This window comes from Candidatus Nomurabacteria bacterium (assembly GCA_023898525.1).
GTDB lineage: Bacteria > Patescibacteriota > Minisyncoccia > Phycocordibacterales > UBA918 > OLB19.
Window position 1 is genome coordinate 519,045 of the sequence record CP060227.1, and the last position, 113,000, is coordinate 632,044.

The following is a 113,000-nucleotide window of genomic DNA, read 5'->3' on the forward strand; positions in this document are numbered from 1 at the left end:
CCAAGTTCTTTACACGTTTCACTTATGACTTTCTCTAACTTAGTTTCGTTTATTTTCAAGTTCTTAAGCTCTGTTGCGACGGCATCCACATTAATTGAAACCTCCTCTTCGAATGTGTCTACATAGCGAGGAATGTTTAAGTTGAAGTCATTTTCTCTAATTTCTTCTAATGAGGCATTGTGTGAGTATTTATCAATCTCCTTTCGGTGACGGTAGGTATCAAAAATTTTTTCAATATGTTCATCATCCAAGAAGTTTTGATTTTTACCCTTACGAGAATCTCTTGAAGCTTCAATAAAGAGAATCGTATCGTCTTCTTTTCTACACTTCTTAAATATGAGAATCGTTGCTGGAATGCCAGTACCATAGAAAAGATTTGCTGGTAGTCCGATAACAGCATCGAGATAATTGAGTTTTTCAATAATGTACTTACGAATATGACCTTCGGCTCCCGAGCGAAATAGTGCACCGTGTGGCAAAACAACAGTCATCGTACCGTTATCAGATAGATGATGGAGCATGTGAGTAACAAACGCGTAGTCCGCAGCTCCTTTTGGGGCAAGTCTTCCGTATTGAGAAAATCGATCGTCTGCAGCAAGGGTCGGGTCAGTATCACCCTTCCACTTTGCCCCAAAAGGAGGATTGGCCACTACTGCTTCGGCCCTAAGATCTGGAAGTTTATCGTCCGTGAGAGTATTGCCGTTCTCAATATCAAATTTTGAATAGTGTACTCCATGCAAGATCATGTTCATGCGAGCAAGGTTATACGTAGTTGTGTTGTACTCCTGTCCATAGTAATGAGCAATTTCAGCATATTCTCCAAGGCGCAGAAGAAGTGAGCCAGAACCACACGTAGGGTCATAAACTGAGCGAAGTTTTTTCTTACCATCAGTCACAATCATTGCCATGAGTCGTGAAACTTGAGCAGGAGTATAGAACTCACCCGCTTTCTTCCCAGCCCCCGCCGCAAACTGAGAAATGAGATACTCATACGCATCACCCAGCACGTCGCTCTTTGCGTCTTCCAATCTAAAATCAATCTTTGAGAGATGTGAGAGAATCGCAACTACTCTCTCGTTTTTGATCTTTTCTGATGACCCGAGTCTTACTGAGGCAAGGTCTACATCTGCAAACAGACCTTTGAAGTCATCTTCGCTATCAGTACCAGAAGAAGTCTGCTCAATTGAGTTAAGTACTCCCTTAAGGTCTTCGAGTATGAACTTGTCGTCACCTCGTTCACCGTTGCCTTTCTTAACAACTTCCGCAAAAAGTTGATTTGGCAACAGGAAGAACCCAAGTTTTTCGAGTGAGTGTGTTTTGACCGCTTCAATGTACTCTTTATCTTTCTTTATATCTAAACCAGCAAAAGTGCGCTTGTCAGCTTTCAAAAGTTCCTCGTTAGCATATTTCTCAAGCTTTTCAGAAAGATATTTATAGAAAATGAAGCCAAGAATGTAATTCCTGTACTCATCAGCATTCATGCTACTTCTTAGCGTATCTGCCACCGCCCACAGTTGTTTCTCTAGAAGTCTTTTTTGTTCGTCTGACATAAGCGGTTTATTTTAAAAGCTGATTAATACTTACTCCTAAAGCGTTGGCAATTTTTTCTACTGTATGAACCCTAGGGTCCGGTGTTATACCACGTTCGATCTTCGAAATCGTGTGGTAATCAAGACCAGTATCTCTCACTAAATCGCTCTTTGAGCGACCTGATTTTTTCAATAACTCTTTAATATTTGCTCCAATTTTTGAATCAAGCTTCTCGTTCATGTAAAAGTTTTGCTTAGCATAATTATACCAATAGTGAGAGTAGTAAATTCGCATTGATGTGAACAAGAAAGTCATATTATTTGCCTAAACTTATAGTTTTGTTTGCCAGCAGAAGTCTGGTTTTCAGACAGGATAATAGCTCTCGTTTTTCATGAGCTTGCCCTTCCCTCAGAATGTACTTAGCGTAGTTTCGTACCTCAATATCTTTCACTTTCACCTTCGTCTCTTTCTCACCAAGTAATCCAGCTTGAAACTTTTTATGTCGTTCAATCTCATCTTTAATTTTTTTGCGCATTCCGATTTCATCAAACGCTATCTTGTCCATCAGTCCAGCTAGTTGCTCGATCAAATCTTCTTCGTTTATGTACCCACATGTACAGTTTTTATCGTTATGCTTCGTGCACCCGTAATACACGTACCGGTGTACGTTTCCGTTCTTTTGAGTTTTGTATTTCTCATCAGCAGTGATACCTGAGCCACATAGACCGCAACTCAGTAACTTGGTGAAGGCAAACTCTTTTGTCTGCCATCCGTCTGACCTGCTGTTTTGTACTTTGATCTTTTCCTGCACCTGATCGAAGAGCGCTTTGCTAATGATTGGTTCATGTATGCCCTTATACCACTCACCACTGCCTTTCGGATATTCGAACGTTCCATAGTAGAAATGGTTTCGGAGAATCATATATAGATTGCCGAGGTATATCGGTTTGCCTGTTCTTGTCGTGAACTTCACTTCGTCACGAAGCCAGAAGTAAAGTTGTCTACCTGTTAGGTTCTCGTACGCGATCTTCTCAAACATCTTCTTTACAATCGGTGCTCTCTTGGGGTCTATGTCCTTGTGACACTTTTTGTCAGTGCGATTACTATTCAAATATCCCGTCGGTGCAATACATGGATAAAGACCCATCTCACACCGTGCTCGCATACCTCGCTTTACGTTCTGAACTTTGTTGTCATTTTCTAGTTTGGCTTGTGATCCAAGAATCATCAGTAGAAACTTTTCATTTGGGTTGTTGGTGAACTTCTGGCCGTACGTTCGTATCTCGTGCAGTGTTCCCGAGTCCATGAGATCCACTATTCGTCCGAGATCTCCTGCATTCCTTGAAATTCGATCAGGTGCCCATGTCAGTATGGCGTTGAACTTACCGCTATGGATATCTGCTACAAGCTCGTTGAACACTGGTCTCGTGCCAGCTTCTTTAGCGGAATGTGACTCCTTCCTGATTTCAGCCACCTCCAGATTATCTCGCTCCGCCATCTGCAGCATTTCTTTGATCTGAGAGTCGATAGAAAGCACTTGCATCTCCTCAGACTCCGTCGACTTACGTGCGTACAAGCAGTATTTTAGTGTTACTGGCGCTACTATTTTGCTCGACACGAACCCCTCTGGTGCTTCTGTTCTGCTCATTACCAACACTAATGACGCAACCCCTCTAGGAAGTCTAGAGGGGTTGGTAGTTGGTAAGTTGATCACTGAAAATCCTTCGCGACACCAGTCACATTCATACGGTAGTTCAACATTTCCTTGCTAATACCGTATTTTCTAGTCGCCTGAACATCCGTGAGTTTTTGTTTCTTTATATAAATACAAGCTTCTCGTGGAAGAAGTAGACAACCAGACAACCACCCCGCTTCATCTTCTTCATCCTGATTGTACGAAGCATACAGCAACCCATCGATAACATAATTCTTTCCGCCCTCATGCCCCAAAATCAAATGAGACAGTTCATGAGCCAAGTTACTAGCCTGTCTTGCTTTCGAATGTGTCGGATTTAAAACGATCACCGCAAGATCATTCGACCTTATCGTCATAGCAGACCAGCTGTCGGGATCATCTTCTGTCAAAGTCTTGCAACATTCTTTACTCACACCATTAATGTCTTCTGGCAACCAAATCCTAATGCCATGCAGCTCTGCCAGTACCCACATGTCTAGCGGGGAATAGGCCTGATGTCCTTGTCTCTTCCTTATGTTAAGCGCGGTTTTCTCCGCCCATGCTTTGAAACCACGTTTATACATACCGGGACCTTATTCACTCCCAATAGGCTGGAGTTTCGCCATCTCTTTTTGGGCAGCAATAATTACTTCTGCTAGAGCTTTAGCAGTAGTAGGTTTAACTTCTTTGTTTTTTCTAAAGTGGATTGCTGCCATTGGCGCTTCGTGCTTGGTCGCCTCACGAGTTTCGCCCTGCAGAAAAGCTCCTGCGTCAATCTCAAGCCACGCACAGACTTTTTGGAAAGTATCTATGTCGGCCATATATCCTCGTTCGATACGTGACAAGGTCGCCGGACTAATCCCAATGTCCTTGGCCACAACACGAACACCCCGCCCGGCTCTCTTGGCGAAAACTTTTTCGCCAAGTTTTTCAAACCTGCGGGAGGTGTCTTTATTTGATTGTTTCATACATAATACAAAAATGTTTGACAGATAAGACGCTCATGCCTTATACTGTGTCTTACATGTGAAACAGTACCGCGATTCCCTCTTGGGGTCAAGCGCACTGGCCACATGATTTAACCAATAAGCTTCTATTTATTATATGGAAACTTCAACAAAAGAGCACGCACAGCGTGGTCATAAAACAAAGCTCGTAACCGTCACCGTGGATGGTGTAGAGCACAAAATTAAACGAGGAAAGTACACGGGTAAGGAGCTCAAGCAAGCATTTGGTATCGAGCCGAACCGTGAGCTGCTTGAAATCAAAGGTAAGAAGTTGGTACCGATTGGTGATTGCGACGAGACCAATGTCTCAGGACATGAGGTGTTCGTGACACACGTATGTACCGGAACATCATCGTAAGCCGTATGGAGTTTGATCAAGAACAACTAAACGAGTTGGGTCACCAGTGTGAGCGAGTCGAAGTACTCGCTGACGGTCCTCATCATTTTATACTGCTCACCAATTTGGAATTGATTTCCGATGGGAAGGTAGTGGTGATGGATGCGTTACTGTGCCCATTCGCTCACACTGGTTATGCAACTCGTCTGTTCTTGGCAGAACCTTTGAGTCACAAACAGAAGAACTGGACAATCCATCAGCTTCTAGGGAGAAATTGGCATACATGGTCATGGAAAGGTGTCGAGGCCAACCAACGTTTGTCACAGATATTAGCGAGCCATTTAACCGCTCTCATATGAAGGTCGTCTACAAAATAAATGCTGATCTAATAGCAACAATTAAGGAAGACCTATCGCGGTTTCACCCGTATGCGTTTGAGCGTATAGGGTTCATCTCTAATTCTTGTGCGTACACGAGTGATGACACGCTCACCATTTATGCGCTAGGTTATACGCCGATACCCGATGATTGCTACATCCCTGACTACACGGTAGGAGTGAGGTTCGGTAAAGATGCAATTCAAAAGGCACTTGAACTCGCCTTCAATGAAGGAGGTCAGAACGTATCAGTCTTTCATGTCCACGAACACATGGGGTCAAATGTGCCTTGGTTCAGCCAGACTGATCTATTGAGTGCTGACGAATTTGTCCCAGACATATTCAACACCGCACCCGCAATGCCTCATGGCATTCTGGTACTCAACGAACGACATGCTTCAGGAAAAGTTTGGACTACCAAAGCAGAATCGCAGCCAATAGAAACCGTTATTAGTGTTGGTTCGCCAACAAAATACTCTAATTACCATGAACGAACGTTATTCTAGACAAAGCTTCTTAGGTGAGGACAGCGACTCACTTTTCGCCCGCTTGAACGTCGCTATTGTTGGTCTTGGCGGCGGCGGTTCACATGTGGCACAACAACTAGTTCATTTGGGTGTGAAAAATTTCATCCTAGTTGATCACGATTCGATTGAGGAAAGCAATCTGAATCGGTTAGTTGGCGGTACAGCGGAAGATGTACGAGCAGAGAGAAATAAGGTGGATATTCTTGCTCGAGTGATACGTAGCGTCAATGAAGATGCCGATGTCTCAGTTCAATCGCAAAAATGGCAAAACGCTGCTAACCTATTGCGCGAGTGTGACTGCATATTCGGTTGCGTTGATTCGCTAGACGAGAGGCGACAGCTCGAAAATTTTGCTCGTCGCTTTATGATCCCTTACATTGACATCGGTATTGATGTAAGTAATACAGATGGACGTACTTACATAACTGGTCAGGTTGCAAAATCGATCCCATCGAAACCTTGTCTTTGGTGCCTCAACATATTGAACGAACAAAATGTAAACAAAGAAGTGCAAGAGTACGGTGCTGCTGGGGGACAACCTCAAGTGGTGTGGGCGAACGGTATTGTTGCGTCGGCTGCAGTGGGAATGTTTGTCGAACTGTTTACACCTTGGAACCCTGATCAAAACCAAGTGCTTTGCCTAGACTACGATGGTAATAAACACACATTGGAAGTGAGTAACCGCATGCTCTTTCCAAGTGTGCAAGAGGGTATTTGCGAGCACTACCCAAAGGAATTAGTGGGTGACCCTTTCTTTAAAATTAATAAGATTGTGAACCATGGATGATTTAGCATTTAAGTACCCGAGAAGAATTCTGCAAGCACTACTGGTTGGTGCGATGGTGATTGCTATTGGCTGGGGTGTTATTACTTGGAACTCGCAAAATGCGATCAATCTCTGGACTAAGGAAGTAACGTTTATTACTCAACCGATCTTTAACTACTTCACAAACAAGATGGAACGTAGGGTGGAACGAGCTATGGAGCCGGTGACGGAGCAGCTCGAAGCGTCTGGTAACTCCGCTTCGCAAGACCAGTAAACTAAGCTAAAGTGCTGACTAATAGCCCTATTTGAGCTATTATGTCCGTTACAACCAAATACGGTAGACCTAACCCATTGGCAACCCCAATGGTATGGTCGAAAATCCCAAAGCACATAAAGAACCCGTCATCAGGGCTCGTGCTTTGGGTTATAGGGGGAAACTCCTATAGGAGCTTCGGCTCTCCTGGTGGCGGGCTTTTTGTACCTCACCAATTTATAAACCCAAAGCACAATTTATATGGAATCATTTAAACTATCGTCTTCAGAAAACGAAGACAAGAACGAGGAAGGAAGTTCATCTGTAGCGAAGGTACTTCTCAGCCTCATTATTATGGGAGCAGGAGGTTGGTTCTTCTTCGGCGGAGGACTCGAACAACAAGCAGCTAATGACCTCGACAAAATCGAAGACCAGGTCGCTGCTGATTCAGTCCGACAATACAACCTCGCTAAGCAAGGTGGTGACGCAATTGAAATCTGCGTACAAGCAGGAATGGTCACAGCTGCGTATCTCCAAGCCGAAGACCAACCAAACTACCTAAAGTGGAAAGACATCGAGAAAGCAGACTGTGCTAGAGCAGGGATGTAAAAAATAAACCACTGACGGGCAGTGGTTTATTTTTATCTTTCCCAATCATCAGGATGACCCCCATTTTCAATGAACTCTCGATATCGTTCAAGACGAGCAATAGTTGGAATGGAAGCAATAGTGATTGGTGGTGTCATCTCTTCCAAGCGGTACGGCGAAGTAGTCTTCTTCGGATGATAGTCATCGTGACAGTTACTCAACTGAAACTTAATCGCTGGAAAGTAGCCTTCACTGATACTACGCATAAGCTGGTTGTGCGCCAAGTCATTTACATAACTCTTGCCGTCACTGATTGCCTTATCCGCCTGTACCGCAAAATCTTCATCCTCCTTCACCCAGCGATAGTACGTCTCACGGCTCAAGCCAGCCTTCTTGCAAGCAAAGCTCACGTTACCCGATTCACACAGAGACTGGAGTACTTTCTCTTGCTGTTTCAGAATCCGCTCCTGTATCCGCTTCTCGCGCTTGTCCATTACCAGTAAGTTTTAGCCAGCGAACAACGATAGTCTCGCAGTATTCTGGGTCCATCTCGACCGTAATACACTTACGCTTCGTATGCTCGCAGGCAATCAAGGTTGAGCCACTGCCACCAAACGGGTCATAGACGGTGTCACCAACCTTCGTGCTGTTAAGAATCAGTCTGCGGAGTAATCCGACTGGTTTCATCGTCGGGTGGAGCTTGCTTTGCGACGGTTTCGGGTAGAACGCAACTGACTTGTCTTTGCCACGCTTGAAGTCGTGCGTACCTTTCCAACCGTAGAGAATGAGTTCGTGTTGCGGTAGGTAGTCGAGTCGTCCCACGATTGCTCGATCCTTCACCCAGACGATAAGTTGGGCAATTTTCATGCCTGCCTCAAGACAGGCCTGACGGAGAGCGAAGATCATCTTGTCGGAGTTGAAGATGTAGATGCTGTTTTTCTTGGACAGCTTTGAGAGTGCTGGAGAAAGCCAGCTCTTAGTGAATTCAACGTACTGTTGGTCGGACATAAATCCGTCATTGGAGATGTCTTTATCCTTGGCAATCTTGCCAATGCCACGCTTGCTTTCAGCGTAATCGACACCGTACGGCGGGTCAGTTAGAAGGAGGTCGATGTTCCCGTAGACAGAGAGGTCTACCTTGGAGGAATCACCGCAGATGAGAACGTGCTCACCAAGACAGATGATGTCCCCTGTCTTAATTGATCTTGGTAGCTTTGGTACCGGTGAATTTTTCATAGCGGTTGATGATTACCTGAACAAAGACGGGGTTGAGCTCGACCAGAAACGCATTGCGCTTCATTTGCTCACACGCAAGGAGGGTTGAACCTGAGCCACCACAGAGATCGAGCACGTTATCGCCGATCTTGGTGCAACGGTTGAGTGGTCGCTCATGCAAAGACAGAGGTTTCTGCGTTGGGTGATCGTAGGATTGTCCTGCGTCACGCTTAGCGAGCCAGATATCAATCATGTCAGTGACATCATCGATGGTAGCGTTACCGATGCCGATATCTTTATTCAGAATCTCGGCGAGTTTGGTGTGCTTTTTAGAGAGGTATGGCTTACCAACCGTGCCGTAAAGGGCTGGTTCGTAGATTTTCGAGAACGCTACTTGTGGCGTTGGGTTGATACCGTTCTTGATCCAGAGGGCGGTGCGTTTGTATGCGATACCTACCTCAACGAAGAGGTTTTGAAGCATGCCGACATACGCTGAATCGCAGTACCAGATGTGGTGCGAGTCCTTAGCTGAAACGTCCACCGCATTTTGCATCAGTGTGCGTACGAAGGTGCGGTACTCAGCGTCTGTCTTCTTATCATCAACGACACCACCGTAGCTTTTCTTGCCCCCGATGCCTTTGTCGTACGAGAGTCCGATGTTGTATGGAATATCTACATACGACATGTCGATTGTGGTCTCACCAACAAGCTTCTTCACTGTCTCGGGGTTCGTGCTGTCACCACAGATAAGATAGTGGGTACCGAGCTTGAAGAAGTCACCAGACTTAATGTCAGTCGTCTCGGCTTTCTTGAGCTCTTTCTCAGGATTAAACTCATCGTCATCAATCTCCAGCACATCGTCCCAGATGTCAGAGAGGTCTCCGTCATCGAAGCCGATGTCCAAGAGGAACTCAGTGTCAAAATCCTTCAACAGTTCGTAGTCCCACGAGCCTGTGTTCTTATTGGAGCGTAGGAGATACTCTTCAAATTCCTTCTTGGTAAGGGTGCGGTTTGGTACTCGCACGTCAATTTCTTCTTGCCCGCGACCGAGTAGTTGCATCACCTTCAATCTGGCGTGTCCTGCCACGATAGTGTTATCAGTGTTGATCGCAGGAATCTCCGCTAGAGAGAACTTGGTAATGCTCGCTTCAAGGTCTTTACGCTGTTTGTCCGACAAGGTGCGAGGGTTCTTGTCGTACGGCACGAGATCATCGACTTTGCGTGTCTCTGTGTGCCAAGTAATTTTATTACTCATAGTAGATTGCGAGGGTGTTTTATATTAATGGTCCCTCTACCATCTACTGCTGAGATTTCAGCGACTAGTTAGTCATTGCGATATATTTCGTCTTCAAAGTCCATTGCACCAGAATGTCGCAGTTCACCACTGCCTCGTAACTCCTTTTCAGGAAGAAGCGTGAACTTGGGCTGGTAGCCAGTCTCGTTGGTATATCGTTCAAATGGTTCTTCGTTGATACCAAACGCCTGACGTAGACCCATTGATAAGTCACTCTTTCGTTTTTCTACTGCGTTTGGTGAAGTAACACCGCAAACATTCATCAAATGCTGTTTCGTGGCAGGTATGTTTGGCTCACGTCCAAGCAAGGCAGACATCATCCGAAGCAAAGCCCAACGGCGATCTGGTTTTTTCCATTCAGTGTTAGCCTGAGCGAAGCCGAGATCCTCATGTGAATATTTTCCGATGATTGTGTCTCCGTATTTCACCTCTACATCTTCGTTGTTTTTGAAGCTGATACTGAGTTCCTGCCACTTAGCGTTTTCTGGTAATTTAACCTTCGCCTCAGTGAACAAGACCTCTTTCTTGGTTTTAGCCTTCATTGAACTTGCTGACACGGGAGCTGATTCCGTTGATATCTCAGTCTCTGTCTCAGCGCCGTATACTTCCTGATAAATAACTTGAAGCTCAGCAATGAAGCGGAGTGTTGGTTTTATTGGTTCTATTGCTTGTCGCACCTGATCCTCAAGAGCCTTGCGTTGCAGGAGAGCCTGACGGAGCGAAGTAAGTGTGTTTTTTGTGTACATATACTCTAATTATACAACCGACTTTTACAGCGATAATATCCTTGTTTTAAGCCATATCCGTATTTTCAAACCGTTCTGAAAATGCTCTTAAAATAGCTGTTTGGGTGTCAGATTTGTAACATGTGGCTTTACTGAGCCATCGGCATATAATCACTTTATGAATTATCAAATCGCCGCTCCGTCTGAGAAGCCCATCGTGCTCAAATACTGTATCTACGCTCGCAAATCCATGGAGCAAGAGGAACGCCAAGCGTTGTCTATCGACTCTCAGCTCAAGGAGATGAAGGAAATCGTTGACCGAGAGAAGCTCGATGTCGTAGCAATAAAAACCGAGTCGCACTCAGCCAAGCACTCAGGACAACGTGAGGTCTTCATGGAAATGGTCACAGAACTCAAAGCTGGCAAGTACAACGCCATCCTTACCTGGAACCCAGACCGCCTCAGTCGTAATGCTGGTGACCTCGGCTTGCTGGTAGACATGATGGACAATGGCAAGTTGTTGGAGATTCGTACCTTCAATCAAGTCTTCTCCAACTCACCAAACGAAAAGTTCCTCCTCATGATTCTCTGCTCACAAGCCAAGCTGGAGAACGATCAGAAAGGTATCAACGTGAAGAGGGGTCTGCGAGCTGCAGCTGCTAAAGGTCTCTGGCCCTGTGCCTATCCGCCACTCGGATACAGCAAGTCACGCATGAAGGGTGAAGAAGGAGTTGTGCATTTAAATAAGAAAGACGCTCCATTCATCAAGGAAGCGTTTCGGAAAGTAGCGTACGAGGGCTATTCAACCTACGCCATTGAACGCTGGCTCAAGGAAACTGGCATGACCACTTCCTCTGGCAAACCCCTGAATTACAGCCTCGTTCAAGCCATGCTCCACAACTCTTTCTACTACGGCTATTTTGAATTTCCGAAGAAGAGTGGACAGATATACAAAGGTGCACATAAGCCCGCCATTACCAAGAAGCTTTTCAATGATGCACAGGAAGCAATTGCTCAGAAGGAGCGGAAGAAACGCTACCGTAAATCTAAGACTGCGCCGTTTGGTTTTCTTCACTTGATACGCTGTGGTACTTGTAGCTCGGGTATCACTGCCGAAGAGAAGTACAAAACTCTTAAAAGCACTGGTGAAGAAGCTGTCTACCGTTACTACGTCTGTTGCCGAAATCGTAACCGTGACTGTCGTGAGAAATATATTAGCGAGACTCAATTACTGGAAGAACTGTATAAAATTCTTGATGTCGTCGAGCTTGATGAAATTGGTATGCGAGAAATGCTCGAGTCTGAGATTGAGAAGTGGTACAAGGTGCGGGCATTTGTTCAAGGCAAACCCGTTGAAGAACGCACTGATGAGCAGAAGGAATACGACCTCCGTAAATACGCCAAGATTATCTTTGAAGAGGGTCGTAACGATGAACAGCGTGAGATCTTGAAGTATGTAAAAGGCAGGCTGATTTTGAGGAACAAGCGAATATATCTCGATACCGTTCCAGAAGAGGCAAAATCCTAATAAATAAGTCCCTACTGATAGGGGTCAGAAAATAGCGACATCAGTCGCTCGGAAACCCTTGTGGGGCTTGCTGGGTGAAAATCCGCAACGCCAAGGGGGCACACAGGCAAAACAAACAAACGACTCTTTTAAAAGAGTCGTTTGTTTGTTTTAGAAACTGAACTGCTTCAGTTTCGTGCCTGTGTGCCGGGCGGAGACATGTTTTCTTCTCCTTCCCAGAGAAGAAAACAGTCGAGCCGGGGTCGAGAGTACTTAGCAAAATAAGAGCGTCAGCGAATTATTATGCTTAGTAACTCGTGACCACAGAAAAAATAACAATGGGTGCACAGAATCTGTAAGATTCGCGAACACTTAGCAAAATCTGCACGGAGTGCAAGATTATACTTAGTGATTCGTGTCCCCCAGAGAAAGCAAACGGTTTTGCCTTCGTCATGAATCGAAGGGATATTGGATGTGTGACAACACGACAATATCCCAGGCTCGAAGAGGATTCCTGCTGGGGACACCGAAAGAATCAGGAATCCCATTCACCCCCAACTACGAACCAGTATCTTCAACTACATCTGCCCTAGTCCCTTGATTACTTGGTGTCTCTTGGGTTTGAATATCCGAGTCTGAGACCGACGTGTCGTTAGTTACTTCACCAGTAGCTTCACCCTCTTTATCAAACAATGGCAGTTCATTATGACCATACTTATTAATCATATCTAAGCGTACCGTGTCGTATATCTCTTGCCGTTGGTTAAAGTTATTTATTGCCGCTTCGACAAATTCACTTTTATAATTAATCGGCGCACCGCCAGAACCATCAGTATCTTCTACAGACACATTACTGTACTGCATATAGGTGCTAACACTCCACCAGACCCCAGAAATCACGACTAATGTAGAAATCACAAGTCCAATCAACCACTCTCTTTCCGGGTGCATGATTTGATTGTCGGAGAATTCTTTTTTATGTGGATGGATGACATGGTCTACCATCTTTAATATCTCTTTTTTCTCGATCATGGTGTCTGCATTGTTATTAATATAGTCGCCTCACCTTCCCAAGTATCTCCAGCTATTGATTTTAATGACAAAGATTCGAGATACGAATGGTAATGTATATTTTCCAGTATTCTTACAAAGTCTTTCACCGCATCTTTTTCACCCACGTAAACAAAAACAACCTTGAAAAACTTCAAACCTTTTTCCTTATCAGCAATAGTATCATCAATGGATTCTGTCCTTAAGGTTAGACCTAGCGTCGGAGCCAGTGCTTCCATTTCATCTAGAAAGGTAATTGAATCATTGGCATCTCGGAGAAACTTTGTTGACAACTCAGTCCGCTGTGCTTCTGTCTCCTGCATTGTTCGTGTAATATTTAAATGAGTATAGTCTTTCTTATTATTACTTTTTAAAAGAGCCACGTTATTATCTAAACGAACTCCTTGAGCATTAATCTCAAAAAACAAAAAGCCACAAATAGCTGACGTTAGAACAAACGATATCAATGAAATAATAAATGTGCTTTTGGTGTTATTACTCATAGGCTATTTATTATCAGTATTAAGATTAACTGATAAGGTAAAACCAATATCCTTATCTTTCGCTAAATCAGAAATCGGTAACTTTACATCCTTCACTTCAGGCAGAGCTGAAAGGTTGTCACGAAACTCGACCAAAGCTTCTCTGGTATCAGCTATCCCTTTTACCTCTACAGACTCTACAGCCATGCCCGCACGAAGAAACTCATAATCGTTGATAATAATCATTGAGCCTTGTAGGTCATCAATGGCTGCCATCAAAGAAGAAAATTGTTCTAACTGCTGTAGCTCGACCAACAAGGCCGATTGTCTCTTGGCCATTGTTAAAGCCGAAGCCGAAAGATCATAATCAGCCACCTTGGCGGCCACCTCCTTAGCGGATGAGGCATAAGTACCAACCTGAGAAGTAACCAAAACATAGACCGGTAGTAGTGAAATCGCTACCAAAAGACCCGCCACACTCACCGCAAATAACCAAACCGAAATAACCCTAACCCAGTATTCCTTGGTTATTTGTTTTTTAGCGGTTGGTGGTATTAGATTAATCATAAATACTAAACAGAGCTCTTTATAGCCAAACCAATAGCAGTGGCATAACCATATGAATAACGTTTTTCAATTGGCGGTATCATCACTGAAGTATCAAAAGCATTTTGCCAAACATTACCTCGCACACACTTAGCCCCCAACATCTCAGTTAGGTACTCCGGTAGCCCACGCAAATTACCACTCCCTCCACAAATAATTACCTTTTTAATTCGTCGCTCATCTCTATTACTACCACGCTGGTGCCAATACTGCATACGAAGCGCTATCTCGTCTTTTATGACAGAAATGGTAGAAATTAATGCATCATAGACTTTTGTATCGTCGGTTTCAGTAATCAAGCCAATGGTATTTTTAATTTTCGTCAATTCATCCTCCGGTACGTCTCCCAGGGTTTTCCTAAGCATTTGTGACAATTGCTTGCCACCCAAATCAATCGTGGATGTATACAGTAGAGACTGCCCACCCACAATTCCGACTCCGGTTCTGGTCTTACCAAAGTCCAAAAGCATAACAACATCATCGTTATCATTAGAAACCACCGCCCGCGCCATAGCTTGCGCCTCAACCTCAAAAGAAAGCGGGGTTAGCCCTGCCTCCCTACAAACATCATAATATTTTAAAATAGTCTCACGTTGATAGGCGGCCACTACAACCTTGACCATGTTTTGATTGGTGTACGATGGGATTATTTCATAATCAAAAATAGCGTCTCTAGCAGGTATCGGTACATTCTCTTCCAATCTAAACTCTAAAACATTACGAATTTCTTTCGGTGGAACATTACGCTTGATCTCTGTTTCAAAAATATACGCTCTTTCCTCTGGTAGTGATACCCTAATGTAGTCAGCCTTAGTGGTAGCTTTGAATTCTTTCAGCGCATTAACCATACCTTTTGGATCTAGGATCTCGCCTCTTTCCAAAACATCTTTCGGGATTTTAATGTCACCCCACTCCTTTAGGACCCGCAACCGGTCGGACCGCAGTGACGGATGAAAAGACACATACTTCATAGAAGTGTCGGAAATATCTACCCCAACACTAGGCATCACCATGAAGCTCGGCGGTGGGACTATTTTCGTCAGTGAACTCAAGACATTCATATTATCTATTATACGCTGTCTCTACCACCAAAAACGTCACCTTCTTCACATAGTGAGTAAAAAATAAATAATGATGGAAACAAAAGTGATAATGGTAATTGGTTTGATATTTTTGCGAGCCATCCGAACCGCATCTTCACCGTAATGATATGTCAAATAACCTGCAATACTGTAGCGAACAGAACGTCCCACAAACACTCCTGATAAAAATAAGAGTAGGTTACCTTTAATAGCTCCAGCCGCCAAAGCAGTCAAAGTAAAAGGAACAGGCGTAATAGCTCCCACCAACCCAAGAATAAAGGTACTGTTCTTAAATTCCTCACTTATTACATAAAATTCAGCTACTGATTTGTCGGACAAAAAGCCAAGTATGATATCAATAAAGAAATTGGCTGTTATGTAGGCGACTAGGCCACCGATAATAGAGGCGGCTAGAGTTACTACAACAGCTGTCACCACCTTAGAGCGATGGAGTAATATATATGCGATCAGAAAAGGATCGGTTATTAAGGGAATCAAAAGCATTGACTCCACAAAAGATATGATAGCCAAAACCCACAGACCATAGCGTGAACTAAGTAGTCCTTTTGATTTTTGTGTCACCTCTCTTAGGTCCTTATCTTTAGTAGTTTTAATTTCTACGTTCTCTGGCATGAAAGTTATCTTACTTCAGCACCCGCCTCAACCGGCGCCTGCGGTACCAATAAAGTAAATGTTTCTGCAGTACCGGTAGCCAAAATCATACCATGACTCATCAGGCCTTTTATTTCGCGCGGTTTAAGGTTGGTAACAAAAGGACACTGCACACCAACCAATTGCTCAGGTTCTTCGAAATAACTCCTTATACCAGATATAATTTGCCTAGGCTCCGTTTCACCAAAATCTACCATTAGTTTGAGTAGTCGATCAGCTTCCGGAACAATCTCTACCGACTTAATAGTGCCAATCTTTATCTCCAGCTTGGCAAAATCTTCAAATTCAATTTGCTCCATAATCAATTATCGGTGACTTAAATAATTATCTAATATCAAGGTGGCGGCGGCTGCATCAGTCATATCATTGCGCCCTTGAATCCTTAGCGCCGCCTGTGTGGTGTACTGCTCAGGTTCAAGGTGGATTGGTAACCCAGTTTCAAGAGTAAGGCTGGTGATAAATTCCTCAACTGCTTCGTGTACAGCATTAGGTTTTCCTTCTTTATCCAACGAATAGCCAATCACAATCTCTGCTACCTGTTTCTCTTCAATAAGAGCCACTACTTTTGTTAGTAATTCTTGATCATTCCCATAAACCGCATGCGGGAATGCCATCTTGCCTGATTCGTCGGTAATTGATACTCCGACTCGCTTTTGACCAAAATCTATACCTAAAAGTCTCATGTTTTTTAGCATAACACAAATTTTAAAAAGTTAGAAAAGTCCCGCGCGAGCTTCGCTCGCGCGGGACTTTTCAACTAGCCAACTGACACTCTAGGAATCCTCCAATATCCTCTTAGTCTCAACCTTATACGACTCAACATTAGGCTGATCAAAGGCATTAACATTGAACAATTGACCTAGGTACATCACTTCCAGCATCTTAAACTGCATAAAAGCACCGATCTCATACTCGTTTATCCCTTCTAGTTTTATTTCCATAAACGGTAGATCATTTTGGGTGTAAGCAATTTTTACCCCCTCTAGAATTGCTTCCACGATTTCATCAGTAGTCTTACCGTTTATCATGGTAGCAATTTCACCAAACATACGATCGGCTGGTACAGATAATTGTTTGTCGGTATTTTGATTGTAGACAAACGTAGTTACCTTGTCTTTGGGACCACCTAGATACAACTGTCCAACTGAATGCAGATCAGTCGAACCGATTGAGACCGTAGGAGTCAATCCAGTATTTACCTTTTCTCCGGCCAAGTTAAATTCTTTACCGATACTTTCTCCCAAGAGCTGGCGATACCATTTACCCAACGACTCAAGCTCACTGTTGAAGAGAAAAGTATCATGAATAGACTTACCGTCATCGTGCGCCAAAGATAAGAAAGCAGCACTTAAAAGAGCTGGGTTTTCAACCATTTCTGAACTAATACATTTAGCTCGCATGTCAGCCGCCCCCCGCCTTAAGGCTCTTATGTCTAAACCAGCTGCCAAAAGCGGAAAAAGCCCAACCGCTGATAGAACAGAGTACCGCCCACCAACCATCTTAGGTATCGCCAGTTTGGCAAGACCAGCTTTTCCCGCCCCTTGCCACAACAAAGAACCCTCGTCGGTAATTACTACCGTTCGCTCCTCAGCATCAGTGAATTTTTTATTTAGAGCGCTTAGGATTATTTCTGTATTGGCCATTGTCTCAGTAGTACCGCCAGACTTACTAATACTAACAACCAAAAATTCTTCCACTTCTTTAATAGTCGGAATTAATTCCTCAACGTAAAAACGAAGCATAGTGGAATTATTGGTATCAACAAAAATCATCTTGGGATGATTTGCTGACAACACATCACCATAACCGACTAAAGCATCGTAAACAGCCTTAGTACCCAAGTTAGATCCGCCAATCCCAGTCACAAAAATATATCGAAGTTTAGGCGAAACTTTTTGTGCCACCAACTCTTCTACCACAGACAGTAGCTCATCATCAACCGGTAGGTTGATTGAAGCCTCAGCTGCTTCGTAGTTATTATCAGCTGCCACTTGCCCCAACCCCTGAACGTAGTTTGTTAATTGTCTGGCCCGGTCTTCTACTACCGAAGATGAGTACGTGGTTGAATTCTTTAACTCGAGTTTCATAGCTGCTTATATTTTATAAAATTTCAAAATTAATAATCTATTCTCAGTATTATAGCCTATAAACGACCCCTAGCTTTTTCAGCTTCAATAATCCGATTGATCGCCAACTTATAACTATGCGTACGAAGAGAATAAAGATCGTCCTCACTAGCCCGCAAAACACAAGCAAAAGCCTCAACAATTCTCGACTCCAACTCTGAGTGTACACGTTCAATCAACCAATAATCGTTACTGCTGTTTTGAGCCCATTCAAAATAACTCACCATCACCCCGCCGGCGTTAGCTATAATATCGGGAATTACAACTATACGCTTTTGCTCCTGCAAGATTTTATCGGCTTCCGTTGTAATCGGATCATTGGCCATTTCCAAAATGGTTTTGGCCTTGATTTTTTCTACGTTATCTTTAGTAATCTGATGTGAAATTGCCGCCGGTACTAAAACATCAACATCAAGCTCCAAAAGCTCAGCATTGGTTATTTCCTTGGCAGATATATCTGTCGGTAATTTTCTGTGCTGACTGTCACCTAATATTGCCTTGATATCCAAACCAGCTGGATCATATATAGCCCGCCTGGTATCGCTGACCGCCACTACTTTGGCTCCCCAACCATGCAGTATTTCTGCTAAATATGAACCGACATTACCAAAGCCCTGAATCGCGACTGTCGTTCCTTGAATCTTTTGGCCAATATGCTCCAGATAAGTACGGAGCACAAAGGCTCCACCAAGCGAAGTGGCTTCAGTGCGGCCTTTTGAACCACCGAGTGACAAGGGCTTACCGGTAATAATTCCCGGCACAAATCGACCGCTAATCTTTGCGTACTCATCCACCATATAACCCATTATTTCAGCATTGGTATTCACGTCCGGCGCGGGCACATCCACTCGATCACCAATGAAGGGGTGGATTTCACGAATAAAAGAACGTGACAATCTCTCAAGCTCACCCTTTGACAACACCTTCGGATCAACCTCAACTCCACCCTTAGCTCCGCCAAACGGAATATTAACGAGTGCACATTTAAGCGCCATTAAAAACGCTAGATTTTTTACTTCCTCAAGTTCGACTTCCGGATGAAAACGAAGACCTCCCTTACCTGGTCCACGCGCATCGCTGTACAAGACCCGATAAGCATTGAAGGTTTTAGTTTCACCGGAATCCATCTTGACCGGCACCGTGAAGGTTACAATCCGCTTGGGTCGATCAAGTAAACAAATCTCTGACTCAGAGTATTCATCTTCAGACAAGATGCTCACGAGCCTGTGCCGACAATCTATACAAATATTCTTGTCTTCCCCTATTTGATTAACCATATTATTAGTGTAATTAAAAATTTTAAATATATACCACACTCAACAAACACTTCTTCTAATCCACCAAATTTAGCCTATGTTTAAATATTTTAGTATATACGCAAATATTGTATCAATCATACATAATAATTTCAAATTCCCCTATCCACTTTCTTTTTTAAATTCCAATTATCAGCCACTTAACAGCAACAGCCGAAACGTATTCACGTTTCGGCTGACCGATTTGTGGACTTATTTTTAAGAAGCGTAGCGACTATGAAAATAGAAATGCCCTTGTGGTGCTCCCGCCAGGAATCGAACATTACATGTTCAGTACCCGTTGTGGATATTTTAGTCGCTTCTCTCCTAAAATATCTCACAACAGCTTCGATTCGTGCTACGGCTTTTTATTCCGCTATCGCTTCATAAAAACCCTGCACCTGGCGGGAGCACAAGAAAAACCGGCTAAACGCCGGCCTTTCTTACTGTGCTCCCGCCAGGAATCGAACCTGGAGCACTGGTACCGCAAACCAATATTTTATCCATTAAACTACGGGAGCTTCATTTTGAAGAATGTTTTTATTGACAAGCAACAAAACTGTTTTACTTCTTCAACACGAAGAGTATACCCTAAAATCCAAATCTTTCCAGTATTTTTACAAATAAAGGCTCCTCAAGTAATTCTTCCTTTAGTCGACCTCTTAAAATAGATTCAATGTCATCAATATATTCTTCAGGGATTGGTATAACTAGAAGTGGCATAAAATGATGGTCTGTTAAAACCAGTAGTTGCGGACCGTTAGGGTCTTCTTCATCAATATGAAAAGATTTGAGTGAAGAATAAGGATAGAGCTCATCATTTACCCTAATTCCTCGCACTGTTACCGCGAAAGGAATGATCGATGGCTTGCGCGCTGCCAACACCAAAAGCGCCACACCAGACACAGCCATCAGCAAAGCAAATAGGGTATTACTAAAAACCAAAGCAGAAATAACAACCGCCACAATTACAATAATCAGTGAAAAATACCAATCACTCCCCTTTTCTACATGATGGTGTTCTGGGGCTTCCCAAGTGATAGCGCGAGCTGATGGTTCCATTGCAAAAATTATAGCACAAGGCAGTGTACATTTTGCAGGTTATTTGGTAGTATCTGTTGCTAACGGGCGTAAATAACCCCGTAGGAAGTAACTACAATCGAATATAAATGGAGGGATGGCTATTAAATCTAAACTGCTTTAGATTTAATCCGATCGTTCGCTAGAACGAATTACCGATGCTTTAGCGAGGTGATAGGGAGTGGTCAATGAATAACAAATTGTAGAGGTAAAATTTAATACGGAGAGATGGCTGAGTGGTTGAAGGCAGCGGTCTTGAAAACCGCCATACGTTTACGCGTATCGAGGGTTCGAATCCCTCTCTCTCCGCCGTTTAGAGCTAGCACGAGACACCTTATTTTAAGCCGTATTTCCGACTTTAAATTTGACAGTGTTTGAGGTGTTCAAAACTGTCTGTATTTCAGACATTCATAATTTTGAAAATAGCAACTCGTGTGTTTTTTGTTATAATTACTATTATTATGAATACAAAACATGTCAGTATTGTAGTTTTAGTAGTGATTGCGTTAGGTTTATTTTATTATTTCTCACAAACCAACAACTCATCAAATTCTGAAACAACAACATCTGTAGAAAAACGAGACCAAGAAGACCTAATTAAAGGCATAACAAACATAGAAGATGTGTTGGGTGAGAATGCTCGAGTAGGCTTGTCGGTCGTAAATAGTGATGCGGATATAATTTTGCAGCATCGAGGTGATGAAAGGTTCCCTATGACGAGCACCTTTAAAACACTTGCGTGTGGTGTCGTGCTACAGAAGGTAGATGCTGGCGAAGAGTCACTCGATAGAGAGATGTTAATAGGTGAAGAAGATATGGTTCCGTATGCCCCTGTCACGGAAAATCATGTTGGTGGTTTATTGACGCTGGGTGAGCTTTGTGAAGCAGCAATTACAACAAGTGACAATGTGGCGGGTAACAAAATTTTGGAAACATTGGGTGGTCCTGAAGGATTTACGGCACTTTTGCGTAGTGTTGGAGATATTCAGACCCGTTTGGATCGTTGGGAAGTTGAGCTTAATGAGGCGGCTCCCGATGACCCTAGAGATACAACTACTCCAAACCAGATGAGTGAAACTCTACATACGTTTCTAACAGGAAACACACTGTCTGATGAGTCGAAAAAACAATTGTCTGACTGGCTCTATGCACAGGCGGTAGCAGATTCATTGTTTCGTTCACGACTACCCTCAGGATGGCAGATCGCAGATAAGTCCGGTGGCGGTGGATTTGGATCACGATCAATTGCTGCTATGCTCAAATTACCAGAAGGAGAAGCTTTCTTTGTTTCACTGTACATAACTAACACCGAGAAAGAAATGGCTGATCTTAATGTGGTGGTGGCTGATATTGGTGAAATGTTATTTGAATTCTTTTCAGGTAGTGAAGACTTAACTGAGGCAGATGCGAAATAATCTGTCCAAAAGGTATACAGCTCGTGTAACGAGAGAAATTCCCTTACTCTCCGCCAGACTCGGCTAGCACGACTCGCTTTAATTTTAAGCGTCTCGTGCTAGCCGTTTTTCGTTATATGGTTTATGTATATGACAAACATAAATCATGGGTCAATGGAAGTGGCGACCTTAGATAAACAACTTCCGCAAATTAAATATTGTCTTTATGCTCGAAAGTCTATGGAAGACGAAGATAGACAGGCACTGTCTATAGACTCTCAGTTAAAAGAAATGAGAAAGATTGCTGAGCGTGAAAATCTATTCATTTCAGCCGTTCGTACAGAAGCTCATTCAGCAAAGCTGTCAGGTCAAAGACCAGTCTTCAACAAAATCATTGAGGAAATAAGAAACGAGAGATTTAATGCAATCCTAACGTGGAATGCGGACAGGTTAAGCAGGAATGCTGGCGACTTGGGAGTTCTAGTTGATTTAATGGACCAAAATCAACTAACTGAGATACGGACATATAATCAAACATTTAGTAACTCACCAAATGAGAAGTTTCTTCTTATGATTTTGTGTTCACAAGCCAAACTTGAGAATGACAACAAAAGTATAAATGTAAAACGAGGACTACGAATGAAGGTAGAAATGGGGTTATGGCCATGTATCGCACCCACAGGGTACTTAAATGATATGGTCCGTGGGCACGAAGGAAGAGTTATCGTTGATCCAGCACGGGCACACATCATTAGAAAAATGTTTGAACTAGTAGCTGAAGGCTGGACACAAAGACAGTTACGGTTTTGGTTAAAAGATGAACTAGATTTCACCACCAGAACTGGCAAACATCTAAGTATGGGTAGTATTCAAAAGATTTTGAGTACGCCTTTTTATTATGGCGAGTTTGAATACCCTAAAGGTAGCGGTAAGTGGTACAAAGGTATTCACAAACCAATTATCACAAAAGAGTTATTCGATATAGTTAAAGCTCAAAATCAAGCCCGCAGAAAACAGAATTACATTTTCAGGAAAAATATTGCTTTCACCAAACTGATGAAGTGTGGTTTATGCGGTGGCAACGTAACTGCTGAGGAGAAATTCAAAGCACTTAAAGACGGAACTATCGCAAGATACGTTTATTATGGCTGCACTCGATCGAAAGATGTGAACTGCAAAATTAAATACATCCGAGAAGAAAAGTTAATCGAAAAATTACGTGAGCTAATCGACAAAATATCTTTGGATGATTTAGGTCTTAGGGGTCAGTTTGAACAAGAGGTTGAGCGCATACATAAATTCAACTGTGATGTTATGGGAAAACCACCAGTTTACTCTGATGAGGAGCAGAGAGAAGTAGACATTAAGAAATACGTGAAGTATTTGCTCGCCTACGGAGATATAGATGAAAAAAGACATATTTTAATTAGTCTTAAAAACAAACTGATCTTGAAAGATGGCGAGGTGTATTTAGAAACTATTGATGATACTGAGGAAATTTAATCGCCAACATTGAAGGCGACTTCAAGTACGATAGTGACCAATCGCTCCATACGCTCAGTATAGAAGTTGAAAATTGGTTCGGTGATAAAAGTTATTGCCCAAGTCCAAAAATTCAAAAAATTATCAAAATTCCATGTCACCAGACCATAGAGTATAGAAACACTAAAAAAGCCAATCACAAGCCATTTTAGGACTTTCTGGGGCCACCTGAATGATAAATCGTCCATTTAGGCATTTTATGCTTCTGGGTACGATTAGCAACTGTTAGAGAATATGCACTCCGAAAGCTTCGAGTTTATCTTTCTTTTTCTCCCACTTGGGATATTTCTCGTCTAAAAATGCGAAGAACTTCTTATCGTGATTTTTGTATCGCATATGACAAAGTTCATGAACAATAACGTAGTCAATACAGTCTTTTGATACGTGTATTAGTTTGGGATTAAGAATGATTTTGTCTTTGTTCACAAAACTACCCCAACGACGCTTCATGTCCCGAGTAGTCAAGGCTGGAGTATGTTTGTAATCAAAACGCTCAAGCATCTCGTTAAATCTTTCTTCGAAAACACTTTGTCGTTTTTGATCAAACCAAAGCTTAACAAGTTTTTGAGTATGGACACCGTCACTTAATGCCTTAGTGGTGGAAACCATTAGTACTCCTCGCAGAAGAGAAACAGAATCTATCTCTCCCTTTCGAACAATTAACTTATGCTGTCTGCCAAGGTAGTGGAAACTTTCGCCAGAAACATACTCTTTGGTATACGTTTTACGTTGGTACTTACCAAAGAAGTTCAGTTGTTTCTGTAGCCAAAACCATTTCTTTTTCAAGAATTGCTCAATTCTTTCATCATCAGCTTCATGTGGACACTTAACACAAATCCGCATATCCGGAGTAACGGTTAGGCTGAGGGTTTTTCTATCTTGTTTAATGAGGTCGTAGCAGTAGACGAATGAGCCAAAAATAAATTCTTTTTGCTGTTTAGGAGAAGATTTCATGGTTATTCTCAGCAAGCATAAGTGTATTGTTTATGATGGTTCGAATATCATCATTGGTAAGATCAATCTGCTTTTCAGTCTTTACTGTGTCGTAGAGGTAATCATCAACCTTATTCATGATTTTTCTTTTCACATCTAAGTTTTTGTACCAATCAACAATAGCTTCTGCTTTAACGATATTGAAAATATCGAGGACTATTGTAACGAATTCTTCTTCTGAAAGTTTAAAGTTGCCAAATGATTCTCTTAAGTTTCGATAAAACACATCTGAACCACTAACAGACTCAATCGCGGTTGGTAGACTGTCATCCTTTTTATTAACAACATCATCGCTAATTAGCTTCAATTGCTTAAGAGCAGCGATGTCAGCCATTTTGCCCTCATGCATTTTCTTTAAGATGTCTGATATTTTCTTTGAGAATCGCTCGTAGAATTCAGGATCAGAATCCATCTTTTCAGTAATGTTCTTTTGAGTCTGTGCCGCAATCGCTTCTGCCTTAGATTTATCTGATCCTAGTGTTTCGATTGCTTCCTCAAACTTTTCGCGATCAGTAATATTGATTTGTTTAGTTAAAAGCTCGACACTTTGGGCATCTACGTACTTATCAAGAATCCCAACCAGTGATTGTTTGTATTCCGCCAAATCAACTCGGTCTGCATACTTCAAACTAGCAGTCTTTCGAAGCTCCATAAACTTCTTAAGTTCACGAGTGTACATATCGAGATTATCAAACTCATGAACAAAGTCTTGAAGCACAAAACACTCATTTAGATTTTTGATGAAAGCATTGAGAGTTTTGTAGAAAGTCTCTCGGGTCGGGGCATCATCCAGTAACTGTAAAAACTCTTCATCGTCAGATGAGCCTTTAATAGTTTTAAAGATGTCTTGAAGAAGACTGTAACTTTCTTCCAACTCCTCAACCTTCTTACTCACATCAACCATGGTGCCTTTCACGTCTTCTTCATCGTAGTTACCAAACAGCTTCATCGCTGTATCAATGTTCTTGGCATTTTCAGAGTAGTCGATGATATACCCTGCTGTCTTAGGCAACTTCTTATTTTCATGCAATCGGTTTACACGAGCAATTGCTTGTAAAAGGTTATGGTCACGCAAGTCTTTTGCTAAGTAGAGCACTGTATTTCGAGGGGCATCAAAGCCGGTCAAAAGCTTATCTACAACGATGATGATTTCGATTCCATCATCATTGTATTTAAAGCTATCAATCACATCTTTTTCATACTTCGCTACACTACTGTGATTCTTTCGTACACTATCAAGGTACTTTACCACCTCAGCCTTATGGGTGTTTGCTTCGTCACCATCATCATGCTCGTCTGAAATAACTACTGCAGTACGAATTTTCGCCCTGTCTTGGAAGAACTTCTGAAACAAAACAGCCGAATACTTTGAAGGAGCAACCAACTGTGCTTTAAGACCAGTATCTTGGAAATGTTCCGTGAAGTGCTTTTCAATGTCATACCCAATTTCAACAATACGCTGAGGATTGTCTTTAATAACTTTAGTACTTATGTATTTCTGAATCTCTCTTTTTTGCTTTTCGTTTAAGTCTTCAGTAATTCGATCTACCTGTCTATCAATTTGCTCAGCATTCTGTTCCATTGGCACATAACGCCCCTCATAGATAAGCGGAAGAATGATGTTATCAGCCAGAGCATCATCAATCGTGTATTTGTCGATATATCCACCAAACTTTTTCCAACTAGCCTTCTCTGACTTCATGAGTGGGGTACCAGTAAAGCCGATGTAACACGCATTTGGAATAATGCGATTCATCTCAAGATTGGCGATACCGCTTTGACTACGGTGTGCTTCGTCAATCAAGACGAAAATATTTTGATCGTCATCAATAAAGCCAGCCTTTTTCTTAGCTGCTGAATCAAACTTATCGATCACCGTTGTAATTACACCGAGGTTTTTATCCTTGATGAGATCAAGCAGGTTTTGTCCGCTGGTAGCCTGAATAACCTCTTTCTTGAGATTACAGTTTTTAAAGGTATCTCGAATTTGTTTATCCAAGTCTTTTCGGTCAGTCACAATTAGAACCCGAGGGTTGCTAATCTCAGGATTTTCAATCAGCGCCTTCACGAACATGACCATTGTCAGTGACTTTCCTGACCCTTGTGTATGCCACACCAAACCACCTTTTCGACGAGTAATACCTGTATCAGTAGTCTCAGTTTCTTTAATGTGGTTCAACATTTTGCTGATAGCAAAATACTGCTGGTAGCGAGAAAGTTTTTTAACACCTGCATCAAAAAGAATGTAGTTCTTTGTGAGATCAAGTAAACGCGCAGGTTCAAAAAGCGACAAAATACCTCGATCTTGCTCAGTCGGTAACCGATTCAGTTTTTGCTTATGGCCAGTAGTGTATCCATTCAAATCAGTCAGTACTTGTTTGTATATTTCTGCATCTACTGGTGTTGCAATCAGCTTTTTAATCTTTGCGTCTAGTTCTTTTGGTGTTGTACCTTTTTCTTTCCAGACAGCATAAAACTTATTTGGTGTACCAGTCGTACCGTATTGCAATTCTTTGCCATTTGTCCCTACAAGCAACTGGGTAAAGGTATACAGTTTTGGGCAAAACTCAGGTCCCTGATTACGATTCATCTGATTAATCGCTTCAACTACGGGAACACTAGACTTTTTATTCTCAATAACTGCAAATGGGATACCATTTACGAAACAAACGATATCAGGGCGAATGTTTTGCTTACCACTGGCCACATATTCAGCTGTGATATGGAAGGAGTTGTTTTCAGGATGTTCAAAATCAATAAAACGAAAGTTCTTTGAGACCGTCTTACCACCCGCACTCACCTTAATAGTCTTACCGCCCGAAGTTGGCATGATGATGTTGTAGATTTTTTGTGAAGTATCAATCAGGCCCTCGTACTGGATATGTTCAAGCTCTTCAATCGTGTCTCGAACGTCTTTCTCACTAAACTTGTATGATTTACCATCAACCTCATATCCGTTGATATCCATCAATTTACGTTCAGCAATATCTGCCAGTATGAAATTGCTGGTGTCGCCACCACGTTCCTTGAGCACATCCTCAGCAGAAATGTATTGGTAGCCCATAGCAATCAGTAACTCAAGGGTGGTGAGTTGAGACTGTCGGGCTTCGTCAAAGTGTACTTTTTCTAACATAGTAATTTATTTAGTGGCTGATAATGATTTAACTGTTCTAATATTCCCGTGAACCAGGTTTTCTAGTAAGTATTTTCTCTGTTCTCTTACAAGTTTTAATTTGTCTTTTAAGTTCTCTAGTTCAAGTTCGCAAGTTTCAAATATCTCAGCAATTTTGATTTGATCGTCAGTATTCTCTGGAAGACTTACCTTTGTCTGCAAGAATTGGTTTTTTGACAAATTATATCTACTGACTCCCTGAGCTATTCTAAACATATGTTTCCTAAATGACTTACCCCTAAACAAAAAACGAGCAAAACGTGGCTCTAAAATATTTTGTTTTGGTCTAAACCCAAAACAAAAGCTGTTTAGCAAGACTTTATTTTTACTTTCATCTAAGAAAACTGAGGACATACCTACATCCTGTGGTGTTTCTGATGATGTGGTGAATATCAAATCACCATACTCTAAGTAATTCTGCTTCTCTCCTTTTTGGATAGAAACTAAACCATATTGATCAGGATGAATCTTTGAGTTTGAAAAAACATTCATGTATGTGACATATGGTGTGCCAAAACCGAAGTCGTCTTTTGATTTTCCTGTAAGTCCAGTAAAGGTTACTCCTAATTGGGAGATGGTATAAGTTTTCCATTCGCTTTTTGAACCTGGTACTTTAATTCGTTCATTCAATACTTCTTCTAGTAGACCTTTCTTTGTTTGTTCCTTTTTACGAATAGTTCTTTGTAGTTCATTAATATAGCAATCCCATGTAGTAAGGATTGAAACAATTTTCTCTTGTTCTGCAGTTGGAGGGAAATCAAAAGGTATTTTTTCAATAGTCGTTTTAGATAAACTTGGTACGCCAGAAGCTTCGTTGTATTTAAGCCAATTAATTTTCTGAAAAACGTAGTTGATGTATTTAGCAGTAGTGTCCTTGAAGTTGTAGGTATAGAAAAGCGTATCTACTGTCCAAAATTTTCCATTGTAGTAAAACGGTTTGTTAATAGTTCCTTTTCTGCCAATAAAAACTGTCTCGCCTTCGTGCAACGGGGTATCTACGTGACGCATTAAACCACCTGTTCCAAACACTGGAATATCTCCGTCTTTGAGATGCTTATGGTCTTTGCCACTTCCTATTTTCAGCACGTCGCCAAGCTTTTTTCGAGACCATCCTTTAACTAAAGTTTCTTTTTTCATATTACTTTTGAATTTTCTCTAAGTCAGCTGGCATATACCGCACCACGTTACCTTGCTTATCGACTGAAAAGACATGAAGCAAGAGCTTCTTGGCAATTTGATATGGAATACGTTTGATAGCCTTGTCGGCTGATTTTTTAGGCAGAGCAATACCGTAGTAGTAGCGTGTAGAACCAGAAGTGTTCATGCGAGTAATGATCTGGCCAAGTGAGTAAATAAAAGCCACCTCTTCACTTGAAGAATTATTTGAACCCTTACACTCAATAAGGTAATAGCGTGAGTATCGTGTGTGGACCGCTTTAATATCGACTCCTTTCTCTCGTAGGGTAGCCACCTTAACTAACCGCCAATGATGTTTCGACAGCCATTCAATCACTCTTGTTTGCACAAAGTCTTCGGTGATGTCTCGTGAGGTATCTTTTTTCTTAGCATTACTCATATTTAATTGTCGATAGCTATTACTTGGGAAGGCACATTGTCACCGTTTTCCTTAGGTGCCATGATGACCTGCTTGTAGTGATTGCAGGCAGCGTTCAAATATTCCTGTAACTCGTCTAGATTAACAAGTCCGTTTTTTATATCGTCTGGATGTATGGCTATGATGAGTCTTTCACAAACATTAATTTGCTTATTAGCTTCAATGTAACTATCAATAATCTCCTTGGCTGTCGTCATCTTAGTCAGCGACGCATTACGCCCATGGCCAGAATTTACTAGAGGAATTGTCACATATTTATTTCTACCCGATTCATTGCCAATAAAATCCCAAACTGAAGCAAGCGAAGTAATCAGGTCATCAATACTTGCCTTAACACGATTGTTTTCTAGTTTGTGTGAGTTTGCTAGTAAATAAAATCTCTTATTGTTATTTTCCACCTCAACTGTCGTACCAATTGGATTTTCAGTATTTTGAGAAACTTTATCTTTTATATCAGCCTCTAAATGCTCGTGCCTCCCACCGTAGTAGTCACAAATTAACTTGTTTTGTAGACTATTTGCCTTTGCAACGTTCCCGCCTAAAGTCAGGTCAAAGTGATCATTTATTGGTACTATCAAAGCACCTTTATTTTTAAATGCGTCTCCAACTTTAACTTCAATAAAATTATCTTTTTTGCGAATCCTGCTTGAAAAAGAAGTTTTCGGTTTATTCTTTAAAATTGCAATAATAAAAATTAGCACCATTATTGGTAATGCAAACCACGGTTCTTTGAAAAGATGATCAACAACCCCGCTGGTCATGTAGCTACTCATCTCAACGGCCAACCAAAATAAACCTAAGCCAGTTACTGTGTCAGCTACAATCAGTTTCCATTTTTTGATCCAGCGTAAAATCATAGTCCCAGATTTGTATATATCGAATTACCGTAATGGTATGCACCTGTCTTACCTTGTGCTCGATATGACTTGTGATCTTCTGGCCATTCGCGAATGGCTTTTGCCACAATTGATTTATTGAAACTTACGTGCACCGCAAGTTCCCCAGTCAAAATGGCAGGACACAAATCATCCTTATCTCTTTTACCGTTTAGATTGACAACTACTATAGGAATGTCTTTTTTGATTGCTTGTTCGATTTCCCAGCGAACAAATTTGTATAGATATTTTGTGTTGTTACCCACCAAAAGTAGAAAGACACGGGTATTGGAAAGACGTTCCCGCAACTTTGCCTTAATTGTCTCCTCAGAAGAATAGGGCATTAGGTTGTTTAGATCATGTGCGTCATAAAAACCAAATGCACTGCCGTCTGTCTTTCGCCAAGCCTGCATTAGTCGGTAGTAACGAATATCGTTATCAGCATCAAACGCAACGTATGCTTTGTTAGTATAGGTGCTCATATTATTTGCTATTTTTAGTTGCTATATCTTTAACATCTTTCACGCTCTCAATAACTTCATTTTTCATCTTTTTATAGAACCCTTCCACATGAAAGCGTTCTGAAACACGGTCAATTATTGTTTCGCCCCGACCAAGATGCTCTGCGGGATTATGTTCAATAGCTTCGAGAAGTATTTGAGCCAATTTGTCCTTATTTGCAGTGTCTAACTGATATGATTTGTCTCCCGTATTAAACAATAGATACATCTCTACGACTCTAAGTTTGTGATTATATTCTTCAAATAAGCGTTTACGTTGAGAGATATTTCTTTGCCCGTACCATGCGATCCAGATTAAAGGAATTGAAATAATGGTCTTTACGTAGATCAGCTCAAGTGCAGAGGGAGTGACACCTTCAGCAGTGAGACTATTGAGAACTATTTCTGCAGTCTTCTCATTCACAAAAATGAGAGACACACCTACAAGAGGTAATATGAACATCGCATAGTTCATAACTGAGCCAACGTGACGACCTAAAATATTATGAAAAAATATAAGGACATTTTCGATGTGTGCACCTTTAATGAATTCTTTTCGCTTGAACTTTGAATATTCAGATTTAGATTCTGTGTAAGCGTTTAGTAAAGTTCTGGTGGTTGCATCAGATAGAAGAGAGTTTACATCTTCACGCTTAGTATCAATGTCAGTCCTCAGATCTTTAAGATACTTTCTTGTTTCTTCTATTTCTGGAGTTACTTCGGTGTCAATTTTTTTCTTAAAAAGCTCCGCTTTCTTAATGTTAGCTTCAAGATTTTGAATTTCACTATTCTCACCCTCAGGAGCATCAAACAACTCTTCGTATTTTTCGGTGATTTCTGTGTATATTCTTTTTGTCTCTTCTTCAATGCCGTCAGTCTCTGTGAGTTTTGTATAGAAATCACGAATTTCCTTTGCTTTACCTGAGGTTCCATCACCGCCTAGCAAATCAACATAAAAATCTGTGATTTTTTGTTGAGAATCCTTTATATCAGTTTGTATTGAATCTGGGTTTGAAATCAGTTCAGCGTGATAGGCCTTAATAGCATCAACTTGTGTTTGTAGTGCATTAACAACAGAAGTATCTGCGATAGATCCGTTGGGAAAGATTTTTGTGTACGCATTATTAATATCCTGAATTTTTTGTTCTATGGCAGGCAAAACTGCTTCAGACCCATTATCTCCTTCAAAAAACTTTTTGTAGAGTTCATTGATTGATCCTATTTCTTCAAGCGATGCCTTGATCAGATCCCACAGTTCTTCCTTAGTTGGAGATTTTGCGCTTGGGTCTATTTGCGAAAGTAGTTCGTTAAGCTTGCTCATAAATTATTTGATACCTAATTCTTTTAAATAAACTTCCATCTGTTTTTCCAGCTTCTTTAGCTCAGGTTCAAGCTTTGCCAGCTCTTTCAAGTTCGCTTCAATGTCTACAGGCTCCTCTTCCTCAAAGGTATCTACATACCGTGTGATGTTCAGGTTAAAATCATTCTCCTCAACCTCAGCCAAGTCAACCTTGCGAGCAAACTTTTCTACATCTTTCCGCTTCACGAATGTATCGTAAATTTTATTGATGTGGTCTTCGGTAAATATGTTTTGAGCTTTGCCAGCTTTAAACTCTTTCGATGCTTCAATAAAGAAGATGTCTTTCTTCATTTCGTTAGCGCCACCTTTCTCACGTGAGCGGTCGATTACTAAGACTGCAACTGGAATACCCGTGGTTTGGAATAGTCCAGCAGGTAAACCAATTACCGCATCAATGATGTTTTCTTTAATTAGTTGCTCACGAATTTTTCCCTCTGCACCGCTTCGGAAGAGAACACCATGAGGAACAATCACTGCTACACGACCAGTCTTAGGTTTAGCGGTTTCGATCATGTGGGTAATGAATGCAAAATCCCCCTTGTCTTTAGGTGGTACTCCTCGCCAGAAGCGATTGTACGCATCAGACTCTGCATGCTCTGCACCCCACTTCTTCAGGGAGAATGGTGGGTTTGCTACAACTACATCGAAGTGCATGAGTTGGTCATTTTCAACTAAGAGCGGGTTATTTAGTGTGTCGCCCCATTCAATACGGGCTGAGTCTTTACCATGCAAAAACATGTTCATACGAGCAAGCTGATAGGTAGCACCAGTAGATTCTTGCCCATAGAGCGCATAGTTCTTTGAACCTTTCTTTTCTACTTCTTCACCAGCTAAAAGCAGAAGGCCGCCCGAACCACAAGCAGGGTCGGCTATACGGTCACCTTCTTTAGGTTGCGCTAGCATGGCTACTAACTGAGCTACGGACCTCGTCGTGAAAAATTCACCCGCCTTTTTTCCAGCAGCTGCACCGAAGCGCTCAATCATGTACATGTATGAGTTTCCAATGATGTCATCTCCAACATCAGACAGGTCGATTTTTGCGAAATCTTGAATCAAGTTGCGAAGCATCTTATTTCGCTGTGGTAGTTTGCCAAGCAGTGCTTCTGAATTGAAATCAACACTAAACACACCTTCGAGCTTATCGCTGTTAGCGTCTTCAATACGATGGAGGGCTTTGTTTATCTCATCGCCGATATTATCTTCTTCAATTTTGCTGTAGATGTAGTCAAAAGATGATTTGGGAGGTAGGTAGAAACGGTCGAGTTTCATTTTCTCCTCAATACGCTTTTCGTCATCGCCAAATCGCTCTTTGTACTCTTGGTACTTCTTTTTGTTTTGATCACTCAAATACTTAAAAAACAACATCGGCAACGCATAGTCCTTATACGTTTCAGCCGCCAATTGACTGCGGGAAGAATCAGCCGCTGACCAGAGTACTTTATTGAGTTCTTCTTGTGTGAATTTTTTAGTCATGTTGTTTTGTAAGGTTAGTAAATGTTGCTTCGACGATTTGTTGTTTTAAATACTGGCGACGATCGACAATTGATTGTTGGGCTTGAATGTTTTCATGCAGTGCTACGATTGCTTTTTGCTTCTCTAGCTCTGGCACTGGAATTTTTATGTGTATGAGTTCCCGCCGGGGTAAGGCCCCAATGTATGAACCAGTGACGATATTAGCCAGTGAGTCTTGTCCCTCTTTTGAATTGAGGTAGTGAGATAGAAACTCTGGAAGCACCTTGCTCGTACTTATTCGAATAATGTGTACAGATGCCGATGCAATAACATTCTGAGCATCAGACATGAAGACAGCTGCACGAAAGGCACCAGCCTTCATACCTCGTGCCACAATTAGAACATCATTTTTTTGGAGGTACCTGTCGTCAGGAGGGAGGTCAAGCGATATCTTGGTCAATGAACTCACATCCGAGACTGGGACACCTTGTACCAAGTCACGAGCCTGAAATACCAGTGTATTGCCGTTGCGCGTTTCTTCAATAGCTCCGCGAAAAGCGTAGCCTGGAGTTACTTGGGCAATATCTGACAATTTCATATGCAGTAGTATATGTTACTGCGTAATATTTGTAAAGTACCCTACCTCTAGTTAGGCTGACTTTGTAATTTAACAACCTTGTTATTCATGGTTATTTTCGAGTTAAAGCATGAAAGTATCTCTCGCTTTTCCTCGATAGTACCGTCTTTGAGTAAGAACTTTATGTAGCTTTTCGCATCTATCTCACTTGCATCAGTACTTGTCTTCTCACCCAAAAGGGTCTGATTGAATTTCTTGTACCGAGCAACCTCAGCTTTAATTCGCTTGATCACTTCGCCCTCGCTGAACGAAGCGACATCGACAAGCTTTTGAAGTTGTTTGATGAGATCAGTCTCATTTAAGTAACCACACTTACAGTGCTTGTCCCGTGCTTTGGTGCAGGTGTAATAGACATGAGCGTTAATCTTGCCGTTCTTAAGCTTTTTGTATTTCTCATCAGCACTAATACCAGATCCGCACAAACCACAAATCATCAGCTTGGTGAAAGCGAACTCTTTTTCTTGGCGAGTCTTTAATTCGTTTCCTTTCAGTTGTTCTTGGACTAGGTCAAATAATTCTTTCGTGATGAGTGGTTCATGTCGCCCTTGATACCAGTTGCCACTGTTGCGAGGATATTCAAAGACACCGTAGTAAAAGTGATTCTCAAGAATTCGGTAAATATTGCCGAGACTTAAATGCTTTTTACTAGGTAGAGCACGGAAGTTTAATTCAAACCGAAGCCAGTTATAGACCTTGCGACCAGACCACTTTTCATACGCGACCTTCTCAAATACCTTTTTAATCACAGGTGCACGTTCTGGGTCGATAAGTGTCTCGCATTTACGATCCATTCGTTTTTCTTTCACGTACCCTGTCGGTGCTGGAGCTGGCCACAACCCCATCTCCACCCGAGCCTTAAGGCCACGCTTCACATTAATACTCTTGTTATCGTTCTCCAGCTTGGCTTGGGAACACAGAATCATGAGGAGAAACTTTTCACTTGGATTATTGGTGAATGTCTGTCCATGTGTGCGTATCTCAACGAGTAGTTTTTGGTCCATGAGGTCAACCAACTCACCGAGGTCACCAGCATTACGACTGAGTCGGTCAGGGTGCCACACAATAATCCCATTAAATTTCTCTCTTCGTATATCTTCTAGTATTTCTCTGTATACAGGTCGCTGGCCAGATGCTTTGGCGGAATGAGCTTCACGGCGAACTTCTACTATATCGAGACCTTCTTTCTCAGCCATCTGCATCATTTCGTTCACTTGTGATTCAATAGAAAGTGCTTGGCGCTCATCTTGCTCGGTACTTTTGCGAGCGTATAAAACATAACGCACCGCTATAGGTGGCGGTGCGATTGAGTGGCTCATTCGAGCGGATATCTGTTGTGTTTCCATATTTAATTAATGACAGATCCGCACGAGATGCATAGCTATGCAGACTAAAAGAAGCGTCACATACTCGTTGCACACACTTAGCAAACAGTCTGATCAGCGATACTATAGGTGCGTAGTAGCTATATTTGAGCTATTATGTTCGTTACAAACCCGACCTAACCCGCAGGCATTCGCAGGCGGTATGGTCATCAAATACCGTCCAAAGTAAAAAACTCCTAATCAGAGCTACTTTGGACGGTCATATCGGGAAACTGGTATGGGCATTGCCTTACGGGGCGTGTCGGCCTGGTTAGGAGCTTTTTGCTTTCTGATCTTTACAAACAAAACCGTCCAAACAATATGAATACAAATCAAACTGACTCTGTTAAAAAACAGGGTCTAACAAAGAAGGTCTTTTTAGTAATCGGGGGTGTCTTTATCTTCTTCATTTTCATCAGTTCGATCTTTACCGAAGTCGAGCCTGATGTGCCAAAGCAACCGGCTAACATGGAAGCTATTAGAGCTGAGCTTAATGCATATGCAACAGAATATCTTTTTGAAGAGAGTGAACCTGATCGCTGGGTGGATGTAGTCGCTAATGAGGGTGAGAACGGGATTCTTATTCGAGTATCTACTAATCCAGAAGTACCGACAAACGAAGTGGCAGCACAAACATACTGCGACAAGATTGGTGAAATCCTAAGCGCACACGCACCTGACCATAAAGATGATGCCGATGTGTTTATCTATCAGTATGGCGAGATTGTAAAAGCGTGTACATATTAAATTAGCCAAACAAGATTGAGTTTTTCTTCCGTGGTTTCCAGTTCACCATCGTTTCAATGGTAACCAATGAAAAAGCATCAGCTAAATCATCGTGTTTTTCTGATCCAAAATTAATAAGCTCTTGAATTAGCTTTTCTGCCTTACCAAAGGGAAAGCGTATTCTTCCTGCACTCAGCGCAGGAGCGGTCAGGCTGATTCGCTCTTGTTTTGTGCCTATTGGTGTCACTCCGATAACATCAACGTCATCTTCTTTTGATTGTTGCACGACAGCATCCTGATAGCCGACATTCTCAATATAGAACTTAACGGGTAGTCCATATTTTGTTCGTAACTTATATTCGAGTGCTTTGATTTCTCTACAGGTCTCTGGGAAACGCATGCGGGCGTGTACTATCTCAGGTAGAACATAAAGGCATTTTTCATCATTCTTAGTGCAGGCCAATACAGGAATCATAGCCGTGTAGTCAGCTGATGTTTTCTGCGAGATCGCAAGGTCGGCGCCGACGAAAATAGCATGTTGATCGACATCTCTCGGTATCTCATGATAATGGGATATCCAAAGCGGGTCGATTATCTGATCGCCCGAAGGAATAATCTTCAATAAATATTCACGCTCCCACGCTTGTTGGTTAATTGTTTTTCTGCGAAGTTTTTCAATAGATTCAGGAGTGGGGTACTTCTCAGGCCATATACAATTACCGAATGTGTCGAGAAAGGGATATGATTTGAAATATCCATCAATCTCGCCTGATTCAATCCCTTCCCGCAAACGAACCATGAGTGAATCATCATGTACTAAGTTACCAACGAGCACTACTTTCGTATCATCATCACCAGCGGGAATGATTTCGCTGGTAAACCAATTGAATGTTTTGTCTCGACTGTCTTGCGTCTTTGTTGATGCCAAGTCTTCGATGTCGTCACAAATAATCAAGTCGGGGCGATAACTCTTATGTCGCAATCCGCGCATACTTTGATCAACAGATAGAACAGTGATACGAGCATCGTATTTAGGAATTACAATTGAAGACATTCGCCACTCGTCATCTGGTTCCTCGAAAGGTCCAAGATCCTGTTTGAGTAGCTCGTTCCGCTCAAGTTCAGTTTTAATGTGTTGCAAAAGTTGCTTCGCTTGTTGTTGAGTGCGAGAAACAATCAGCACGTACTTCTTTTTCTGAACACCAAGAATAGCCCATAGAGGGTACGAGAGCGAAAAGATCGTAGATTTAGCAGAGCCTCGAAACGCTACCACTACCGTGAGGGGGAGGTCAGTTCGTTCAGTCAACTCAAACATCTCTGAATGAAATGACCCGCTTACATGCTTTACATAGTCATGTAGATACACGGGCATAAATAAACGGTGGCTTTGCTTGGTCACTTCACGCCGTACCTGCGGATCATTGATTATTCTTTGCAGCAACTCAGGTTTCAGATTGTCCATAATTTTGCTTTCCGTTAACCATTTTTAACGCCTGTTCAATAGTGCTCTTTTGTTCTTCAGAGAGTTCTTTATCTGCCACCTCAGTGTTTTTTACTGACTTAGTTGAAAAACGTTGGTGATTATTTGTTAGCCAAAGACGAATCGCTGAAATCTTCTTTTCTTTAATGAGTTGCAACAACTGGTTTTCACTTAAGTCATTTATATGTTCAATACCGTCTATTGAAGCGGCATCGAACTTTTCCTTAAACTCAGGGTCATCTTTTAACCACTTATAGATAGTGTTTCGTGAGATACCTACTTTCTCACAAGCGACAGTAACGATTGGTATCTTACGCATCTCTTCTAGGAATAGATCACTGTGACTGTCTTTTTTCATACCCTTTCAACCCTCGCCTTAATGCCAGTAAGTTTTTCAAAGCGGTTGATGATAAGGTCGCAAAAGACGGGTTCAAGCTCACAACCGAAAACCCGCCTATCTAGTTGTTCGGCCGCAATGAGTGTACTGCCAGAACCAAGAAACGAATCTAAGATGATATCGTTGGGTTTTGTGCAACGTAGTATTGCTTTTTGATGTAGTTCGGGCGGCTTACTGGTGGCATGATTATATTGCTGAGCAGGCAAACGTCTTACTGCCCAAATATCTGTAAACTGTTCCAGCAAATCATTGCCTGTGGTCGCTTCTTTGTTCATCACCTCATTCAGATCTGTTCGCATTTCAGCAAGGTACGGCTTACCTCGTGTTCCATATGTGCAAGGCTCATATACTTTATTGAAGGCTACTTGTGGCACAGGGTTTTGTACATTCTTGAGCCACAAGCAGACTCGTTTATTACTCACACCGAGCTTGCGATACACACTCTGAATTAGTCCGATATAGATTTGGTCTGACCACATAAACACATGTGCATCATTTGCAGTGACAGATAAAGCCGCTTCAAGACTACTGGTAATGAAGTTTTCATATTCTTCATAAGTGCGTTTGTCGTGAACTTTTGCACCGTAGTTGCTCTTTCCACCAAGTCCAGAGCTATAGTTGTATCCCACATTGTAGGGCGGATCTGACGCTATCATGCTAGCTCTCTCATCGCCGTATAGTTTTTGTAAGGTGCCAAGTTGAGTGCAGTCACCACAAATTATTTTGTGTTTGCCTAAATGAATGATGTCACCTAGTTGGGTAGTTGGCGTTTTAATTTTCTTCAGCTCTTTCTCAACATCAAACGTATCGTTAGTAATTTCTTTTTTATCGTCCCAAAAACTAGCCAGCTCAACGGTCTCAAAACCCGCTTCGGTGAGTAAGTCAATGTCGAACTCCTTTAATAAATCGTAATCAAACTCACCACCCAGCTTGTTCGAACCGATGAGGTACTGGTCCGCTTCTTTTTTAGTAAATTGACGACTTGGTACTCTGACATCAATCTGTTCATTACCTCGCCCCAATAGCTGTAACGCCCTCATTCTTTGATGACCGGCCAAAATAGTCCCGTCTTTGTTCAGGCAGGGTATCTCAGCTAAACCAAATTTTTTGAGACTCTTTTTAAGTGCTGACATTTGTGTGTCAGTGATTTTTCTTGGGTTTACTTTTTGTGGAATGAGTTCATCCACGGTGCGTACTTCGGTACGCCAGATAATCTTTTTCATAATTAAAATATGCTTACCAATAAAGTTGGTAAGCGTATTAGACACCGCAGTGTCACTTTCTCGGGGTATTAGTTATCGATCGGTAACTCTGTATTAAGTCCAAGTCGTTTTCGCACAGTAGCAACGATACGTTTAATGTTGTCCATGTCCATCTTTTGGTCGTTGGTTTCTTTCAGGTACAAAGAATAAGTTATTTCATCTAGGTGGCGCTCGTCACCAGACGCCTTCCTTTCTCTGGCCAGCTCATACAACTCATAAATACGATAGTCACGATCAAAATTCTTCCACTCTTGGTTTCTGTCTAATTCCTTCCTGATAAACTCTTGCTCACTGCGTATAAAATTCCAACCTTGTACGATGTCATCCTTAACAGTCCATGGAAATATTTTCACAAACATCTCTAATTTGCCGGTCTTGTCATTACGTTCGTGGACAACTGTAAAAGAAGGGTCGGTTATCTCATCTTTACCGAGAAAGACATGGTGAATGAGAAACTCATGAATTTCCTCGTCCTTAGAATCAAATCCATATTTCGCCGCAACATCTCTTAGATATTGTCCGTAGATAGGTGGGACATGTTTTGCTTTCTCAGTTTCAAAATCGTCCATGGCTTCACTACCATAAATTTTATTATCATCAGGGTTGGCGTACTTCACCCATAACTCTTTGATGGTATCTGAATGCTCATACTTGCTCCAAACTTGCCAAAACTCTTCGTTCCACTTTAGGTATTCTCTGTATGAATCAAAACCGTCTGCAGGAACAGGAACGTCATATTTAGCAAACTCACTTTTTAGCCGTGCAATATCGCTCTGAAAATCCTTGTTCTTGAGCAGAGCTTTGATTTTGTAGTAGCGCTCGTTGTATACAGGCTTTTGCATAAACGTATTATAGACGATATGGACTTAAAGGGTGCGATTTTGCAAATCTCTATTGAACTAGAGAAACATCAACCAGAAACATTTAGTAGTACGTGGATATACACCTATGCACCACAGGCATATCGGTACGCTTTTAAAAACGTTCGCTTAGATACAGGCGGTATTGATTGGGATGTGATAACTGGAAAGTTAGATCGTACGTATCAAAAACGATGGACTAGATATCGGTATAAACAGGCTAAGCAATACGCGAGGCAGTCAGAAGTTGATTTAATTTTGAAGAGATATCGAAATAGGTTGTATACCTTTATCGCCCAAGCAAGTGATGAAGATAAAAAGATTCAAGACCGGATGATTATTCTGCTCGTTCGTCTGAGTCAGAAAGGTAATGTATTAGCCCAAGCAGAACTTATTAAGTGGGTTACCTATATTACGAATGATTGGTTAGATCAGTACCCGCAAATGTATCGTTGGAAAGGATATGAAGATGAAGTGCCAGATAAGATAAAAGCTTGTATACGTTGCTATCGGTATACAGGTTCATTCCTTGGATACTTATTTAAAACACTAGAATACTCAGCTCGTGGCAAGCCACCAAGAGTTTCACTTGATGACAAAATATTTGATGGCAATGCCACAAGAATAGAGTATGCAAAAGTAGATGATTTAGTTAAATACTAAATTTGATTTAAACTATTGATAATAATCAAATACTGTACACTTAAAAAAATATGGAACTAGCCGACCAAAAACAACTTGTAATCAATAAACTAATTGAAAAAGGGTACACAAAGGAGCAAGCCGAAGGTTTTATAAATGCACTCCAAGATACCGACCTTGCACGACAAGTAAATGAACTTACAACCGCACTCATAACGGTAGTAGCGACTGATATTGCGTCAGAGCTATTGCTATAAACAGGTCCTGATGAAAACCTTTTTTAGAAACATTTTTACGATTGAAGCACCATTTGGCGAAATATGGTTATCTCTAGCTATTGTAGTGATGCTGTTTTTGACACAGGTAATCGACATCAGTACCACACTCGGTTTGATTGCGAGTGGTTTGTTCTTGATCTGTATCTACTTGCTTGGTTATCTTATCCAAAAACTTTGGCATAGATACGTAAAATAACTTTGTTTTGTGTTATATTCTCCTTCAATGGAAGCATACAAACCAGAGAAAGAACAACAAATGAACGAGGGGCTACGTGAGTTTATTCACGAACTTTCTGAAACAACTGGTGAGTATCTACCAGTTGAATACGTTGATGGAACGTACGAGATAGAAGCTGACAACTTCACTCTGACGTTCACCAACGAAGACGAGGTCTTTGAAATCCGCAGTATTGATGTGCGTGGCAATGCTGGTCTTGGTCGCCAGATTGTCTCTGCTATTCACAACTATGCGGATGAACACGGTTTTGAGGTCATCGCCAGCAATGTGCTTGATACGGCACGAGGGTTCTGGGAGAAGATGGGCTACCAAGAGGGAGACGCTGAAGACGAGTATTTCCGAGCAGCTTAACCATTCCAACAAGACACTGATGGTCGCCCTACGGGGCGGCTTTTTGCTATAATCAACTCAATGAAGCTAACAGCCAGTCTTATTCTCACGTTTCTGCTCGGTGCGATGTTCGTGAGTCTGTTCCACATGTCGATGGGTATGGATATGCATGGTGGTATGTCTGACTGTCCGTTTATGGCACACGAGGAGGTAATCTGCCCAATGGATTTAGCTGACCATCTTGCAGCATGGAAGTCTGTCTTTCTGGCAGTCGCCCCAACCATTGTTCTTTTGCTGGCAATAACTGGTGCGATGGTATTAGTAGCTACCGTTGCTCCGCATCTCTTCACTCCCAAACGTAGACCCGCACCGATACTACCCAGATTATTGCGTGAGCGTACATACAGTTTTTCATACCGACCACTCCAAGAATTATTTTCAAACGGCATCCTTCACCCCAAAGTTTTCTAGTGAGTAGCTTTCTACTTTATTCACTAATCTAAACAAAATGAACAATCAAACTATTTTGGTAGCTATCATCGCACTTCTCATTGGTGGAATTGGTGGTTATGCTATTACAGACAAAGATAAATCTTACGGAGACAGAGGGTACGACAAACAAATGTCAGATAATGTGCCAATGGGCATGCATCGTATGCCTGACGGTACACTAATGGGCAATCCTACTGATGACGGTGTGGGTGGTATGAGCCAAATGGATCATATGATGGCCATGATGGTTTCAAGTGAACGTGAGTTTATCGAAGGTATGATTCCTCATCACCAAGAAGCGGTAGATACCGCCAACGAAGTGATTGAACGTGGTGGCTCAAAACCTGAGATTAAACAATTGGTAGAAGATATCGTCGTTGCTCAAGAAGCGGAGATTGCTGAAATGAAGCAATGGTATGAAGACTGGTACGGTGAGCCATACACTGACAATGGTGAATATATGCCGATGATGCGTGAACTTGCCAATCTATCAGGTGCTGAACTCGACCGAGTCTTCCTTGAAGATATGATTGGTCACCACATGGGAGCGATTATGATGGCTCGTAGCGTGCAGCCATATATCGAGCGTGATGAGATTGCCGAACTGACGCAGGCAATTGTTTCAACTCAATCAGCCGAAATTGCTCAGATGAGACAGATGTTGCAGGGACTATAGACCAACAGCTGTATTAAGAAAACAACCACTCTTTAAGAGAGTGGTTGTTTTCTTAAAAAAGTGACATTTGCGTGTCACATTGTGACACTGGTGTTTTTGTGTCACTTTTGTCACTTTTTTTGCGCACGAGACGCGTCGAAATACAAAAGTTTGCAAATAGCTATTACGTCAAACCCTGCTTGACGGTTTGTGGGTTCTTGCCCGAGACCGCCCGCACAAAGCACCTGTTATCGGCAGACCCGAAGGCCTTTATTTTGAGCCAATCTGCCAAATAAGGTAAAACCAAAAAGTTCGAACCTAGAAGGGTCCGAACTTTTTTGGTTTTATTAGAGTATCTTCATTAGCTCAAAAGCATCTCTTATGTCTTTTTTGTAGTCTTCAATACCGAGTTGGGCAGTAGGATATTGACTTGTACCGGAGTGATCGTGGTGCGCTTGATTAGTTAAGATTGCCTCAATATTTGTTCTTCGACTTGTCATTACATAGGAACCGCCTGGCTGTTCTAGTTTTGTGAGCATGTCACCTACAGTGTTAATCTCTTTGGTAATCTCAAGTGGATATTTAGTCTTGAGAATGTGTTCTATTACTTTACGTATGCTCGCATGAGCATTTTTTACGAAAGCTAAATCCTGTGAGGAATTAGCATTCTTCATATCTGCAATCCAACAATTGTAGTCACTCATAAACTCAGCATCGTCATGAGGACTACATGCTATAAAATCAGTTCCACTCGTTGTATCCATAGACAATCTTAGGAAAGTGGCGGTTGCATCACTAGAATTTTCAGCGTGTAGAAGCTGATAAAAACCCTTTTCATGAGTGAGGAGGACTAGTTGCTTACCGGTATCCTTTAAGATTCTCTTTATTTCAGTAAGAATAATTCTCTTTCGATCAGAGTCGAAGCTAGAAACAGGATCATCCATGACAACGACCTTGATTGCTGAATCGTTCTTTACAGTAGCAAGGAAGAACGCGAGAGCAAGTACCCATTTATCACTGTCGCTCAAAGCGTTCTTAATGGTCATTTCACCGTCGTCTCCATCATTAGATATCTCGCTTCCTGACATACTTAACACAAGTAAGTCTTGCCTTTGATTTCCCTTAAAATTAAATTTTGTGACCGTGAAATCACAATTACAAGCACTAAGCACGTCATTGATATCCTGTAACATGGATGCTGACAAGCCATTTGCGTAGACTAAATACTCCTCCCAGAGTTTAGTCTTTTCAGCACTTAACGTTACGTTTTCCTTCTTTGCTTTTTGATAGCTTTCACATCTGTCTTTCCAAGAACTAAATCTTTCTTTGTTTGCTTCCAGTAATTTTAACGACGTCTCCAACTCCGCTTTTTTCTCAGTTGGATTGGTGAAATTAAGCAGTTCTTTATCAATTGTTGCTATATGCGCTACAGCTTTCGAGGAAATATCTGTAAAAGGTGTGGTATCAAAATCAGTTGCCAAATCATCCTTCTTATCAGCAACCGCCTTCTCACAAGAACCATATGGACCGTCAACATCAGTAAAATCTATAGCTAAATCATAGCCTGCCTGCTTAAGGTCAGTTTTGATCCTACTAATCTCTGCCGTAAAGCTATCCTGTGGAAATAATGCTTCAGCATCTTTTATTGCTTGCTGTAAAGTTCTGTACTTATCGTTATAGATAAGATCGATAGTCTTCAAGAACTCTTTTACCGAAGGTTCAGTAATCTCTTGTGTACAAAATGGGCAGTATTCTTTCTCAGTTCGAGCACGTAACTTTGATCCTGTCTGTAAGAAGGAACTGTAGGACTGTTTACTTTCTTTCTGATTTACATGACTATCGTAATGCTTAGTGACTAGCTCGCTATTTACTGAAAGTTTCTCTGAAATATTTGTACTATCAAAATCCCTGTATCGTTCAAGCAGACTTTTTATACTGCCGAGTTTACTCGATATCAACTCAGAATTTTTAATCTTATCGAGAGAGTTCTTTTCTTCCTCGATTTTGCGATCAATGTCAGCGACTTCTGTAAGTCCAAGAAAATCGTCAAATGATAGACCACCTAATAGGTTTTTGTTTCTGTTGTACTCTGAACTAACCGATGTCTGAGTTCGTGTATTTTCAGCAATCTGCTCAGTGAGTTTTGTAATATTCGCGTTATACTCAGCACCTTTAGCACCGAGCATAAAAGCTTCAATATTCTTTTGTTGTTCCTGTCCGATTTGCTGATTCTGTGTGTATACACTTTCTCTTACAAAGTGATTGTCAAAGACGATGATGTCCTTATATTCTGCACTCCACTTTGCCTCATCAGTAGTGTATCTGTATTCACCTGTTGGGGTGGTAACTTCAGGAATAATTTTAACTGTCTGTTTCTGAGTTCCAATCGTTTTCCTTCCAATAATATAATCTGTTCTGTTTTCCTTTAGTGCGCGAAAGATTGCAGTCAGAGTACTCTTCCCGTGAGTGTTTTTACCGTAGATAAAAGTATTCTTTTTAAAGAACTGTGCATCCCCATCAGTTTTTGCTGATTTGAAACGTCCTACGTTAGTAATCTCAATTTTCTTTATCATGTTAAATAACCGCCTTCAGTGTGCTTACCATCTCCATCAACTCTTCAACCTTTTTTACGATGCGTTTTTGCTCAGCAAGGGGTGGGAGTGGCACTATACAAGATGACCATCTTGTAAGATTCACAAGAGGTGTTGCTCCACCAGAAGCTTTGCTCCAAACTAATTTCTGAAAGTATTCAGTCTGAAAGACAAAAGACAGATAGCGACCGTCAGTGTGAAATGGCGTGATTTTATTTATCTGCTGATTGAAAGTATAGGTTCCGTCAACGTATGCCGATTTCCCAATTGTGCCACCTATGCAAACCATTAGGACGTCGCCGGGGTGAAGATACTTTGACTCTGAAGCACCTTGAGTAGTAACTAATTTTGAGTATGAATTAATCGTTCTGTTCTGAATGTCACCGGGACCAATAAATGGAATTTCTCCTCCATAATTTCCATTCACGCCAGTACGTGGAGTTTTGCCAGTATCCAGTTTACCAATCTCAATAAGACGTACCCAGCGCCACGATTCAGGTATTTCAAACGGCGTTTCGCCCTCTGCAACATCAAGAACTTTTGACTTCTTACCTTTAACTTTATTATTTAGTTCTAATTGAATTTCTGTATACAAATCCTCAGCTGTGCCTTCACTTTTATCTTGAGAGACGAGTTTGCCAGAAACGGCGAGAGTAAGAATGGCGTTTTCTAGCTCCTTGATATCTTGTGGAGTTTTGATTAGTTCAGTAAGTTGTTCAAAGGCAACTTTCGAATCAGCAGATCCGAGTGCTTGCATAGCACTTCGTGTAAGACGAACACGGATCAAATCACGTTCATTTTTTTGTGACTCTAATTCATCGAGCTGCTTCATTACCACTTCAATTTTCTCAACGATACGTTCTTGTTCTTTGGGTGGGACAAGGACAAAGACTTCATTCGCAAATGCACTACCAGATATCTCTTTAAATGTGGTACCAGTAGCCCTTAGGTTTATATCATCAGCTCTAAGTGTTAAAAACCAATATAGAAATTTAGAGTTTATGCCCGAGTGTGGTACCAAAGATTTAAAACCTTGATTTGTTGTGAGAGGATTTTCAGCAATTCCCACATAACCAATTGGAGCGCGACTTGAAAAAATGACAGAGCCTTTAGGCATCAAGGTTGTTGATGATTTTTTATATGCCTCTTCAGTGATGTTCTTTTTACCCGACTTAATAAACACTCCACTCTGCTGGCGCATATCAGCTGGGGTAAGCCAAGGAATAGAATTTGGAGTATCAGGATCAACGAAATAAGTTGATTTTGTAGTTGATGGCGTACCTCCTCCCACAACTTCGCCTATCTCTACCAATCGTACCCACTTCCAAGACTGTGGTACTTCAAAGGGTACCTCTTCTTGTGAAATAGGTAATATTTCTCTGGTCTTTTTTCTTCGACTTGAAGCTAATAACCCATCCTTTGTCTTGAGAATTTCATTGTAAAGATCCTGTGCTGTGCCTTCCTGTTCATCTTGAGCTAGTAGTTGACCAGACATAGCCAAAGTCAGTACCGCTTTTCGTAGACGATTTATTCCATCTGGTACTTCTATGAAGTCATTGATATTCTCAGCAACAATTTTTACATCACTTGGTGTCATGGTGAGAAAGTGCTTCGGTAAGCACAGCGCGAATTTTTTCGAGAGTAACTTCTACTTCTTTTTTCTTAGTTCGGTAGACTTCAAGTAATTCTTCTGGAGACTCAAGCACATCAACTGGGGTACGTGGATTCTTGATATCGAGGTTGTAGTTTCGCTTTACAATCTCATCAATAGATACTTTCCATGCACGATCATTCTCTTCTCGGTTATTCCACCATTCTTTCACTGGCTCAAATTCTTCAACCCTGATTGGATTGGTCATTGAATATGCTTTCTGACCTTCTGGAAGTGAGTGTTCGTAATACCAGACCTCTTTTGTAGGTTCGCCTTTAGTAAAGAACAGGAGGTTTGTGGCAATACTTGTGTATGGAGCAAACACGCTCTTTGGAAGACGGACAATGGTGTGAAGGTTGCACTCCTCAAGCAGTTGCTTCTTTAGAGCAGTTTTCATCCCTTCACCAAAGAGAGTACCGTCTGGCAAAACGATACCTGAGCGACCATGTTTCTTGAGCAAGCGGAGAATAAGTACAAGGAAGAGGTCAGCGGTTTCTCTGGTTTGGAATTCCTTCGGAAAATTGGCTTCGATACCTGGCTCTTCAGTACCACCAAAAGGGGGATTTGTAACAACACAATCTACTTTGTCAGCATCGGTGTAGTCTCGAATCGGTTTCTCGAGGGTATTGCCACGACGCATAGTAACCGGCTCTTCAATACCATGGAGCATCATATTGGTCAGAAGGAGCATATACGGTAACGGTTTCTTCTCCACGCCGTGAATACTTTGCTGAATCTTCTGCTCGTCCTTTACCGACTTCACTTGCTTACGCATGTGTTCAAGCGAATGAACCAAGAAGCCACCGGTACCCGATGCAGGGTCTAATACTGACTCGCCAACCTTTGGATCAACCATTTCAACAATGAACTGCGTCACAGCTCGTGGCGTATACATCTCTCCAAAGTTTCCGGCACTTTGAAGACTCTTCAGAAGACGCTCGTATACATCATTGAAAACGTGACGATCTTTTGAGGCATTGAAGTCAATCTCGTTAATCTTGTTTATCACTTGCTTTAACAGTGTCCCTTTACGCATGAAGTTATAGACATCTTGAAACGCCATACGGGTAAGGTCGGTACGTTGGTTGCCATTCTTTGGTAAATCGCGAAGCCCAGGAAGCAGATCATTGTTTACAAACTCAATGAGCTTGTCTCCCGTCATTCCATCCATAGGAGCAGCCCACGTGCGCCATTGATACTTCACAGGAAGAGTCGGGACATATTTCTCCTTACGAATTTCCAGTGCTCGATCCTCATCATCGAGGATCTTTAGAAAGATCAGCCACACCATCTGCGATAGCCGAGTCGCATCACCGTCAACACCAATATCTTGGCGCATGATGTCCTGGATGGCTTTAATTGTTGCGGGAGTAAGCATAGATTATTGTGCGTACATTACATCGAGTAATTCATCGACCGTTTGGAAGTATCCTTCTTTTCCACCAAAGAGCGATACGAGTTCGTAATCAGTACCCATTGAACGAAGTGGTTCTAGAGTAAGAATTCGAACGCTCTCAATGTCTTTAAGAGTAACGTCAGCATATTTCTCAAGAAGTGCTTCAAGCACTTCTCGTGCCTTTCCGCTGTACTTATCAAGATAGTTTGAGCGGCGTACCGCTTCAATACGCTCATTCTTCTTCATCATCTTCTTATCATAGGCAACGTGCATGATGAGATCAAACAAATCAAAATCTGCTCCAACTTGCTTCTGAAGCTCCTCGAGCGGAATACCACTCGCATCAATTTTATCAATAATAGCTTGGCGACGTTCTGCTGATTGCCAGGCACTGAAGAAACTTTCGAGTGTTGGGTAGTGCGTGAGAATATTCTTTTTGGTGAAATCAGTAAGCGATTGTGTGAGGAGTTTGCCGTCGGGACCAAGGTATTGCACTTGTTCCTTTACCACTGCGTACGGCACGCCGCTGAGTTTGTAGACTGGTGGACGTTCTGCAACCTCTTCTGAACCTTGTGAAATAACAGCGTCTACAAGTTCGTCTTCTTCAAACTTTTCCTCGACTGACATGTCTTCTGGATCTTCCGCTTCTATAGTTTCAGCAATATCTTCATCTTCTCCAACTTCAAATACACGCTCAGCGACACCGTCAAAGGCAGGGTCAGCAAAAAGTTTTGTGGCACCTTGAAAGTCCATAATCGTGAACCACATCTTTCCTTTGTCTTCACGAACTCGGGTACCTCGACCAATAATCTGCTTAAACTCAGTCATGCTCTCAATCGGCTTGTCGAGCACAATGAGTTTGCAGGTTTGAGCATCCACACCAGTTGAGAGAAGTTGCGAGGTAGTAACAATTGTTGGGAATCGCTCTTCTGGGTCAATGAAGCGGTCAAGTTGATTCTTTCCTTCTTCATCGTCACCTGTAATACGCATGACGTAACGAATATCCTCTCGGGCTCGTTCACCAGCTACATTTACTAACGCACTACGCATACGTTCAGCGTGAGCAGTTGTACGGCAAAAAACAATTGTCTTTGCATATGGGTCTTCTACTGCTTCAAGGTACTCAAATATCTTTTCTGCAATTACTTTCTCTCGCTGTGGGAAGATAACGGATTTATTAATATCGCGAAGTTCATAGAGTCGATCTTCTACTGGATTCCCATTATCATCTACGGTACCTGGCACAGGGCGCCAGCCAGTCACATCGTTATCGAGTAATACCCGCATAACCTTGTATGGTGCCAAGAATCCATCATCAATACCTTGCTTGAGTGAGTAGGTATAGATAGGGTCACCAAAATAGTGTGAGGTGCTGGTGTCAGCGGTTTCTTTTGGTGTAGCGGTAAGACCAAGGTGTGTTGCTCCAGTAAAGTGCTCAAGAATTTCTCGCCACTCGCTATTTTCTGAAGCGCTACCTCGGTGACACTCATCAATAACAATAAGATCGAAGAAATCTGAAGGTAATCGTTTGAAGAGTTTCTCTTCCTCTTCCTTGCCACTCATTGCTTGGTAGAGACTAAGGAATATTTCATGAGACATCAGTGACCCTAGATCATTGAAGTTCTGTCGTGAAATCTTAGTTAGTGCATCACCAAAGTGCTTGAGGTCATTAATGCGTGCTTGGTCAACAAGAATATTTCTATCAGCTAAAAACAATACTCGCTTTGCGCTACCAGACTTCCAAAGACGCCAAATAATCTGTCCAGCAGTGTACGTCTTTCCAGTACCAGTAGCCATAACGAGTAAAATGCGTTTCTGACCACGCGCTACAGCCTCAACTGCTCGATCAATAGCAATACGTTGGAAATATCGTGGCGATTTGTTTGGGTCGTCAGAATATAGTGGGGTTTCAATTACATTCTTAACAGCTTCAGCTTCACCCTTCCATGTGAGGTATCGAGCATACAATTCATCTGGTGATGGAAATTGGTCAGGAGTGAGAGTAGTCTCAGTCTCTGGTGAGAGACCAGTTCGGTCATGAAAAAGGAAACCCTCACCATTTGCCGAGAAAACGAATGGGACATCGAGCGCTGATGCGTACCCAAGAGCCTGCTGCATTCCTGCACCAAGATCTTTGGCAGCCGACTTTGCCTCCACAAGAGCAATTGGAAGATTTGGTCGGTACTCAAGAAGAAAGTCTACTTTCTTCTTTTCTCCTCGTTTAGCAACACGTCCGCTAACGTGAATGCGGCCCATCGTGTATGGGTACTCCTCTCGTATCTGGTGATCATTCCATCCAGCACCTACTATGGTAGGGCGAATGAGACGATTTCTTGTTTCTTCTTCATTCATAAAATTAGTTGCTCTTGGTTAAAAAACTGATGATGTCCTCTTTACGGTAGCGACGGTCTTTTCTTGTACCAAAGCGTAGTGCTTTTAATACACCGTTATTGTCCCACTTACGAAGCGTGTTGGGGTGGCAATTGAGAACATCACAGGCCTGTTGCAAGGTCAGGATGTCTGGCAGCTCCAATAGCTTTTTTTCGTGGTTCGTTGGCATAATTGCTAACTTAACACAAGTTTACACTAATTTTCGAGGATGACCATTTTATTTTTAAGCTTGATTTCAGACTTGAAGCATCCCATCAACTCCCGCTTCTCTTCATTTGAACCCTCCTTTAGCACGTACTTGGCGTAGTCTCTGAGGTTTATATCTTGATGATCGCTAGCCCTCCCCTTGATGCCGAGCACCCCTTTATGGAATTTGTTGAATCGCTTCAACTCCTCCTCGAATTTAACCTGTACTCCTGTCTCATTGAGATTAATCTTGTCCATGAGCTTGCTGAACTGCTCAGTAAGCTCTTCTTCCCGCATGTATGGATTCTTGCAGTGGCGGTCTTTAGAGCGACCACACCCGTAATAGATGTACTTAGCAGTAGTGCCATCTTTTAATGCTTTATACTTTTCTTCCGCACTGATACCAGAACCACAGAGTCCACAAGTCATAAGCTTTGTAAAAGTAAATTCCTTGCCTTTTTATACAAACTTAGATACTGTTGCAAACGGAAATACGACACAGTGAGCAATATATACAAACTACAACTTTAGGAGGTGTCCTATGCACAGATGTGAAGGAAAATGGATTGAAGCATATCAAGATAAAAAAGCTTTTTGGATGCATAGTGGTGACAATACAAAACCACATGCCCTACTTACCAGCAGAAAACATTCAAACGGTTTCTTTAACAGTCGGTTAATAATAGCTGATGAACCACTACTGAATGAAGCGGCAGCTGATTTGCTGGAAATGTATCTAAAACATTATGGAGGAGCGATAAATGATATCGATGGCGTAGTTGGCCCACAAACCGGTGCTACAAAATTAGCAAAATTGATTTGTCAGCATGTAGTAAATGAGACTGGAAGCGACCGCTTTTATGCTTCACCGGCAAAATACACCGACGAAGATGGGGTTAAATCAATGGTTTTTACAGACGAAGACTTGCTCCTATTAGCAGGAAACACAATCTTGCTCTGTGAGGACGTAGTAACCACCGGTGGAAGTATCGGGCTAACAGCAGAAGCTGCAGAAAAGGCTAACGCAACAGTAATGCCTTATATAGTTACCTTAGTGAATCGCTCTGGACAAAGTGAAATTGATAACCGAAAAATAATTTCCCTGATCAGCAAACACATGCCCACCTGGGCAGAAGAAGAATGTCCTCTCTGCAAAACCGGCTCTCAAGCCTTACCGGCTAAAGATAACTGGAATGAGTTGAATAAGTAAAGTAATTTTTAACCTCTATGCTTTTAAAGCCCTCAATAAGTTGGGGGCTTCATCTTTATCTATTTGACATCAGACCAACCGATATTACTTTTGTTCTGTTTGATTCGTTATTTTTACTCAACCAAGGCGTCCCTTACTTGTATATTTTCTGGGACAAAGTTTTAAAGCGGTACACACGCCCAAAACCGTTGCTGTAGATAGGTAAACACTACTACCTATTTTTTTGGGAAATTGATTGACTCCAACCCGGATCTAAAAAAACTCTTATTTACTGTTAATGTTATACTGTCACGCACACTAGAAACTGTAGTTACTCAACATGAATAAACAAAAAAAGCGCTGTTGGAATATTTCTGAAGACGACACATTGATGGCTGATTATCACGATAACGAATGGGGTAAGCCGGTACATGATGATCGACATTTATTTGAAATACTAATATTAGACGGCGCCCAAGCTGGTCTGTCGTGGCGGACAATTTTGAGTAAACGTGATAATTACCGCCAAGCCTTTGATAATTTTGATGTTCAAAAAGTAGCTCAATACAATGAAAAAAAGATTGAAGAACTAATGAATAACGAAGGGATAGTCCGCAACCGCCTAAAGATTCAGTCAGCCATCAGAAACGCCAAGGTATTCATGGAAATACAAAAAGAGTTTGGGTCATTTGATAAATATATCTGGAGTTTTTCAGGCGGTAAAACCATCAAAAATAATTGGACGAAGCAAGAGGACGTACCCGCCACTTCCCCGCTCTCAGATGAGATTAGTAAGGATTTGAAAAAACGCGGTATGAATTTTGTCGGTTCCACTATTATTTATGCAGCGATTCAAAGCATTGGTATTGTCGACGACCATTTGGTCGGCTGTCATAAAAATTGGTAAATATAAGAAAAGAAAAAACCAGCTGCACATGGCAACTGGCTCAATATTTTTGTTACTGCTGTTTTTACCCCTCAGAATAAAAGAGGTGGCTCCCCGCTCTGCAGACAAAGAATTCACGCTTTGCCCACTCTGGCGGAGTCTCCACAATGTCTGGGTTGTAGTACAAAACTGCACCCGGACAAGGATTTGCTATGCGATCAGTCAACACATCTACCACAACTTTTTCAATTTCAACATATCTGTTGAAATATTTTGGTTGCAATAACTCGCTGAACTGCACAGTACACACTCCATCGTACTGACATTTTATATCACCTGGGCGATTTTCATTTCTTTGATAGATGACATTTATCATTCTATCTGGAAATTTTTCTGAGAACATTCTGGTCAATACAGTATACGTTACCGCAGGCCAACTGTTAGGATCCCATTTATCAACCCAGACTTCGCTGTAGACTAGCCGAGTAAGAGAATCTACAACAAACTCCCATTCTTTTTCAGAATGGATATTGTATGGATATTGTATGGATAGAATGAATAAGAAGTCACCTGAAGTGGGATTGTTAGACCGCCACTTTCATATTTGATACTAGACTTACCAGTAACCGCCCAAAACGTCAAAATAACTACTATAAGAATTACAGAAATAATCCTCATTTCATCCCCTTAAATAACAAAAATATATGACTCATAATAACACGAATCACATTTTTGTCAATGTCTGCTGACCAACCTGTTCTGAATCGTTGTTATGATCTACAGAAAATTTTCTTAAAATTCTTGGTGCAAACGGGATTTTCTGTCTTCGCCTCATCCAGTAATAACCAATCGTAGCAACAATGATAGCGCCTGCTCCATTAAAGATAAAATCCCACATAGTATCGGGCAAGCCATTTTCTTGCATTGTGTAACCAAACAGAGTATCCCCTGCATATTCGTAAATTTCCCAAACCACAGATAAAGCTAAAGAAAAACAAACGGCAAACACTGAGATGAAACCGGGGCTCATAGTGAGTTTATCTGATCGCCTGGCGTTCAAAATATAAACCATGACAAACCCTACCACCCCGAGCAATATGCCAGATTGAAAATGAAGCACCGTATCCCACCAATAGAATTTTTCATAAAAATCATTTAGACTACCCAAAAACAAAGAGAGAAAAATAAAAACCACGATGGCAAAATCGAGTTCAAACGGCATGTAAAAACGATACTGCATCCGCAAGAAGGAAGGGGTTATCATAAGCAGCAATATAAATACCGCACTAACCGCTGACTCCCACTCACCATAGAAAAGAAAAACGAACACCGACAAAGCCACAAAGGCTCGCATTCCGAAATAAATATTTAAAGCCAGTTTATTTCGTTCACCATTATTATAGTCACGACTCATAAACTTTATTATACAAAGATTACACCTTTTTACTACACTATACGTACTTCTGAAAAATATGCTTTAATCAATGAGTGCATGATAAACATTCAGACCTTATAGGCTTAGGCATTGTAGTCATTTTGTTTGGTCTAGCTTTATATGTAAGCCAATCTTTTGGTGCTGAACTTGGAGCGTACTTGAACTTTGGCTTCAGTGGCATGTTCATCTATGTATTATTGGGAATAATCGCCACTGTAGCTGCCCCAATTACAACTGTCCCTTTGATACCGATTGCGACCAGCCTTTGGGGGGCTTTTATCACTGGGCTTTTAAGTGTAGTAGCATGGACAATCGGAGCAATAATCGCCTTTATGTTAGCTCGTCGCTTTGGCAGACCAATATTAAGCAAGTACATTGACCTATCAAAAATCTCTAGGTACGAAAAGATTTTTGGTGATGAACAAATATTTTGGCAAATTGTCATCTTGCGCATGATGATACCGGTGGATATTTTAAGTTATGCGATTGGATTATTTTCGACCGTGAAATTAAGTACTTATACCGCCGCCACAATTATTGGTATCTCCCCTTTTGCTTTCATTCTAGCCTATATGCCCAATATGGACTTAACTATACAAATCTATGTCGGTATCTTTATCGCCATAGTAGCCTATCTTGGTTATAGAAAATTTAACCGCAAGTAGTCTATTTTTATTTGAGTCCTAGTCAGTATCTATATCTGTAAACAACCATGTACTCTTCATTTTTCTCAAGATGCAAACTGGTGTCAAACCTTGGTTACAATCGGTATCGTTTTCCAACCTCTTTACAATAACCTGCTTTTCTTTACCGGCTGCGTAGACGATAGCAAAATCAATTTGTTCAATCATGAAAGTTGGGGTGACGGTGATACGCTTAGTGTATTCATTTACCTCTTTTGGTACTTCATATGACACCGCCCACTTACCCAAAGCAAAGCTATTAGCATAATCTCCCGGCATGATACCGGCCGTGTGGCCATCTAGACCAATCCCAACCGTAGCAATTATAATTCCGGAAGGATTCTCTTGTCGCCATTCCCTCAACTCAGTCTCCCACTTTTCTGCAACCTCTTGGCAACCATTGTTATCATAAACTTTGGTGGAAATAGTCTTTACCTTTTTACCTGACGCCCGTTTATAAAATTCTGTCTTTTCTATTTGAGCGAAGTTGTTTATATTTTCGTCAGAAGAACAGCGTTCATCCAGAACTGTCAGTGTCAGGTTTTCACTTAAACTTTCTGCAGCTATTTGATCCAGTAATGTCAAAGCCGAGCCACCAGAAAGCATGAGTAGAACAGACTGATCTTTATATTTAATTAACAATTGTTGCAACGCTTTGCCGGCTTCTTCGGCTGGATTTTTTGATCGGATAACCTCCATATTAATCCTTGTTTACCACCTTATGTCCACCAAATTGATTACGCATAGAAGCTACCAACTTACCTAAATAAGACTCTTTTTCGCGAGTAACTTTTCTTTGCTCTAGGGCCGCCTTGAGGACTTTTGTCTCTCCTATAGTCAGGATATGTTCCATTTCAAATTCTGTCTCACCGGTTGGTACCACCCCAGCCACCACATCTATCTGTCCTTCTTCATAAGCCTGTCTAAGCCAGGTCACTAACTTACTCGTTATAATACTTTCGTGTTCATAGGGTTTAAACACCTCTTTTAGATCAATACCAAACTCTTCTTCATGTTCATGTAACACAGTCACACCTTCTGCAATCGCCCCCATCATGCCATACTCAATGCCGTTATGCACCATCTTTACAAAATGTCCCGCTCCTTCATTACCTACTCGCGCATACCCATTTGGTGCTGCCAGTGTCTCAAAAATATGTTCATGTTCAGCGAATATTTCCGGCTTTCCACCAACCATAATCGAAGCTCCATACCGAGCTCCCTCCATACCGCCAGACATACCACAATCTAAGAAATTCAACTCCTTCTCCACTAAAGCTTTATGTCGTCTGAGTGAATCTTGATAAAAACTATTCCCACCATCAATCACTGTGTCACCCTTAGCCAAAAGTGGTATTAGTTCATCAAGGACACTGTCGACCAGTTTGCTCGGCACCATTAGCCACACCACCCTGTCTTCGGGCAAAGCGGCCGTCATCTCAGAATAATTCTCAACCACTTCCACTCCAGCTGCTTTGGCGGCCTTTTGCGCTTCTTCGTTTGGATCAAACCCTACTACTCTATAACCTTTTTCTACCAACAGAGCTGTCATATTTAAACCCATGCGACCAAGTCCGATAAAACCAATTTCTTTTTTCATAAAAAATAAATATATTAGCTAACAAATACTATTTGGCATCAGTTGGGCCACTGCTTCCTTTCGGATATTTGAGTAGCGGCAGATTTTTAAATGACTCAATAATCGGAGTCACAAAACGCCAAGCTGCCTCCACTTCATCGCTACTTACAAACCGAGTTTGGTTACCAGAAATACAGTCATACAAGACTCGCTCGTAAGCTTCGGGTGAATAGCTATCTGTAGTCTTCTCGTGCAACAGCACCAACTTTTGTTCTTTAAGAGAAAATTCGAAACCCGGCTCTTTCATCCACATTGAGAGACAGATGTGTTGTTCGAGAGCAAATTGTATCTTGAGTACATTTTTGTGCTGATGCACTTCCTCCGTATACGCACAGTTACAATTATCAGCTGAGCGAAAAGTAATGACTGCCTCGTTAATAGTTTTGTCCAAAGCTTTTCCAGCCTCAAGCGAAAAATGTACTCCTGACCACTCAGAATCTTTAGCCACAAAAGAGATCTTAAAATATGTCTCAGTCTCCGAATCCTCTTCCACACCCAACGTTTCAGTGAACCCTTCATATTGCCCTCGCACTACCCGATCCGGGCCCTGACTCAAGAGTGAAGACAAGGCTTCGGCTCTGGCTTTCCTTACTGAAGCTGCATCATGCACGTCGACTTTAGACATGGTAAGCAAAGCCAACATTTGTAGCAAATGATTTTGCCCAACGTCTCGTAAAGTTCCTATGTTGTCATAAAATGATCCACGATTAGAAACATCCTTTTCTTCCAAAAGACGAATGTCAATTGATTCTATATTGTCTTTATTCCAAGAATCAGTCAAAATACTGTTAGCAAAACGTAAGGAGATGATATTTTCAATAGCATCTTTTTCCAAGTAGTGATCAATTCGGTACACCTGTTCATCAGTAAACAAATTGCAAAGTTTGTCTTCAAGAACCTGAGCTGTCTCCAGGTCTCGACCAAATGGTTTTTCAACCAAAAGTCGTGACCAAGAATCATGATTGTCACAAAGCGCCATGGCCTGACTATCGTTTAATTGTTCAAAAATTATATTGTAATACTGTGGCGGCACCGCTAAATAAAACAACTTATTGGTGCATTGCTTTATTTCAGTATCATAATTTAGCAAAGCTGTTTTGATCTTGGTGTAGGCTTCGTCGTCGTCAAAGCTACCGTCGAGGTAGCGCAGGTGACTACAAAATTCAGACACAGCCTCACTGTCATGTTGATGTCCTTTTTTGTTGATACTTTCTTTTACAAAATCTCGATATTCTTGATCTGACAGAATTTTACGCGACAAGCCTATGATTACAAATTTATCTGGTAAAGCTCCTGTCACATATAAATCAAGTAAAGCTGGAAAAAGCTTAGTCTGAGCTAGATCGCCGGTTCCACCAAAAACTACTATAGCGGTCGGTAGGTTGTACTTTTTGTTATCTATCATCATTCTCAATAATACACCCACCTCTTGAAGACTTACACCCTTCCATGTTAATATTTTAGTAATCACGCAAGTAATTAAATCACTATGTTAGAAAAAGAAAAAATTGAAGCCTTACGAAAAAAACTCAGCACATCAGTCGATGATGTTATATTGATTGAAACCTTCAAGCTTTTAGGCGACAAAAATCGTTTTCGGATTATCAAAATGCTAACTGAAGAAAAGGAATTATGTGTTAGCGAACTGGCTGCCATTCTTGATACCTCAATGTCAGCTGTATCGCAACATCTTCGCATCTTAGAAATGTCGGGCTTAGTCGAAGGTAAGCGCTGTGGCCAGATGATGTGCTACACACCTTTAATAGATCATCCAAAAGTAAAGGCTATTATCAAACTAATGGATTCTTAATCTAGAGCAAAATGCCCATTAATTTAAACATAAAAAATATTCTTGGTGCGCTTTGGATTTTAATAATACTTGCCGCCATTTACTACTATCTAAGCCATGGCATATCGATTGAAACCATTCAAAGCAACCTAGCCGGTCTAGGTTGGTGGTCTGGACTAGTATTTATACTCGCATATACCATTAGACCTTTAGTATTTTTTCCAGCCTCAATTATGACCCCTTTGTCGGCGGTTCTATTTGGACCCGTCATGGGTTGGGTATATACATATATAGGTGAAAATTTATCTGCTACTGTCGCCTTCTTTACCGCCCGCTACTTTGGTCGTAACTTTGTCAAAGAGAACCAAAACGCCTTTATCAAAAAATACGATGAGAAACTGCGCTGCTGTGGCTTTGAAACAGTTTTAACCTTGCGCCTGATTCCTCTTTTCCCTTTTGATTTTGTTAACTATGCTTCTGGACTCTCCGCCATCCGTTACAGTAGCTATATCGGCGCAACCTTGCTCGGTGTAATTCCTGGTTTAACCGCCTACATCTTTCTCGGTGGATCATTAATGAATCCTTATTTGATCATTCCAACCGTTATTCTCTTTGGTTTGATTGCTTGGTTTGTCCACCGTCATCATAAAAAGACAAAGGATCAGGCATAAAAAAATAAAAGGCCGCCCAGCCCGTCATAAATGACGGGCTGGGCGGCCTTTTATTTTTTTATGCCTGCAAACGATACAACCACCGCATTATGCTTTTAACTCTCGGTGTCAGGCGTTGTCTTTGACCTTCTGCCACCAAGCGCTTATTTATTCTTGCTGCGGTTGGGTAAGGATAGGTTTTATTAAAAATAGCATTCACGGTCAAATCGTTTTGGGTTGCTAAGATTAATTCCTGGATCAGCTCTCCGGCATTAGGAGCCACCATTGTGCCACCCAATATTTTCTTAGAACTGGTCTCAACAAACATTTTGGCATGACCATACCTAGCATCATCGGTAATAGCCCGATCATCTTCAGCAAATGAAGATTCGAGCACCGCGTATTTAATCCCCCGCTTTTGTAGTTCTGTTTCTGACAAACCATAAGTCGCTAACTCAGGAGAAGTATAAGTAACCCAAGAAATCGCGTCGGTTGATAATTTATTCTTAAACAAAGGAGTTAAGAAGTTTCTGATGATAACTCCAGCGTGTATTTCCGCCGCGTGGGTAAACTGATGCTGACCAACCACGTCTCCGCAAACAAGAATATTTTTGTTGGTAGTCCGCAAATAATCGTCAACCACAATTTTGCCGCGCTCATTTACTGCTACCCCGGCTTTTTGTAAAGCTAGAGATTCAGTATTTAGCACCCGTCCAATTGATACCAAAACCGCATCGAAAGTTATCGTATCATTAGTTTTGTTATCCCTATCTTCGATCACCAAAGTGTCTCCATTTTCAAAACGCAATGAGTTTTTATTGAAGTGAAAATTAACTCCATCCTTGATTAAACGATCAAATAAAATAGAAGAAATATCACCATCTTCTCGCGGCAGTATTCTGTCATCAATCGTCACCATATCGACCGCAGAACCAAAATGACGAAAAGCTTGACCAAGCTCAATCCCGATTGGACCAGCTCCAATCACCAGCAATCTTTTCGGTAAAGACGTTAAAGAAAAAATATTTTCGTTGGTAAACAATCTTCCTGCTTCCTGCACCACCTCTATACCGGGGATTGAAAGTGTTCGCGGTCGAGAGCCGGTGGCAATTATTATCTTCTTTCCTTTATACACTTGATCGCCTACCTTAACCGAATTTTTTGATTCAAAGTTCGCCTCACCAAGGACCACATCCATACCCTTAGAACGAAAGTGGTCAGCACTTTCGTGGGTTCGAATAATATCTTGCGTACTTTTTACATACGCCATAACCTCATCAAGATTAACTTCACCCTCTGTTTTTAGACCAAACCTGGATGCGTCTTTGGCTTCTTTAAATTTTCTAGCCACATGTATCAAAGCCTTTGAAGGTACACAACCAGTATTCAAACAGTCGCCACCAATATGATCAGCACTCTTATCAATTAAGAGCACCTTAAGGCCGATACTGTTCATAAAAGAAGCAACATTGAGTCCTCCCGATCCGGCACCAATGATTATAATGTCGTACATAAAAAGATATTAGCAATACTTTAGCATGTGCGCAATTATTTAATTCACACTTATGCTAGTGTGAGGAGTCTATAAATAAAAGAAAAAACCAGCATCAGCTGGTTTTTTCTTTTATTTATTTTACAGTCTTTACTTTTGCTGTTAGTCGTGACTTTTTGCGAGCGGCGGTATTATCTTTGATAACTCCTCTTTTCGCAGCCTTGTCAATCGCCTTGTAAGCTTTTGGTAATAGCTCCTTAGCTTTCTTGGCGTCACCGGCAGTAACAGCTTTTGTGACATCTTTCACCACATCGTTCATGGCACCCTTACGACGAATATTAAATACTCGCTTTTTTAGTGACTGAACATGGGCTTTTTTTGCTCCTTTTGTTATCGGCATATAATTTATTTAAGTGACAGCACTATACGGCATTAACAGCAAAAAAGCAACCTTTTTACTGACCCAAACCCTGCCCGCAGACCAGTATTCTCAAGCACTCAAAGAAATGCTACTCTTTAAGTAATATGGCTAAACTTTATCCAAAATCTTTCTTTAAAGACCAGATTGTAGACACCGGGAACGCAAACTTGAACATCGCCAGCTCTGCCGTACTTTACGGTCTTAGTGTTTATACTGTCTTTCCGATATCCTTAACACCAGAAGGCTTAGCTGCCTTTCGTCTACCTGATCATTACAGACGCTTAATTAATTCCGCTCGCATCATCGGGATAGACACCTTTGAATTAAACTGGACTTACGAGAAATTCTTGCAAACAGTAATAGAATTGGCTAAAGCTAACAATCTGCAAGACAATGTTTTTGTTCGTGCCACGGTTCACGTTGATGAGTTGGTACCAGGCACTAAATCACGCGGGCTAAACACCAGCCTGAGCATGTTTATCTATGAAGCAACACCCATCGTACCCCAAGACGGCATGCGGCTAAAGACCAGTGTCTGGCGCAGAATTCCTGATTATGTTATTCCCTCTCGCGCCAAGGTGAACGGAGCTTACGTAAACTCAGTCCTAGCCAAACAAGACGCCTTAGACAGCGGTTACGATGATTGTATTTTTCTCGATACTCACGGTCATGTTTGTGAACTAAGTGCGGCCAATATTTTTATTGTAAACAACGACACTCTCATTACCCCAGACAGCGCCTCTGACTTACTAGAAGGAATCAACCGACGCACTATTCTTGAATTTGCTAAAGAGCTTAATATACCAACCCAAACCAGAACCGTTGACCTCACCGAGCTCTACACCGCAGACGAAATCTTTGTTTGTGGCACCTCTTCATATATTGCACCAGTCAAAGAAATCGATGCCAGACCAATCGGTAATGGTGAATCGGGTACTATAACCAAAACCTTTAGAGAAAAACATGAAAAAGTTTTGACCGGAAAAGATGAAAGTTATCGAAAGTATCTTACAAAACTGGACTAGAGGCCCTTGGTTAGACAGCATTATATAACATTCCCTTCCTTTTAAGACTTGTGTACAATACACTTAATATGATTAGACAACTAGAAGGTAAAATCACGGCAATTTCAGAAAGTAGCATAGTAGTAATGGTAAATGGTATTGGCTACCAAGTTTTTACCAATACCAGCCGGCGCGAGTTTATCCCTGACGAGACTGTCTTTATGTACACTCACCTCGCCGTACGCGAGACCGCCCTTGACCTCTACGGTTTTACCGACCGCGACGAACTTACCTACTTTGAACTCTTACTAAATATTCCCAAAGTCGGTCCCAAGTCTGCGCTAGCTATACTAAACCAAGCCGACATCAACCTTCTTTATAGCACCGCCGCCGAACAAGACGCTGACCAACTACACAAACTCTCTGGCATAGGGAAAAAGACTGCTATCAATATAGTTAATTATTTATCAAGTAAGCTAGACCAATTACCCAACACCGCTTCGGCCACAGCCGTTTCCAGCTCTCAGTTATCGACCGCCCAAATTGATGCTATCGACGCTTTAATCACGCTTGGTTATGACCCAAAAGAAGCCCGCTCCTATGTAATTAAAATGAATGGATCCGATGACACAAAAACTTTAGTGCAAGAAGTCTTAAAACAAATCCCGATTCCGTAGAAATACAGAGGATTTTTCAAAAAACCACTAGACACTTGTGTCTAGTGGAGAAATAACCACAAAAAAGAACAAAATAACTATAATAAAGTCATAGCATCAACCGCATACCACTGACCAGTAACACCGGTCTGTTGTGGATTGAGCCATACACCTTCTATATCGTTGTATGTTTCAGTCTTGTATTTATCAAACTCTTCCTCCGGTTCTATCAACTCAACCGTCTTAAGGATTTTGGTGAAGAGAGCTTCGGTTTCTTCGACGTCAGCGGTTTGGGGAGGCAATAGTGAGATAAAAATATTTCGATAATTCTTAGGTTCTGCAACATAAGAATATTGAGCCTCTTGTTCAAAAAAACCCCGATTCTCTCTATATGTAGACCAACCCTCCAAGAGATTTGTTTCCAAACATCCTGGTCTACTAGCTGGATTGTCACACCGAGACTTAAATCCAGTGTTGGGAAAGATATCGGCTTTATACACTACAGATAAGCGATAGCCAGATTTAACAATATATCCGCCATCCATAAACAAGGGTTCTTGCCTAGTTTTAAAATCACTAGTTTCATAAACATCTTGAGTACTAAATAAATATTTACTCTGATATGGATGTGAGTACTTGTGTGTACTTGAACTGACATGAATAAACTCCATATCTCTCGGCACCCCAAATCTCACTGTGCCCGAAGAAATAATAAACTCCTCAAAGTCTTCAGGCAGTGGTGTGAGTTCACTGTATTTCTTTGGTGACACCTTAGGTATCATGTATTCTTCCTTTTCAGGATCTGTAGTGTAGGATTTATATTGAGTGGTGGTTGCTTGGTTTTGTGTACTATTGTTTGTTTGTTGGTTTTTAGTATTGTCTGTTGTTTTTTCTTGGTCAAACAGCATAAATGCCAAGCTGGCTATAACCGCCAATGATATAAGGAAGATGATGTGGTTTTTGTTCACAAAAACAAAATATTATTTACAATCTTATGAGTAAAATTATTACTCAATAATACCTATATACTCGTAAGAACTATAACAAGCACCTACACCATGTCCACCCACCGGCTTTTTCTGAAACTGTAGAGATATAGGATCAACAACAGATGACTGTATTACCGCCTTATCTTTCTCCGGTATCTCATGCCAAGGAAGATTTAATAATACTCCACCGGTCTCACTCAAGGAATACACTCCATTACCACGCTTAATACGATCAACAATTGACAGAACTTCTTCACCAAACGGTTCTTTAATTTCAATCATGTGACATATGCCATTTTCATCAATACTTTTACTATATTCAAAATCTCTGTCTGGAACATTATAGTCAATTATCGTGTATGTTCCCGTAAACACAACTAGTCCAGAAATTGGTTTAGACTTCTCATCATCAATATTTATAAAGTCACTATCATGGGTATTTGTTGTATGTTCTTCAACTTCATTTAAAGTTATGTGATTAAAAATAACAACAAATAATCCCATAATAATCACGATCACTATAATATAAGCTATATATACTTTATTCATAGTGAAAACCGTACCACAACAGTGTATAAAAAGAAATCTCTAGATCGATTTTTTAAAAGAGAAGTTGGACTTATTCTTTCACTACTTCTATCAGCTCCACTGTTTTAAGAATCTCGGTAAAGAGAGCTTCTGTTTCTTCAATGTCGGCGGTTTGGGGGGGATAGAGTGTCATCTCTAAACTACCGAATATTTTAGACTGTGCAATATATATATATTGTAGATTTTCTTCAAAATAATTATCGTTTAGTCTGTAAGTGTACCAGTTATCTAGAAGATCGGTCTCATAACAAGTTTTACGATTTATAGCTAATAAACATCTAGAACCGTACCCTTTGTCTCCGTAACTTAAATTAAGTTGGACGAATAGCTGATATCCAGATGTAACCACGTAATCGTCTTCACCTTGAAGATCAGCGGCTATTATCTGGTTATAATCTTTGGTTTGATAATGATAAGTATTGTCACTAGAGCCAGTATTTACCAAACCTAAGTCTTTAGGTAACCCAAACCGCACGGTACCACTAGCAATAATAAACTCCTCAAAGTCTTCCGGTAGTGGAGTTAGTTCACTATACTTCTTTGGTTCTACCTTAGGTATCATGTATTCTTCCTTTTCAGGATCTGTAGTGTAGGATTTGTATTGAGTGGTGGTTGATATAGCTGTTTTATCATTAAGAATGTTGTTGGTTTTTTCTTGATCAAACAGTATAAAGGCCAGACCGGCGGTCACTGCCAACATAACGAGAAAGATGATGTGGTTTTTATTCATGATGGAAACCGTATCACAACAGTGTATAAAAAGAAACCCCATAATCAGTTACCTGATTATGGGGTTTTTAAAGAACTACTTACCTGCGAAGAACTATATCAGCTGGTCCATGTTATACCAAACTTGCTCATCCTGAAACCAAACACCAACAATACCGATGTAGGTTTCGTGACCATAAGGACTATCAACCGAAACACTGGCATCAGCATTTTCAGTGAAAGTAAAGTTACTGCGATGAGAGTTTGGCCCATGATAATCCACCTGATCAGGTCCACCTCCACCCACATAAATATCATCACCTAAGCTACCAAAAAAAGTATCGTGACCATCTCCACCGGCAAAAAGATCATTGCTGTCAGTACCGGTCAAGACCTCGTCGGAATTGGTACCCGGTACGATGTTATACAAACCATCACTGAAGACAATCCTTTCCACACCCTCCAAGATATCAACTCCGTAATCAATGTTGTATACGGAAATAACACCGTCAGTATGTAGCTGAGTATTAAACTCGGTTACAGGTTTGTTATAAGTGATGGTGTCAACTCCGTCGTCACCAAAGTAGTGATTGTCACCGCTTTCACCGATGAAGTTATCGTCACCTTTGGTGCCGATAATTGGATAGACCGATATAGGTAACGGACCGATAAAATCAATGTTGCCTAGACTGGTAGGTTGCAGATTGAGACCGTCGCCGACCGGCACATCACCCAGTCCGATTAAGTACACCGCCGGTATAGCAATACCACCTTCTTCAGGATCGTGGATGTTGGTGGTGATTTCGTGCGGAACATCTTCAGCACCACTTTTGGTAACACTCTTGCTTCCTTCCCACTCAAAACCAGCACCACGATATGTATCCGTTCCAAAAGAAACATGGATATGCTTACCTTCCACAAATCCAGTAGCTCCCACAATCCCTAGAGGAGTACCTGCTTCCACATGAGCATCCTTCCAGTTGTCTGGAAACTGAGCCGCAATAGAGCCGGTCTTGGCGTGAGCGTAGGTCATGTACACATCATGCTTTTCTCCGTTTATGGTAGCTTTTTGGTCAAGCAAGATGGTAATTGAGTTACCCAGTTCTCCTGGCCCATTACCGGTAGTGTTGTCTATATAAGATACCACTTTACCGGAAGCTTGGGCGTAGAAGTACGGATCTACTCCAGGAGTTTGTAAATAGCCTCCCGTTAGATTGTAATCTAAGGAAACTTCTTGGTGACCAAAAGACGGTAATCCGGACGGAGTACTTTTCCCTTCAGTAATATGACTAGTCATACCGTTTCCCCCATCACTCATACCTTGTACCACTTGCCAACGATGCCCATCAATAGCTAGTGAGTCAAATGGTTGCCCTATGACCACCTTACCATCAACAGTATCGTTGATCCGAAGAGCAAGATCAGAAAAACCAGGTCTTTCAAGATCCTCCCTTGTCCACTCTACCGGCGGGGTATAAACGCCAAACTCCTGCTTATTAATTCTGATGCCTTTATTTACTTCGTTTTGCACAGAATCTAAAGCCGGCAATTCACCAACACTGGCATAAGCAGTACTAGCAGAAAACCAGCTAACCGCACTCAAAAAACTCTGCGAAAGCAAACCTCCCACCGCTTCCATAGTTTTACCCAAAGAGGAAAGTAGGTGGTTGTCACCCACAAAGTCAGCGGCAGAAGTAGTTCCCACATCTGCCTCCAGCTTATTAAAAGCCTCTGCATGCGTAGCTAAATCAGCTTTAGTGATAGCCGGTGTTATCTCCCACGTTGCGACATCAATTATTTTTAACATCACCTTATCGTTAGCAAGATTGGCTCCTTGCACGTTACTGACTCCGAGTTCAAACAATTCCTCCGCCCAATCTTCAGAATCAGGGTTTTGGATGGTCTTTACCGGAATCGCTACTTTGGTTTGACCAGCCGGTATAGTGAAGCTTATGTCGATAAAGCCTTCATAGTCTCCACCAGCACCTAATACATTAGCTTGATTGTACGTGCCTTTGTAGGTGGTGGCGGTAAAGGTCACATCATGACCGACCGCTTTATCCAACTCCGCGTAAGAGGTGGTAAAGTCACCTTCATTGGTATCACCTCCGGCGTAGAGAGAAAGCGTAGGTAAGGTCTCCGCTACCAGTGTAGTGTTATACACCGTACCATAGGCTGTTCCGTCGGTAATGACAAAATTATCATCATAAGAAAATAGTTTAACATCAATCCGTCGGTTATCGGTCTGACCATCATCAACTGTCTTAATATTGATTGTGACCGAAGTCTCACCAGCCCTAATAACACCACTAACCCACCACGAACCATCAGCAATACTGGCGGTGGTGGTATATGGATTTACTTGCAAATAGACAAGCGTGTCATAGGGTACCGGCTTTTCTGCCCCTACCACAAAACCAACACTACCACCTTCATTACCGGTGGTGTTATTTACCCACAAGCCAATCTGAGTCCGATCATCATCAACGATACCAATACTAGTAATCGGAGAAAGAGTCTCGTGCTGTGAGCTAGCCACCACATGTGAATCTAGAGACAATTCTTGTACATCAGTTATTTCAACTGTAAGACCTTCAAGTAAAGTACTTTCATCGATGGAGTCGTTTACGAGTTCGATTTTTATATCGAACTCAGTTTGACCACTAGCAAAATAATAGTACCCATCGACCAATGAGTCTGATTGTGGCTTTGTAACTATCCTGTAGTCACTACTAGTCAGCCCGTTCCAGTGGTACCAATCCAATTTAAACCAAGTGATTTGGTAAGGATTTGTCGCCTCACCCACCGGTTCACGCTTGATGGTAAAAGTAATGGTTCCATCACTCTCATTATATAGAGCAAAGGTATTGTCACCATTTACCGGATTGTTGTTACGTTTAAAACCATACACAACAGGCATAATTGCCTCCTTATTTTTGGTTAATTTCAAAGAACATGACGAATTTTTTATTCGTCGTCGTTTAGTATACTGGTCTATACTGTAAATACAATTGACTATTAATTACCGACCAACTGAACGACAAATTTACATATTAAAAAAAGACAAAGCTTCTAGATACAGCCTCATCAGGTTATAAACCACTCTAAAACAAATCACGATACCACAATATAAAAGTACTCGTGGTAAATTCACGAGTACTTTATTTAACATTTTTATCAAATTAGTCCAAAAAAAACCGCTCCTTTTAGCCAAGTCATAGATTCTAAAACAACATAGGACATGAACCACAAGACTGCACCGATTATGTAGAATACAATATAAACAAACAATACACAGAAAATTAATAGAAAGGTAGCGGCAAAATACCGGACTGATACCTCCTTACTCGGTATTTTGTCAAATAAATTTCTATTAGCAAATCTATAGGCAGCAAAAGAGACTAGCGCTAAAACAACAACACCGACCGTTATCTGAATATCCATCTATTTTCCTTTCTTTTTGATTGAAAAACCTGAGCTGTACAGGACTGGGAGTATTTATACATACAAATTATCTTTTGGCAAATACACCAATTACTCGTATACTATATAGTATGTCACGTATCATACTGTTATTGAAAAAGTTAATCCCGAAACCCTTATTAGACTTTATTTTACCGTACTATCACTACAGCCTCGCCTACCTAGCTGACCGTTGGTACAAACATCCATCTAAAGAAATTTTTGTAATCGGAGTCACTGGCACCAAAGGAAAGTCCAGTGTAACCGAGCTTATGGCCCGCATCTTAGAAGCTAATGGTCACAAAGTTGCTTCGCTTTCAACTATTCAGTTTAAAATTGGTGACGACGTTGAGCGCAACCTTTTTAAAATGACGATGCCTGGTCGCTTTTTTGTCCAACGTTTCTTGCGACAGGCAGTAGAGGCTGGTTGTTCGCATGCAGTAATTGAAATTACCTCTGAGGGAGCTCGGCAGTTTCGTCATAACTTTTTAGAATTAAACGCACTTATTTTTACCAACCTCAGTCCTGAACATATTGAATCACACGGTTCGTTTGAAAAATACAAACAAGCCAAGTTATCAATTGCCAAACGAGTAGAAGATTCAATTAAACGACCTCGCTACATAGTCGCCAACATTGATGACGAACACGGTCAGGATTTTCTTAACTTTGATGTTGAGCAAAAACTTCCGTATAGCTTAGGTGATCTTTCCTTATACTCCCTACACCGCGATAGTGTCAGTCTGGTTTTTGGCGACACCACCATTCGCGTGCCAATGATTGGTCTCTTTAATGTATACAATATATTAGCCGCTATTACTTTAGCCAAAAGTTTTGGTATATCTTATATGACCATCGACAAAGCCCTTCGCAATATTCCCAAGATTGCCGGACGAGTAGAAAAATTCACCAGTCCCAAAAATGCTACAAAAAATGTCACTGCGATTGTCGACTACGCACACACCACCGACTCGCTGGAAAAGCTCTACCAAGCCTTTCCTGATACCACCAGAATCTGTGTTTTGGGCAATACCGGCGGCGGACGCGATACCTGGAAACGACCGGAGATGGGAGCAATTGCTGATAAGTATTGTGACCAGATTATCCTGACCAATGAAGACCCTTATGACGAAAACCCACGCAGTATAGTAGACCAAATGGCTAAAGGTATCGAAAACAAAGATAAACTAGAAATAATTATGGATCGCCGAGAAGCGATTAGAGTGGCAATTGACAAGACTCCTAGCGGTGGTTATGTCATAGTGTCCGGCAAAGGCACCGACCCGTACATCATGGGACCAAATGGCACCAAGACGGTTTGGAGTGACGCTGAAGTGGTACAAGAAGAGTTAGCTGAACTGGCTATAAATTAAGCGCTCCGATTTGCCAATCTTTATCTTCTTTAATTATTTCTGGAATAACTTTCTTGCCCCCTGCAGTATACAGTGCCCCTTCCCCCATATTGCCAGCACTAATAATTGACACTCGACTCCAGACCGCCTGGATCTTGAGCATATTATCTATTTCAGAACGAAGAATTTTTGAGTCATGAAACCAAGCATGAGAAAACGGATGAGCAACAAAGGGGACATTTTCTCTCCCTTGTACCGCCTGTCTTACCCGCACCGGATCCACGACACCGTAACAAAATAATATTCCCGGAATATCAGCTGAAAAATCTACCTGAGAAGCTTGTGGACCGGGTTTGAAATACGACCGCTTATCAATTCGAGCCAGAACGTCAGTCTGCCCAAATAGTCGCAAAAAACCGGTATAGAGATAGGGTAAGAATTCACCTTGTGGAGTTAGGTACTGCTTGTCAGCATACCAACTGGTTTTATTTTTACCGTCATAAATAATAGATCTGACCGTAGTAAGCTTTTCGCTACTCAATTTGGCTGTACTAGTGAAGACCACAACCGTTTCTGGGTCAGAATAGTTAAAACGAAATAAATTATAAGCTGCTTTAGGGGTAAGGTTATGAGGATTTAGTCCAACCCCTTCTGGTAAAACCAAATAATCAGGCTTGGTTTCCAAAGCCGCCGCCACTGCTTTAGAGACAGCAGCAAACTCATATTCTTGCTGCTCTAAAGAGTCACGATACCCGCCACCAAACTTAGTATTTATAATAGCTACTGTTTTATCTTCAGCTGACTCAACTTTTAACCAATTAAGGTGAGCCGTTGCCCCGAAACCAATCACTGTAAAAGCCAAGGTGTAGTAGAAAAACATCTTTGACTGTGAGTGATAAATAAACCAAACCAGTCCCCCGACCGTCGCCGCCAGTAGTGACAGAACATAAACACCACCAAACTGCGCAAGCAAGATAAGACCACTATGCTCGCCCAAAAGATAGCCGATATGACCTAAGCTGTAGCCTGCGTTGATCGAGCCCCCCGGACCATAAGTAAGAATTGAAAACATAAAGGCTCCGAGCCATTCACTTAAAACCAAGATAAACGGTAGGCCAATCAAAAAAACTTTGATTGGATGTTTATTTTTCAAATACCACAAGCCGGCTCCAGCCAATAAACCACCAAAGCCAATGACCAAAGAAACAATCATCCAATACAAACCAATAATAATTAATTCAATTCTTCCCAAACTGATTTCACTAATCAACAAAGGGTAAGCGCTCCAATACATGGAAGTAGCAAACAAAGCCTTGATGGTAAAAGTTATCAAGCTACCAAGTAAGGCCGACTTTAAAGTTTCTGTCCGACTGACCGCTACCAAAAAAACGAGAACACCTATAAATACCGTTACCCAAAGCGTCGGTACAACAAACCCGATTCCCAACAAAACCCCACTAACTATGTATAAAAATAATGGTGAACCTGGACTCATCCTATACATGATACAACACAATACCGGCTGTAACAGAAACATTAAGAGATTCCTTCCGGCCAAGCATCGGTAATTCCAAAACCACATCTACCATATTGAGTATTTCCTCCGGCAAACCTTCTGTTTCAGAACCAAATATATAAACCACTTTTTCAGGAACCTTAAAGTCGTGAAGTGAAACCGAATTCTCCGCCTGTTCTACTGCTACAGTTTTTACCCCTTTACTCTTTAGTCTCTCAATTAAACCAATCACGTCTTCAACCTTTTCCCAAGATATAAAGTCCTCGGCTCCCAATGCTGTCTTACTAATCTCCGGCACCTTCCGGCCAAACCGGTCTTCTGGAGCTGGGGTAAATCCAGTCAAATAAATTTTACTTACCCCTGCCCCGTCGCTGGTTCGAAAAATAGCCCCAACATTGTAGTGACTACGTATATCACACAACACAACTTGTTTCATACATGCTACACTACCAAATAATCTATGCTGAATCCATTCCCAATTCAATTTTTAGCTCTCTTTGCCTATTTCTTACTTCGAGTCATAACCGGACTGGTACTTTTAACCTTAGGTTACAAACACTGGAAAAGTAGAAAAGAACTTTTTTATACTTTGGCATTACCAATTTTTCCGCACGGAAAATTTATTACTGCGATGCTAATATTTACCGAGATTCTTATTGGTGTAATGCTGATAATTGGATGGTATACGCAAATAGCCGCTCTTATCTTAATCCTCCTGTCCATCAAAACTTTAATCTTCCACAAACACATAAAACACGGAACTATCCCTGGCCGATTGGCCTACATTTTACTTTTTGGAATCGGTTTATCTCTATTTATTACTGGAGCCGGCGTATTTGCATTTGATTTACCGATATAATATGGTAAAGTGTCCCCACAAAAAGATAAATATGCGCCTTTAGCTCAGTTGGTAGAGCAGCTCCCTTTTAAGGAGACGGTCCAAGGTTCGAGCCCTTGAAGGCGCACAAATATTAAAACCCTCCGAACGGAGGGTTTTAATATTTGTGCGCCTTCAAGGCGCAGCCTAGCCCTACTTTTTGAACTAACTACCCTAGACTTACAACAACATAGGGCACCTATGGCAGCTTTGCTGTCATAAAAAAACCACCTACTGAAGGCGGTTTTTCAAGGCCGAGAGTCAGCATTTTAGACTCCTCATTTCAAAACCATCAGAATTTGGATTATTTGAATAAATATCAAGACATAGTTCTCGTGTAACAACTTCACCTAAACCAGCTTCTACTTTAAACTTTCCTTTTTCCAATTTTCTTTTAATTCTTAACATCTTCCTCTTCAGGTTAGATTCTTTACACTGAACCCTATCCAAAAGCTGACCGGCACTATATATTTTTATTAGCATTTTATTGTCCTCAAAAGAAAGTGGCTGCCGAGACTATAGTATAAAATAACAATAAATTCAACAACAGACACCTATATAGTCCCGAAACCTCTCTTTCAAAGCAAGTATCACATCCTCTCTTTCAAAAAATTCTTCTTGAGTAAATAATCTCCACTTCTGCCCTTCGGTTAAATTAATTTCACCCACATCCACTTTTTCTAGTTTAGCCACCATAAATACCGCTTTTTGATTGGGATCTTTTTGTGCAGGATATATTTTTTCCCAAACAATGGCTTCTTCTGCTAGAGACAAACCTATCTCTTCTTTTACCTCTCTAATCACACACCCGATCGGTGTTTCATCACCCTCTCTGCCTCCACCCAAAAAATCCCATTTGTTAGCATTAAAAAGACCCGGCTTGTTATCACGCAAATACATCAATATTTTGTCATCCATCAATATCGCTATTTTCGCTCCATGAAAGTCCATAAACAATAATTACCTCCCCTTAAGCAAAAGCAACCTAAAAACATTCCCGACCACACCAACCAACAATCCAAACAATAGCAACCCCACAAACCTCGTCGCTACATACACCACTTCCCCAAACTGAGTGTCAGGCACAGTCACTGCCATACCTCCCATAAAAACTTTTAAAGACCACCACATACCAGCCGGTATACTTGCAAACGATTCTGTATCTGATTCTGCCAAATAAATTAAAGTCCCCATTACAAGCAAACTCAGCAAGAGCGTTGCTCCGTATATCAAAATATTAAACCCGTAAACACCAAAAGACTCTTCAATATCTTGACCTTTCGGATTACGAGTTATTTTCGCCAGACGTAATATACGCAACAATCTAATTATACGAATCGCTCTAGCTGATTTGAGAAAAGTTAAATTACCTAAACCAAGAAGGGTTGGCAAAATCGCCACCAAATCAATTATTCCAAAGAAACTAAATACATACCTGTACCTAGGTTTAGTTACCAAAAGACGTCCTAAATACTCTAGAGAAAAGATAATTACCGCCACCCACTCAATCAATAAAAACCATTTTTCATACACACTAAGAGACGGGACTGTTTCGAGTACAACCGCCAAAATGGAAACGATCGTTACAACCGCCAAAAAGTTACCGGTCCTAGAAAATGTTTTTGACTCCGTATCAAGAAACGCTCGCCTTAGTATTTCACACATACTTCAATGATATCATGTACTGTATCGCTACTTGTTTCTAGCCATATCATATCCCCAAAACCCACTCCTCCAAAGCCATATCTATATCTCGCCTGCCAGCATGCGACTCGTGGTACAGCTTTAATAATTTGGCGGAAATTTTTTCTATCTCACCTAGCTTAAAATTACGTAGCGCCTGCTTGGCTTTATTGTACGGATAATCTTTTACTCCCGCCTCTTGTGCAGATGAGGTTAACGCCGCAAGTCTTAATGTTTTTAGTTGCCACCAGAGCGTGCCGATTATTTCTTCAGCTACCAAGTTATTTTGCCTAGCTTCTTGGAGCAACACCCAGAGCAGGCGTTTATCTTTACGAGCCAGGGCATCCGCCATCACAAACGGATTAAACCTGGCATCACTAGTCTTTTTATACTCATTTATTTTTTCGGCGTGCTTAGCGAATTTCTTTTTTTCGGCAGCTAGTAACTCCTTTTCTACCACTACAAAAGTAGAGGGTGCAGAAGCCAAGTTATCCAGCAGCCCCAAAAGTTCATCGTAGAAATCTTTGTGCAAAGAAGCGGTATCTATCAAATAAAGCGGGGTTAAGCCAAAAAGTACATTAGCCTGAGTAAAGTTGGTTAATTGTCCCGGTTCGTAGTTATCGGCCTCCAGTTTTATCACTAATTGATCATCGTGAATTGATTCATCAATATACCGATGCGCCTGTTTGCGCACTTCAATTTGATCATTACCACAAAACACTACAAACATACACAAAGAATATTAAACATCCTTTAAATCAGCCCAATTAGGACCAACTGCTACATCTACTGCGATTGGTACCCCAAGCGTCTCTTTTTCCGCCAAGGCTCCCTCCATTATTTCTGCCAATTTCGGTACTATTGTATCAACTAATTCAGTTTTAATTTCGAAGACCAATTCATCATGTACCTGAAGCAAAATCCGCACGTCATCTAATTTATTTTCAGATTCCAGATATTGGTAGACATTATTCATTGCTAGTCGCATTACATCGGCCGCTGTACCTTGAATCGGCGCGTTGATCGCCATACGCTCCGCCCGCGCCCGAATAAAGGGAGCCGATGACTTTATACCAGGAAAATGTCGACGCCGACCAAACAAGGTCTCGGTATATCCATGGTTTCTAGCAAATTCTTTGGTTTCCTCTAAATACTCGGCTAGGCGCGTAAAAGTATGAAAATAAGCATTCAAGAAACTCTGCGCTTCTTCCCTGGAAGTTTCCTCGCCCAGATTTGTCCGCAAAGCGTTTACGCCCATACCATAAAGGATACCGAAGTTAATCACCTTGGCCTTGCGACGCATTTCACTGGTAACCTCATCCGCATTAACTCCAAACACCCTGACCGCAACTCCGGTATGAACGTCTTCGCCCCGTCTAAAAATATCTACCAACTTAGCATCATGCGACATAATCGCCGCAATCCTAAGCTCAATCTGCGAGTAATCTATTCCGACCATGGTAAACCCTTCATCCGCTACAAACGCTCGTCTGATTGCCCGACTCTCCTCGGTGCGGATTGGAATGTTCTGCAAATTTGGATCCTTCGACGAAATTCTCCCCGTGGTAGTACCGGTCTGCAAAAAAGTAGTGTGCACTCGCCCGTCATCCGCCACCTGATTTGGTAAAGTGTCGATGTAGGTGGAGACTAGTTTTTGTAGTTCTCGATATCTAAGTAATTTAGGAATAATTATGTGTTCATCCTTCAATTTCTCTAACTCAGATTCCTTAGTAGACCGTTGTCCACCAGCGGTCTTTTTTTGATTTTTTGGTTTGAGACCCAGTTTATCAAACAACACTTCCCCCAGCTGCTTCGGTGAATTGATATTAAATTCAACTCCGGCATCTTCATAGATTCCAGTCTGTAACGACCCCAACTCAGTATGCATTTCTTTAGATAGCTGTGCTAAATAGTTAGAGTCCAACTTAATCCCCACCGCATTCATGTTGGCAATTACTGTTTGAAGTGGTAACTCAATTTTTTCATAAACAGAATACAACTGTCCAGTCTCTTTCACATTCTTTAGCAATTGTTTTTTTATTTTATGGAAATCACTAGTCTCAAAACGAGCACGTCCATAATCAATAATGTCATTTAAACCAGAATTAGTTCTTTCACTCTCAAGAAGCCACAGTAAAACTCCCGCTTCTACCACTTCTTTTTGATCGATATTTTGAATTTGGTTTTCCAAAGACACATCGGCCTCAAGACCCAGTACATTCTTCAAACGAATCATTAAGGTCTTGAAACCAAGCTCACTAAAGAGTGTTGCGATTTTCTCCACCCGAATAGATTCTCGCCATGACTCAGTCGGTAGAGTAAACTCGACCGGTACATCAGTACGAATAGTCGCCAGCATTTTTGAAAACTGCGCTTCTTCCTCACCTTCTTTGAGCAGCTTTATAATTCTCGGTTTTATTCCCGCCTCAAGAAAAGCTGGTTCGTCTTTTTTTAACTTTTTATAAATAGAATCAATGTCGCCAAACTTTGTTATAAGCTCGGTCGCTGTTTTCTCACCAATCCCGACAATTCCTGGGATATTATCAGACGTATCACCACGCAATCCCTTGTAGTCAGGAATCAGCTTTGGTGGAAAACCAAACCGTTCCTTTACCGCTTTTTCATCATATATAATTGTATCTTTGATACCTTTCTTGAGGGTATAAACCTGGACTCGCTTACCTTCAATACACTGCATCGTATCCATATCACCCGAGGCGATAATTACTTCCAAATTGGACCTATCTTTTGTCTGGTGTGCTATCGTTCCCAACAAGTCATCAGCCTCAAAACCAGCCTGCTCATAAAGCGGAATACCGAAGGCGGTAAATATATCCCTAGAACGAATGATTTGTGTCACCAGAGTATCATCAGTTTTTTCTCGCTTACCCTTGTAGTCAGCAAAAGCGTCGTGACGATAGGTTGGTTCTGGTAGATCAAAACAAGCCACAATGTAGTGTGGGTCAAATTCCTCCACAATTTTAAGTAGCATAGCTACCACTCCATATAAGGCACCGGTTGGTTCGCCATTAGGGGCAGTGAAGTCAGGTAGAGCATGGAAGGCGCGGTGCAAAATCGCGTGAGCATCTAAAATTACTAACCGTTCTTTTTGTTTAGAGTCTTTCACTCTACCAGTATACTGATTTTTTATGCATCCCGCACTAGACAAACACTGGATCTAATCTAGCTATAGGTAATTTCTCTCTCGTTTTCACCGATCACCTTAATATCAATACTAAACATATCGTCCGGTAAGACCGCCATGATTTTTTCCGACCACTCAATACAGACCAGATTATTATTATCAGACATAAGTTCTCCCAATCTAAGTGGTGCTACTTCAGATAAATCGTCTATACGATAAGCATCAATATGGACTAGCTGCTTAAACTTTTGATCACCATTTATTTGGTAAATTTTCATAATAGTGAAAGTTGGACTGGTGACAGTTTCAGTTATTCCAAGTTCCTTTGCTACAAGTTGGACAAAAGTGGTCTTACCCGCTCCGAGTTCACCAGAAAAAGCCACAACAATGGCCTGAGTAGTAGCTTTGTCTTTGATTAGAGTAATATAGTTTTTGGCAAATTTTTCGAGATCCGACTGATCTTTGATAGTAATTTGTTTTAGTGACATAAATATTCAAATAGCGTAGAAGGTAATAGCCAATACAATGATTGGCTATTATTTGTTGGTGTATTATAAACATCTGTTTTCTTCTAACAGCTTGATCGACTCAGGATCGTTGGCAGAAGTTCCGTTCTCGTGCATAGTTGTTAAAATTCTTTCACATGCTTCATTTACACTGAAAAAACTTAACACTGTTTCTCCCAACCTGAACTTATCATCTGACCACCCTCTCGATTCCATAGTATCGAATCCGGCACAACCGATAAAACCCCAGCTGATTAAAAGAATTATAAATACTTTAAAAAATTTAACCTTCATTCCTACCCCTCCTACAGAGTAAATAAATAAAGTAAATACGTAAGTGTATTGGTACAAAAGTTACCATTTCACTTATACCACACCAGTACAAAAGTCGCAAGGGCGATAACCATTCTAACAACAAATTTATTTAGACACGATACTATCACCTGTCACAATCAAGCATGGTACAATTTATTACATGATTAAGTTTAACGATCAGTCCTCCAACACTCGCATTGCTGACCTAAGAAAAAGTGAAGAAGAGAAATTAGTGCAAATTTTGGCACCCCAACGGGGCTACGATTATATAAACCTGCACGGCTACACCATAAACCCGGAAGCGGTAGCTTTATACCCTGAAAAAAAAGCGCGCGCTGCCAATTTAGTTATTTTTGACTCAACTCACGACCTACTTTCAGTAGCAGTCAAAAACCCAAGCGATCCAGTTACTGAACAAGCTTTAGCAGAAATTCAAAACAACCGCCAAAACATCCAAGTATTTATGTGTTCCACTGGAAGCCTAGAACACGCCTGGGAACGTTACGCTGATCTAGTAAAAACCTCAGCTCGTAAAAAGGGAGTGTTCGATATTGATACCAATGACATTGCCGCCTATATGAGTCATATAAAAAATAAAGAAGATGCAGCGACAGAGCTCAAGAACATTTCCACCATCAATAACTCAAAACGAGTAACCGAAACAATTGAAATGATGTTTGCCGGAGCCATTAGTCTTTACGCTTCAGATATTCACATTGAGCCGGAAGAAAATGTAATTAGAGTTCGCTACCGCCTTGACGGTGTACTTCACGACATCTTTGATATTGACCGCTACATCTATGAAAGACTGATGTCTAGATTAAAGTTACTAGCCGGTATGACCCTGAACAAACGGCAAGAAGCGCAAGATGGGCGCTTCACTTTCGTGGTAATAGACCGCGAACTAGAAATTCGTGTCTCGGTCATTCCTGGTGCCTCCGGCGAATCGATGGTTATGCGTCTTCTTGACCCAAGTGTGGCGACTTTTAGAATTGAAAATATTGACCTCAATCCAATCATCCGAAAAGTTGTAGATGACGAATTAAAAAAACCAAATGGATTAATTATCACTACCGGTCCAACCGGCTCTGGAAAAACCACCGCTCTTTATACTTTTCTTAAAGAAACCCACAAGGAAGGCGTAAAGATTATCACTATTGAAAATCCGGTGGAATATAAACTTGAAGGAATTGTCCAAACGCAAATCGGTGATGAATACACCTTTGCTTCCGGACTACGAGCAATCTTACGTCAAGACCCCGACATCATCATGATTGGTGAGATTCGCGATCATGAAGTAGCCGAAACCGCAATACATGCCGCCCAGACCGGTCACCTGGTTTTCTCCACCCTTCACACCAACAGTGCTGTGGGGGGCTTCCCTCGCCTACTAGACTTAGGAATTGATGCCCGAATTATCAGCAGCTCAGTTAGTCTCATGATGGGACAAAGATTGATGCGAAAACTTTGTAACGACTGCAAGCAACAGTACGAGGCCCCACCAGAGGAAATTAGGGTTGTAAAAGATATACTAAGTCAGCACCCAGGTAAACCGACCGTTCCAGAGCCATTAATACTATTTAAAGCGGTAGGTTGTACTGCTTGTGGTGGCACCGGTTTTAAAGGACGAATGGGTATTTTTGAAGCCATCCGAATGGATGAGAAAGTGGAAGAAGTGATAATTCGCGACCCGCGTGAACACGCTATTTTAGAAGCAGCTGCCCCGCAAGGAATACCAACCATGGTGGAAGACGGGGTGGAAAAAGTAGTACGAGGAATTACCTCACTAGCTGAACTAGAAAGAGTTGTGGTAATGCCTAAACCAAAATCTGACCTAGTACCAGAAACAGAAATGGGTAGCGATGACTTATTTTTAGCTCACACTATAGCCTAAAAATGCCTCTGAAAAATAAAAAACAGCTACGGTCAAGCTGTTTTTTATTTTGAGTATGATATAGTCTGAACAACAACCTTGTTCATCACCATTTCGAGAGGATAACTCTCTAAGCAAAGCTTCCGCATTGAAAGTGGATACCGCGCTAAGAGAATTTTCAGCAGCCTCACTCTAAAGGTGAGAGCCAAAAAAACCTCGCAACGTACCCGAGTTGCTTAGAGAGTTATCATCTAGAAAAAGCCAGTTTAATTAAAAAAACATCCCTAAACAACCCGCTCTGAGTAATTTAGCTTGAGAACACTAAGTTGCAGACTATCTTAGCATATATATTTTTTTTGTCAACACCAAAACATAATCTTGGCTTAATTCCATTACTAAACACAGTTTTGAGCTTCTTAAAAATTTTCAAATATTTAACTTTCAGGTGTAATATACGGCTCTAATTCACGTTCATTTAGAAAAGTCCTGCCCGACAAACCATCCTTAACCATAATAAAAGGCAGGTGTGTCACCCTAACTGACAAACCATTAACGTCTTCACCAGCAGGTACTTTCAAAATAGTCGCTAGAGTAAAATCAGCCACCTTACCCTCTGGTAAATAATACTGATTTTGACTAATCTTGGCTGTACTCAACACCAAAGCACTGATCCCACTCTTAAAATCAATTGGTTTTCCATCTCTCAATACCTCATAACCAACATAAGGTGAATCACTTATGTTTTCCAACCCCCAAGCAGCACCAATCGGCATATACACTTCTCGACTCGAAAAACCAAACCTGTAAGTGATAGTAAAAAGTAATGTGTTATCGCTAACTTTATATACATTTTGATCAGTGGTTTTATAGGCTGACACAGTATTTGGTAGTGAAATAATCACTACAAATAAACCCGTAAATAAATATAAGCTAATTTTTTTCATGACAGCTATTTTAACATTTATTTTGACAAATCACGAACTACCAAATTTAAGAAAAACGGTAAAGGGCAACCCTAGGCAGACTTGCCTAGGGTTGCCCTTTACCGTTTTTCTTCTTGAACGAAACCAATACTAACCGACACCCAAAAAATTTGCTAATATAGCTTAATGTCAAGCAATGCAAGAAAACAGACTATAACCAGAGACGACAACAGCAACCTCGACCAAACCCTTAGACCACAAACTTGGGATGATTATATCGGTCAAACAAAAATCAAAGAAAATCTTCGTATTCTTTTAACCGCCGCTAAAGAACGTGGTCACGCAGCCGAGCATATCCTACTTTATGGACCACCAGGCCTTGGCAAAACCACCCTAGCCCACCTAATAGCCAAAACCCTTGGCACCAACATGCGTACCACTTCCGGACCAGCCATTGAAAGAGTTGGTGATCTAGCCGCCATCTTAACCAACCTATCACCAGGTGACGTTCTATTTATAGATGAAATTCACCGCCTCTCTAAAAGTATTGAGGAAGTACTTTATCCGGCTATGGAATCTGGGGTACTGGACATCATTATCGGTAAAGGTCCATCAGCTCGCACAGTCCAACTAGACCTTCCCCCCTTCACTTTAGTAGCTGCTACCACCCGCATTTCAATGTTATCGGCACCGCTGCGCTCACGTTTTTCTGGTGGAACCTTTCGCTTAGAATTTTATAGTCCAGAAGATATCTCTTCTATCCTTACCCACTCAGCTAAGATATTGGCTATTGATTCCAATCCAGAAACCATGATGAAAATTGCCACCCGTTGTCGTGCCACCCCCCGAACCGCCAATTATTTACTAAAACGTTGTCGTGATATGGCCCAGCTAGACGGCGGAGAACTTACTAATGATATTATTGACCGCACTTTTTCGCTTCTGGAAATAGATAATCTTGGTTTAGGAACCCCAGATCGCGCTGTACTGGAAGTGATAATTAGTAAATTTAAAGGTGGACCAGTCGGACTAAACACCATCGCCGCCGCTACTGGCGAGGAGCAGTCCACTATCGAAGACGTGATTGAACCTTACCTGATTAGACAAGGTCTCTTGGAACGCACCCCCCGCGGTCGCATGACCACCATAGAAGCTGATAGACATATGGGATTTTCAGATTAAACTAATGTCAGTATTTTATTAATTTAACTTAAATAAAAATAATAGTATGTCAGGACACAATAAATGGTCTAAGATCAAACACAAAAAAGCTGCTACCGATGCCCAGAAAAGTAAAATCTTTTCTAAGCACTCAAGTTTAATCACAATGGAATCAAAGAAAGCCGGTGGTGATATTAACTCACCCGGGTTAGCCGCTGCGATTGAACGCGCCAAGAAAGATTCAATGCCTAAAGAAAATATTGATCGCGCAGTAGCTAAAGGAAGTGGGGCTGGCGGAGAATCAATGCAAGAAGTTATGTTTGAAGCCTACGGCCCTGGTGGGGTAGCTATCTTAATAACCGCCGTAACTGACAACAACAACCGTACCAACCAAGAAATAAAGCATATTTTTTCTAAAACCGGCTACCAACTTGGAACACCCGGCTCGGCTGCTTGGGCCTTCACAAAAAAAGATGGTGATTATATACCAAACTCTCCGCTGGAACTATCAGATGACGATGGTGAAAAACTAGCCAGCCTTATTGAACAGATTGAGGAGCAAGATGATGTACAAGATATCTACACCACCGCTGATGATGTAGAATAAGTAACATGAAAGTGTTAGCTGTCGATCCTGGCTACGACCGTATCGGTGTAGCTATCCTGGAAAAGAACCAAGGTGGCGAATTTTTGCATTACTCTACCTGTATAGAAACCAGTAAAAATAACTCTTTAACTGAACGTATTTTTTACGCCGGAGAAACTATTGCAAAGTTACTAAACGAACATCAGCCACAAGCCGTGGCTATTGAAACTCTGTTCTTTAATAAAAACATCAAAACCGCCATTGGTGTAGCCCAGGCGAGAGGAATGATAATTTATTTAGCAAAAAAACACGACTGCCAGGTATTTGAATATGGACCACAGGAAATAAAAATCGCCACTACTGGCTACGGGAAGAGTGATAAACAGGCTGTTATCCAAATGGTTAAGCGATTGGTTAAAAACGTACCACAAGAGGCTCTGGACGATGAATACGATGCGATTGCGGTTGGGATTACCTGTCTTGCACACAACGCTAATGACAGGTAAAATCCTCCAAACATATTGAAATATGTGTAAAGTTTTGTTACAACAACTGTAATAAATAATTAAAATATAAATATGATATTTTTACATAGCGATGAAGAAGAAGAGTTGGAAGATGATAGTGAAAACCCGGACGATGATAACGGTTTAGATGATGATTTACTGGATGAAGTAACCGACGAAGACGGAGAAGAAGATAGTGGCATGGAAGGTTTTGGGTTAGTTGATGACGAAAATGATGACGGTGAAGATAATGAAGAGGAAGACGAACTGGACGAAGAAGAGTCGCTCGAGGACGACGCTGAAGATGTAGACTTTGATACTTTTGATGACATTGATGAGATGTAAGACATAATTCAAACCTAAAAATATGTAAAACAGGGTTAAACAAACCCTGTTTTTTATTAGCCTAAAAAACACCTATTTACAAATAACTTTTTGACTGTAAAGTGTCTGACAATCTGTGCTACTATTGGTTTTATATTGAATAAATTAAATATGAGAATAAAAAAATTAATAAAATTTCCGCTTAGTATAAAGAATCTTTTTATAGATTTATTTATTGTACTAATAGCCCTAGGAATCATACTGTCAGCAGTGTTCTTAATCTGGATTTCAACCTTAAAAATACCAGATTTATCCTCTTTTGAAGAAAGACGTGTGTTACAGTCCACAAAAATTTATGATCGTACCGGCGAAATTCTTCTTTATGACCTCCACCAAGATGTTAGGCGGACCGTAGTTCCATTTGAAGATATTAATCGTCATATTAAAAATGCCACCATAGCCATTGAAGATGATGAATTCTATAAACATCACGGAATTGAACCCAAAGCCATTATTAGAGCAGTGGTAACAAACCTAACCCAAGGTGACCTACTAGGTGGACAAGGTGGCTCAACCATAACCCAACAAGTGGTTAAAAACTCGCTTCTTCAAAACGAAAAAACTTTAACTCGAAAAGTTAAAGAGTGGATACTTGCTATTAAGTTAGAGAAAAACTTGTCCAAAGATGAGATTTTAGCCATCTATTTAAACGAGTCACCTTATGGTGGAACCATTTATGGTGTAGAAGAAGCAGCTCAATCATTCTTTGGCAAACATGCTAGCGAGTTAACCTTAGCCGAATCAGCTTACATTGCCTCACTACCACAAGCCCCAACCTTTCTTTCACCTTATGGAAACCATCGTGACGAATTAGATAAGCGACAAAAATTAGTACTAGAAAGAATGTTGGTAAATAATTTCATCAACCAAGAAGAGTATAGCGAGGCTGTTGCTGAAATAGTTACTTTCCAACCACAGGCTGTTGGTAGTATCCGGGCTCCGCACTTTGTAATGTACATTAGAGAGCAATTAGTTCAAAAGTATGGCGAAGAAGCTTTGTCAGAAAGAGGACTTCGAGTAATCACAACCTTAGACTGGGACTTACAAAAGGAAGCAGAAAGAATTGTCTACGAACGCGGACTAACTAATGTCGATAAATTCAAAGCTACTAACGCTGGACTAGTGGCTGTTGACCCAAAGACTGGTGATCTACTAACAATGGTTGGTTCCCGTGACTATTTCAGTGAAGATATAGATGGTAACTTCAATGTTGCTTTAGCTACTCGTCAACCAGGTTCGTCAATCAAACCTTTTATCTATGCCAAAGCTTTTGAGAAAGGTTACCTACCAGATACGGTTGTGTTTGATGTAAAAACACAATTTTCACCACTTTGCGCCGCTGACAGTTTTAGTTCTGAGTCACCATGTTATTCTCCAAACAACTACAACCATAAGACGATTGGTCCAATAAACCTTCGTAACGCCTTAGCTCAATCACTAAACATACCGGCAGTTAAAACACTGTACTTAGCTGGTATTAAAGATTCCTTAAAACTTGCTTCAGATATGGGTCTAACCACCCTAAACGACCCAGACCGTTATGGACTAACCTTGGTACTAGGTGGTGGAGAAGTTAGATTGATTGACATGGCCTATGCTTATGGAGTATTTGCCAATGAAGGTATCAAAGCTGAACCAAGATCTATTCTAAGAATTGAAGACACACGCGGCAACATCATTGAAGAGAGTCAAATCTCCACTAAACGAGTATTAGATAAAAACGCTGCTTTAATGATTAGCGATGTACTATCAGACAACATAGCTAGAACCCCACTCTGGGGAACCAACTCACCAATAAACTTCCCTAATCGCGATGTGGCCGCTAAATCAGGTAGTACCAACAACTTACGGGATGCTTGGATTATGGGTTACGCTCCAAACATAGCTGTTGGTGCCTGGGTAGGAAATAACGACAATTCTCCAATGGGAGGAGGTTTATCAGGACTTATTACAACACCAATGTGGCGAGAGTTTATGGATGTTGCTCTAGAAAAATTACCCGAAGAAAACTTCACCGAACCAACCATAAACCGGGTTGGTGTTAAACCAATAATTCGCGGAGAATATATAGACACTAGTAAATTATTTGAAATAATGGCTAGTGGAGACGAAATAAACGCAGACTCCTTAAATCAAATCTATAACGACATTCATAACATTCTTCATTACGTAAACAAAAACGATCCTCAAGGACCAACTCCAAGCAATCCACGCCAAGACGACCAATATGACAATTGGGAATACGCAGTCCAACTCTGGAAAAATGAAACCTATAACCTAAATAAAACAGAAGAAACTACTAACCAAAACTAAAATAAGTCTATTTTATAAAAACCAGCCTTAAGGCTGGTTTTTATAAAATAGACTGCGGCGCATTCTTTGTTCCTAATCTTTTTTTCAATTCTTCAAGAATAGCCTGACAATGGAACCTAAGCTCCTGTTTTATAAGACTGGAAGCAGTAATAGCTAAAGTTCTGCTCGCAGGAGTGTATTTAACCTGTTTTTCGGTTAATTTTAACCCAGAAATTTCACCAATCACCCTTACTGCCTCTAGCTCTACAGTTTTTTGCGGCGCTTGTAATGTACGACGATACTTCTCAAACAAATCCTTAACAGCAACAATTTCACCTCTTCGTTTAGCTGCCATATAAATTAACTAACGATTCATCGGCATCACCAAATACCTTAAGGTATTGTCTGACACACCATTTATCACGAGTGGTCGACCAATACCAGCAAAATGCATAACAATACTGTCATCAGAGATATGAGACAATGGCTCTATTAAATATTGCTGATTGAAGTTTAAGGATAGTTCTTCACCTTCAATTACAGCCTTAACAGTATCAGTAATATGCCCTACCTCGTTATTTTGTGAAGAAACAACAATATTACCATCAGTTAAAGACAGCGAAACTTGATGGAATTTATTTAAAAACACAGAAGTTTTCTTAAAAGCATTTAGGAGTTCACTTTTTAGCACCGTAACATGTGTAATGTACTCTTTCGGTATTATCTGTTCATAATCTGGAAAAGACCCTGACACCAACCGAGAGGTTACGTATACCCCCTCAGAAACAAAATCCAAAGCACACTGGTTATCGGTCACTGTTAAAACCGGATCATCTTCCAATAAATCACAAATACGAGCCAATTCAATCGCATTCTTTTGTGGCACCAAAAACGAGTGATCAAGCACCACCCCTTTTTGCGGCACTCGCTTTTCCATTAAGCGAAAAGAATCGGTGGATACAAAAGTTAAAGAGTGTTCCCTTTTTTGCTGAACATAAACACTACCTAACTCAGGCTTTATAGAAGACTGTGAAGCAGCAAAGGCGGTAGTTTTTATACCCGAAGCAAAAAGAGGTCTATTAACCTTCACTCCTCCACCCTCAAGGTGTCTTATAGTTGGAAATTCCTCGAAAGGAATTGACTTAATAGAAGTATTAGTTTGCTTTGATTCAATCAATAATACACCATCTTCGTCACGAAGGGTTATTTCTGATTGATTAATATACTGAATACTTTGCAGTAGAGTTGTCATCGGTACCGCTATTGTCCCAATTTCATTTATTTTACCTGGAATAGTAACTTCGATACTCAACTCCAGATTAGTAGCCTTGATGGATATGGTATCTGCCGTTGCATTAATTAAAGCACACTGCAAAACAGGTAGAGTCACATGCTTAGTGCTGATACGACTGATGAGTTCCAGAGTTTTAATTAGTTGTGGATGAGGGGTTATTATTTCCATATTTAAATCATATTCTACTCTTTATTATTAGGGTTGTGGAAGTGTGCATATCTCAAAAATATGTTGTATTTATAATCGTTTTTTATCAACAATACCTATTGGTGATAGTTGGTATCGTGTTTGAGAGTTTGGGATAAGGTGTGAATATTAAGCTGGTGACTAAAAAGGCTAAAAATAATGTTGATAAGATGGTAGGCAAACCAACACTTTTTCCTAGTATAACACTGTCTTACTAACAGGTTTTCCGAGTCATAACCCAAAACATTTTTAAAGTTATTAACAAGGTAATTAACATGTGGTTGGTTAAGTTTTTATAAACAAATAACCCCAAGCACTAGTGGGGTTATTTGTTTATATTAATTACTTTACTTCATCTACTTAAGAAGCATCCTTATTTGGGTTATTTCTTCCTCCAGTTCGGAATTGGACTTTAGTTCTAGTTTTATTTTTTCACAAGAGTGGATCACGGTGGTGTGGTCGCGACCGCCAAGTTTTTTACCAATGGCTGGATAAGAGACTTGAAAATCCTCTCTTAGAATATACATGATAATTTGTCTAGGTTTAACAATTTCTTTTCGTCTGGTTTTTTCATAAATACTAGATTGGTCTATATCAAAATATCGAGCCACTTTATCCACCACATCAGAAACTGCGAGAGTTTTTCTTGGTTTTGAACTGTTTTTAATTATCGACTTTACTTCATCTAATGATAGGGTTTTACCTAATAGTTGTGATTGGCACATGATGGTGTTTAATGCACCTTCCAGTTCCCGTATATTACCTTCGATTGTATAGGCTAGATGGTCTACTACATCGTCTGATAGTGTAATACTGTTTTGGGCTGCTTTAGCTTTCAAAATAGCGGCTCTTGACTCAAGGTCTGGGGCTGGTATGTCCACAATCATCCCTTGAGAAAAACGAGACAGTAATCTCTCTTCTAAACCAGACAATAAAGCGGGGTGAACATCACTTGAAAACACTATTTGTTTATTGGTGTCGTGTAAAGCGTTAAACAAATGGAACAGCTCCTCTTGCGTTTTTTCTTTATTGGCCAAGAATTGTACATCGTCCATTATTAAAACATCATACTGACGATATTTATCCTTAAAGCTATTAGCGGTGCCGCTTTGAAGTGAGTTGAAGTAGTCAACTGCAAAACGTTCGCTGGTAACATAGTATACTTTTTTACCAGTTTTTTTAACCTGATTACCTACTGCTTGGATAAGGTGAGTCTTACCGTGGCCGGTCTTACCGTAAATAAAAAGCGGATTATAAGCTATCCCTGGTCGTTCACTAACAGCTTTAGCGGCGGTATGGGCCAAGGCGTTGTAGGGGCCAATAACAAAGGTGTCAAAAGAATATTTTGGATTAAGGTTATCGCTTTTGTTTATATAATATTCTTCCAGCGGTAGGGCTGCGTTAACAGTCTGAGTTTTATTACTATCAGCTCTACGGTCAGTGCGCTGCACTACTTCATATTCAACACTGCGAACATAAGGAGTTAAATCCCTAAGAGTTTTAAGAATCATTGATTGAAATTTGTCTTGTAGCCAATCGCGAACAAAAACACTAGGTACCGCCAGACTAATCGTACCATCCTCTAGAGATAGAATGTATGTATCTCTAAACCAAGTCTTAAAATTGGCTGGAGTAATAGAGAGTTCAATTTTAACCAAAGCATCGTCCCACAACTTTTTTACATCTATATGTTCAGTGCGAACTATACTATTGGTTGGTTGTGGGTGTGAGATTTGGTTCATAATCAGAAGTGTATAACACACTGCATTATACCCTCATTCTCAAAGCTGTAAAACCCATACGTACTTTTGAAGTAAAACCAATAACTTTTTTTAAAAATAAAAATGCAACTGTGTATAACCTGTGTATAAAATGTAATTAAAAATATACCACCCTACCCTCTTTTTTGTGACCTATACAACAAATCTAACTAAGCTATTGAATTATTTATTTAATCATGTATAGTGTGACGGTAAATTACATTAGCTGAAATCATATGAGTAAAAGAACTTATCAACCAAGCAAAAGAAAAAGGGCTACTACCCATGGTTTTTTGGTACGCAGCGCCACCCCTTCTGGAGCTAAGGTTTTACAAGCAAGACGTCGTAAAGGACGGGCACAACTAACGGTCAAAAAAGCTCGCTAAGAGCTTTTTTGTTATATGAAATAACGTTATTATAATAATAGTTATTTTATGTTAAAAAAAACCAGTCGCCTAAACTCTGCTTCCTTTAATACACTTTTAGCTCAAGGTAGAAGATTACATAATATGTATTCTACCGTCATTTACGCACCAGCCACCAGTTTTGCTTGTGTGGTGGTGGTTGGTAAGAAGATTTTTAAAAAGGCTCATGACCGCAATCGGTTGCGGCGACGTGTTTATGCAGTTATTAGTCGATTGGTTGCTGATAAAAAACCAACCGGTGCTTATATTGTGTTGATAAAACCGAATATTAAGGAGTTGACGAAAAACGAAGTTATAGAGGTTATTAAAAAAGAAGTTGGACGAGTAATAAAATAAAGGTAGAATAGTCACCATGAGTTATATTTGGCATACATTTTTTTTCGACCCTGTTTACAACGGGTTAATATTTTTTATTGACATTATTCCTGGAGGTGATGTTGGGGTGGCGATTATCGCTACGGTGGCGGTAGTTAAGTTTATTTTGTTACCACTTTCTATCAAAGCGGCTAAAACGCAAAAAATAATGCGGGAAATTGAACCTAAGTTGCGAGAAATAAAAGAGAAGCACAAAGACAATAAAGAAGAACAAGCTAGGGCGATGATGGAAATTTATCGCGATGCTGGTATGAATCCATTTGCTAGTTTGTTTTTGGTTTTTCTGCAAATTCCGATCATTATTGCCCTTTACTTTTCGGTTTATAGTGGCGGCGGGGTAGCTTTACCGGAAATTAACACCGCTCTACTCTACTCTTTTGTGTCTACTCCCAGTTTGGTTGATATGAATTTCCTAGGCATGATTGATATATCTGGTAAGAGTGTACTATTGGCTGCTTTAGCGGGTGTTACCCAATACTATCAGGTTAAACTGGCGATGCCTCAAATGGCCCCACGAGATCCTAATAAGGCTCCTGACATGAAAGAGGATATTATGCGCAATATGCAGCTACAAATGCGCTATGTTATGCCGGTCATTATTTTTGTAGTATCTTACGTTATATCAGCAGCGATTGCTCTTTACTTCTTTGTTAGCAATGTGGCAGCTATCTTACAAGAATTACATATAAAAAAGCATCATCGGTAAAAAGTATTGATAGTAAAATAAAAAAACCACCACAATCGTGGTGATTTTTTTATTATGTTTTTACTGATTGTATGGATCGTAAGTACAGGCAATTTTAGTATTATCGGTGATATCGCCCCAGGTGTTGGTTGGGTGGAAAGCGGTACCTTTTAAATCTGCACAGGCGGCTTCTTGAGCGCTACAGTCGTAATTAGGCACCATATAAGTTACACCGGATTTAGGGTCTGTAAAAGGAACGTTACCGTCCCCTGGAACACATCCAAATACTTTAGTGGTCAAAGACACATCGCTGGATTTGCGGATACACCACCAACTACCAGCTTCGCTGGTTGGTTGTGCTGTGCCACCTATATCTTCACAAGCAGCTTTACTGCTAACAACAGATAAGGTTTCTCCAGCACCTGCATTGTAAGCCGGTTCTGCTCCCAGTCTTTCAGCTTGAGTTGGGCCGTTGAGTTCGTTTGGTGGTGCTAGAAATATCTGTGTATTAGCTAGTTGTGGGTTAATGGTAGTGAGGACTAGAACGGCCGAGATAACAATTAATAAACCAAGGGTGGCGCCCCAAATATCACTCTTAGCTTCTTGTTTGGAGGTAACAATATCAGACAGCATCCACCTAAGCCCGGCGATGATGATCTTTATAACCGCCAGTAAAGCAGCGACAGCGATTGAAAGGGCGTATAATCTATTTATATAAGTGCCGAAGTCGGTGTTTGGATCAACTCCAATACCGACCAGTTGTTGGTATTGAGCTAAGGTTATGGAAGGTAGCAATATAATTGCCAGTATAAATAGTGTTTTATAATTCATACATCCAAAGAGTGTTATCGTTCTTGTTTATAAAGTATACTGCTTTTTCGCTGCTTCCGATACCTAGGTTTGTCACATCAATCTCTCTTTGACTTTCGGTAAAAGTATCAACCAATAAGTTGGCAGTTAAATCGGTGCTGGAAATTAACCAAAGAGAATCCTTGAAATTGGTCTCCCCTTGGTACCAGCTGTCCGGAAGGTTGATTGATTGATTGGTGCTACTGTCATAAGCACAGATAAAATTAGAAGTGTTTTCGGCGGTAATACATTTTTCCGGCAAGAAACTTACTGGAAGAGGAAAGTTTGCTTCGGTGTTAGATTCTCTGTTATAGATAAAAGCTCTATATTCAGTACCAGTGTTTTTACTATAAGCAATAATTTTATTATTAGCTAAGGCGGTAAAACCGGCCCCATCGGCTGGTAAACGATTTATTTTTCCAGCCTTTATTTCCGCTAAGTAACCTTCCAAGATCGAAGCTGGCTTTGGGTACATGTAATGGGTGGCTGAGCTGTCACTTCCCCATTCAATAATCGCTTCACTTATTGGTAAGTCAAAGATGGTTTTATCGGTCTCGGTTTTTAAATTATAACTATGCCCTGTTAAACCAGTACTTTCCTTCACTGAATATAAAAGTTCTTGCCCATCATTACTAAGAGTAAAACTGTCGGCTGAAGTTGTGATTTGCTCCGTTGTAAGATCACTACTGGTGCTTATTTCACCAACAGTTAAGGTCGTGTTTTTGGAATTTCCCGGTGTACCCATCACCACATAGTCACCAGCTGGAGACACCATCGCGGTAGTAGCTCCTACTATAGTGGTACCAGAGACCCTAGCTTCCTCACCAGTTTCTAAATTTAAGCTATAGATGTGACCAGTTCCCATTTCTACATAATAAATCGTTGGTAGCTCAGTAGTAGTAGTTCCTTGGTCGATTTCTCCCCAACCAGCAACCATTTTAGTGGTTAGTTGGCGTAATTTTGGACGATTAGTGTTTACAATTGGGGTTTCTTCTTCTAGATTTTGACCTTGGTTGTTATCAATCACTTCTTCACTACCTAGTCCAAAATTAGCATATATGTCATCAGCTGACTTGGGTGTACCGAAGAATAATAAATATGCCCAGATAATGATTAATATAAAAATAATGATGGCGCCGACAATAATGAAGATTGGTTTATTCATACACTATACTTAGAAATTTACCTTAAAGCTACCTTTGGCTCCTTGTAAAAAGTTGGTTGTGCTGTTGATTCGGAAACTAACATTCGAAACGCCAGATGATCCTTGTCTAGCCAAGGTTACTTCATAAGGGTTGTTGCCGGCACTCGGACTTCTTTGTCCATCAATCTTCCATTCCAGAACATCGGGACGGTTATAAGTGTTTATGTCTACAAAGTAAGGTTCGGCTTGAACGCTAACGCTGTTACCAATCAAATTTAAGGTCCTATCAATTGGTATATGCTTTACACCGTATAAAGTATTGGTTTCGTAGAATAGCATTTTTGGATCACCGTAAACGAGTGGAATAGTGCGTTTGGCAACTAGTTCACCGGCTAGGTTGGTGATGGTGACAGTCACAACATTTTGGTAGCCTGGTGGAACCTTGAGGGCTACTTTATAATTTCCACGAAGTGATCCTCCAGCCAATACAGTGTCGTTTAAAGACCAGTTGTAAATATAATTTTCAGAGTCACTCAAACTACTGTTGATAAGAGCGGTTAGGTTAATAGTGCTTTCTAGTGTGGGAATGGCACGGCCTTGGTAAAAGCTTGGTGTTTTAGTTTGTGGTTCTATAACAATATCTAGGTAGAATGGTCTAATCACTCTTTTAGCTGAAAAAATAATCCCCTCAAAGGTTTTGGCAGATACTTCTATGGTGGTAGGTTGGCCAATATCTTTGGTGGTAAAATCAACAGTTTTTTGATTATTGGCTTCGGGTACAGCTTCACCATCTATTTTCCAGCTGATACCAGTAATGTTTAGTGGTACAGAGTAATCATCTACTGTAGCGGTGTTTTTAGAGAACGGCTTTGTATATTCATCTTTTAGAGTGATACTTAAATTAGTTTGTTGATTAACACTGAAATTGCTTTGGGCGTAGGTAAAACTTATGGGCAGAAAAATAGTGAAAATAAATATTAGGTATCTCATGGTTATTATAATAACAAACTATAGGCAAAAAAAAGCATCTTTAGACACTATCTTGGGTATTTCCAAATAGCAGCAATCCAAAAGCCGATCCATGGAAAAAGATTTAGTAGCGGTACAGCATAACCAACCATAGCCAGCAAAAGCGTACCGTATTTCAGGCTAGAGTGACTACCTGCTAATGGTCTGACTCGAGCTAAGGTGTATTGTATATAAATAGTTGATATAGTTCCTGCTCCAATGGCTAGTACTATAAAATAACCAGCTAAGAAAAGGCTGGCGGCAATATCACTGGCTCCGAACATGTTGGCTATCCCTGCTATGCTGCTAATAACAAAATTTTTAGTTTTTTCCCATAGACCCTGATCTTCATTGTTTTGGCCAGCAAAATCACCTGATAAGCCGGCGGCAGCAGCTAGGCCAACCAAAGACACAAAGGCAAAGAAAAGTTGTGCCATATAAACCCAGCCCACCCAAGAAGCAATGGCAGCGGTAGCTCTATTGGCACGTAGGCGACGGGCCGGAGATATATCTTTAGGTTGTTCAACTTTTATTTTAGATATATAGTTATCGTCATTAACGGGTGCTATTGTATTAACTTGAGACCGATAGCTTGTTACCAATGTGTCCCCCACTTGCTGTGTACCGATTTTTTTTGGTTGTCTGATGGTGGTGGAGTTTAAACCCTGGCTTTTATGAGTCAGGTTAAATTTCTGGTCGGTAGTTGGATGGTTTGGTTCAGTTGCTTGATCCAAATATTCCCAATCATTATTAATACGCTGCTTATCAATTCGGCGCGCGTTTCTGATTGGTTGTGCGTTTGCTTCAGCCATAGCTTTATTCTAACAGGTTTACTGTCTAGATAACTGTAGTTCTTCCCGTGCCTTTTTGATTTGGAGAAGTTGAGAAGGGTCTGAAGTAATGATCTGGTCTTCGGTGTATGAAGCAATAACCTTGATGGCGACATGCTTTAAACCGGCGAAAAATATCCCCTCCCCTACATTCGATTCAAGAAGTAAGAATTTTTCTTCATCAGTTAAGTTGAAGGTTTTTTGAATATTATCAATCGCGGTGGCTGATTGTTTCATTAGGAACTGAATAGAAGAGTTGGTGATCATTGGTACTCCATAAGGTGACCGCAAAAAGTCATCAACATCCTGAGTAATGGTGGCAATACCTAAGTAATATTTACGTCCTCGCTTGGCTAGGCTAAATAGAAAGGAAGCGGTGTCTTCAGATTTCATCATCCACCAAGCCTCGTCAATAACCAATAGTCGCTTAACCATCCTTCGTCTAACGGAGCTCCAAATGAAGTTGGTAATAATGTACATGGCAATGGTTTTAAGCTCGTCTTCCATGTCACGTAGTGAAAAGACGACAAATTTTTGGTTGATGTCGACGTTGGTAGGTTTGTTCATAAAACCTGACCAAGTACCAGAGGTGTATTTTTGGAGGCGGGTAATCAGTGAAGCACTACCATCCATACCAGCTAGTACCATCTCAAAATCAGACAAAAGCGGCGGTTCTTGTTCGGAAAAGTCTGTATCACCGGTGATATCTTTAAGGGCATAGGTTTCCTGAATAGCTAAGTCCAAGATAGTCTCTTCCTCTGGTGCGAGGCCGCCAAGCATTAGTCGGAAAAGACCGATCAGTTCAATGATGTGAGCCCTGAGTACGTCTCTAGGATCTTCGTCTGCTTGGGGTGGTGGTAAGTCAAAAGGATTGATGTGGTGGTCAGATGAAAGAGAAATGTTAAAAAAGCGACCGCCGGTAGCTTCGGCTAAGTATTCATATTCTCGCTCTGGATCCAGTACAATAACTTCGGTACCAAACATTAAAGAGCGCAAAATTTCCAGCTTTAAACCGTATGATTTACCAGCACCCGAAGTGGCAAAGGTAACTGAATTATAGTTAGTGAGAGAAAAACGATCAAAAAGGACCAGTGATGAGTTGTGGCGATTTATACCGTAAAGGATTCCGGTGTCTGAGGTGAGGTCAAAAGAAGTGAAGGGAAAGAAGCTGGATAGAGGAGATGAATTAAATTTGCTGTGAACCAAGAGTTTGTCACTGGCGGTAGGAAAGATACTTTGAATACCCTGTTCTTGTTGAAAGAGGGCGGGTTTTAGATAGATTAATCTAGAGTCAAGAATACCCTTTACATCATTTTCGGTTTTGTTTAAAGTTGCTTCATCTTTTCCATAAATAGTAACGTAAAAACCAACATTAAAGAGTTTTTCTTCAGCTTGCTGTAAGCGGTCTCTTAGTTCTTCAAGGTTTCGGTAAGCAGCCTCGAGTTGCGGGTCACGCACCTCCCCTTTTTCGGCCTTAATATTAATCTGACTTTGTACCTCCGCTACCTTTTTTTGAAACTTTTTTAGACTGTCAGCAGTATCAATGGGGTGAATGAAAATAGAAACATCAAGTTCTTTATCCATATTTAATACTGGTTCCATCCATCCGGCGTTGAGATAGTGAGGATAAGCCACTGCGTACAAGACCCTAACATCCACTCCGCTTAAGTTTATGCCACGTGGGGTGATATTGACAGCCGAAGGAGCTACAACATCAACCAGGGTTAGCAACTGGTCACTAACAGAAGGCTCGTTGGATTTTTTTTGTGGTTTAAATTGATCAAAGATACCCATAGTGTTTTATTTGTTAAAAGTCGGAGCTGATCCGGTGGCGTCAATTGGATTATAAATGTGATAAAAAAGTTCAACCAAATCATCACTGCCTAAAGCAGTGGTTCTAACTCCAATTCTGCCTAATCCCTGTTCTACTACAGCCACTCTTTGCTCAAGCTGAACTCTCTGTTCCTCAAAACGCATCTCAGTGGAGTTATTGCTAGAGGTTTTTGGTTTAGTCGAGAAAAGTGAGGTAATGCCTTTGGTTATATTGGTCGGAGTTGGTGAGTAAGGTATAACCACAAAGAAGTTTTTACTCATGATGTCAACCTCGGTGGTAAAGGTGTTTATGAATTCTATGTATTCACGCAACTGAATTCGCATCAGATCATTATCTTGCTTTGATTCTCTGGTTTTAAGTAGTTCCAGATAGGGTTCGATATTTAGACGTCTGGATTGCACGTAGATTTGCAGAGAAAAATCAAGGGTGTTAAGGAAGGTTTGGAATTGTTGTAGTATCGCCTGTTGTTCATCGTTTGACTTCAAAGCAAAGTTAATTGATGTGGCAAGTAGAATGGTACATAATTGACCAGATTTTAATACTAAAATCCCGTCTTTTACATCTTTAATAGCAACGAATTGTTGGGTGGCGGCTGTAGTTTTAGGCATATTATTCTTTCTTTTGGATAGCTTCTAATTCTAAGCGACGGGCTAATGAGGTAGTGCTTTGACGGTTGGTTGGTTGTCCGAGATTTTGACTTTGACGTGGATCCGGATAGTTAACTGTATTAGGTGTAAACATGTCTTTGTGGATCACGTCTTCTTTTTGTCTCCACAAATATAGTTTTGTACTAGATAGATAGGTAAATATAGCTTCAAGAAAAAAGGAAAATGGACGGTTGTTAACCGGGTAAAAGGCTAAGGCTATAGCTAAAAGAGCTAATGGTAGTCCAAGAATAAGAAATAGTATTTTATTTATAAAAAATAAAACTACACCCATTCCGACTCCTCCACCAAGATAGAGAAACTGTCGCCAAGTTAACGGCCCGAAGATTTTGTCTTCAATATCAATAAATTGTGGTACTTCAAATCGCATAACACACGTACAAAATACATTATACACTTTATATGAAAAAAGCAGTGTTGGTTTTGTGTATAGATGTTAAGACAAACACTCTGCGCCTACGGCGCAGAGTGTTTGTTGTCTATTGATTGGCGTACCCGATAGGTGGATTTGGTGGGCTGGGCGGCGGAGGTGGTGTTGTGTTATTTACAGATCCGGAAGCGACAAATTGGGTGGCGGCGGTACTTTGGTGGTTGGACTGTAGTGTTTTAGTGGGGTCGTTGTGTGTCTCTGTTTTTTCCATATTTGATGGATATGGTTTTGGGTAACTACCCTCCTCAGCTTGATAAGCCACATTGTCTGTCAATTTCTTTATAAAATCCAATATTTTTATAGACATAACCTGAGTAGTATCACTATCTACATCTAATTTTGTTAACTCATCAGGTATATCCTTGTCGGAAAAAATTCCTAACAGCTTATTTGAAGTTATAACAATCAACTTCATTTTCAAATTACTATACTGTGTATTGCTTATTAGACTATCTATAAATAATCCTATTTTATCAGAATCAATTATATCTCGTAAACCTTGATCTGCATTACTGTAAGCTTCTATAAATTTTTCAAAAGTATTTTCCATATTTTATGCGAAGAATTGTGCGGCGTAGGTTGAATTTCCGTTTGCCCATTTAACCCATGGATTATTTGGTCCTAACGCGACAGTTGGTACAGTTGTACTTGCAATACCTAAGTTTGCCGACAAGGCATTTCTAATTTCGGTTCTATCAGTGGTTGATATACCATTCTTAATTCTTTCTTCGAGCATAGCGGGAGTTATATGATCAAACATACTCTGTTGCTTGAAGACATCCACCGGCATCTTTCCGATATCCTTAACATTTTTGCTAAACATTGAAGATTTTTGATCAACCGTGCTAGCGTTTGGGTGTGAATATAGTAGTGCTCCTGTAGAATTCTTTCCTGCACCAAGGACATTACCGTGAGTTGCAATATTAGTATAAGCTTCATTTCTGGTGTTTTTAATATCTTGAATTTGCTGTGATGAGAATTTACCTGTTTTTTCTAGATTGCTTATATCGTCATCTGATAGGTGCATGGCCACTTTCTGATTGTTTAGTTTTTCAAATCCGAGCTTTTCTTTTTCAATTCCAGTCATTTTCCTAATAGTCTTTCCTAACTCATCAAAAGCATCTGATAGGTCTGTGGCCAACTTGGTTTTATCGTCAAGGGTTTTGTTATATGTTTCAAATTGTCTTTTACGTTCAAGCTCTCCTTCTGTTTGGTTTGCTCTAGCTTGTGTTGATTGCCTGTATTCTTTTTCCTTCAGGTTTGTGGTTCCTGTACCAAGTTCAGCGTTTTTTAGTTTCTCTGCGCCGCCTCTAGCTGCTCTATCAACCCAGTTCCATCTTGATATAGTTCCAGCTAAACCACTTCGTGTCTGTAGTTCGTTCAATCTTCTTTCTCTATTTGCACCATAAGCATTTGCTGCCATACGTGCTCCTGCTCTAGCTGGATAAGTTATGCCAAAAGTCACACTACCAGCTGCGCGACGAGCACGACCACTTAAGTGTTTTCCAAAAGTGACCATGGCATTACCACCGGTCATACCAATCTTTTGTCCTACAACAATAGCTGCCATTAGGAAAGCAATCATAATTAGGAAGTAAGGTACAGTGGTGGCAAATGCTTCAGTGGCAGTGGCGACATTGTTGCTGGCAAAAGCGGTAGCAAAAGAGTTTGACTTGGCCAGAACTGAAAATTCATTAAAGACCACATAAGCAAAATAAAGCATTAAAATATAGGCGGGAGCATAAAAAGCTCGGGCCAAAAAATTCTGCCAATACTCAGTTGAGTATCTCTGCAGATTTGGAAAAACCCAACCCAGAAACATAATCGGAGAAAGAATCATGTATAGATTTAATACCACAAATCTTATGATTAATAATATGGCACCAGCAAAGAAAGCAAAAGCTGTCACCATGAATAGAAAGAGGGTTCCGAAGATATAAGTGTAACCATTACCATTACTGGATGAAAAAGCGGTAAGGTCACCGTCAAATATGCTAGTAAGACCTAATCTCTCTACAAATTTTCCAGCCGCTTCGTATTCACCTGCCCCGTTTGAAAATGCACCAGCCACCTGCATAGCAGCAATGTTGGAGAAATCAACAATAAATTTGGTGATAAATAAGCTAAAGTTCACCAACAGCGCCGCTAGAATGATGTGGACCAACATTTTTTTGGCGCTACTGTCACCTACGTTTAATATCATTTTAAAACCGATATAAACTAGACCGAAGATAAAGGTTAGGTTAAAAATGTCGCGAACGGTTTGCCAGAGATTATCAACGGCAAAGCCAAGTCCAGTATTAATAAATAGGTCACCAAATCCTATAACAAAGGTGGTAATGGCAGTATCGAGAAGTTTTCCAGCCATCCATACTAGAAAGCCAAATACTCCATTAACTACTCCCCACAGTAGGTCTTGAAACCAACTAGACCCCAATTTTTCATCTGCCCCACCATCGCCAACTGCGAAAGCCAAAGTAGGAAGAATCAATAGCAAAAAAGCTCCAATTCCTATTAAGAGTCCTGTGTACTTTTTATTCGCTATGAAGTTTGTCATGTTGGATATTGTGGTGGTTTACCGGAAAGTCAGGCTACTGCTAACGGTTCTTCTTGTGTAGTTGATCTTATCTATTATATAACTACCGGTTGCAAAAAGAAGTCTAAATATCACCACCGGTAATAAGTCAGGATTGTTATAGTGTTTTGAATTCAAAGCGGCTCCCATGAGTTTATAAAAGATGAATAACCTTACTGTAACGTTATCATATTGATAATTAGCATTTATTTCCTTATACACACTCTTACGTGCCCAGTTAAGGTAAACAGATAGTATGTAAAGCTGACTTGACATTAAAAAGTTTGGTATATTATCATGATACTGCAAGTTAATTAATATTAAATCTTACCTAATCATGAATCCAAATAACCAAAAAACAGGACATTATGTTTCTATTACCCTAATAATATTTATACTAATTATTATTGTTGGTTTTGCTGCTTCAAAGCCGGCGGCAACCACGGAATTGGTTCAACAAGATAATTTTGAAAAAGCTGCGACTCAAACTAATAAGGTGGAGAATAAACCAGCTACAGATTCTGAGGCGGGTGTGTATAAGGCATACTCAGCTTCAGCGGTGGCTAATAGTAATGCAGAAAACATCGTTCTGTTTTTTTATGCCACTTGGTGCCCAAGTTGTCGGGCTTTAGATGCTGAAATTAGTAGTCATTTAAGTAGCATTCCGGTTGGAACAGAAATCTATAAAGTAGATTACGATACAGCAACTGAGCTCAAGAAAAGGTATGGCGTTACCACTCAACATACCTTGGTTCAGATTAAGAATGATGGCACTATGGTTAATAAGTGGAGTGGTGGTGACTTAAAACACCTCTTAACTTCATTAAAATAAAATGACACTACTTATTATTTCTTTTTTAGCTGGTGTTTTAACGGTTTTAGCGCCGTGTGTTTTGCCGCTGTTGCCGGTCGTGATCGGTAGTAGTGTCGGTGCCAGAAGTCGGGCTACTCCTTATATAGTGATTGGTTCGCTAGCTTTATCAATCTTGCTTTTCACCTATCTGCTTAAAGCCTCTACAGCACTCATCAGTATACCGGCTGTTTTTTGGTCGTATTTATCGGGTGGTATTTTGGCTGGTTTTGGTTTGATCCTACTCTTCCCTGTTCTTTGGGAGTCTCTACCTTTTGTAGCTAAAGCTAGTCGTGATGCCAATCAGCTTATGAGTACCGGCTATCAAAAAAAGAGTGTGTGGGGTGATGTGCTTATTGGTGCTTCTCTCGGTCCGGTCTTTTCTACCTGTAGTCCAACTTATTTTGTAATTCTCGGTACTGTTTTGCCAGCCAGTTTTTGGCTTGGTACAGTCTATTTAATTACTTATCTTATTGGTCTTATTTTAGTTTTGGCTTTAATTGCTCTATTGGGGCAACGTTTGACCGGTAGACTTAACCTACTCGCTGACAACCACGGCAAGTTTAAACGAGGACTGGGAGTAATTTTTCTTATCGTTGGTTTAGCTATCATTTCTGGTTTGGATAAAAAAATAGAAGCAGCCATTCTTGATACTGGCTATTTAGATATTTCTAAATTTGAACAAAAAATCTTAGATTCAGCCACCGAGACATCGATTGTTCCAGCTGGTAATAGTTTGTCTGTAATAGATGAACAGACCACGAAACCAGCAACTGCTGTCGAAAATATTCCCAAACATCTGCAAAAAGCTTTTCCTAAAACAGACTGGTCAAAAAATAACCCCAACATAGCTAATGCAATTTCTGGTGGGCCTGGAAAAGACGGTATTCCTGCGATTGATAATCCGACCTTTGTTCCAATCTTTGAATTTTCCCACAGTGATGAAACGCAGGCGATTGTGGTGTTTGGTGAAAATGATATCAAAGTCTATCCCTACAACATCCTTAATTGGCACGAAATCGTAAATGATGAAATTGATGGTAAGCCTATATTAATTGCCTTTTGTCCGCTGTGTTGGAGTGCGATTGTTTATGACCGTACTTTACCGGATGGAAAGACACCAACTTTCGGTGTTAGTGGCAGTTTGCTTGAAAGTAATATGATAATGTACGACCGTTTAACTGAGAGTCTTTGGCAACAAAGTACTGGTAAAGTTTTGGCGGGTACGTATTATCCGGCTGAGCTTACAGCTCTTCCCTTTCAGCTCTTAACAATTGGTGAGATCAAAAAACTTTATCCATACTCTATGCTGCTTAGTGAAGATACTGGCTACTCGCGTGACTATTCCAGGGACCCATACGTGGGTTACGAAACTAACAGCCAATTTGTTTTCGATCCAAGTTCTCTGGATAATAAGTTTCCACCCAAAACTATCATGGTTGTCTTTAGGGCGGGTGATGTTACGGTGTCAGTACCTTGGTTAAAACTGCGCGAAGTGAGCTCGGTTGTTGAAATTATTAACAATATTAAGTACACTCTGACAGTCACCGATACTGGTGAATTGATTATTGTTGACGAGTCGGGAGCTGTTCAACCTTTCTATTTTGAAATGTGGTTTAGCTTTGCCGTTCAGCACAGTGATCAGATTCACGTTATTGAATTATAAAATCACATAAGACCATGAATACAGAGCTAATAAATAAAGTTCTGGATTACCGTTTAGAAGCCGGCTTAACACAAGTTGAACTGGCTGAAAGAGTTGGGGTAACCAGGCAGACCATTATTTCGATTGAAAAAGGAAACTATATCCCATCGGTCGTTTTGGCTCTACGTTTGGCGAAGGTTTTTAGATGCCCATTAGAAAAACTTTTTATTGAAAATAAAAAATAACCAACCATGAAACAGCAAACTCTATTACCAATTCTTGTTTCCGTCTTAGCGCTACTATTTCTTGATCCGTTTCATATCTTGATGCCGGATGGGATGGAGATGGTGCTGCTTGGCGTGCTCATGTTGTCTACTATTTCTTATGGATTGTTTATTTACAACGAGCGTCCACAAGATGAACGTGAGGTGTCGATCAGAGCTTTTGTTGACCACACTACTTACCTAGTTGGAATGGTTCTCTTGGTGGTGGCTATTGCCTATCGTTTGATTGTTGATGGGCACGTTTACCCAGAAATTATTTTGATACTGGTTATAATGATAATTTCAAAAACTATCGCTCATTCCTACGCTTGTAAAAACCGGTAGAAGTAGAAGATTAAATCATTACAATTTTTCTTTTAATTCTCGGATGGTTTTTTCTAGGGTGTTTAGTTGTGTTTTGAGATCCTCCCTTTCTTTATCTTGTTTCTTTAGATGACCGTCTATCTTGTCGGTGGTATCGTTGTGAAGAGTTTGCATAGAATTAACAATTACTCCTATTAAAAGATTAAGGGTGATAAAAGTAGTGGTTAAGATAAAAGGTACGAAAAACAGCCAGGCATAAGGATAAAGTTCCATCACCGGCCTAGCAATACCGGATGACCAACTTTCTAACGTCATAATCTGAAACAATGAAAAGAGTGATTTATCTATCCCGCCAAACCAAACCGGAAAAGCGGCGCCAAAGAGTTTTGTGGTCATGACCGCTCCGATGTAGAACAAGAGTAACAGGATTAAACCGATAACCGACAAGCCTGACAGGGAGTCAAAAAAAGCTTGCGTGACTTTGCGAAACTGTGGCACGACACTTAAGAGACGGAGCACTCGTAAAATGCGTAATGATCGCAAGATAGACAAACCTTCGATAAATGGCAGGTATGAAACAGCGATGATTATAAAATCGAAATTATTCCAGCCACTTTTGAAAAAATTCAATCGGTAAGCGGCAAGTTTTGTTGCTAGCTCAAGGGTGAAAATTGTCAAAAAGATGAGGTCGAGAGTGTCTAGTAGGGGTAAATAGTTATCTATTAAATCAGGGGCGGTTTCAAGACCCAGAGTAATGGCGTTAAGGATAATGACAGCAATAATTAACCGCTGAAACCAGTTAGCCTCTACAATATTTGTCAATTTTTCTTGCATAGGTACAGATTACTGCTCAGCCTAAAATTTCGCAAGCTGTGGCAATAAGAAAAGCTGGGCGACCCGTAGGGTCGCCCAGCTTTTCTTATTGCCACAGCTTCTTTAAACCTCGTTTAGTTAATTTTCTAATACGCTCTTTTTGTTTTTCCGTCACAGCTCTTGCGTTTGTTAACAACAATACGTGTGACTCAATCCCCACGAAACCCAGGATGTCATTCTTTATGTTGTAACGAGCCCGTGCATTTTGTACCACGTTGGTCCACCACCAAGGGCCGCCACTGGTTTGAAACACTACCGCTTTTTTGTCCTTGAATAACTTGTGCGGTATTCCCTTTATGTATTTATAACCAAAGCCAGGTGTTAATAGACGATCAAAAAAACCTTTTAATATAGCTGGCATTCCTCCCCACCAGATTGGATGAATCAGTACTATATATTTGCTTTTTTTAAATAAGCATTGATATCTTTCAATATCCGGATTTATTTGTTTACCTCCACTTACATAGTGTTCGGAAGCGCTCATTACCGGATTGAAGTTCTCTGTATATAAATCCAGTAATTTATATTGCTTGCTGTTACATCCTAGTTGCTTTTTTACCGCTTCGAGGATGTGTTGGCAATTTCCGGCGATGGTAGTTTTGGGATGAGCATAAATTATTAGCACTTCATTATCCATGGGCGTACCAACTTATCGGTTTTAGTTTGATTGCTTGTAAACAACTAGACCCATAATAATACCCCAGATCAAGTGACCCATTAGTGACATCCATTGGGCTTGCCCGATCTTTCCTATCATGTCGCTCATACCTAAAATCATAGGCATTAAAATAAGAGCACCTAGAACCCACCAAATGACACCATAGATAATTCCGTACTTTACTCCAGCGCTAGAACTGGTGATTTGTGACCCGAACCATAGTCCAAAAATGGCTCCGGTAACGGCGCTGATAAGTAGGTGTACTATCCAGCCTATAGCAGCAGATTCACTGCCAACCAACATGGCTATCATTGGCATCATGCCCATCATTTGCATGATTAATCCAAATACCACTCCACCAACAACACCTCCTAGTATTCCTTTGTTTACATAAATCATGATTATTTATAGTTAATTTTAGATAAATATATATGCAGTAGAAACGCTTAGAAGCAGTTTCTAAAGTTCAGCCAGTTTTGCTTTTCATGCAAAAGCATGATGAATCAATTATATAGGCTGCGTATTGTAATGTAAAGTTTACTTTACACTAAATCAGGTCCAATTTTATTTTAGAGACAAAATAAAGGCATCGACACAGCTGAGTGTCGATGCCAATTATTGTTAAATTTTTTTTTGGCGTATATCATACGCCCCGTTATGAACTGATTCTAGGAAGTTTTTTATGTATTGACCTTCTATACTAATAGACTGATTTTTGCTACTAGTTATCTTCAGTGATCTAACTCTATGAATGAGATTTATGTTGAATGACTTTATACGGTTTAAAAAATGGTTCCAATTTTCATGACTGAGGATAATTACTTTTGGATATTTACTCACTTCAATCCGAATATCATCTTCGTTGAAGCCGACCGTTAACCCATAACCTGCAATTACGTACCGGTTTATCCTTTTTCTTTGTTTCAATTTACCTTTCACGTTCCTAGGCTCCCATATAAAAGTTAATATGTATTACTATTACCGAAACGAATGTTACAACATTTATCCTAAATATGGAAGTTTAATAAAAGCCCCGTGCCGTAGGTGTGGGGGTTTTATTATTACTTCTTTTTTGCTAAGTCTAGCACCTCATCAATTCTGATTTGTTCGACAAACTCCGGTACGTGAGAAACTAGAATCATCGCGCCTTTATAGTTGTGAAGTGCTTCGGCAATTACCGGAATGTGGCGGAAGTTGATGTGGTTGGTTGGCTCGTCTAAGATCAAAAGCCCCGGTCCTTCCATGGTAAGTTTAGCGAAAGCCACCAAACCCTTCTGTCCTTCCGACAAGTTCCCTACTTTCACTTTCATCACGTCGCCATAGAGAAGGAAACCAGCAGCGATAGAACGCATTTTTTCTTCCAGTTTCTCTTGCATTGAATCCATCAAAGTTTCAAAAACTGACTTATCAAAATCCAAGTTAGAAAAATCCTGTCGGTAATAACCAATCTTTACCCCCTCTGTTACATGTTCACCTTTGGCATGTCCGGAGGCTAGTTTTTCTAGAAGTGTGGTTTTACCAATTCCGTTTGGTCCTACTATTTGTAAGTGCATACCTCGCTTTAAGACCAAGTCACACTCCACCTCTTTTGGTTCATGGTTTTTGATCGCTTGGTATGAAGTTAGTTTTACCACCTCAAGCGGTATATCATCAGCCGGATCAATGGTAAATGGTCTAATAGCTTTATCTTCACGACGGACATCAACCTTATTCTCCTCTGCCTCTTCTATTTCGTCACGCATTCTTTTGGCCACCAGACGCATCTTACCTCCCTTACTGGCAAAGTAGTTTACTTTTTCTTTATTAGCTTGAATCTCTTTTGATAACCTAGCGTTTTCGCGTTTTTCTTTTTCTACTTGGGCTGCTATCTCTTTCACTACTGCATGGTAGTTACCATTATACTGCTCAACTTGTCGTCTTTGGGTATTTAAATACAACACCCCATGCGTAAAAGCATTTAGGAAATCAGCATCGTGAGAAATCACCAAAACAGTTTTCTTGTACTCCTTAAGAAACTCAGTCAGGTGCTCAATACCGGCCACATCAAGATTGTTGGTCGGCTCATCCAGTAAAAGTACATCAGGATTTTGAATCAAAGCTTGAGCTAGGAGTAGGCGAGCTTGTTGGCCGCCTGAAAAACTACCAATTATTCTGTCTTTGAAAGTCTCACGCATCTTCTCGGTTGGAGTTAAATTAACCACCTCAAGCACAGAATCAATTTTTGGATCTATATCGTAAACTTTTTCAGAAAAGCTGCGTTCAAAAAATTCACGTACGGTTAAGGTGAGCTCGTCACGAGGAATGATTTGGCGAGAGATGGCAACAGTGGTGCGTGGTTCAATATTTATATCACCCTCGTCCGGACGGATGTTACCAGTAATAAGAGAAAAGATAGTACTCTTACCAGCCCCGTTTTGACCCATTAGAGTCATCTTGGCACCACGCCGCACCACGAAGTTGGCTTCGTTTAAAATTGGACGAGTGGCATTGTATTCATACGATACATCTTTAAAAACAATAATCCCGCTATTTCTTGACATAGGTGATTACCATACACTATTTTGCTACAATATGAAACAGGTAATATTTCTCAATAATTAATAGTATTTTATGAAAGAAGAGCTTGAATTAGTGGCAAAATTTCACAAAAAGTTTCAAGTACCAGTTGAAAGTGAACCGGTTATACCAAATAAAGATCGAATTGACCTAAGACACAGACTTATGAAAGAAGAATTGGAGGAATATAAAGCTGGTGCAGAAAATGGTGATTTAGAAAATGTGGCAAAGGAATTGGCCGATATTCTTTTTGCTACGTACGGCACTATTTTGGAACATGGGTTACAAGGTAAAATTGAGGAAATTTTTGCTGAAGTTTGCAAATCTAACATGAGTAAAGATTACCATGAGTTTAAGATGATAAAAGGCAAAAACTACAAACCAGCTGAGATTGGCAGGGTATTGGGCGAGAAGAAATAAAAGAAGCGGCACCGACGGTGCCGCTTCTTTTATTTCTTCTCGCCCTTGTCCTTCTTTGGTTTCTTCTTCTCTTTTCGCATATCTGTTCCTTTTGCCATATATGAAACTTAAAATTATAATTTACTCAAATTATATCAAATGATTTTAAATACTGGTAAAACGAACTGGTATTTCTATCGCGTTGTCGTGTTCTGGTAAATCTGAGGGGTTGTCTTTTTTTAAAATCAAACTACCCTTCCGCATAAACTCGGGATCTGAAATATGATATGGACTCACAAAATTTAAAGTAGATACAAAGGAGACAAAATCTTCCGTCATCCAATCGTCCTTTGCAGTGGCATAACCTTCGGCAATGATTTTCCCATCCCAATCTACCAGAACAATCGGGAAACTAGCTTCAAAAAACCAAAATCCTCTAGCTTCACCACTGATAACCAACGGACTAGAGATCAATTCATTTGGTAACGGAGAGGTGACCTTTATTAGGTCAACTTTCTTCTCCCATTCACTTTTGGTTGTTACTGATCCTTCATCAGGGCATACAAATTCGCAGTTTGGACCGGTTCTTCCTACATAAGTACCATCTGGACACTGCATAGCATCCATAGTACAAGTTACCGGTTTATTATCACCTATGGAGTCACTGGTCTTATTTTAAAAAAACGCTAGCGATTCCAGCAATGATAGCTATAGCTAGAAATATGTAAATTGCTTTTATCATAGTATCCATAAGTATATCAACCAATGTTAGTAATTGGTATAGTTAAAATAAATCCTGGTAGAGTTTATTTACGACAAATCCTTTACTTTTTTAAGTGCCACCACATACATACTTTCCGACCAGCCGAGAGGCGTATTGTCATTTGGTTTATTGGTGTGGGAATAATAAAGTTCCGGCACTAAGCCGTCTGGTGTGACAGCGTCTTTTGCTCTGCGTAGATAATAGTAGGCTTTTTCTTTTTCTCCACGCTCAGCATAAACAATCGCTAACCACGAAAGACCAAAGCACCATTCGGCTTCCTCGCTATACCCATCCTCGTTGTTATTGTAGTAACGGTCTAGTTTGTAACGAATTACTCCCCTGTCTTTAGTTAAGTGGTATTCAATATTTCGTAGGATTTCCAAAGTTTCTTCCTCGGTTGTTACTGCAAAAGGGTAAATAAGTGAAAGTAAGGCTAGGTCAGCAAATTTAGAAATTGATTCGCGGGGTAATAGTGAGCGTAAAGCTTTTTCACCCTGTTGTATGGCTATCTCTGGTACATGAAGCCAGCTTAGTTGTGCTGCTTTCTTGAGTGCAGCGACACAAGATCCGACTGACGAGGCGTGAACTTCCATGTTCTCTTCCCAGATGCCGTTATCGGCATCGTGCCAATATTCCAAGGCTACCAAGTAATCGATAATCTTTTGTACCATTTCCCTTTCCTCTTCAGTTTCTACTACGCTAGCTCCTCTAAGCTCAAGTTCGACCAAGAGATTAAGCACTTCACCCACAGCATCGTTTTGGCTATTTCCCCACTCTTCCCAGTATTCTTCAAAAGTTTCTGGATTAAAACGGGCGTGAATATACTGCCAAGTCTCGTGTGGCTTGTTCTCAATAGCCCAATTAATCTTGTCCTTATGCTTCACAAAAACTGTCAGTAGGGCTTTGGCTGCTTCTTGTACCACCTTTAACTCCCCAGTTTCAAGAAAACCTAAAGTCATAAAATATATGTCTCTAAGCCAAGCTTTGTCGTAACCGGTGGCAACATCATGAGCGGAAGCGGTAAAAACGCCGGAAGGTTTTTGTAAAGTGCGAACTACGTCCAGGTGTTGCTTTATTTCTTTATCGAAATCAAAAGATGACATATGTGACTATGATTGAATTTTACTCCATTCGTTGCTGCCGTGTTCTGCTATGTGTGACAACGGTGGTAATTTTTCTTCCACCCTGCCGGCTGCCGTCGGATAATAACTTCTAAGTTCAGCATAGAGAGCCACAGTCTTTTCATAGGCAACGAACAGCGCGTATAGTTTAGCTATAGCTTGCTCTTTTCGATAATCATCTTTCTCTTTAATTTCTTCGTACAGGGTTTCAACCGCTTCGCGGTTCTGCTCCGCAAATGCCACCATACAGTCTTCGGCCGAAGTCAGGGAGTATTCCCTGCCGTGTGATTCAAAAGTTGATTTTAACTCAATGGGAAATTGCTCAAATAAAGTATCAATTACTTCATTGAAAGCCTCTTGCTTCTGTTTTTCTACCAAAGATATCTTTTCTGTCTGATTTATTTTTTCCATACTTATTTTAATTGTATCACGTAAAGAAAGATCCTTTAATATTTTTTGATACTTAAAGCTAAATACGGTTTACTTCCAAACCATAAAAAACCTTGTCTGCCAATTTTTAAAAAAGTTTTTCTGTGGCAGAATGCCAAACGGCAACATTTGTAAATTTGTTTAACAGTAGTTATTTGAAAAGGAGGAAAAACAATGTCTACTGAAAACAGAAAACTCGTAGTAATTGCAACATCTTTACCAGAAGAATCCAATGGTGTAGCCAATGCAATTCAAGGTCCACAAATTGATGAAAAACCTACTTGTCCGCAGGGCGGATTACCTGGATTACTAAAATCTTTAGGATCAACTTTCAGTGAAACACAAATGCTTATTTTATCAACTGATATTTTTGATGATATAGGCATAAACATAGTCAGTGTCCTACAAGCTGTTAGGAAAAATTTTCCAAATCTCTTCATTTTTGTTTTTCGGAACGAATATGATGACGACACGATTAAATCAGAAATCTTAAAAGTGGCTGGCGCAAATTTTGTAACAAAGCTTGAGATTGGTGAGGAAAAAAGATTTCGTGCCACAGTATACAAACAACTTGATTTAGTTGAAGCCGAGATCGTTACAGCTGAAACTAAAGTAACAGAACCAATCGACAACACACCAGAAACTGAAATAGTTGCCGAAGATAGTCAGGAAGAAACAAGTGATGTTGATACATCTTCTGAAGAAGCAGGATCTGTTACTGACTTTGTTGACGAAGAAAAGCTGCCTGAACAGCCTGATACAAATGAGACGAGTGACACAACAGCAGAAACAGGCACTGACGACACTCATCTAATCAACTCTGATGTTGAAGTTGACACAACTGCAACACTAGCTAAGACGCTAGTTCCTGGAGATGTTACTGAAGTTTGTGGGACAGATATTGGTGTTGAACAGACTGTTGCTGAAGAATCTGATGTTCAGGATGAATTGCAAGCGTCATTGAAACCAGAAGAAGATATTATTGGCTCGGAAGCATGTGGTTGTACAGCTAATCTACCTACAAATAACTCAGGGTTAAGTAATGAAGTATTATTAGCCTTGGTTAGACTAGCAAAGATTGGAATACAGCAAATTGAAGATAATCTTTTACAGCGAACAGTTACCGCAAATTCTGCTAATAACAGTAGTGGTGACATGTCAAATAATATTGTCACTAAATCTGATGTAACCGAACAACAAGTGTTAGAAAGTAGTAAACCTGACGACGTTATACCAAAACTTGCAAGAGTACAGATATCGAGAACTAAGTATAAAGTTACTATTAACGGTCATAAAGTTATTTTGACCAAATATCAATTAGATGTACTAGACATTCTGGTTGCCGAAAACGGTAAATATATATTTGCTACCGATATCGCTAAAAAGTTGGGTGATGTTAAGCCGGCTTCTATTAACCAACGCATTTATGCACTAAGAAGAGTTATGAATGCAGTACATACTGGTTTGGGTGATTGTATAGATTCAAGTTCAGGACGTGGTAATAGGTTCGTTGCAAATGATTAGTAGAGTCTTGTTTTTGCGGTTGCGGTTTTCTTTTATGAAAACCGCAACCGTTTTTTATTTTTATAACTGAAACACAAAAGGTGCGCCCGTAGGGCGCACCTTTTGTGTTTTCAACTTTGACTTGATTTCTACCAAGCAAAGTGAGCAAACGCTCGGTTGGCTTCTGCCATCTTGTGAGTATCTTCTTTCTTCTTTACTGCATTACCCTCTTCTTTGGCGGCCAGCTTTAGTTCGGCTGCAAGAGCTTTGTGCATTGGTACGCCGGCTTGCTTGCGGGCCCCAGCGATAATCCAGCGCAGGGCCAAAGCCATTCGGCGTTCTGGGCGCACTTCACGTGGTACCTGATAGTTGGCTCCACCAACTCGGCGTGAACGTACCTCCATTAGAGGACCGGCATTTCGCACAGCAGCATTGAAAACCTCTAGTGGATCACCGCCGTCCTTAGCGTTTTTGATTTCCTCAAAAGCGGCATAGACGATTTTGCGAGCGGTTTCTTTTTGACCACGTAGCATGATGTAATTGATCAGTCGTTCTACATCAACTGATCCGTACACCACGTCAGGCTTTACTGTTGGACGATTTTTGATTGGACGTCTCATATTCTTATAATTTGATTCTTAAAATATTGCTACGTTTAAGAATGAGGAGGTTTTGACATTCTTCATTCTTCGCATAATTTGATTCCGAAGCCTGTTAGGCTTGAATCGCGTCACATATCTATAGCGAATATAAACTATTAATTTTGCTTTTTTTAAATCTTAAATTTACTAAGATTTGATTTTAAAATAATTAAAAATTGCTTTAGATGTGAGGCGAACATTAAAAAATATTATGAGGTGAACTTATTGTTCATTGAGTGATATTTTTTAATGTTCAACGACACAGATGAAGTGATTTTTAATTATTTAGGGCGTTTTGCGCCGTAGCGAGAGCGACCCCGTCGTCGTTCGTTTACACCAGTAGCGTCGTACTTACCGCGAACGATAGTGTACTGCACACCAATGTCTTTTACCCGGCCACCGCGTACCAATACCACTGAGTGTTCCTGCAAGCTGTGCTTGATACCTGGAATGTAAGCGGTGATTTCTTGACCATTACTCAAACGAACACGAGCAATCTTTCGAATCGCTGAGTTCGGCTTTCGTGGAGTCTTGGTGGTTACACGAGTACAAACGCCGCGCTTGAAAGGTGAATTGTAAGAGTTGGGCTTGTTCTCGATTTTGTTAAATCCAGAATGCAAAGCACCAGTCTTACTCTTTCGAGCTGGGTCGCGTCGCTTCTTTTTTGTTAATTGTTGTATTGTTGCCATAAAGCCCGAATACAATACTATAACTAGCTATTTTTGCAACTATTTATAGATTTATTGAATTAGTAATGAGGCAAAAAGACTAGTCATTACAAAAAGTAAGGGGCTTAATAAAAATATAAAAACAATTATAATTATTGGAAAAGAGATCAAAATATTACGTTCCATAAAAAGTCTAAGGTGTTCATAGCGCATAGCTAGTGAGTACGGTAAAAACCTTGATAAAATCTTAGAACCATCTAAAGGTGGAATTGGTACAAGATTAAAGAAGGCAAGGAAAATATTAAGTAAAATAATATTAATTGAAAGCTCCACAAAAGTGTGAGATAGATTCAATACTTCAGCACTACGCACTAAAATGGCGAATATTATAGCTATGCCGATGTTAGCAGCCGGACCAGCAGCCGCTACAATGGTCTCGCCCCACTTTTGGTTGGTGAAGTTGTAAGGATTATATGGTACAGGTTTAGCCCAACCAAAAAGCAAATGGTGACCCATTATAGTTAGAGGGTTAAATAATAATAGGCCCGGGATTATTATAGACCCTAAAGGATCTATGTGTACTAGAGGATTAGCTGATAACCTGCCTTGCAGCCGGGCGGTTGGGTCGCCGAGCCAGTTAGCGGCGTAGCCATGTGCCATTTCGTGCAGTACTATTGAAATAATTAAGGCAATAATCATTGCGATATTAAATGGATCCATATGGTTACTATCATACGCATAAACGTCCTTTTTTCAAAATCATTACAGATAGTATAAACAACATCTGCCAAGGGTTACCCTAGGCAACCTTGCCTAGGGTAACCCTTGGCAGATGTTGTAACACATACAAAACTACAAAATCTATAA

Annotated in this window: 124 protein-coding genes and 3 tRNA genes (1 of these 127 only partly in view); 42 read left to right on the forward strand and 85 right to left on the reverse strand. The window is 40.7% G+C overall.

The features are described 5' to 3' along the window. From H6779_02335 to H6779_02355, 5 genes are all read right to left on the reverse strand, one after another. Window positions 1–1,550: the 5' portion of a type I restriction-modification system subunit M gene (locus H6779_02335; protein USN88260.1), read on the reverse strand. It extends 19 nt beyond the left edge of the window; 1,550 of the gene's 1,569 nt are visible here — the first part of the coding sequence; it begins with the start codon at window positions 1,548–1,550; the stop codon falls past the left edge of the window. A 7-nt stretch (window positions 1,551–1,557) separates the two neighbouring features. Beyond that, a complete protein-coding gene (locus H6779_02340; GenBank protein ID USN88261.1) occupies window positions 1,558–1,845 on the reverse strand; it encodes a helix-turn-helix transcriptional regulator in 288 nt (95 codons plus the stop codon). A gap of 1 nt (window position 1,846) precedes the next feature. Next, complete coding sequence (locus H6779_02345; protein ID USN88262.1) at window positions 1,847–3,178, reverse strand: recombinase family protein; 1,332 nt, start codon at window positions 3,176–3,178, stop codon at window positions 1,847–1,849. Between the two features lie 62 nt (window positions 3,179–3,240). Continuing rightward, window positions 3,241–3,789: an ImmA/IrrE family metallo-endopeptidase gene (locus H6779_02350; protein ID USN88263.1), complete on the reverse strand. Its 549-nt coding sequence runs from the start codon at window positions 3,787–3,789 to the stop codon at window positions 3,241–3,243. Window positions 3,790–3,798: 9 nt separating this feature from the next. Then, window positions 3,799–4,173 carry a helix-turn-helix transcriptional regulator gene (locus H6779_02355; protein ID USN88264.1) on the reverse strand — a complete coding sequence of 125 codons (375 nt, stop codon included), beginning with the start codon at window positions 4,171–4,173 and terminating at the stop codon, window positions 3,799–3,801. 136 nt (window positions 4,174–4,309) lie between these two features. Here H6779_02355 and H6779_02360 point away from each other — a divergent pair, with 136 nt between their 5' ends. The 6 genes from H6779_02360 (at window position 4,310) to H6779_02385 (ending at window position 7,081) form a co-directional block, all read left to right on the forward strand. After that, the gene (locus H6779_02360) at window positions 4,310–4,570 is read left to right on the forward strand and encodes a hypothetical protein (GenBank protein USN88265.1); all 261 of its coding nucleotides are present in this window, start codon (window positions 4,310–4,312) and stop codon (window positions 4,568–4,570) included. Between the two features lie 5 nt (window positions 4,571–4,575). Then, window positions 4,576–4,908 carry a hypothetical protein gene (locus H6779_02365; GenBank protein USN88266.1) on the forward strand — a complete coding sequence of 111 codons (333 nt, stop codon included), beginning with the start codon at window positions 4,576–4,578 and terminating at the stop codon, window positions 4,906–4,908. Further along, window positions 4,905–5,432 carry a hypothetical protein gene (locus H6779_02370; GenBank protein USN88267.1) on the forward strand — a complete coding sequence of 176 codons (528 nt, stop codon included), beginning with the start codon at window positions 4,905–4,907 and terminating at the stop codon, window positions 5,430–5,432. Before H6779_02365 ends, H6779_02370 begins: the two co-directional genes overlap by 4 nt. Then, a complete protein-coding gene (locus H6779_02375; protein ID USN88268.1) occupies window positions 5,413–6,240 on the forward strand; it encodes a ThiF family adenylyltransferase in 828 nt (275 codons plus the stop codon). Before H6779_02370 ends, H6779_02375 begins: the two co-directional genes overlap by 20 nt. Then, on the forward strand, window positions 6,233–6,493 hold the full coding sequence (locus tag H6779_02380; protein USN88269.1) for a hypothetical protein: 261 nt from the start codon (window positions 6,233–6,235) through the stop codon (window positions 6,491–6,493). The genes H6779_02375 and H6779_02380 overlap by 8 nt, the downstream gene beginning before the upstream one ends. Window positions 6,494–6,733: 240 nt before the next feature. Further along, window positions 6,734–7,081, forward strand: coding sequence for a hypothetical protein (locus tag H6779_02385; protein ID USN88270.1), 348 nt, complete (start codon window positions 6,734–6,736; stop codon window positions 7,079–7,081). Between the two features lie 32 nt (window positions 7,082–7,113). On the opposite strand, the gene H6779_02390 is transcribed toward H6779_02385, so the two are convergent. The 4 genes from H6779_02390 to H6779_02405 all read right to left on the reverse strand — a co-directional run bounded on the left by H6779_02390 (window position 7,114) and on the right by H6779_02405 (window position 10,315). Beyond that, complete coding sequence (locus H6779_02390) at window positions 7,114–7,554, reverse strand: hypothetical protein (protein ID USN88271.1); 441 nt, start codon at window positions 7,552–7,554, stop codon at window positions 7,114–7,116. After that, window positions 7,481–8,296 carry a site-specific DNA-methyltransferase gene (locus H6779_02395; protein ID USN88272.1) on the reverse strand — a complete coding sequence of 272 codons (816 nt, stop codon included), beginning with the start codon at window positions 8,294–8,296 and terminating at the stop codon, window positions 7,481–7,483. Before H6779_02395 ends, H6779_02390 begins: the two co-directional genes overlap by 74 nt. Beyond that, entirely contained in the window at window positions 8,256–9,479 is a 1,224-nt protein-coding gene (locus tag H6779_02400) for a DNA modification methylase (GenBank protein ID USN88273.1), read from the reverse strand. The genes H6779_02395 and H6779_02400 overlap by 41 nt, the downstream gene beginning before the upstream one ends. Window positions 9,480–9,598: 119 nt before the next feature. After that, a complete protein-coding gene (locus H6779_02405; protein ID USN88274.1) occupies window positions 9,599–10,315 on the reverse strand; it encodes a hypothetical protein in 717 nt (238 codons plus the stop codon). Window positions 10,316–10,472: 157 nt separating this feature from the next. On the opposite strand from H6779_02405, the gene H6779_02410 reads away from it, so the two are divergent. After that, window positions 10,473–11,822: a recombinase family protein gene (locus H6779_02410; protein ID USN88275.1), complete on the forward strand. Its 1,350-nt coding sequence runs from the start codon at window positions 10,473–10,475 to the stop codon at window positions 11,820–11,822. Between the two features lie 537 nt (window positions 11,823–12,359). Here the strand turns inward: H6779_02410 and H6779_02415 are convergent. The 11 genes from H6779_02415 to H6779_02465 all read right to left on the reverse strand — a co-directional run bounded on the left by H6779_02415 (window position 12,360) and on the right by H6779_02465 (window position 20,176). After that, window positions 12,360–12,833 carry a hypothetical protein gene (locus tag H6779_02415; GenBank protein USN88276.1) on the reverse strand — a complete coding sequence of 158 codons (474 nt, stop codon included), beginning with the start codon at window positions 12,831–12,833 and terminating at the stop codon, window positions 12,360–12,362. Then, window positions 12,830–13,354, reverse strand: a complete 525-nt coding sequence (locus H6779_02420; GenBank protein USN88277.1) for a hypothetical protein — start codon at window positions 13,352–13,354, stop codon at window positions 12,830–12,832. The genes H6779_02415 and H6779_02420 overlap by 4 nt, the downstream gene beginning before the upstream one ends. Before the next feature lie 3 nt (window positions 13,355–13,357). After that, the gene (locus tag H6779_02425; GenBank protein USN88278.1) at window positions 13,358–13,900 is read right to left on the reverse strand and encodes a hypothetical protein; all 543 of its coding nucleotides are present in this window, start codon (window positions 13,898–13,900) and stop codon (window positions 13,358–13,360) included. A gap of 5 nt (window positions 13,901–13,905) precedes the next feature. After that, window positions 13,906–15,000 (reverse strand): pilus assembly protein PilM, encoded by a 1,095-nt coding sequence (gene pilM, locus H6779_02430; protein USN88279.1) that lies wholly within the window; start codon window positions 14,998–15,000, stop codon window positions 13,906–13,908. Between the two features lie 45 nt (window positions 15,001–15,045). Continuing rightward, window positions 15,046–15,654, reverse strand: a complete 609-nt coding sequence (locus H6779_02435) for a VTT domain-containing protein (GenBank protein ID USN88280.1) — start codon at window positions 15,652–15,654, stop codon at window positions 15,046–15,048. 5 nt (window positions 15,655–15,659) lie between these two features. Next, entirely contained in the window at window positions 15,660–15,992 is a 333-nt protein-coding gene (locus tag H6779_02440) for a hypothetical protein (protein ID USN88281.1), read from the reverse strand. A gap of 6 nt (window positions 15,993–15,998) precedes the next feature. Next, on the reverse strand, window positions 15,999–16,376 hold the full coding sequence (gene ruvX, locus H6779_02445; protein ID USN88282.1) for a Holliday junction resolvase RuvX: 378 nt from the start codon (window positions 16,374–16,376) through the stop codon (window positions 15,999–16,001). A 90-nt stretch (window positions 16,377–16,466) separates the two neighbouring features. Further along, on the reverse strand, window positions 16,467–17,780 hold the full coding sequence (locus H6779_02450; GenBank protein ID USN88283.1) for a hypothetical protein: 1,314 nt from the start codon (window positions 17,778–17,780) through the stop codon (window positions 16,467–16,469). Between the two features lie 56 nt (window positions 17,781–17,836). Next, window positions 17,837–19,096 (reverse strand): Glu/Leu/Phe/Val dehydrogenase, encoded by a 1,260-nt coding sequence (locus H6779_02455; protein USN88284.1) that lies wholly within the window; start codon window positions 19,094–19,096, stop codon window positions 17,837–17,839. A gap of 467 nt (window positions 19,097–19,563) precedes the next feature. Then, a tRNA-Arg gene (locus tag H6779_02460) sits at window positions 19,564–19,635 on the reverse strand. 70 nt (window positions 19,636–19,705) lie between these two features. Beyond that, window positions 19,706–20,176, reverse strand: a complete 471-nt coding sequence (locus H6779_02465) for a hypothetical protein (GenBank protein USN88285.1) — start codon at window positions 20,174–20,176, stop codon at window positions 19,706–19,708. A gap of 240 nt (window positions 20,177–20,416) precedes the next feature. Here H6779_02465 and H6779_02470 point away from each other — a divergent pair. The 3 genes from H6779_02470 to H6779_02480 all read left to right on the forward strand — a co-directional run bounded on the left by H6779_02470 (window position 20,417) and on the right by H6779_02480 (window position 23,091). Continuing rightward, window positions 20,417–20,503: transfer RNA gene (locus tag H6779_02470), tRNA-Ser, on the forward strand. A gap of 152 nt (window positions 20,504–20,655) precedes the next feature. Further along, window positions 20,656–21,609, forward strand: coding sequence for a class A beta-lactamase (bla, locus tag H6779_02475; GenBank protein USN88286.1), 954 nt, complete (start codon window positions 20,656–20,658; stop codon window positions 21,607–21,609). A 129-nt stretch (window positions 21,610–21,738) separates the two neighbouring features. Further along, a complete protein-coding gene (locus tag H6779_02480; GenBank protein USN88287.1) occupies window positions 21,739–23,091 on the forward strand; it encodes a recombinase family protein in 1,353 nt (450 codons plus the stop codon). Here the strand turns inward: H6779_02480 and H6779_02485 are convergent. The 11 genes from H6779_02485 to H6779_02535 are packed head-to-tail and all read right to left on the reverse strand — an operon-like array spanning window position 23,088 to window position 35,077. Next, window positions 23,088–23,318: a hypothetical protein gene (locus tag H6779_02485; GenBank protein ID USN88288.1), complete on the reverse strand. Its 231-nt coding sequence runs from the start codon at window positions 23,316–23,318 to the stop codon at window positions 23,088–23,090. The two genes, H6779_02480 and H6779_02485, sit on opposite strands and share 4 nt — an antisense overlap. 37 nt (window positions 23,319–23,355) lie before the next feature. Beyond that, window positions 23,356–24,084 carry a M48 family metallopeptidase gene (locus H6779_02490; GenBank protein USN88289.1) on the reverse strand — a complete coding sequence of 243 codons (729 nt, stop codon included), beginning with the start codon at window positions 24,082–24,084 and terminating at the stop codon, window positions 23,356–23,358. Beyond that, on the reverse strand, window positions 24,068–27,256 hold the full coding sequence (locus H6779_02495; GenBank protein USN88290.1) for a type I restriction endonuclease subunit R: 3,189 nt from the start codon (window positions 27,254–27,256) through the stop codon (window positions 24,068–24,070). The genes H6779_02490 and H6779_02495 overlap by 17 nt, the downstream gene beginning before the upstream one ends. A gap of 6 nt (window positions 27,257–27,262) precedes the next feature. Next, complete coding sequence (locus tag H6779_02500) at window positions 27,263–28,432, reverse strand: restriction endonuclease subunit S (protein USN87259.1); 1,170 nt, start codon at window positions 28,430–28,432, stop codon at window positions 27,263–27,265. Window position 28,433: 1 nt separating this feature from the next. Beyond that, complete coding sequence (locus H6779_02505) at window positions 28,434–28,871, reverse strand: hypothetical protein (protein USN87260.1); 438 nt, start codon at window positions 28,869–28,871, stop codon at window positions 28,434–28,436. Between the two features lie 2 nt (window positions 28,872–28,873). Beyond that, entirely contained in the window at window positions 28,874–29,767 is an 894-nt protein-coding gene (locus H6779_02510; protein USN87261.1) for a hypothetical protein, read from the reverse strand. After that, the gene (locus H6779_02515) at window positions 29,764–30,267 is read right to left on the reverse strand and encodes a TIR domain-containing protein (GenBank protein USN87262.1); all 504 of its coding nucleotides are present in this window, start codon (window positions 30,265–30,267) and stop codon (window positions 29,764–29,766) included. The genes H6779_02510 and H6779_02515 overlap by 4 nt, the downstream gene beginning before the upstream one ends. Before the next feature lies 1 nt (window position 30,268). Further along, window positions 30,269–31,606, reverse strand: a complete 1,338-nt coding sequence (locus H6779_02520) for a hypothetical protein (protein ID USN87263.1) — start codon at window positions 31,604–31,606, stop codon at window positions 30,269–30,271. 3 nt (window positions 31,607–31,609) lie between these two features. Then, window positions 31,610–33,118: a type I restriction-modification system subunit M gene (locus tag H6779_02525; protein ID USN87264.1), complete on the reverse strand. Its 1,509-nt coding sequence runs from the start codon at window positions 33,116–33,118 to the stop codon at window positions 31,610–31,612. Next, the gene (locus H6779_02530; protein ID USN87265.1) at window positions 33,111–33,695 is read right to left on the reverse strand and encodes a restriction endonuclease subunit S; all 585 of its coding nucleotides are present in this window, start codon (window positions 33,693–33,695) and stop codon (window positions 33,111–33,113) included. Before H6779_02530 ends, H6779_02525 begins: the two co-directional genes overlap by 8 nt. Window positions 33,696–33,742: 47 nt before the next feature. Further along, window positions 33,743–35,077, reverse strand: coding sequence for a recombinase family protein (locus H6779_02535; GenBank protein ID USN87266.1), 1,335 nt, complete (start codon window positions 35,075–35,077; stop codon window positions 33,743–33,745). 339 nt (window positions 35,078–35,416) lie between these two features. On the opposite strand from H6779_02535, the gene H6779_02540 reads away from it, so the two are divergent. Further along, window positions 35,417–35,842, forward strand: coding sequence for a hypothetical protein (locus tag H6779_02540; protein ID USN87267.1), 426 nt, complete (start codon window positions 35,417–35,419; stop codon window positions 35,840–35,842). 1 nt (window position 35,843) lies between these two features. Here H6779_02540 and terL read toward each other — a convergent pair whose 3' ends face one another. From terL to H6779_02560, 4 genes are all read right to left on the reverse strand, one after another. Further along, the gene (gene terL, locus H6779_02545) at window positions 35,844–37,283 is read right to left on the reverse strand and encodes a phage terminase large subunit (protein ID USN87268.1); all 1,440 of its coding nucleotides are present in this window, start codon (window positions 37,281–37,283) and stop codon (window positions 35,844–35,846) included. Further along, window positions 37,264–37,659, reverse strand: coding sequence for a hypothetical protein (locus H6779_02550; GenBank protein ID USN87269.1), 396 nt, complete (start codon window positions 37,657–37,659; stop codon window positions 37,264–37,266). Before H6779_02550 ends, terL begins: the two co-directional genes overlap by 20 nt. Then, window positions 37,656–38,921 carry a DNA modification methylase gene (locus H6779_02555; protein USN87270.1) on the reverse strand — a complete coding sequence of 422 codons (1,266 nt, stop codon included), beginning with the start codon at window positions 38,919–38,921 and terminating at the stop codon, window positions 37,656–37,658. The genes H6779_02550 and H6779_02555 overlap by 4 nt, the downstream gene beginning before the upstream one ends. A gap of 68 nt (window positions 38,922–38,989) precedes the next feature. Next, on the reverse strand, window positions 38,990–39,802 hold the full coding sequence (locus H6779_02560) for a hypothetical protein (GenBank protein USN87271.1): 813 nt from the start codon (window positions 39,800–39,802) through the stop codon (window positions 38,990–38,992). A gap of 18 nt (window positions 39,803–39,820) precedes the next feature. Here H6779_02560 and H6779_02565 point away from each other — a divergent pair, with 18 nt between their 5' ends. From H6779_02565 to H6779_02590, 6 genes are read left to right on the forward strand one after another with little or no spacing between them, the layout of a single operon-like run. Further along, complete coding sequence (locus tag H6779_02565; GenBank protein ID USN87272.1) at window positions 39,821–40,483, forward strand: hypothetical protein; 663 nt, start codon at window positions 39,821–39,823, stop codon at window positions 40,481–40,483. Window positions 40,484–40,533: 50 nt separating this feature from the next. Continuing rightward, window positions 40,534–40,719: a hypothetical protein gene (locus H6779_02570; GenBank protein ID USN87273.1), complete on the forward strand. Its 186-nt coding sequence runs from the start codon at window positions 40,534–40,536 to the stop codon at window positions 40,717–40,719. Between the two features lie 10 nt (window positions 40,720–40,729). Then, on the forward strand, window positions 40,730–40,936 hold the full coding sequence (locus H6779_02575) for a hypothetical protein (protein USN87274.1): 207 nt from the start codon (window positions 40,730–40,732) through the stop codon (window positions 40,934–40,936). A 27-nt stretch (window positions 40,937–40,963) separates the two neighbouring features. Beyond that, a complete protein-coding gene (locus H6779_02580) occupies window positions 40,964–41,329 on the forward strand; it encodes a hypothetical protein (protein USN87275.1) in 366 nt (121 codons plus the stop codon). Window positions 41,330–41,389: 60 nt separating this feature from the next. Continuing rightward, on the forward strand, window positions 41,390–41,779 hold the full coding sequence (locus H6779_02585; GenBank protein ID USN87276.1) for a hypothetical protein: 390 nt from the start codon (window positions 41,390–41,392) through the stop codon (window positions 41,777–41,779). Between the two features lie 37 nt (window positions 41,780–41,816). Beyond that, entirely contained in the window at window positions 41,817–42,476 is a 660-nt protein-coding gene (locus H6779_02590) for a DUF305 domain-containing protein (GenBank protein USN87277.1), read from the forward strand. Between the two features lie 326 nt (window positions 42,477–42,802). On the opposite strand, the gene H6779_02595 is transcribed toward H6779_02590, so the two are convergent. The 6 genes from H6779_02595 to H6779_02620 are packed head-to-tail and all read right to left on the reverse strand — an operon-like array spanning window position 42,803 to window position 51,099. Then, window positions 42,803–45,028 carry an AAA family ATPase gene (locus tag H6779_02595; protein USN87278.1) on the reverse strand — a complete coding sequence of 742 codons (2,226 nt, stop codon included), beginning with the start codon at window positions 45,026–45,028 and terminating at the stop codon, window positions 42,803–42,805. Window position 45,029: 1 nt separating this feature from the next. Next, entirely contained in the window at window positions 45,030–46,643 is a 1,614-nt protein-coding gene (locus H6779_02600) for a restriction endonuclease subunit S (protein ID USN87279.1), read from the reverse strand. After that, on the reverse strand, window positions 46,630–48,075 hold the full coding sequence (locus tag H6779_02605; protein ID USN87280.1) for an N-6 DNA methylase: 1,446 nt from the start codon (window positions 48,073–48,075) through the stop codon (window positions 46,630–46,632). Before H6779_02605 ends, H6779_02600 begins: the two co-directional genes overlap by 14 nt. Window positions 48,076–48,078: 3 nt before the next feature. Beyond that, window positions 48,079–50,445: a DEAD/DEAH box helicase family protein gene (locus H6779_02610; GenBank protein ID USN87281.1), complete on the reverse strand. Its 2,367-nt coding sequence runs from the start codon at window positions 50,443–50,445 to the stop codon at window positions 48,079–48,081. A 4-nt stretch (window positions 50,446–50,449) separates the two neighbouring features. Continuing rightward, window positions 50,450–50,653, reverse strand: a complete 204-nt coding sequence (locus H6779_02615; GenBank protein ID USN87282.1) for a helix-turn-helix domain-containing protein — start codon at window positions 50,651–50,653, stop codon at window positions 50,450–50,452. A 26-nt stretch (window positions 50,654–50,679) separates the two neighbouring features. Then, on the reverse strand, window positions 50,680–51,099 hold the full coding sequence (locus H6779_02620) for a recombinase zinc beta ribbon domain-containing protein (protein USN87283.1): 420 nt from the start codon (window positions 51,097–51,099) through the stop codon (window positions 50,680–50,682). 112 nt (window positions 51,100–51,211) lie between these two features. On the opposite strand from H6779_02620, the gene H6779_02625 reads away from it, so the two are divergent. After that, complete coding sequence (locus H6779_02625) at window positions 51,212–51,880, forward strand: hypothetical protein (protein USN87284.1); 669 nt, start codon at window positions 51,212–51,214, stop codon at window positions 51,878–51,880. 319 nt (window positions 51,881–52,199) lie between these two features. Next, entirely contained in the window at window positions 52,200–52,766 is a 567-nt protein-coding gene (locus H6779_02630) for a DNA-3-methyladenine glycosylase I (GenBank protein ID USN87285.1), read from the forward strand. Between the two features lie 64 nt (window positions 52,767–52,830). Here the strand turns inward: H6779_02630 and H6779_02635 are convergent, their stop codons facing one another. Together H6779_02635 and H6779_02640 are read right to left on the reverse strand one after the other, a co-directional pair. Then, the gene (locus H6779_02635) at window positions 52,831–53,148 is read right to left on the reverse strand and encodes a cell wall hydrolase (GenBank protein ID USN87286.1); all 318 of its coding nucleotides are present in this window, start codon (window positions 53,146–53,148) and stop codon (window positions 52,831–52,833) included. 321 nt (window positions 53,149–53,469) lie between these two features. After that, the gene (locus tag H6779_02640; GenBank protein USN87287.1) at window positions 53,470–54,159 is read right to left on the reverse strand and encodes a hypothetical protein; all 690 of its coding nucleotides are present in this window, start codon (window positions 54,157–54,159) and stop codon (window positions 53,470–53,472) included. Window positions 54,160–54,233: 74 nt separating this feature from the next. Here H6779_02640 and H6779_02645 point away from each other — a divergent pair, with 74 nt between their 5' ends. Further along, window positions 54,234–54,845, forward strand: coding sequence for a TVP38/TMEM64 family protein (locus H6779_02645; protein ID USN87288.1), 612 nt, complete (start codon window positions 54,234–54,236; stop codon window positions 54,843–54,845). 18 nt (window positions 54,846–54,863) lie between these two features. On the opposite strand, the gene H6779_02650 is transcribed toward H6779_02645, so the two are convergent. From H6779_02650 to zwf, 3 genes are read right to left on the reverse strand one after another with little or no spacing between them, the layout of a single operon-like run. Next, window positions 54,864–55,562, reverse strand: coding sequence for a 6-phosphogluconolactonase (locus H6779_02650; protein ID USN87289.1), 699 nt, complete (start codon window positions 55,560–55,562; stop codon window positions 54,864–54,866). 1 nt (window position 55,563) lies between these two features. Further along, a complete protein-coding gene (gene gnd, locus H6779_02655; GenBank protein ID USN87290.1) occupies window positions 55,564–56,463 on the reverse strand; it encodes a decarboxylating 6-phosphogluconate dehydrogenase in 900 nt (299 codons plus the stop codon). A gap of 28 nt (window positions 56,464–56,491) precedes the next feature. Next, the gene (zwf, locus tag H6779_02660) at window positions 56,492–57,973 is read right to left on the reverse strand and encodes a glucose-6-phosphate dehydrogenase (GenBank protein USN87291.1); all 1,482 of its coding nucleotides are present in this window, start codon (window positions 57,971–57,973) and stop codon (window positions 56,492–56,494) included. An 18-nt stretch (window positions 57,974–57,991) separates the two neighbouring features. On the opposite strand from zwf, the gene H6779_02665 reads away from it, so the two are divergent. Both H6779_02665 and H6779_02670 read left to right on the forward strand, forming a co-directional pair. Then, window positions 57,992–58,312, forward strand: coding sequence for a winged helix-turn-helix transcriptional regulator (locus H6779_02665; protein USN87292.1), 321 nt, complete (start codon window positions 57,992–57,994; stop codon window positions 58,310–58,312). A gap of 11 nt (window positions 58,313–58,323) precedes the next feature. Beyond that, window positions 58,324–58,962, forward strand: a complete 639-nt coding sequence (locus H6779_02670; GenBank protein ID USN87293.1) for a TVP38/TMEM64 family protein — start codon at window positions 58,324–58,326, stop codon at window positions 58,960–58,962. Window positions 58,963–59,020: 58 nt separating this feature from the next. Here H6779_02670 and H6779_02675 read toward each other — a convergent pair whose 3' ends face one another. Continuing rightward, a complete protein-coding gene (locus H6779_02675; protein USN87294.1) occupies window positions 59,021–60,454 on the reverse strand; it encodes an FAD-dependent oxidoreductase in 1,434 nt (477 codons plus the stop codon). A 115-nt stretch (window positions 60,455–60,569) separates the two neighbouring features. Further along, window positions 60,570–60,833 (reverse strand): 30S ribosomal protein S20, encoded by a 264-nt coding sequence (gene rpsT, locus H6779_02680; GenBank protein USN87295.1) that lies wholly within the window; start codon window positions 60,831–60,833, stop codon window positions 60,570–60,572. A 125-nt stretch (window positions 60,834–60,958) separates the two neighbouring features. Between rpsT and H6779_02685 the strand changes: the two genes are divergently transcribed. Together H6779_02685 and ruvA are read left to right on the forward strand one after the other, a co-directional pair. Further along, window positions 60,959–61,879, forward strand: coding sequence for an aminotransferase class IV (locus H6779_02685; protein USN87296.1), 921 nt, complete (start codon window positions 60,959–60,961; stop codon window positions 61,877–61,879). A gap of 68 nt (window positions 61,880–61,947) precedes the next feature. Continuing rightward, a complete protein-coding gene (gene ruvA, locus H6779_02690) occupies window positions 61,948–62,535 on the forward strand; it encodes a Holliday junction branch migration protein RuvA (GenBank protein USN87297.1) in 588 nt (195 codons plus the stop codon). 77 nt (window positions 62,536–62,612) lie between these two features. On the opposite strand, the gene H6779_02695 is transcribed toward ruvA, so the two are convergent. From H6779_02695 to H6779_02710, 4 genes are all read right to left on the reverse strand, one after another. Continuing rightward, window positions 62,613–63,482: a hypothetical protein gene (locus H6779_02695; GenBank protein USN87298.1), complete on the reverse strand. Its 870-nt coding sequence runs from the start codon at window positions 63,480–63,482 to the stop codon at window positions 62,613–62,615. 39 nt (window positions 63,483–63,521) lie between these two features. Further along, the gene (locus H6779_02700) at window positions 63,522–64,052 is read right to left on the reverse strand and encodes a hypothetical protein (GenBank protein USN87299.1); all 531 of its coding nucleotides are present in this window, start codon (window positions 64,050–64,052) and stop codon (window positions 63,522–63,524) included. Between the two features lie 70 nt (window positions 64,053–64,122). Beyond that, window positions 64,123–64,821: a hypothetical protein gene (locus H6779_02705; GenBank protein USN87300.1), complete on the reverse strand. Its 699-nt coding sequence runs from the start codon at window positions 64,819–64,821 to the stop codon at window positions 64,123–64,125. Between the two features lie 93 nt (window positions 64,822–64,914). Then, window positions 64,915–67,719: a hypothetical protein gene (locus H6779_02710; protein ID USN87301.1), complete on the reverse strand. Its 2,805-nt coding sequence runs from the start codon at window positions 67,717–67,719 to the stop codon at window positions 64,915–64,917. 634 nt (window positions 67,720–68,353) lie between these two features. Here H6779_02710 and H6779_02715 point away from each other — a divergent pair. Next, window positions 68,354–69,634: a UDP-N-acetylmuramoyl-L-alanyl-D-glutamate--2,6-diaminopimelate ligase gene (locus H6779_02715; protein USN87302.1), complete on the forward strand. Its 1,281-nt coding sequence runs from the start codon at window positions 68,354–68,356 to the stop codon at window positions 69,632–69,634. Here the strand turns inward: H6779_02715 and H6779_02720 are convergent. Then, window positions 69,624–71,108, reverse strand: a complete 1,485-nt coding sequence (locus tag H6779_02720; protein USN87303.1) for a hypothetical protein — start codon at window positions 71,106–71,108, stop codon at window positions 69,624–69,626. The genes H6779_02715 and H6779_02720 overlap by 11 nt on opposite strands. 1 nt (window position 71,109) lies before the next feature. Further along, window positions 71,110–71,565 (reverse strand): TrmH family RNA methyltransferase, encoded by a 456-nt coding sequence (locus H6779_02725; GenBank protein USN87304.1) that lies wholly within the window; start codon window positions 71,563–71,565, stop codon window positions 71,110–71,112. Window positions 71,566–71,589: 24 nt separating this feature from the next. Between H6779_02725 and H6779_02730 the strand changes: the two genes are divergently transcribed. Together H6779_02730 and H6779_02735 are read left to right on the forward strand one after the other, a co-directional pair. Then, on the forward strand, window positions 71,590–71,988 hold the full coding sequence (locus H6779_02730; GenBank protein USN87305.1) for a DoxX family membrane protein: 399 nt from the start codon (window positions 71,590–71,592) through the stop codon (window positions 71,986–71,988). Window positions 71,989–72,021: 33 nt separating this feature from the next. After that, window positions 72,022–72,094 (forward strand) — tRNA-Lys (locus H6779_02735). A gap of 173 nt (window positions 72,095–72,267) precedes the next feature. On the opposite strand, the gene H6779_02740 is transcribed toward H6779_02735, so the two are convergent. From H6779_02740 to H6779_02770, 7 genes are all read right to left on the reverse strand, one after another. Continuing rightward, window positions 72,268–72,489: a hypothetical protein gene (locus H6779_02740; GenBank protein ID USN87306.1), complete on the reverse strand. Its 222-nt coding sequence runs from the start codon at window positions 72,487–72,489 to the stop codon at window positions 72,268–72,270. A gap of 57 nt (window positions 72,490–72,546) precedes the next feature. Next, the gene (locus H6779_02745) at window positions 72,547–72,957 is read right to left on the reverse strand and encodes an NUDIX hydrolase (GenBank protein ID USN87307.1); all 411 of its coding nucleotides are present in this window, start codon (window positions 72,955–72,957) and stop codon (window positions 72,547–72,549) included. Window positions 72,958–72,966: 9 nt separating this feature from the next. Continuing rightward, window positions 72,967–73,671 carry an ion transporter gene (locus H6779_02750; GenBank protein USN87308.1) on the reverse strand — a complete coding sequence of 235 codons (705 nt, stop codon included), beginning with the start codon at window positions 73,669–73,671 and terminating at the stop codon, window positions 72,967–72,969. A 46-nt stretch (window positions 73,672–73,717) separates the two neighbouring features. Then, the gene (locus tag H6779_02755) at window positions 73,718–74,419 is read right to left on the reverse strand and encodes a hypothetical protein (protein USN87309.1); all 702 of its coding nucleotides are present in this window, start codon (window positions 74,417–74,419) and stop codon (window positions 73,718–73,720) included. A gap of 12 nt (window positions 74,420–74,431) precedes the next feature. Then, entirely contained in the window at window positions 74,432–76,816 is a 2,385-nt protein-coding gene (locus tag H6779_02760; protein ID USN87310.1) for a hypothetical protein, read from the reverse strand. Between the two features lie 56 nt (window positions 76,817–76,872). After that, complete coding sequence (tsaE, locus tag H6779_02765) at window positions 76,873–77,322, reverse strand: tRNA (adenosine(37)-N6)-threonylcarbamoyltransferase complex ATPase subunit type 1 TsaE (GenBank protein ID USN87311.1); 450 nt, start codon at window positions 77,320–77,322, stop codon at window positions 76,873–76,875. Window positions 77,323–77,385: 63 nt separating this feature from the next. Beyond that, entirely contained in the window at window positions 77,386–77,556 is a 171-nt protein-coding gene (locus H6779_02770; protein USN87312.1) for a hypothetical protein, read from the reverse strand. A gap of 259 nt (window positions 77,557–77,815) precedes the next feature. On the opposite strand from H6779_02770, the gene H6779_02775 reads away from it, so the two are divergent. Continuing rightward, the gene (locus H6779_02775) at window positions 77,816–79,549 is read left to right on the forward strand and encodes a type II/IV secretion system protein (GenBank protein ID USN87313.1); all 1,734 of its coding nucleotides are present in this window, start codon (window positions 77,816–77,818) and stop codon (window positions 79,547–79,549) included. Between the two features lie 413 nt (window positions 79,550–79,962). Here H6779_02775 and H6779_02780 read toward each other — a convergent pair whose 3' ends face one another. Continuing rightward, complete coding sequence (locus H6779_02780) at window positions 79,963–80,472, reverse strand: hypothetical protein (GenBank protein ID USN87314.1); 510 nt, start codon at window positions 80,470–80,472, stop codon at window positions 79,963–79,965. Window positions 80,473–80,637: 165 nt separating this feature from the next. Here H6779_02780 and ruvB point away from each other — a divergent pair, with 165 nt between their 5' ends. The 5 genes from ruvB to H6779_02805 all read left to right on the forward strand — a co-directional run bounded on the left by ruvB (window position 80,638) and on the right by H6779_02805 (window position 85,401). Continuing rightward, window positions 80,638–81,633 (forward strand): Holliday junction branch migration DNA helicase RuvB, encoded by a 996-nt coding sequence (gene ruvB / locus H6779_02785; protein USN87315.1) that lies wholly within the window; start codon window positions 80,638–80,640, stop codon window positions 81,631–81,633. Between the two features lie 46 nt (window positions 81,634–81,679). Further along, on the forward strand, window positions 81,680–82,219 hold the full coding sequence (locus tag H6779_02790; protein ID USN87316.1) for a YebC/PmpR family DNA-binding transcriptional regulator: 540 nt from the start codon (window positions 81,680–81,682) through the stop codon (window positions 82,217–82,219). A 5-nt stretch (window positions 82,220–82,224) separates the two neighbouring features. After that, complete coding sequence (ruvC, locus tag H6779_02795; GenBank protein USN87317.1) at window positions 82,225–82,704, forward strand: crossover junction endodeoxyribonuclease RuvC; 480 nt, start codon at window positions 82,225–82,227, stop codon at window positions 82,702–82,704. 72 nt (window positions 82,705–82,776) lie between these two features. Beyond that, complete coding sequence (locus tag H6779_02800; protein ID USN87318.1) at window positions 82,777–83,049, forward strand: hypothetical protein; 273 nt, start codon at window positions 82,777–82,779, stop codon at window positions 83,047–83,049. Between the two features lie 150 nt (window positions 83,050–83,199). Then, window positions 83,200–85,401: a penicillin-binding protein gene (locus H6779_02805; GenBank protein ID USN87319.1), complete on the forward strand. Its 2,202-nt coding sequence runs from the start codon at window positions 83,200–83,202 to the stop codon at window positions 85,399–85,401. 40 nt (window positions 85,402–85,441) lie between these two features. Here H6779_02805 and H6779_02810 read toward each other — a convergent pair whose 3' ends face one another. The 3 genes from H6779_02810 to dnaA all read right to left on the reverse strand — a co-directional run bounded on the left by H6779_02810 (window position 85,442) and on the right by dnaA (window position 88,602). Continuing rightward, on the reverse strand, window positions 85,442–85,735 hold the full coding sequence (locus H6779_02810; GenBank protein USN87320.1) for a hypothetical protein: 294 nt from the start codon (window positions 85,733–85,735) through the stop codon (window positions 85,442–85,444). Window positions 85,736–85,744: 9 nt separating this feature from the next. Beyond that, on the reverse strand, window positions 85,745–86,842 hold the full coding sequence (gene dnaN / locus H6779_02815) for a DNA polymerase III subunit beta (protein ID USN87321.1): 1,098 nt from the start codon (window positions 86,840–86,842) through the stop codon (window positions 85,745–85,747). Between the two features lie 374 nt (window positions 86,843–87,216). Then, complete coding sequence (dnaA, locus tag H6779_02820) at window positions 87,217–88,602, reverse strand: chromosomal replication initiator protein DnaA (GenBank protein ID USN87322.1); 1,386 nt, start codon at window positions 88,600–88,602, stop codon at window positions 87,217–87,219. A 254-nt stretch (window positions 88,603–88,856) separates the two neighbouring features. Between dnaA and rpmH the strand changes: the two genes are divergently transcribed. Genes rpmH through H6779_02835 form a run of 3 tightly spaced genes read left to right on the forward strand, consistent with a single transcriptional unit; the run spans window position 88,857 to window position 90,126 of the window. Continuing rightward, window positions 88,857–89,006: a 50S ribosomal protein L34 gene (gene rpmH / locus H6779_02825; protein USN87323.1), complete on the forward strand. Its 150-nt coding sequence runs from the start codon at window positions 88,857–88,859 to the stop codon at window positions 89,004–89,006. A gap of 48 nt (window positions 89,007–89,054) precedes the next feature. Further along, the gene (locus H6779_02830) at window positions 89,055–89,381 is read left to right on the forward strand and encodes a ribonuclease P protein component (GenBank protein ID USN87324.1); all 327 of its coding nucleotides are present in this window, start codon (window positions 89,055–89,057) and stop codon (window positions 89,379–89,381) included. Between the two features lie 16 nt (window positions 89,382–89,397). After that, complete coding sequence (locus H6779_02835; GenBank protein ID USN87325.1) at window positions 89,398–90,126, forward strand: membrane protein insertase YidC; 729 nt, start codon at window positions 89,398–89,400, stop codon at window positions 90,124–90,126. A gap of 60 nt (window positions 90,127–90,186) precedes the next feature. Here the strand turns inward: H6779_02835 and H6779_02840 are convergent, their stop codons facing one another. From H6779_02840 to H6779_02885, 10 genes are all read right to left on the reverse strand, one after another. After that, window positions 90,187–90,936, reverse strand: a complete 750-nt coding sequence (locus H6779_02840) for a hypothetical protein (GenBank protein USN87326.1) — start codon at window positions 90,934–90,936, stop codon at window positions 90,187–90,189. Further along, window positions 90,926–92,119, reverse strand: a complete 1,194-nt coding sequence (locus H6779_02845) for a hypothetical protein (protein ID USN87327.1) — start codon at window positions 92,117–92,119, stop codon at window positions 90,926–90,928. Before H6779_02845 ends, H6779_02840 begins: the two co-directional genes overlap by 11 nt. Window positions 92,120–92,128: 9 nt before the next feature. Continuing rightward, the gene (locus H6779_02850) at window positions 92,129–93,088 is read right to left on the reverse strand and encodes a hypothetical protein (protein ID USN87328.1); all 960 of its coding nucleotides are present in this window, start codon (window positions 93,086–93,088) and stop codon (window positions 92,129–92,131) included. 47 nt (window positions 93,089–93,135) lie between these two features. After that, window positions 93,136–93,918: a hypothetical protein gene (locus tag H6779_02855; protein USN87329.1), complete on the reverse strand. Its 783-nt coding sequence runs from the start codon at window positions 93,916–93,918 to the stop codon at window positions 93,136–93,138. Between the two features lie 18 nt (window positions 93,919–93,936). After that, window positions 93,937–95,730 carry a conjugal transfer protein TraC gene (locus tag H6779_02860; GenBank protein USN87330.1) on the reverse strand — a complete coding sequence of 598 codons (1,794 nt, stop codon included), beginning with the start codon at window positions 95,728–95,730 and terminating at the stop codon, window positions 93,937–93,939. A 6-nt stretch (window positions 95,731–95,736) separates the two neighbouring features. Then, window positions 95,737–96,378, reverse strand: coding sequence for a hypothetical protein (locus H6779_02865; GenBank protein ID USN87331.1), 642 nt, complete (start codon window positions 96,376–96,378; stop codon window positions 95,737–95,739). A gap of 1 nt (window position 96,379) precedes the next feature. Further along, the gene (locus H6779_02870; protein USN87332.1) at window positions 96,380–96,805 is read right to left on the reverse strand and encodes a PrgI family protein; all 426 of its coding nucleotides are present in this window, start codon (window positions 96,803–96,805) and stop codon (window positions 96,380–96,382) included. Between the two features lie 109 nt (window positions 96,806–96,914). Then, the gene (locus tag H6779_02875) at window positions 96,915–97,415 is read right to left on the reverse strand and encodes a hypothetical protein (protein USN87333.1); all 501 of its coding nucleotides are present in this window, start codon (window positions 97,413–97,415) and stop codon (window positions 96,915–96,917) included. 3 nt (window positions 97,416–97,418) lie between these two features. Beyond that, entirely contained in the window at window positions 97,419–99,422 is a 2,004-nt protein-coding gene (locus tag H6779_02880; protein ID USN87334.1) for a hypothetical protein, read from the reverse strand. Between the two features lie 18 nt (window positions 99,423–99,440). Then, window positions 99,441–99,716 carry a hypothetical protein gene (locus H6779_02885; GenBank protein USN87335.1) on the reverse strand — a complete coding sequence of 92 codons (276 nt, stop codon included), beginning with the start codon at window positions 99,714–99,716 and terminating at the stop codon, window positions 99,441–99,443. A gap of 61 nt (window positions 99,717–99,777) precedes the next feature. Here H6779_02885 and H6779_02890 point away from each other — a divergent pair, with 61 nt between their 5' ends. From H6779_02890 to H6779_02905, 4 genes are read left to right on the forward strand one after another with little or no spacing between them, the layout of a single operon-like run. Beyond that, a complete protein-coding gene (locus H6779_02890; protein ID USN87336.1) occupies window positions 99,778–100,272 on the forward strand; it encodes a thioredoxin family protein in 495 nt (164 codons plus the stop codon). A 1-nt stretch (window position 100,273) separates the two neighbouring features. Next, window positions 100,274–101,956 (forward strand): DUF3179 domain-containing protein, encoded by a 1,683-nt coding sequence (locus H6779_02895; GenBank protein USN87337.1) that lies wholly within the window; start codon window positions 100,274–100,276, stop codon window positions 101,954–101,956. A 14-nt stretch (window positions 101,957–101,970) separates the two neighbouring features. Beyond that, on the forward strand, window positions 101,971–102,180 hold the full coding sequence (locus H6779_02900; protein USN87338.1) for a helix-turn-helix transcriptional regulator: 210 nt from the start codon (window positions 101,971–101,973) through the stop codon (window positions 102,178–102,180). Between the two features lie 6 nt (window positions 102,181–102,186). After that, window positions 102,187–102,543, forward strand: coding sequence for a hypothetical protein (locus H6779_02905; GenBank protein ID USN87339.1), 357 nt, complete (start codon window positions 102,187–102,189; stop codon window positions 102,541–102,543). 18 nt (window positions 102,544–102,561) lie between these two features. Here H6779_02905 and H6779_02910 read toward each other — a convergent pair whose 3' ends face one another. From H6779_02910 to H6779_02925, 4 genes are all read right to left on the reverse strand, one after another. After that, entirely contained in the window at window positions 102,562–103,356 is a 795-nt protein-coding gene (locus H6779_02910) for an ion transporter (protein USN87340.1), read from the reverse strand. Between the two features lie 85 nt (window positions 103,357–103,441). Next, on the reverse strand, window positions 103,442–104,032 hold the full coding sequence (locus H6779_02915; GenBank protein ID USN87341.1) for an NAD(P)H-dependent oxidoreductase: 591 nt from the start codon (window positions 104,030–104,032) through the stop codon (window positions 103,442–103,444). 21 nt (window positions 104,033–104,053) lie between these two features. Continuing rightward, complete coding sequence (locus H6779_02920) at window positions 104,054–104,452, reverse strand: hypothetical protein (protein ID USN87342.1); 399 nt, start codon at window positions 104,450–104,452, stop codon at window positions 104,054–104,056. Between the two features lie 662 nt (window positions 104,453–105,114). Next, the gene (locus tag H6779_02925; GenBank protein USN87343.1) at window positions 105,115–106,593 is read right to left on the reverse strand and encodes an ABC-F family ATP-binding cassette domain-containing protein; all 1,479 of its coding nucleotides are present in this window, start codon (window positions 106,591–106,593) and stop codon (window positions 105,115–105,117) included. Between the two features lie 70 nt (window positions 106,594–106,663). Between H6779_02925 and H6779_02930 the strand changes: the two genes are divergently transcribed. Further along, window positions 106,664–107,029, forward strand: a complete 366-nt coding sequence (locus H6779_02930) for a nucleoside triphosphate pyrophosphohydrolase family protein (protein USN87344.1) — start codon at window positions 106,664–106,666, stop codon at window positions 107,027–107,029. Window positions 107,030–107,173: 144 nt separating this feature from the next. On the opposite strand, the gene H6779_02935 is transcribed toward H6779_02930, so the two are convergent. The 3 genes from H6779_02935 to H6779_02945 form a co-directional block, all read right to left on the reverse strand. Next, on the reverse strand, window positions 107,174–107,626 hold the full coding sequence (locus H6779_02935; protein USN87345.1) for a Gmad2 immunoglobulin-like domain-containing protein: 453 nt from the start codon (window positions 107,624–107,626) through the stop codon (window positions 107,174–107,176). 192 nt (window positions 107,627–107,818) lie between these two features. Continuing rightward, on the reverse strand, window positions 107,819–108,874 hold the full coding sequence (locus H6779_02940) for a glycoside hydrolase family 15 (GenBank protein ID USN87346.1): 1,056 nt from the start codon (window positions 108,872–108,874) through the stop codon (window positions 107,819–107,821). Window positions 108,875–108,880: 6 nt separating this feature from the next. Further along, window positions 108,881–109,303, reverse strand: a complete 423-nt coding sequence (locus tag H6779_02945; GenBank protein ID USN87347.1) for a hypothetical protein — start codon at window positions 109,301–109,303, stop codon at window positions 108,881–108,883. A gap of 192 nt (window positions 109,304–109,495) precedes the next feature. Between H6779_02945 and H6779_02950 the strand changes: the two genes are divergently transcribed. Further along, the gene (locus H6779_02950) at window positions 109,496–110,845 is read left to right on the forward strand and encodes a hypothetical protein (protein USN87348.1); all 1,350 of its coding nucleotides are present in this window, start codon (window positions 109,496–109,498) and stop codon (window positions 110,843–110,845) included. A gap of 128 nt (window positions 110,846–110,973) precedes the next feature. Here H6779_02950 and rpsG read toward each other — a convergent pair whose 3' ends face one another. From rpsG to H6779_02965, 3 genes are all read right to left on the reverse strand, one after another. After that, a complete protein-coding gene (gene rpsG / locus H6779_02955; GenBank protein USN87349.1) occupies window positions 110,974–111,444 on the reverse strand; it encodes a 30S ribosomal protein S7 in 471 nt (156 codons plus the stop codon). A gap of 302 nt (window positions 111,445–111,746) precedes the next feature. Then, window positions 111,747–112,154 (reverse strand): 30S ribosomal protein S12, encoded by a 408-nt coding sequence (gene rpsL / locus H6779_02960; protein USN87350.1) that lies wholly within the window; start codon window positions 112,152–112,154, stop codon window positions 111,747–111,749. 51 nt (window positions 112,155–112,205) lie between these two features. Beyond that, a complete protein-coding gene (locus H6779_02965; GenBank protein USN87351.1) occupies window positions 112,206–112,853 on the reverse strand; it encodes a site-2 protease family protein in 648 nt (215 codons plus the stop codon). Window positions 112,854–113,000 lie beyond the last annotated feature (147 nt).

What these genes read in the sequence shown, in the direction of transcription:
- H6779_02415 (USN88276.1), bottom strand. Translation starts at nt 12,833, where the DNA reads ATGATCGAGAAAAAAGAGATATTAAAGATGGTAGACCATGTCATCCAT.
- H6779_02510 (USN87261.1), bottom strand. Translation starts at nt 29,767, where the DNA reads ATGATTTTACGCTGGATCAAAAAATGGAAACTGATTGTAGCTGACACA.
- H6779_02950 (USN87348.1), top strand. Translation starts at nt 109,496, where the DNA reads ATGTCTACTGAAAACAGAAAACTCGTAGTAATTGCAACATCTTTACCA.
- H6779_02525 (USN87264.1), bottom strand. Translation starts at nt 33,118, where the DNA reads ATGACTAAAAAATTCACACAAGAAGAACTCAATAAAGTACTCTGGTCA.
- H6779_02870 (USN87332.1), bottom strand. Translation starts at nt 96,805, where the DNA reads ATGCGATTTGAAGTACCACAATTTATTGATATTGAAGACAAAATCTTC.
- H6779_02915 (USN87341.1), bottom strand. Translation starts at nt 104,032, where the DNA reads ATGGATAATGAAGTGCTAATAATTTATGCTCATCCCAAAACTACCATC.
- H6779_02620 (USN87283.1), bottom strand. Translation starts at nt 51,099, where the DNA reads ATGACTTGTGGACTCTGTGGTTCTGGTATCAGTGCGGAAGAAAAGTAT.
- H6779_02565 (USN87272.1), top strand. Translation starts at nt 39,821, where the DNA reads ATGGACTTAAAGGGTGCGATTTTGCAAATCTCTATTGAACTAGAGAAA.
- H6779_02365 (USN88266.1), top strand. Translation starts at nt 4,576, where the DNA reads ATGGAGTTTGATCAAGAACAACTAAACGAGTTGGGTCACCAGTGTGAG.
- H6779_02610 (USN87281.1), bottom strand. Translation starts at nt 50,445, where the DNA reads ATGAATGAAGAAGAAACAAGAAATCGTCTCATTCGCCCTACCATAGTA.
- H6779_02395 (USN88272.1), bottom strand. Translation starts at nt 8,296, where the DNA reads ATGAAAAATTCACCGGTACCAAAGCTACCAAGATCAATTAAGACAGGG.
- H6779_02420 (USN88277.1), bottom strand. Translation starts at nt 13,354, where the DNA reads ATGAGTAATAACACCAAAAGCACATTTATTATTTCATTGATATCGTTT.
- terL (USN87268.1), bottom strand. Translation starts at nt 37,283, where the DNA reads ATGGACAATCTGAAACCTGAGTTGCTGCAAAGAATAATCAATGATCCG.
- H6779_02890 (USN87336.1), top strand. Translation starts at nt 99,778, where the DNA reads ATGAATCCAAATAACCAAAAAACAGGACATTATGTTTCTATTACCCTA.
- H6779_02345 (USN88262.1), bottom strand. Translation starts at nt 3,178, where the DNA reads ATGAGCAGAACAGAAGCACCAGAGGGGTTCGTGTCGAGCAAAATAGTA.
- H6779_02965 (USN87351.1), bottom strand. Translation starts at nt 112,853, where the DNA reads ATGGATCCATTTAATATCGCAATGATTATTGCCTTAATTATTTCAATA.
- H6779_02605 (USN87280.1), bottom strand. Translation starts at nt 48,075, where the DNA reads ATGCTTACTCCCGCAACAATTAAAGCCATCCAGGACATCATGCGCCAA.
- H6779_02530 (USN87265.1), bottom strand. Translation starts at nt 33,695, where the DNA reads ATGAAATTGTCAGATATTGCCCAAGTAACTCCAGGCTACGCTTTTCGC.
- ruvX (USN88282.1), bottom strand. Translation starts at nt 16,376, where the DNA reads ATGAGACTTTTAGGTATAGATTTTGGTCAAAAGCGAGTCGGAGTATCA.
- H6779_02725 (USN87304.1), bottom strand. Translation starts at nt 71,565, where the DNA reads ATGAAACAAGTTGTGTTGTGTGATATACGTAGTCACTACAATGTTGGG.
- dnaA (USN87322.1), bottom strand. Translation starts at nt 88,602, where the DNA reads ATGAACCAAATCTCACACCCACAACCAACCAATAGTATAGTTCGCACT.
- H6779_02830 (USN87324.1), top strand. Translation starts at nt 89,055, where the DNA reads ATGTTAAAAAAAACCAGTCGCCTAAACTCTGCTTCCTTTAATACACTT.
- H6779_02435 (USN88280.1), bottom strand. Translation starts at nt 15,654, where the DNA reads ATGCCAGAGAACGTAGAAATTAAAACTACTAAAGATAAGGACCTAAGA.
- H6779_02885 (USN87335.1), bottom strand. Translation starts at nt 99,716, where the DNA reads ATGTCAAGTCAGCTTTACATACTATCTGTTTACCTTAACTGGGCACGT.
- H6779_02630 (USN87285.1), top strand. Translation starts at nt 52,200, where the DNA reads ATGAATAAACAAAAAAAGCGCTGTTGGAATATTTCTGAAGACGACACA.
- H6779_02355 (USN88264.1), bottom strand. Translation starts at nt 4,173, where the DNA reads ATGAAACAATCAAATAAAGACACCTCCCGCAGGTTTGAAAAACTTGGC.
- H6779_02505 (USN87260.1), bottom strand. Translation starts at nt 28,871, where the DNA reads ATGAGTAATGCTAAGAAAAAAGATACCTCACGAGACATCACCGAAGAC.
- H6779_02560 (USN87271.1), bottom strand. Translation starts at nt 39,802, where the DNA reads ATGCAAAAGCCTGTATACAACGAGCGCTACTACAAAATCAAAGCTCTG.
- H6779_02490 (USN88289.1), bottom strand. Translation starts at nt 24,084, where the DNA reads ATGAAATCTTCTCCTAAACAGCAAAAAGAATTTATTTTTGGCTCATTC.
- H6779_02930 (USN87344.1), top strand. Translation starts at nt 106,664, where the DNA reads ATGAAAGAAGAGCTTGAATTAGTGGCAAAATTTCACAAAAAGTTTCAA.
- H6779_02745 (USN87307.1), bottom strand. Translation starts at nt 72,957, where the DNA reads ATGGACTTTCATGGAGCGAAAATAGCGATATTGATGGATGACAAAATA.
- H6779_02910 (USN87340.1), bottom strand. Translation starts at nt 103,356, where the DNA reads ATGCAAGAAAAATTGACAAATATTGTAGAGGCTAACTGGTTTCAGCGG.
- H6779_02450 (USN88283.1), bottom strand. Translation starts at nt 17,780, where the DNA reads ATGAAACTCGAGTTAAAGAATTCAACCACGTACTCATCTTCGGTAGTA.
- H6779_02740 (USN87306.1), bottom strand. Translation starts at nt 72,489, where the DNA reads ATGCTAATAAAAATATATAGTGCCGGTCAGCTTTTGGATAGGGTTCAG.
- H6779_02800 (USN87318.1), top strand. Translation starts at nt 82,777, where the DNA reads ATGATATTTTTACATAGCGATGAAGAAGAAGAGTTGGAAGATGATAGT.
- H6779_02750 (USN87308.1), bottom strand. Translation starts at nt 73,671, where the DNA reads ATGTGTGAAATACTAAGGCGAGCGTTTCTTGATACGGAGTCAAAAACA.
- H6779_02935 (USN87345.1), bottom strand. Translation starts at nt 107,626, where the DNA reads ATGCAGTGTCCAGATGGTACTTATGTAGGAAGAACCGGTCCAAACTGC.
- ruvA (USN87297.1), top strand. Translation starts at nt 61,948, where the DNA reads ATGATTAGACAACTAGAAGGTAAAATCACGGCAATTTCAGAAAGTAGC.
- H6779_02845 (USN87327.1), bottom strand. Translation starts at nt 92,119, where the DNA reads ATGAATAAACCAATCTTCATTATTGTCGGCGCCATCATTATTTTTATA.
- H6779_02465 (USN88285.1), bottom strand. Translation starts at nt 20,176, where the DNA reads ATGGAACCATCAGCTCGCGCTATCACTTGGGAAGCCCCAGAACACCAT.
- H6779_02810 (USN87320.1), bottom strand. Translation starts at nt 85,735, where the DNA reads ATGGCAGCTAAACGAAGAGGTGAAATTGTTGCTGTTAAGGATTTGTTT.
- ruvB (USN87315.1), top strand. Translation starts at nt 80,638, where the DNA reads ATGTCAAGCAATGCAAGAAAACAGACTATAACCAGAGACGACAACAGC.
- rpsT (USN87295.1), bottom strand. Translation starts at nt 60,833, where the DNA reads ATGCCGATAACAAAAGGAGCAAAAAAAGCCCATGTTCAGTCACTAAAA.
- H6779_02705 (USN87300.1), bottom strand. Translation starts at nt 64,821, where the DNA reads ATGAATAAAAACCACATCATCTTTCTCGTTATGTTGGCAGTGACCGCC.
- H6779_02860 (USN87330.1), bottom strand. Translation starts at nt 95,730, where the DNA reads ATGGGTATCTTTGATCAATTTAAACCACAAAAAAAATCCAACGAGCCT.
- H6779_02905 (USN87339.1), top strand. Translation starts at nt 102,187, where the DNA reads ATGAAACAGCAAACTCTATTACCAATTCTTGTTTCCGTCTTAGCGCTA.
- H6779_02625 (USN87284.1), top strand. Translation starts at nt 51,212, where the DNA reads ATGCACAGATGTGAAGGAAAATGGATTGAAGCATATCAAGATAAAAAA.
- H6779_02550 (USN87269.1), bottom strand. Translation starts at nt 37,659, where the DNA reads ATGAAAAAAGACAGTCACAGTGATCTATTCCTAGAAGAGATGCGTAAG.
- H6779_02880 (USN87334.1), bottom strand. Translation starts at nt 99,422, where the DNA reads ATGACAAACTTCATAGCGAATAAAAAGTACACAGGACTCTTAATAGGA.
- gnd (USN87290.1), bottom strand. Translation starts at nt 56,463, where the DNA reads ATGAAAAAAGAAATTGGTTTTATCGGACTTGGTCGCATGGGTTTAAAT.
- dnaN (USN87321.1), bottom strand. Translation starts at nt 86,842, where the DNA reads ATGGAAATAATAACCCCTCATCCACAACTAATTAAAACTCTGGAACTC.
- H6779_02585 (USN87276.1), top strand. Translation starts at nt 41,390, where the DNA reads ATGAAGCTAACAGCCAGTCTTATTCTCACGTTTCTGCTCGGTGCGATG.
- H6779_02730 (USN87305.1), top strand. Translation starts at nt 71,590, where the DNA reads ATGCTGAATCCATTCCCAATTCAATTTTTAGCTCTCTTTGCCTATTTC.
- H6779_02570 (USN87273.1), top strand. Translation starts at nt 40,534, where the DNA reads ATGGAACTAGCCGACCAAAAACAACTTGTAATCAATAAACTAATTGAA.
- H6779_02615 (USN87282.1), bottom strand. Translation starts at nt 50,653, where the DNA reads ATGCCAACGAACCACGAAAAAAAGCTATTGGAGCTGCCAGACATCCTG.
- rpsL (USN87350.1), bottom strand. Translation starts at nt 112,154, where the DNA reads ATGGCAACAATACAACAATTAACAAAAAAGAAGCGACGCGACCCAGCT.
- H6779_02555 (USN87270.1), bottom strand. Translation starts at nt 38,921, where the DNA reads ATGAAAAAGATTATCTGGCGTACCGAAGTACGCACCGTGGATGAACTC.
- H6779_02710 (USN87301.1), bottom strand. Translation starts at nt 67,719, where the DNA reads ATGCCTGTTGTGTATGGTTTTAAACGTAACAACAATCCGGTAAATGGT.
- H6779_02865 (USN87331.1), bottom strand. Translation starts at nt 96,378, where the DNA reads ATGCCTAAAACTACAGCCGCCACCCAACAATTCGTTGCTATTAAAGAT.
- H6779_02925 (USN87343.1), bottom strand. Translation starts at nt 106,593, where the DNA reads ATGTCAAGAAATAGCGGGATTATTGTTTTTAAAGATGTATCGTATGAA.
- H6779_02590 (USN87277.1), top strand. Translation starts at nt 41,817, where the DNA reads ATGAACAATCAAACTATTTTGGTAGCTATCATCGCACTTCTCATTGGT.
- H6779_02635 (USN87286.1), bottom strand. Translation starts at nt 53,148, where the DNA reads ATGTTCTCAGAAAAATTTCCAGATAGAATGATAAATGTCATCTATCAA.
- H6779_02385 (USN88270.1), top strand. Translation starts at nt 6,734, where the DNA reads ATGGAATCATTTAAACTATCGTCTTCAGAAAACGAAGACAAGAACGAG.
- H6779_02895 (USN87337.1), top strand. Translation starts at nt 100,274, where the DNA reads ATGACACTACTTATTATTTCTTTTTTAGCTGGTGTTTTAACGGTTTTA.
- H6779_02855 (USN87329.1), bottom strand. Translation starts at nt 93,918, where the DNA reads ATGGCTGAAGCAAACGCACAACCAATCAGAAACGCGCGCCGAATTGAT.
- H6779_02715 (USN87302.1), top strand. Translation starts at nt 68,354, where the DNA reads ATGTCACGTATCATACTGTTATTGAAAAAGTTAATCCCGAAACCCTTA.
- H6779_02600 (USN87279.1), bottom strand. Translation starts at nt 46,643, where the DNA reads ATGACACCAAGTGATGTAAAAATTGTTGCTGAGAATATCAATGACTTC.
- H6779_02390 (USN88271.1), bottom strand. Translation starts at nt 7,554, where the DNA reads ATGGACAAGCGCGAGAAGCGGATACAGGAGCGGATTCTGAAACAGCAA.
- H6779_02945 (USN87347.1), bottom strand. Translation starts at nt 109,303, where the DNA reads ATGGAAAAAATAAATCAGACAGAAAAGATATCTTTGGTAGAAAAACAG.
- H6779_02595 (USN87278.1), bottom strand. Translation starts at nt 45,028, where the DNA reads ATGATAAAGAAAATTGAGATTACTAACGTAGGACGTTTCAAATCAGCA.
- H6779_02835 (USN87325.1), top strand. Translation starts at nt 89,398, where the DNA reads ATGAGTTATATTTGGCATACATTTTTTTTCGACCCTGTTTACAACGGG.
- H6779_02425 (USN88278.1), bottom strand. Translation starts at nt 13,900, where the DNA reads ATGATTAATCTAATACCACCAACCGCTAAAAAACAAATAACCAAGGAA.
- H6779_02675 (USN87294.1), bottom strand. Translation starts at nt 60,454, where the DNA reads ATGTACGACATTATAATCATTGGTGCCGGATCGGGAGGACTCAATGTT.
- H6779_02805 (USN87319.1), top strand. Translation starts at nt 83,200, where the DNA reads ATGAGAATAAAAAAATTAATAAAATTTCCGCTTAGTATAAAGAATCTT.
- H6779_02640 (USN87287.1), bottom strand. Translation starts at nt 54,159, where the DNA reads ATGAGTCGTGACTATAATAATGGTGAACGAAATAAACTGGCTTTAAAT.
- H6779_02520 (USN87263.1), bottom strand. Translation starts at nt 31,606, where the DNA reads ATGAGCAAGCTTAACGAACTACTTTCGCAAATAGACCCAAGCGCAAAA.
- H6779_02940 (USN87346.1), bottom strand. Translation starts at nt 108,874, where the DNA reads ATGTCATCTTTTGATTTCGATAAAGAAATAAAGCAACACCTGGACGTA.
- H6779_02875 (USN87333.1), bottom strand. Translation starts at nt 97,415, where the DNA reads ATGGAAAATACTTTTGAAAAATTTATAGAAGCTTACAGTAATGCAGAT.
- H6779_02770 (USN87312.1), bottom strand. Translation starts at nt 77,556, where the DNA reads ATGGAATCGAGAGGGTGGTCAGATGATAAGTTCAGGTTGGGAGAAACA.
- H6779_02495 (USN88290.1), bottom strand. Translation starts at nt 27,256, where the DNA reads ATGTTAGAAAAAGTACACTTTGACGAAGCCCGACAGTCTCAACTCACC.
- H6779_02780 (USN87314.1), bottom strand. Translation starts at nt 80,472, where the DNA reads ATGAAAAAAATTAGCTTATATTTATTTACGGGTTTATTTGTAGTGATT.
- H6779_02850 (USN87328.1), bottom strand. Translation starts at nt 93,088, where the DNA reads ATGAGATACCTAATATTTATTTTCACTATTTTTCTGCCCATAAGTTTT.
- H6779_02790 (USN87316.1), top strand. Translation starts at nt 81,680, where the DNA reads ATGTCAGGACACAATAAATGGTCTAAGATCAAACACAAAAAAGCTGCT.
- H6779_02340 (USN88261.1), bottom strand. Translation starts at nt 1,845, where the DNA reads ATGACTTTCTTGTTCACATCAATGCGAATTTACTACTCTCACTATTGG.
- H6779_02440 (USN88281.1), bottom strand. Translation starts at nt 15,992, where the DNA reads ATGGAGCAAATTGAATTTGAAGATTTTGCCAAGCTGGAGATAAAGATT.
- ruvC (USN87317.1), top strand. Translation starts at nt 82,225, where the DNA reads ATGAAAGTGTTAGCTGTCGATCCTGGCTACGACCGTATCGGTGTAGCT.
- H6779_02380 (USN88269.1), top strand. Translation starts at nt 6,233, where the DNA reads ATGGATGATTTAGCATTTAAGTACCCGAGAAGAATTCTGCAAGCACTA.
- H6779_02540 (USN87267.1), top strand. Translation starts at nt 35,417, where the DNA reads ATGAATACAAATCAAACTGACTCTGTTAAAAAACAGGGTCTAACAAAG.
- rpmH (USN87323.1), top strand. Translation starts at nt 88,857, where the DNA reads ATGAGTAAAAGAACTTATCAACCAAGCAAAAGAAAAAGGGCTACTACC.
- H6779_02360 (USN88265.1), top strand. Translation starts at nt 4,310, where the DNA reads ATGGAAACTTCAACAAAAGAGCACGCACAGCGTGGTCATAAAACAAAG.
- H6779_02700 (USN87299.1), bottom strand. Translation starts at nt 64,052, where the DNA reads ATGAATAAAGTATATATAGCTTATATTATAGTGATCGTGATTATTATG.
- H6779_02485 (USN88288.1), bottom strand. Translation starts at nt 23,318, where the DNA reads ATGGACGATTTATCATTCAGGTGGCCCCAGAAAGTCCTAAAATGGCTT.
- H6779_02685 (USN87296.1), top strand. Translation starts at nt 60,959, where the DNA reads ATGGCTAAACTTTATCCAAAATCTTTCTTTAAAGACCAGATTGTAGAC.
- H6779_02575 (USN87274.1), top strand. Translation starts at nt 40,730, where the DNA reads ATGAAAACCTTTTTTAGAAACATTTTTACGATTGAAGCACCATTTGGC.
- H6779_02375 (USN88268.1), top strand. Translation starts at nt 5,413, where the DNA reads ATGAACGAACGTTATTCTAGACAAAGCTTCTTAGGTGAGGACAGCGAC.
- H6779_02455 (USN88284.1), bottom strand. Translation starts at nt 19,096, where the DNA reads ATGGTTAATCAAATAGGGGAAGACAAGAATATTTGTATAGATTGTCGG.
- rpsG (USN87349.1), bottom strand. Translation starts at nt 111,444, where the DNA reads ATGAGACGTCCAATCAAAAATCGTCCAACAGTAAAGCCTGACGTGGTG.
- H6779_02480 (USN88287.1), top strand. Translation starts at nt 21,739, where the DNA reads ATGACAAACATAAATCATGGGTCAATGGAAGTGGCGACCTTAGATAAA.
- H6779_02350 (USN88263.1), bottom strand. Translation starts at nt 3,789, where the DNA reads ATGTATAAACGTGGTTTCAAAGCATGGGCGGAGAAAACCGCGCTTAAC.
- H6779_02405 (USN88274.1), bottom strand. Translation starts at nt 10,315, where the DNA reads ATGTACACAAAAAACACACTTACTTCGCTCCGTCAGGCTCTCCTGCAA.
- H6779_02410 (USN88275.1), top strand. Translation starts at nt 10,473, where the DNA reads ATGAATTATCAAATCGCCGCTCCGTCTGAGAAGCCCATCGTGCTCAAA.
- H6779_02720 (USN87303.1), bottom strand. Translation starts at nt 71,108, where the DNA reads ATGAGTCCAGGTTCACCATTATTTTTATACATAGTTAGTGGGGTTTTG.
- pilM (USN88279.1), bottom strand. Translation starts at nt 15,000, where the DNA reads ATGAATGTCTTGAGTTCACTGACGAAAATAGTCCCACCGCCGAGCTTC.
- H6779_02500 (USN87259.1), bottom strand. Translation starts at nt 28,432, where the DNA reads ATGAAAAAAGAAACTTTAGTTAAAGGATGGTCTCGAAAAAAGCTTGGC.
- H6779_02670 (USN87293.1), top strand. Translation starts at nt 58,324, where the DNA reads ATGCCCATTAATTTAAACATAAAAAATATTCTTGGTGCGCTTTGGATT.
- H6779_02535 (USN87266.1), bottom strand. Translation starts at nt 35,077, where the DNA reads ATGGAAACACAACAGATATCCGCTCGAATGAGCCACTCAATCGCACCG.
- H6779_02840 (USN87326.1), bottom strand. Translation starts at nt 90,936, where the DNA reads ATGAATTATAAAACACTATTTATACTGGCAATTATATTGCTACCTTCC.
- H6779_02580 (USN87275.1), top strand. Translation starts at nt 40,964, where the DNA reads ATGGAAGCATACAAACCAGAGAAAGAACAACAAATGAACGAGGGGCTA.
- H6779_02650 (USN87289.1), bottom strand. Translation starts at nt 55,562, where the DNA reads ATGGAGGTTATCCGATCAAAAAATCCAGCCGAAGAAGCCGGCAAAGCG.
- tsaE (USN87311.1), bottom strand. Translation starts at nt 77,322, where the DNA reads ATGTCACTAAAACAAATTACTATCAAAGATCAGTCGGATCTCGAAAAA.
- bla (USN88286.1), top strand. Translation starts at nt 20,656, where the DNA reads ATGAATACAAAACATGTCAGTATTGTAGTTTTAGTAGTGATTGCGTTA.
- H6779_02775 (USN87313.1), top strand. Translation starts at nt 77,816, where the DNA reads ATGATTAAGTTTAACGATCAGTCCTCCAACACTCGCATTGCTGACCTA.
- H6779_02920 (USN87342.1), bottom strand. Translation starts at nt 104,452, where the DNA reads ATGATTTATGTAAACAAAGGAATACTAGGAGGTGTTGTTGGTGGAGTG.
- H6779_02515 (USN87262.1), bottom strand. Translation starts at nt 30,267, where the DNA reads ATGAGCACCTATACTAACAAAGCATACGTTGCGTTTGATGCTGATAAC.
- H6779_02900 (USN87338.1), top strand. Translation starts at nt 101,971, where the DNA reads ATGAATACAGAGCTAATAAATAAAGTTCTGGATTACCGTTTAGAAGCC.
- H6779_02755 (USN87309.1), bottom strand. Translation starts at nt 74,419, where the DNA reads ATGTTTGTAGTGTTTTGTGGTAATGATCAAATTGAAGTGCGCAAACAG.
- H6779_02370 (USN88267.1), top strand. Translation starts at nt 4,905, where the DNA reads ATGAAGGTCGTCTACAAAATAAATGCTGATCTAATAGCAACAATTAAG.
- H6779_02665 (USN87292.1), top strand. Translation starts at nt 57,992, where the DNA reads ATGTTAGAAAAAGAAAAAATTGAAGCCTTACGAAAAAAACTCAGCACA.